At 38.1% G+C, this 115343-nt stretch carries 104 protein-coding genes and 5 pseudogenes (1 of these 109 cut by a window edge); 47 read left to right on the top strand and 62 right to left on the bottom strand.

Going from position 1 to position 115343, the window contains the following annotated elements; all coding sequences use genetic code 11:
* The 13 genes from WG932_RS01355 to WG932_RS01295 form a co-directional block, all read right to left on the bottom strand.
* Positions 1-829, bottom strand: the 5' portion of a protein-coding gene (locus WG932_RS01355) for a TDP-N-acetylfucosamine:lipid II N-acetylfucosaminyltransferase family protein (RefSeq protein WP_483086663.1). Its footprint begins 260 nt before the window's first position; the window shows 829 of its 1089 coding nt (coding positions 1-829); its start codon is at positions 827-829; the stop codon falls past the left edge of the window.
* Between the two features lie 97 nt (positions 830-926).
* Complete coding sequence (locus WG932_RS01350; protein ID WP_483086662.1) at positions 927-1766, bottom strand: glycosyltransferase family 2 protein; 840 nt, start codon at positions 1764-1766, stop codon at positions 927-929.
* The gene (locus tag WG932_RS01345; protein ID WP_014021704.1) at positions 1763-2383 is read right to left on the bottom strand and encodes a PglD-related sugar-binding protein; all 621 of its coding nucleotides are present in this window, start codon (positions 2381-2383) and stop codon (positions 1763-1765) included. The genes WG932_RS01350 and WG932_RS01345 overlap by 4 nt, the downstream gene beginning before the upstream one ends.
* Positions 2384-2390: 7 nt before the next feature.
* Positions 2391-3065, bottom strand: coding sequence for a sulfotransferase (locus WG932_RS01340; RefSeq protein ID WP_339677567.1), 675 nt, complete (start codon positions 3063-3065; stop codon positions 2391-2393).
* Positions 3066-3120: 55 nt separating this feature from the next.
* On the bottom strand, positions 3121-4560 hold the full coding sequence (locus WG932_RS01335) for an ABC transporter ATP-binding protein (RefSeq protein ID WP_483086661.1): 1440 nt from the start codon (positions 4558-4560) through the stop codon (positions 3121-3123).
* 44 nt (positions 4561-4604) lie between these two features.
* Positions 4605-4913 carry a hypothetical protein gene (locus tag WG932_RS01330; RefSeq protein WP_483086660.1) on the bottom strand — a complete coding sequence of 103 codons (309 nt, stop codon included), beginning with the start codon at positions 4911-4913 and terminating at the stop codon, positions 4605-4607.
* Positions 4914-4957: 44 nt separating this feature from the next.
* Complete coding sequence (locus tag WG932_RS01325) at positions 4958-5932, bottom strand: hypothetical protein (protein ID WP_483086659.1); 975 nt, start codon at positions 5930-5932, stop codon at positions 4958-4960.
* Positions 5933-6174: 242 nt separating this feature from the next.
* A complete protein-coding gene (locus tag WG932_RS01320) occupies positions 6175-6942 on the bottom strand; it encodes an O-fucosyltransferase family protein (RefSeq protein ID WP_483086658.1) in 768 nt (255 codons plus the stop codon).
* Between the two features lie 155 nt (positions 6943-7097).
* Positions 7098-7766, bottom strand: coding sequence for a hypothetical protein (locus WG932_RS01315; protein WP_483086657.1), 669 nt, complete (start codon positions 7764-7766; stop codon positions 7098-7100).
* Entirely contained in the window at positions 7757-8083 is a 327-nt protein-coding gene (locus tag WG932_RS01310; protein ID WP_483086656.1) for a hypothetical protein, read from the bottom strand. The genes WG932_RS01315 and WG932_RS01310 overlap by 10 nt, the downstream gene beginning before the upstream one ends.
* A 3-nt stretch (positions 8084-8086) precedes the next feature.
* On the bottom strand, positions 8087-8818 hold the full coding sequence (locus WG932_RS01305; protein ID WP_014021698.1) for a GNAT family N-acetyltransferase: 732 nt from the start codon (positions 8816-8818) through the stop codon (positions 8087-8089).
* A 1-nt stretch (position 8819) separates the two neighbouring features.
* Positions 8820-9752: a glycosyltransferase family 2 protein gene (locus tag WG932_RS01300; protein WP_483086655.1), complete on the bottom strand. Its 933-nt coding sequence runs from the start codon at positions 9750-9752 to the stop codon at positions 8820-8822.
* Entirely contained in the window at positions 9742-10269 is a 528-nt protein-coding gene (locus tag WG932_RS01295; RefSeq protein WP_339677558.1) for an ArsR family transcriptional regulator, read from the bottom strand. Before WG932_RS01295 ends, WG932_RS01300 begins: the two co-directional genes overlap by 11 nt.
* Positions 10270-10611: 342 nt before the next feature.
* Here WG932_RS01295 and WG932_RS01290 point away from each other — a divergent pair, with 342 nt between their 5' ends.
* From WG932_RS01290 to WG932_RS01265, 6 genes and pseudogenes are all read left to right on the top strand, one after another.
* Positions 10612-11757 carry a Gfo/Idh/MocA family protein gene (locus WG932_RS01290; RefSeq protein ID WP_149394632.1) on the top strand — a complete coding sequence of 382 codons (1146 nt, stop codon included), beginning with the start codon at positions 10612-10614 and terminating at the stop codon, positions 11755-11757.
* A gap of 203 nt (positions 11758-11960) precedes the next feature.
* Entirely contained in the window at positions 11961-12470 is a 510-nt protein-coding gene (locus tag WG932_RS01285) for a DUF2911 domain-containing protein (RefSeq protein ID WP_014021694.1), read from the top strand.
* A gap of 154 nt (positions 12471-12624) precedes the next feature.
* Positions 12625-14481, top strand: a complete 1857-nt coding sequence (gene hrpB, locus WG932_RS01280) for an ATP-dependent helicase HrpB (protein WP_483086654.1) — start codon at positions 12625-12627, stop codon at positions 14479-14481.
* Positions 14482-14501: 20 nt separating this feature from the next.
* Positions 14502-15091, top strand: a pseudogene (locus WG932_RS01275) (ATP-dependent helicase C-terminal domain-containing protein).
* A gap of 229 nt (positions 15092-15320) precedes the next feature.
* On the top strand, positions 15321-16397 hold the full coding sequence (locus WG932_RS01270) for an acyltransferase family protein (RefSeq protein WP_339677551.1): 1077 nt from the start codon (positions 15321-15323) through the stop codon (positions 16395-16397).
* A gap of 184 nt (positions 16398-16581) precedes the next feature.
* The gene (locus tag WG932_RS01265; protein ID WP_014021691.1) at positions 16582-18144 is read left to right on the top strand and encodes a purple acid phosphatase family protein; all 1563 of its coding nucleotides are present in this window, start codon (positions 16582-16584) and stop codon (positions 18142-18144) included.
* 80 nt (positions 18145-18224) lie between these two features.
* Here the strand turns inward: WG932_RS01265 and WG932_RS01260 are convergent, their stop codons facing one another.
* The 8 genes and pseudogenes from WG932_RS01260 to WG932_RS01225 all read right to left on the bottom strand — a co-directional run bounded on the left by WG932_RS01260 (position 18225) and on the right by WG932_RS01225 (position 23329).
* Positions 18225-18776 carry a hypothetical protein gene (locus WG932_RS01260; RefSeq protein WP_483088545.1) on the bottom strand — a complete coding sequence of 184 codons (552 nt, stop codon included), beginning with the start codon at positions 18774-18776 and terminating at the stop codon, positions 18225-18227.
* Between the two features lie 3 nt (positions 18777-18779).
* Positions 18780-19821 (bottom strand): annotated as a pseudogene (locus tag WG932_RS01255) (c-type cytochrome); the annotation flags it as partial.
* The gene (locus tag WG932_RS01250; RefSeq protein WP_483086653.1) at positions 19818-19949 is read right to left on the bottom strand and encodes a hypothetical protein; all 132 of its coding nucleotides are present in this window, start codon (positions 19947-19949) and stop codon (positions 19818-19820) included. The gene WG932_RS01250 and the pseudogene WG932_RS01255, both read right to left, overlap by 4 nt.
* Positions 19919-20365, bottom strand: a complete 447-nt coding sequence (locus WG932_RS01245) for a hypothetical protein (RefSeq protein WP_483086652.1) — start codon at positions 20363-20365, stop codon at positions 19919-19921. The genes WG932_RS01250 and WG932_RS01245 overlap by 31 nt, the downstream gene beginning before the upstream one ends.
* Position 20366: 1 nt before the next feature.
* Entirely contained in the window at positions 20367-21095 is a 729-nt protein-coding gene (locus WG932_RS01240) for a sulfatase-like hydrolase/transferase (protein WP_483086651.1), read from the bottom strand.
* The gene (locus WG932_RS01235; RefSeq protein WP_483086650.1) at positions 21035-21865 is read right to left on the bottom strand and encodes a sulfatase-like hydrolase/transferase; all 831 of its coding nucleotides are present in this window, start codon (positions 21863-21865) and stop codon (positions 21035-21037) included. The genes WG932_RS01240 and WG932_RS01235 overlap by 61 nt, the downstream gene beginning before the upstream one ends.
* A 13-nt stretch (positions 21866-21878) precedes the next feature.
* On the bottom strand, positions 21879-22736 hold the full coding sequence (locus tag WG932_RS01230; RefSeq protein ID WP_483086649.1) for a sulfatase-like hydrolase/transferase: 858 nt from the start codon (positions 22734-22736) through the stop codon (positions 21879-21881).
* Between the two features lie 17 nt (positions 22737-22753).
* Positions 22754-23329: a sulfatase-like hydrolase/transferase gene (locus WG932_RS01225; protein ID WP_483086648.1), complete on the bottom strand. Its 576-nt coding sequence runs from the start codon at positions 23327-23329 to the stop codon at positions 22754-22756.
* A 307-nt stretch (positions 23330-23636) separates the two neighbouring features.
* Here WG932_RS01225 and WG932_RS01220 point away from each other — a divergent pair, with 307 nt between their 5' ends.
* From WG932_RS01220 to fdhD, 3 genes are all read left to right on the top strand, one after another.
* On the top strand, positions 23637-25136 hold the full coding sequence (locus WG932_RS01220; protein WP_483086647.1) for an FdhF/YdeP family oxidoreductase: 1500 nt from the start codon (positions 23637-23639) through the stop codon (positions 25134-25136).
* Entirely contained in the window at positions 25133-25825 is a 693-nt protein-coding gene (locus WG932_RS01215) for a molybdopterin dinucleotide binding domain-containing protein (protein ID WP_483086646.1), read from the top strand. The genes WG932_RS01220 and WG932_RS01215 overlap by 4 nt, the downstream gene beginning before the upstream one ends.
* 78 nt (positions 25826-25903) lie before the next feature.
* On the top strand, positions 25904-26773 hold the full coding sequence (gene fdhD / locus WG932_RS01210) for a formate dehydrogenase accessory sulfurtransferase FdhD (RefSeq protein WP_483086645.1): 870 nt from the start codon (positions 25904-25906) through the stop codon (positions 26771-26773).
* Positions 26774-27222: 449 nt separating this feature from the next.
* Here the strand turns inward: fdhD and WG932_RS01205 are convergent, their stop codons facing one another.
* Positions 27223-27408, bottom strand: coding sequence for a hypothetical protein (locus tag WG932_RS01205; protein WP_014021685.1), 186 nt, complete (start codon positions 27406-27408; stop codon positions 27223-27225).
* Positions 27409-27947: 539 nt separating this feature from the next.
* Here WG932_RS01205 and WG932_RS01200 point away from each other — a divergent pair.
* The 3 genes and pseudogenes from WG932_RS01200 to WG932_RS01190 form a co-directional block, all read left to right on the top strand.
* Positions 27948-29168: pseudogene (locus tag WG932_RS01200) on the top strand (sensor histidine kinase); the annotation flags it as partial.
* A gap of 5 nt (positions 29169-29173) precedes the next feature.
* On the top strand, positions 29174-30181 hold the full coding sequence (locus WG932_RS01195) for a response regulator (RefSeq protein ID WP_483088544.1): 1008 nt from the start codon (positions 29174-29176) through the stop codon (positions 30179-30181).
* Positions 30182-30572: 391 nt separating this feature from the next.
* A complete protein-coding gene (locus WG932_RS01190) occupies positions 30573-32972 on the top strand; it encodes a hybrid sensor histidine kinase/response regulator (protein WP_483086644.1) in 2400 nt (799 codons plus the stop codon).
* A 103-nt stretch (positions 32973-33075) separates the two neighbouring features.
* On the opposite strand, the gene WG932_RS01185 is transcribed toward WG932_RS01190, so the two are convergent.
* The 4 genes from WG932_RS01185 to WG932_RS01170 all read right to left on the bottom strand — a co-directional run bounded on the left by WG932_RS01185 (position 33076) and on the right by WG932_RS01170 (position 35996).
* Entirely contained in the window at positions 33076-33285 is a 210-nt protein-coding gene (locus WG932_RS01185; protein ID WP_483086643.1) for a hypothetical protein, read from the bottom strand.
* Complete coding sequence (locus WG932_RS01180; protein WP_483086642.1) at positions 33276-33890, bottom strand: ROK family protein; 615 nt, start codon at positions 33888-33890, stop codon at positions 33276-33278. Before WG932_RS01180 ends, WG932_RS01185 begins: the two co-directional genes overlap by 10 nt.
* 107 nt (positions 33891-33997) lie before the next feature.
* Positions 33998-34840 (bottom strand): NAD(P)/FAD-dependent oxidoreductase, encoded by an 843-nt coding sequence (locus WG932_RS01175; protein ID WP_483086641.1) that lies wholly within the window; start codon positions 34838-34840, stop codon positions 33998-34000.
* Positions 34841-35384: 544 nt separating this feature from the next.
* A complete protein-coding gene (locus tag WG932_RS01170; RefSeq protein WP_483086640.1) occupies positions 35385-35996 on the bottom strand; it encodes an acyltransferase in 612 nt (203 codons plus the stop codon).
* A 770-nt stretch (positions 35997-36766) separates the two neighbouring features.
* Here WG932_RS01170 and WG932_RS01165 point away from each other — a divergent pair.
* From WG932_RS01165 to WG932_RS01125, 9 genes are all read left to right on the top strand, one after another.
* The gene (locus tag WG932_RS01165; RefSeq protein WP_014021678.1) at positions 36767-37303 is read left to right on the top strand and encodes a hypothetical protein; all 537 of its coding nucleotides are present in this window, start codon (positions 36767-36769) and stop codon (positions 37301-37303) included.
* 45 nt (positions 37304-37348) lie between these two features.
* Positions 37349-37786, top strand: a complete 438-nt coding sequence (locus tag WG932_RS01160) for a phosphoribosyltransferase family protein (protein WP_483086639.1) — start codon at positions 37349-37351, stop codon at positions 37784-37786.
* Positions 37776-39623, top strand: a complete 1848-nt coding sequence (locus WG932_RS01155; protein WP_483086638.1) for a TonB-dependent receptor plug domain-containing protein — start codon at positions 37776-37778, stop codon at positions 39621-39623. Before WG932_RS01160 ends, WG932_RS01155 begins: the two co-directional genes overlap by 11 nt.
* 11 nt (positions 39624-39634) lie before the next feature.
* Positions 39635-40657: an aldo/keto reductase gene (locus WG932_RS01150; RefSeq protein WP_149394646.1), complete on the top strand. Its 1023-nt coding sequence runs from the start codon at positions 39635-39637 to the stop codon at positions 40655-40657.
* Positions 40658-41074: 417 nt separating this feature from the next.
* Positions 41075-41737, top strand: coding sequence for a class I SAM-dependent methyltransferase (locus WG932_RS01145; protein ID WP_483086637.1), 663 nt, complete (start codon positions 41075-41077; stop codon positions 41735-41737).
* Between the two features lie 563 nt (positions 41738-42300).
* Positions 42301-42885: a LemA family protein gene (locus WG932_RS01140; protein WP_483086636.1), complete on the top strand. Its 585-nt coding sequence runs from the start codon at positions 42301-42303 to the stop codon at positions 42883-42885.
* Positions 42886-42897: 12 nt separating this feature from the next.
* Complete coding sequence (locus tag WG932_RS01135) at positions 42898-43332, top strand: TPM domain-containing protein (RefSeq protein ID WP_014021670.1); 435 nt, start codon at positions 42898-42900, stop codon at positions 43330-43332.
* 104 nt (positions 43333-43436) lie between these two features.
* Positions 43437-43886, top strand: a complete 450-nt coding sequence (locus tag WG932_RS01130; protein ID WP_483086635.1) for a TPM domain-containing protein — start codon at positions 43437-43439, stop codon at positions 43884-43886.
* A gap of 2 nt (positions 43887-43888) precedes the next feature.
* A complete protein-coding gene (locus tag WG932_RS01125; RefSeq protein WP_483086634.1) occupies positions 43889-44260 on the top strand; it encodes a hypothetical protein in 372 nt (123 codons plus the stop codon).
* Positions 44261-44314: 54 nt separating this feature from the next.
* Here WG932_RS01125 and WG932_RS01120 read toward each other — a convergent pair.
* The 8 genes and pseudogenes from WG932_RS01120 to WG932_RS01085 all read right to left on the bottom strand — a co-directional run bounded on the left by WG932_RS01120 (position 44315) and on the right by WG932_RS01085 (position 53104).
* Positions 44315-45570 (bottom strand): annotated as a pseudogene (locus tag WG932_RS01120) (6-bladed beta-propeller).
* A gap of 346 nt (positions 45571-45916) precedes the next feature.
* Positions 45917-46159: a hypothetical protein gene (locus WG932_RS01115; RefSeq protein ID WP_483086633.1), complete on the bottom strand. Its 243-nt coding sequence runs from the start codon at positions 46157-46159 to the stop codon at positions 45917-45919.
* A 127-nt stretch (positions 46160-46286) separates the two neighbouring features.
* Entirely contained in the window at positions 46287-47159 is an 873-nt protein-coding gene (locus WG932_RS01110; RefSeq protein WP_483086632.1) for a cysteine hydrolase family protein, read from the bottom strand.
* Positions 47160-47433: 274 nt separating this feature from the next.
* A complete protein-coding gene (locus WG932_RS01105; protein WP_483086631.1) occupies positions 47434-47943 on the bottom strand; it encodes a c-type cytochrome in 510 nt (169 codons plus the stop codon).
* Complete coding sequence (locus tag WG932_RS01100; protein WP_483086630.1) at positions 47916-49472, bottom strand: hypothetical protein; 1557 nt, start codon at positions 49470-49472, stop codon at positions 47916-47918. Before WG932_RS01100 ends, WG932_RS01105 begins: the two co-directional genes overlap by 28 nt.
* A gap of 53 nt (positions 49473-49525) precedes the next feature.
* Positions 49526-50230 carry a DUF6797 domain-containing protein gene (locus WG932_RS01095; RefSeq protein WP_483086629.1) on the bottom strand — a complete coding sequence of 235 codons (705 nt, stop codon included), beginning with the start codon at positions 50228-50230 and terminating at the stop codon, positions 49526-49528.
* A 321-nt stretch (positions 50231-50551) separates the two neighbouring features.
* Positions 50552-51361, bottom strand: a complete 810-nt coding sequence (locus tag WG932_RS01090; RefSeq protein ID WP_483086628.1) for a sugar phosphate isomerase/epimerase family protein — start codon at positions 51359-51361, stop codon at positions 50552-50554.
* Between the two features lie 456 nt (positions 51362-51817).
* Entirely contained in the window at positions 51818-53104 is a 1287-nt protein-coding gene (locus WG932_RS01085; RefSeq protein WP_483086627.1) for a PQQ-dependent sugar dehydrogenase, read from the bottom strand.
* A 226-nt stretch (positions 53105-53330) separates the two neighbouring features.
* Here WG932_RS01085 and WG932_RS01080 point away from each other — a divergent pair, with 226 nt between their 5' ends.
* Positions 53331-56351 carry a VCBS repeat-containing protein gene (locus tag WG932_RS01080; protein WP_483086626.1) on the top strand — a complete coding sequence of 1007 codons (3021 nt, stop codon included), beginning with the start codon at positions 53331-53333 and terminating at the stop codon, positions 56349-56351.
* The gene (locus WG932_RS01075; RefSeq protein WP_483086625.1) at positions 56321-56695 is read left to right on the top strand and encodes a hypothetical protein; all 375 of its coding nucleotides are present in this window, start codon (positions 56321-56323) and stop codon (positions 56693-56695) included. The genes WG932_RS01080 and WG932_RS01075 overlap by 31 nt, the downstream gene beginning before the upstream one ends.
* 204 nt (positions 56696-56899) lie before the next feature.
* Here the strand turns inward: WG932_RS01075 and WG932_RS01070 are convergent, their stop codons facing one another.
* The 4 genes from WG932_RS01070 to WG932_RS01055 form a co-directional block, all read right to left on the bottom strand.
* Positions 56900-57295: a hypothetical protein gene (locus tag WG932_RS01070; protein WP_483086624.1), complete on the bottom strand. Its 396-nt coding sequence runs from the start codon at positions 57293-57295 to the stop codon at positions 56900-56902.
* Positions 57295-58728 (bottom strand): RagB/SusD family nutrient uptake outer membrane protein, encoded by a 1434-nt coding sequence (locus tag WG932_RS01065; protein WP_483086623.1) that lies wholly within the window; start codon positions 58726-58728, stop codon positions 57295-57297. Before WG932_RS01065 ends, WG932_RS01070 begins: the two co-directional genes overlap by 1 nt.
* 8 nt (positions 58729-58736) lie before the next feature.
* On the bottom strand, positions 58737-60899 hold the full coding sequence (locus tag WG932_RS01060; protein WP_483086622.1) for a SusC/RagA family TonB-linked outer membrane protein: 2163 nt from the start codon (positions 60897-60899) through the stop codon (positions 58737-58739).
* A gap of 65 nt (positions 60900-60964) precedes the next feature.
* The gene (locus WG932_RS01055; protein WP_483086621.1) at positions 60965-61834 is read right to left on the bottom strand and encodes a TonB-dependent receptor plug domain-containing protein; all 870 of its coding nucleotides are present in this window, start codon (positions 61832-61834) and stop codon (positions 60965-60967) included.
* A 708-nt stretch (positions 61835-62542) separates the two neighbouring features.
* Between WG932_RS01055 and WG932_RS01050 the strand changes: the two genes are divergently transcribed.
* A complete protein-coding gene (locus tag WG932_RS01050) occupies positions 62543-62791 on the top strand; it encodes a hypothetical protein (RefSeq protein WP_014021652.1) in 249 nt (82 codons plus the stop codon).
* A gap of 209 nt (positions 62792-63000) precedes the next feature.
* Here the strand turns inward: WG932_RS01050 and WG932_RS01045 are convergent, their stop codons facing one another.
* The 15 genes and pseudogenes from WG932_RS01045 to WG932_RS00975 form a co-directional block, all read right to left on the bottom strand.
* Complete coding sequence (locus WG932_RS01045) at positions 63001-64773, bottom strand: arylsulfatase (RefSeq protein ID WP_483086620.1); 1773 nt, start codon at positions 64771-64773, stop codon at positions 63001-63003.
* Between the two features lie 28 nt (positions 64774-64801).
* Complete coding sequence (locus WG932_RS01040; protein WP_483086619.1) at positions 64802-65299, bottom strand: hypothetical protein; 498 nt, start codon at positions 65297-65299, stop codon at positions 64802-64804.
* Entirely contained in the window at positions 65296-66246 is a 951-nt protein-coding gene (locus tag WG932_RS01035; protein WP_483086618.1) for a sulfatase-like hydrolase/transferase, read from the bottom strand. The genes WG932_RS01040 and WG932_RS01035 overlap by 4 nt, the downstream gene beginning before the upstream one ends.
* Before the next feature lie 26 nt (positions 66247-66272).
* The gene (locus tag WG932_RS01030; RefSeq protein WP_483086617.1) at positions 66273-66737 is read right to left on the bottom strand and encodes a sulfatase family protein; all 465 of its coding nucleotides are present in this window, start codon (positions 66735-66737) and stop codon (positions 66273-66275) included.
* Positions 66683-67645 (bottom strand): sulfatase family protein, encoded by a 963-nt coding sequence (locus WG932_RS01025; protein ID WP_483086616.1) that lies wholly within the window; start codon positions 67643-67645, stop codon positions 66683-66685. Before WG932_RS01025 ends, WG932_RS01030 begins: the two co-directional genes overlap by 55 nt.
* A 24-nt stretch (positions 67646-67669) precedes the next feature.
* Complete coding sequence (locus WG932_RS01020; protein WP_483086615.1) at positions 67670-69061, bottom strand: sulfatase-like hydrolase/transferase; 1392 nt, start codon at positions 69059-69061, stop codon at positions 67670-67672.
* A gap of 38 nt (positions 69062-69099) precedes the next feature.
* Positions 69100-70356 (bottom strand): sulfatase-like hydrolase/transferase, encoded by a 1257-nt coding sequence (locus tag WG932_RS01015; protein WP_483086614.1) that lies wholly within the window; start codon positions 70354-70356, stop codon positions 69100-69102.
* Positions 70357-70515: 159 nt separating this feature from the next.
* On the bottom strand, positions 70516-70893 hold the full coding sequence (locus WG932_RS01010; RefSeq protein WP_483086613.1) for a RagB/SusD family nutrient uptake outer membrane protein: 378 nt from the start codon (positions 70891-70893) through the stop codon (positions 70516-70518).
* 17 nt (positions 70894-70910) lie between these two features.
* A complete protein-coding gene (locus tag WG932_RS01005; protein WP_483086612.1) occupies positions 70911-72077 on the bottom strand; it encodes a RagB/SusD family nutrient uptake outer membrane protein in 1167 nt (388 codons plus the stop codon).
* Positions 72078-72081: 4 nt separating this feature from the next.
* Positions 72082-74310, bottom strand: a complete 2229-nt coding sequence (locus WG932_RS01000; RefSeq protein WP_483088543.1) for a SusC/RagA family TonB-linked outer membrane protein — start codon at positions 74308-74310, stop codon at positions 72082-72084.
* Complete coding sequence (locus tag WG932_RS00995; RefSeq protein WP_483086611.1) at positions 74310-75257, bottom strand: carboxypeptidase-like regulatory domain-containing protein; 948 nt, start codon at positions 75255-75257, stop codon at positions 74310-74312. The genes WG932_RS01000 and WG932_RS00995 overlap by 1 nt, the downstream gene beginning before the upstream one ends.
* A 780-nt stretch (positions 75258-76037) precedes the next feature.
* A pseudogene (locus WG932_RS00990) lies at positions 76038-78381 on the bottom strand (PSD1 and planctomycete cytochrome C domain-containing protein).
* A 207-nt stretch (positions 78382-78588) separates the two neighbouring features.
* Positions 78589-80124: an arylsulfatase gene (locus tag WG932_RS00985; protein ID WP_149395047.1), complete on the bottom strand. Its 1536-nt coding sequence runs from the start codon at positions 80122-80124 to the stop codon at positions 78589-78591.
* 67 nt (positions 80125-80191) lie between these two features.
* Positions 80192-81232, bottom strand: a complete 1041-nt coding sequence (locus tag WG932_RS00980) for a hypothetical protein (RefSeq protein WP_483086610.1) — start codon at positions 81230-81232, stop codon at positions 80192-80194.
* Positions 81142-82800, bottom strand: a complete 1659-nt coding sequence (locus WG932_RS00975) for a metallophosphoesterase family protein (protein ID WP_483086609.1) — start codon at positions 82798-82800, stop codon at positions 81142-81144. The genes WG932_RS00980 and WG932_RS00975 overlap by 91 nt, the downstream gene beginning before the upstream one ends.
* Before the next feature lie 453 nt (positions 82801-83253).
* Here WG932_RS00975 and WG932_RS00970 point away from each other — a divergent pair, with 453 nt between their 5' ends.
* From WG932_RS00970 to WG932_RS00950, 5 genes are all read left to right on the top strand, one after another.
* The gene (locus WG932_RS00970; RefSeq protein ID WP_483086608.1) at positions 83254-83832 is read left to right on the top strand and encodes a hypothetical protein; all 579 of its coding nucleotides are present in this window, start codon (positions 83254-83256) and stop codon (positions 83830-83832) included.
* 160 nt (positions 83833-83992) lie between these two features.
* Positions 83993-84664: a hypothetical protein gene (locus WG932_RS00965; RefSeq protein WP_339677490.1), complete on the top strand. Its 672-nt coding sequence runs from the start codon at positions 83993-83995 to the stop codon at positions 84662-84664.
* Between the two features lie 2203 nt (positions 84665-86867).
* Complete coding sequence (locus tag WG932_RS00960; protein ID WP_483086607.1) at positions 86868-87677, top strand: ThuA domain-containing protein; 810 nt, start codon at positions 86868-86870, stop codon at positions 87675-87677.
* 21 nt (positions 87678-87698) lie between these two features.
* The gene (locus WG932_RS00955; protein WP_483086606.1) at positions 87699-88205 is read left to right on the top strand and encodes a Kelch repeat-containing protein; all 507 of its coding nucleotides are present in this window, start codon (positions 87699-87701) and stop codon (positions 88203-88205) included.
* Entirely contained in the window at positions 88198-88701 is a 504-nt protein-coding gene (locus tag WG932_RS00950; RefSeq protein WP_483086605.1) for a Kelch repeat-containing protein, read from the top strand. Before WG932_RS00955 ends, WG932_RS00950 begins: the two co-directional genes overlap by 8 nt.
* Before the next feature lie 256 nt (positions 88702-88957).
* Here WG932_RS00950 and WG932_RS00945 read toward each other — a convergent pair whose 3' ends face one another.
* Positions 88958-89170: a hypothetical protein gene (locus WG932_RS00945; protein ID WP_149394788.1), complete on the bottom strand. Its 213-nt coding sequence runs from the start codon at positions 89168-89170 to the stop codon at positions 88958-88960.
* A gap of 445 nt (positions 89171-89615) precedes the next feature.
* Between WG932_RS00945 and WG932_RS00940 the strand changes: the two genes are divergently transcribed.
* The 18 genes from WG932_RS00940 to WG932_RS00855 all read left to right on the top strand — a co-directional run bounded on the left by WG932_RS00940 (position 89616) and on the right by WG932_RS00855 (position 103021).
* Entirely contained in the window at positions 89616-89822 is a 207-nt protein-coding gene (locus tag WG932_RS00940) for a hypothetical protein (RefSeq protein ID WP_483086604.1), read from the top strand.
* Between the two features lie 6 nt (positions 89823-89828).
* Positions 89829-91007, top strand: coding sequence for a 6-bladed beta-propeller (locus tag WG932_RS00935; protein ID WP_483086603.1), 1179 nt, complete (start codon positions 89829-89831; stop codon positions 91005-91007).
* 603 nt (positions 91008-91610) lie between these two features.
* Positions 91611-91856, top strand: coding sequence for a hypothetical protein (locus WG932_RS00930; RefSeq protein WP_483086602.1), 246 nt, complete (start codon positions 91611-91613; stop codon positions 91854-91856).
* Entirely contained in the window at positions 91853-92677 is an 825-nt protein-coding gene (locus WG932_RS00925) for a BF3164 family lipoprotein (RefSeq protein ID WP_483086601.1), read from the top strand. The genes WG932_RS00930 and WG932_RS00925 overlap by 4 nt, the downstream gene beginning before the upstream one ends.
* A gap of 7 nt (positions 92678-92684) precedes the next feature.
* Positions 92685-93482, top strand: a complete 798-nt coding sequence (locus WG932_RS00920; RefSeq protein ID WP_048643104.1) for a DUF3405 domain-containing protein — start codon at positions 92685-92687, stop codon at positions 93480-93482.
* Positions 93475-94356 carry a lanthionine synthetase LanC family protein gene (locus WG932_RS00915; protein ID WP_483086600.1) on the top strand — a complete coding sequence of 294 codons (882 nt, stop codon included), beginning with the start codon at positions 93475-93477 and terminating at the stop codon, positions 94354-94356. Before WG932_RS00920 ends, WG932_RS00915 begins: the two co-directional genes overlap by 8 nt.
* A 174-nt stretch (positions 94357-94530) precedes the next feature.
* Positions 94531-95313 (top strand): glycosyltransferase family protein, encoded by a 783-nt coding sequence (locus WG932_RS00910; protein ID WP_014021630.1) that lies wholly within the window; start codon positions 94531-94533, stop codon positions 95311-95313.
* A 38-nt stretch (positions 95314-95351) separates the two neighbouring features.
* Positions 95352-95747: a hypothetical protein gene (locus tag WG932_RS00905; RefSeq protein ID WP_483086599.1), complete on the top strand. Its 396-nt coding sequence runs from the start codon at positions 95352-95354 to the stop codon at positions 95745-95747.
* A gap of 20 nt (positions 95748-95767) precedes the next feature.
* Complete coding sequence (locus WG932_RS00900; RefSeq protein WP_483086598.1) at positions 95768-96076, top strand: FkbM family methyltransferase; 309 nt, start codon at positions 95768-95770, stop codon at positions 96074-96076.
* Positions 96077-96079: 3 nt separating this feature from the next.
* Entirely contained in the window at positions 96080-96844 is a 765-nt protein-coding gene (locus tag WG932_RS00895) for a glycosyltransferase (RefSeq protein WP_483086597.1), read from the top strand.
* Between the two features lie 43 nt (positions 96845-96887).
* Positions 96888-97319 (top strand): glycosyltransferase, encoded by a 432-nt coding sequence (locus WG932_RS00890; RefSeq protein ID WP_483088542.1) that lies wholly within the window; start codon positions 96888-96890, stop codon positions 97317-97319.
* Positions 97320-97599: 280 nt separating this feature from the next.
* Positions 97600-97785, top strand: a complete 186-nt coding sequence (locus WG932_RS00885) for a LytTR family transcriptional regulator DNA-binding domain-containing protein (protein ID WP_483088541.1) — start codon at positions 97600-97602, stop codon at positions 97783-97785.
* A gap of 87 nt (positions 97786-97872) precedes the next feature.
* Positions 97873-98772 (top strand): sulfotransferase domain-containing protein, encoded by a 900-nt coding sequence (locus WG932_RS00880; RefSeq protein ID WP_048643101.1) that lies wholly within the window; start codon positions 97873-97875, stop codon positions 98770-98772.
* A 199-nt stretch (positions 98773-98971) separates the two neighbouring features.
* Positions 98972-99244, top strand: coding sequence for a hypothetical protein (locus WG932_RS00875; RefSeq protein WP_483086596.1), 273 nt, complete (start codon positions 98972-98974; stop codon positions 99242-99244).
* A complete protein-coding gene (locus WG932_RS00870) occupies positions 99241-100329 on the top strand; it encodes a BF3164 family lipoprotein (RefSeq protein ID WP_048643099.1) in 1089 nt (362 codons plus the stop codon). The genes WG932_RS00875 and WG932_RS00870 overlap by 4 nt, the downstream gene beginning before the upstream one ends.
* Positions 100330-100765: 436 nt before the next feature.
* The gene (locus WG932_RS00865; protein ID WP_483086595.1) at positions 100766-101698 is read left to right on the top strand and encodes a DUF4221 family protein; all 933 of its coding nucleotides are present in this window, start codon (positions 100766-100768) and stop codon (positions 101696-101698) included.
* A 160-nt stretch (positions 101699-101858) separates the two neighbouring features.
* The gene (locus tag WG932_RS00860; RefSeq protein WP_483086594.1) at positions 101859-102383 is read left to right on the top strand and encodes a hypothetical protein; all 525 of its coding nucleotides are present in this window, start codon (positions 101859-101861) and stop codon (positions 102381-102383) included.
* A gap of 65 nt (positions 102384-102448) precedes the next feature.
* Entirely contained in the window at positions 102449-103021 is a 573-nt protein-coding gene (locus WG932_RS00855; RefSeq protein ID WP_483086593.1) for a hypothetical protein, read from the top strand.
* Positions 103022-105375: 2354 nt separating this feature from the next.
* On the opposite strand, the gene WG932_RS00850 is transcribed toward WG932_RS00855, so the two are convergent.
* From WG932_RS00850 to WG932_RS00815, 8 genes are all read right to left on the bottom strand, one after another.
* Positions 105376-107280 carry a DUF8034 domain-containing protein gene (locus tag WG932_RS00850; protein WP_483086592.1) on the bottom strand — a complete coding sequence of 635 codons (1905 nt, stop codon included), beginning with the start codon at positions 107278-107280 and terminating at the stop codon, positions 105376-105378.
* 513 nt (positions 107281-107793) lie between these two features.
* Complete coding sequence (locus WG932_RS00845) at positions 107794-108831, bottom strand: hypothetical protein (protein WP_483086591.1); 1038 nt, start codon at positions 108829-108831, stop codon at positions 107794-107796.
* Entirely contained in the window at positions 108828-109610 is a 783-nt protein-coding gene (locus tag WG932_RS00840) for a hypothetical protein (protein WP_483086590.1), read from the bottom strand. The genes WG932_RS00845 and WG932_RS00840 overlap by 4 nt, the downstream gene beginning before the upstream one ends.
* Positions 109607-111712, bottom strand: coding sequence for a DUF5722 domain-containing protein (locus WG932_RS00835; protein ID WP_483086589.1), 2106 nt, complete (start codon positions 111710-111712; stop codon positions 109607-109609). Before WG932_RS00835 ends, WG932_RS00840 begins: the two co-directional genes overlap by 4 nt.
* Positions 111713-112837 (bottom strand): hypothetical protein, encoded by a 1125-nt coding sequence (locus WG932_RS00830; protein ID WP_483086588.1) that lies wholly within the window; start codon positions 112835-112837, stop codon positions 111713-111715.
* Positions 112834-113454: a hypothetical protein gene (locus WG932_RS00825; protein WP_483086587.1), complete on the bottom strand. Its 621-nt coding sequence runs from the start codon at positions 113452-113454 to the stop codon at positions 112834-112836. The genes WG932_RS00830 and WG932_RS00825 overlap by 4 nt, the downstream gene beginning before the upstream one ends.
* Complete coding sequence (locus tag WG932_RS00820; RefSeq protein ID WP_483086586.1) at positions 113451-114752, bottom strand: RagB/SusD family nutrient uptake outer membrane protein; 1302 nt, start codon at positions 114750-114752, stop codon at positions 113451-113453. The genes WG932_RS00825 and WG932_RS00820 overlap by 4 nt, the downstream gene beginning before the upstream one ends.
* The gene (locus WG932_RS00815; RefSeq protein WP_483086585.1) at positions 114739-115170 is read right to left on the bottom strand and encodes a RagB/SusD family nutrient uptake outer membrane protein; all 432 of its coding nucleotides are present in this window, start codon (positions 115168-115170) and stop codon (positions 114739-114741) included. The genes WG932_RS00820 and WG932_RS00815 overlap by 14 nt, the downstream gene beginning before the upstream one ends.
* Between the last annotated feature and the right edge of the window lie 173 nt (positions 115171-115343).

The raw sequence follows: 115343 nt of genomic DNA, 5'->3' as shown, positions 1-115343 counted from the left end.
AGAAAACATATGGACACGATAGAAGAAGTTTTAGGTAATCATTATACTCCAAAAAACTAGTTAACGGTTGAAATTTACCTTTAAACTCGTTAATAAATCTTTCAATTACCTTTTGCCTATATTCATCAGAGCCAGAATAACTTAAAGGACAAATGATTTCATTAAATTTAAACTTAAAAGATTTTATAATCTCAATTCCATCAATATGATTATTCCATAAAGATGAGTTATTACCAAAAAGGAGGTTTTGTCCAGAGAATGTTAATTGCTTATTTTGAATACCATTTAACACATCATTTTCTAAATCAAAATAACTAAACCAAATGAATTTAAAATTGCCATTGGGAAAATGAGATTCGAGTATTTTCCTTTCTGTCGGAACTACCGTTGAAACAAAATCTATTCTTTTATTAACAAAATCAATAAAAGCATGTTGACCAAACTTTTCTGAGAAAGAATTATTTTTACTTATGATATTTCTTGTCTGTGGCAATAAAAAATTAGTCTTTGATCCATTTAAAGAATATAGATCAAATCCCCAGAAAATACCCAAAATTTTCACTTTTGGATGAACGCAGTTAAATCTTAAATTAAAGAATGAATTACTAAAACCATGAATAACTATTCCTTTAACTACATAATGAATAATAGGTATAAGTATATTGATAGTAAAGGTGGGCAAAGAAATTATAATTGAAGATTCGATTTTACTAAACCTAAACCTACCTATAGAAATAAAAACGTTTAAAATTGAACTATCTACAGAAAATTTGCTAATAGTAGCTTTTAAAAACTTTCTATCTTCAATTAAATGAATGATACATTTCATATAATGACATTAAAGAAAGACTACCACGCTTATTAAAAATACAAAAAAATTAATTATGCTTTTTTCCACCAATAATTAAATCGTTTAATCAATAACCCTATTTTGATTTTTTTCTTACTCTTTTAATAGTATTTATATTTTCATCCTTATTTAATTCCAAAATAACATTTTGAAATTTTTTATCATATTTATATTCATGGAAATTATTCAAATTTTCTAAAATACATTTTTTTAAATCTTTATTCGCCCTATTATATTCCTTAGAGTTGGTAACACCTTGATTATGAACTCGGTAAACACTCATAACTTCATTAATCCTTTTAAAATATCCCTGTTTAGAGAGAATAGAAGTTAAGGCGAAATCGCCACTTAACATTGTAACATACCAACCTGGAAAAACCAAAGCTGATCGCCTAAAAAATAAAGAGGATGTATGAATTAAAGAACTTGATGAAATCAATTCTTCTGTTCCAATTTTTTCCGGCACTTCGTGTCTAAAAATTTTTGTCAAATAAGGCTTTCCTTCATACTCTACTTTAACAAAATGAAAGCTACCTACAAGGGATTGGTCTTTTTCTAAAAGATCAGTCTGTTTTGACAATTTTTTTAAATCTATCCAATAATCATCACCTTCACAAATAGAAATATATTTTCCTGTACATTGTTTTAATGCAAAGACAAAATTTTCAATTATACCTAAATTACTTTCTTGAGGGAAATATTTTACGGTAATATTATTATTTTGGATAATTTTTCTTTGGATAATTTTTTTAGTATCGTCTAAAGAGCAATCATCAGATATAATAACTTCAAGATCAAATGGACCGGTTTGCATAAATATTCCATCCAATGCCTGTTCTATGTAAGCTTCATGATTGTAGGTAATCATGCATACACTAACTAGGGGTAACTTTTTTTCAGTTACTTCAGTTTTCACTTTATTACTGATTTAATTTTAGCTGGCACACCTATACAAGTGGCTTCATCTGGTACATCAACAGTAACTACAGCTCCAGCAGCAACTTTTACATTATTACCGACTTTTACCCCAGGTAATAATATAGCGCCGGCTCCAATAAAACTTAAATCTCCTACACAGGCATTTCCCAAAACCTGAACGCCCGGACTTATGGTAGAAAATCTTCCTACGGTAGCGCCATGATGAATAAAACTTCCTGTATTAATCAGAGTACCTAGGCCTAACTCAACATTTGCCCCAATAAATGAATGATGAAAAACATCAGAGGTATCAGAAGGTGAATAGGTGCTAATTATAGCCGATTCAGTGCGAATACCTACAAGTTCACCCCCTAAAGAAACAAATAACTTATACATAAACTCCCTTACCTCACACTCCCCTACACCAAGCATAAACCTGGGATCCATTTTAAAAGCATCTGTCAATTCATCCTTGGACTTTAAAACTGGATATGAAGATTGAAAAACATTTTCTGATGATACATTGTCAAAAAATTTGACACCTACATTCATCTTTTTGGAAATCAACACATCCAATACTTCCATTGCATGACTACCTGCACCTGCTATTACCATATTATTGCTATTTAGATTTATTTTCCCAAGGAAAACTTTCAATTTTGCGTTCAAACTGAAAAAATTGATTAAAATCACTTACGCCTGTTTCTTTTTGTAAATTGAGAACGAGCAATTTATTTTGCCTGTCTTTAAAATGGTATTTTACTGACGCATTGTGATTTAAATAAAGGTTGATGAGCTTTTCCTTATCATATAATATTCCACCTTCTTCGAAGTCATACACCTTGCATAGAAACTCCCAAATCCATCCATTGTATACATACTTACTTTCTTTTAATGATTTTATGGTAGGGAATTTCCCTTCATTAAATTGCTGAGAGTGAAACCTGAGCAGAGAGTGGTACCATTCTTCAGGGGAATTTCTTTCGGTTAGGATAAATCTTGCGTCAGGATAAAGCTTGTCGAGTACTTTAAATATACCGGGAGCACTAAATGGATAATCTTGAAAAAATTGAGCCGTTTTTATATAGTTTATCAGTCCTCTGTACTCTCCTTTTGGTAATTCATTTATTAATAATTCGCCAATTCTTTGTTCACCTATAATAAAACCCAAGTCTGTAAAAAGTGATTTCAAAGAAGTAGTACCGGTTTTGTTAAAGCCAATACAGAATATTTTTGGTTTGCCATAGACCTTAATTCTGTTGATAGCTGTAGCTATTTTATTTTTATAATTTACCATTCAATTTAAATATCAGGTCCTCCCAGCAAAAATCTTCATAGGTAAAAATCATCATTCAAAACGCCTGTAAACTTATCATTTTACTAAAATCGGTTGATTTTGATTCAAGTTCATTAAACGTACCATATGAAGCAATCTGACCTTGTTTCAAAAGGAAAATCTGGTCCGCATTCTTGATGGTGCTCAACCGGTGGGCTATTATTATTATGGTAACTTTCCCCCTTAACCTTTCAATATTCTCCTGTATGTCCATTTCAGTTCCAGAGTCAAGTGCTGAAGTTGCCTCATCCATTAATAAAAGATTTATTCCTTTATACAACTCTCTGGCGATAGAAATTCTTTGTTTTTGCCCCCCACTTACCATAATGCCATTATTTCCTAGCCTGCTATCTTCACCCTCTTCAAGCCCGTCTACAAAATCAAATATTGCAGCTTTCCTTAAAGCCTCCCTGCACCTTTCCCTATTTGTAGCATTGTCAACATCCCAGAAACTAACATTATTAAAAATACTATCATCAAAAATTACCGGTTCCTGAGTAATGTAACCTATGTGTTTTTGAAAATGATTCCTGTCAATTTCCCTTATTTCTACCCCATCAATAAACAATGACCCTGAATCAGGTAAATACAATCCAGCCAAAATATTCATTAATGTGGATTTTCCTGAACCACTTTCCCCGACTATTGCCAATACCTGATTGCGATTTATGGATAAGGATAATTGATGTAACACTTTATGTGATCCATAACTAAAGTTTAGATTATGCAACTCCATACATTCCTTTAAACCGTCTTTTTTTATTGTTCCTTGTGTATCTTTGCCATTGGCCAGTTCTTCTGTAAAATTTTTTAAATTCACTAGAGATCCATAATTTGCAATCACTGAATTCCAATAAGATTGTAATGCAAGTAGATAGGTTAGAGAACGATAAAAAAACAATAAACTTAATATGATTCCAGCTATACTACCCCCATAAAGGTTGATTTCTACCAAGATTACAGTAACGATAATTAAAATAATAATTGGTTCTCGAATAGCTGTAATTATCGAAGAAAGTAGTCCCAACTTTTTATAGAAAAATTCAACCTTTTCAATTTGCTCCCTTAATTTATTACCATAATTGCTTAACAATCCACTAGATTTAAGGTATTTAAAATAGGTTATCTTTTGTATCAAAAGACTCTGAAAATCTTGATTGTTCTTGGATATATCTACAGAATATTTTTTAGATTTTTTGAAAATGGAAGCATAAAGAAAATTTGATAAAGCACCGCCCGACATAACTAGTAGTGAAAACCTTACATTTACACTAAATGCCATTCCCACATAAATAAAAATCATTGCAAAAGCCTGCAATACATTCATATAACTACTAAAAGCCACTACTATCCTTTCAATTTCACTGGTAGCAGCGTTTTGAATCCTGCCTGAATCCTGCTTTATGAAATTTTTAAAAGCATACCGATCAAACAAATTTACAATGGATAACCTCATTTGTTTAATAAAAAAGCGACGAAGTAATATGCTATAATATTGCTCTACAAATTTAGTACCCCCTTTAGGGAGAAAAACAGAGCCATAAGTAATAGAACCACCGAAATATTCAGTGGAATACCGTAATTTTGCATCAATGTCAGGATTATCCCAAACCTACCCATACTCTTTCCATCCGGGTTACCTCCATCAGCCATTTCCAACAATGGTAAAAACATGGTTAATCCAAGTCCATCCATCAAAGCGACCAACATACTTAAGCCAAATGCGATAAAAAGTCTTCCTTTTACTATCCTATAGAAATAAGAAAAGTAATAAAAATACTTCTTAACAAATGCTTTGAAAATATTCATTAAAAATGGACCAAATGTGGCTTTAAACTAGTTTGGTTTCTAAATTACTTTTGACAAAGTGAAAACACTGAATCATACTGCTTAGATGAAGGGCTACCAATGCCGGACCAGTACTTTCGTCTACTATTCTTCCAAAAAAGGCCCAACCTGCCCGTATGTGTCCGGCAAATATCCTCTGTAAGATGATCCATTTTATGTTTAGGTAAGATCTCTACAAAACCTGCAGCCAATGCGGATGGTACGAGCATATGCGATCCATGCACAGCAACTACCACCTGACTCTTACTAAAAATGGAATTCCATCTTTTTTCTATTTCAAAATTGATTGAAGTCACCCTCTCATCCTTAATTCGATCAAGAAAATCAGTTGATTTTCCCAGCCCTGTTACAACAAAATTTACTTCAAAAAAACTTTTATTGATAATTTTGACCAGCCGGTTGAGAAGTGTCTTTTGTCTCCATAAAAAAATTGGATTAAAAATTTTCTCCAGCTTGAATTTTCTTGAAAACATATATAGCCAATTGAGTTGACGATTGGCCAACCAAAACCTGTCTTCTCTCCAAATAAAGGTAATTTGTGGTACACCTTGATCAAATTGCGCCAAATCAAAAGGTTTTTCTCCCAAGATTCTTTCAAAATCCATCTGTTGATGATCTAAATGGACAAAAACAGGATGAAGCAGTACCATTTTAAACCTATGAAATTGATTTTTCACCCAAGCATCTAAACCAACCACTCCTTCGGATAAACTTTTTAAGGGCACATCTACCGACCAAATCTCCACCTCAATTTTTGACAACAACCACCTGCATTGCTCAGGAATTAATACCGCAATGTTCCGACTTGAAGACCTATCCTTCTCTTTATAAACATTCCAAACTTTGGTGAATACATGTCCAAAACAGCTGTCCAGACAATTAACCAATAGCAGTTCTTCGCCCGAACTTTTGTTAAAAATTTGGAAAGCTCCTTCTGCTCCAAGCTTATCCTTCATGGAATGAATCAATGGATCAGCCAACCATGCGGCTTTTTTTGATCAAATAATTGATATCGACTATCGCTAGAAAATGAAACCGGGAAATGGGCCATATGACCTGAAGGCAATCCTGTAAAGTACTTTAAATTGCAAGCTTGGCAAGTGTATTTCCCTAAAACATGCATTCCCTGAAAATAAAGAGCTGACGTAGATTGATTACTACCCTTGCAACAAGGACATAAGCCATTAGCAATCCCTAGTTTAGGATAAATTTCAATCATCTCCTACCATTTCCTTATTCCTAATTTATCTAAATGATAGCCCATCAAGGTTTTTATTCGGCTTAGTCTGGCCTCTTTACTCTCTACAATTGTGTATTTAACCTCTGGGTTAAATACCAATGCCGCATAAGATAAATTGGATGGTGATAAGATCAGTTCTTTACAATAAGACAGGCTAATACAGTCTAATAAAGCTTCTTTCGCAAGCCTAAGACCATCTTTGTATGCTTCATTGTTATGGATTGGAATTTCACCATGGGACCTGATAAAATCATGAGCAATAATTTTAGGCGAAAATTCATTTTTCAACCTCTCCAAAAGCTGCTGATCGTCTGTTGCAATAAAAATCTTGTCATAGGCTGAAAAATTCTTTTTAATTTTTTGAAAAAAAACAGATTCATCAGCAGGAGCAACTTCCATAAAATGATCGGTCTTGCGAAAATGGACGCCCAAAACTTTTTCATTTGCTATCTCGCACTTGATGTTATCAATCTCTAGCTTTAAAGAGGGTTTGAATTTTAATCCCTCTTTCATTATTTGATGTAAAAATCTATGATGCTTTCTATTCCAAATACGCAATGGATAAACTTCATATTGCTGATTTAATAGTAAGGTATCGGTACTATTAATAGCTATCTGATCAAAGAAATGCTCCCAAAAATTACCTCTTTTCTGATCGTTTTGCTGCCCTGAATAAGCATAGTTAACATTGCTGAAATCGACATAATGCGGTAATCCATACTTTTTAGCAAATGCTATTCCATATATCACTTGTAGAAATAAAGAAAAAAACCTCTGCTACATTTACCTTCTGGATGATGTTCACAAAAAAACTCATTCTGATTACAGGAGATTATGTACCTGGCATTTTTTTGGTCAATTGGATTAACCTTTCTGGTGAAATTGAAGACCTTTTAGGCATCTATCTACACATCTTTGTATACCCTATCCAAATTTCGCCAGCTTTCGACAGGAACCTTATAATGCCTATGAATATAAGGCTTAGCACCAAAATTTTCTTTCCACTTAAAAAGCCCCTTATTGATCATAAGCCCTTGATTTTCGTTGGAATGACCAAAATCTAAAAAAGAGTATTTCCCTGTAAATGTGTTCGCAAGATGATTGACCAAAGCATCTAGAGCATGCAATTCTCTGCCTGTACTATTGCTAGCCAAGTATTGAGTATGGATACAATTTTTGGAAAAATACACCGTGGCACCCGCTACCATTCTCTCATCCTGATAAACATTAAATTGTCTGATTTTATCAGGAAACTTTTCCACCAAAAATGTCATTTCTTCATAACTGTGGGTAGGCCTTGTTTGGTACCTGTTTTGAAGGTTGGGAACAAGTAATGTATCCCAAAAGCTTTTCACCTCATTGGATTCAGTTATTTTTAAATTCTGCCTTCCGGCCTGTTTAATATTGGCTTTTTTGCCTTTATTTTTCACTTCTAAAGGTAGTTCTATGGTCAATGACAATTCCATTTGTGTAGTCTTGGCCTTTGCCAAATGCAGGATATAAGCCATTGCTTCCTCCTGAAGCGAGTTATAGAAGGTCGGAGTTTCTTTAATTTGTAAATGGCTTACCCCCAATACTCAAAATATTGCATCAAGGTCTTGAACTGTTCAAGTTTTTGGTCAAAAGTACCTGGAACATGAATAAACCCCGCGTAACTTAAGCCTTTATGAGAATGGACGAATTCTCCTTCCCTATGGGCCGCAAATACGGCTACCGGCTTGTTTTTATTGTATAGGATTACCGAGCAATCCTGAAATTTACCTGAAGAATGGTAAGCTAAAAAATCTCTCTCATGCATTAATGTGGCGTTCGTAGCCTCTTGAAGTACTCTTCCCCAGTCCTTCTTAAGATCCGGAGAATAATGCATGACCTCATAATTTTTGACAGGCAACAGTTAGTCGATGTTTTCGGGTTTTAATCCCGGACGCCAATGTGCAATCAGGGTTTCTTTAATAGGTTGAAACCCAAATTTTTTATAAAAATCCATGGCTCTTTTATTGGCTTTCTGGGTAGATAATCCAAGTAGCTTAAAACCGGATCCATCAAGCATTACTAGGGTCTCATGCATTAATTTTCTCCCTATTCCACTACCCTGCTCACTTCCCTTGACAGCAAATAACCCAACATGGCCTCTGCCTCTCAGTAATTTAAATGTAATAAAGCCCACTAATTTTCCCGAAATTCGAGCAACGATAACTTTATGTTTCTCCGCTTTGATGGTTTCCCACCAAGTACTGTATAATTTTTCGTATTCTTGATTGGCCAAAAGTAAATCTTGCTTAAATCTAGACCATTGCCCACTTGAAAAAATCAACTCTCTTAAGGCTTTCTGATCTGATTGAGAGAGATTTCCCGACACTATCATTTCTGAAACTTCGACTTTCTGGTCTACTTTCGGGCTTTGGATCAGATCCGTTTTAATAATGTTTTTTACCAGATCTACTCTGGTACTAATGGGAGACCATCCACCCAATTTAACCAAGCCGGGTTTCCCCATAACATAGATTAAATCAAAATTTTTGGCTTGATTGTTTACTTTTTCTAAATCGGGAAGGCATCTCCCTAACTGCAACTGGCCTACCCTGTATCCAAACAAAGAAGTGTCAAAAGGTAAAAACTTTATCATTTTAAGTCTTTTGGTCTACAATATAGCGTGGACGGTTCTTTACCCCTTCAAAAGTTTTCCCAACATATAGCCCCACTATTCCAATGGTTGTTAATAAAAGCCCAAAGAGTATCCAAAGGGAAATGATAATACTTGCATAACCCGGCACTACAATGGTTCCTGAAAAATAACGTATCAAGGTGACCAATGCAAATAAAAATCCGATTAATGCGATAATTAAGCCTAATTTTATTGTCAATCGCAGAGGCTTGTCAGAAAAAGCTAGGAGGGTATTTAATCCCAAATGAAATTTAGATTTGAAAAAATAATTGGAGTGTTGATTGCTTGAAGCCCCATGTTTTACATTCAATGTGCTTTGCTTAAAACCCACCCAATGTACCATCGTGGGGAAATACCAATTGGTCTCCTTCATCTGTAGCACCTCCTGAATGACCTTCTTATTGTAAACCCCAAAATTACCAATACTGGGATCTTGATTAATCCCGGACATAAAATAAAAAAACTTATAATATATTATGGTCAAGACCTTTGAAAACCAAGTAGCCTTTTTATCCATTCTTCTGGCCAATACCGCATCATAGCCAAGTTGAGCTTTGGTCAACATCATGGGTATCTCTTCGGGGAGATCTTGTAAATCCGCATCCATTACCACTATCCACTCCCCTTGAGCCAATTCCAAACCGGCAAAAATAGCTTGATGCTGTCCAAAATTTCTGCTGAATCGCAGACCATTGATAAAATCATCTTTATTTGCGGCCTTACGGATGATGTCCCAACTCCTATCTTTACTTCCGTCATCAACCAATATCAATTCAACCTCTGAACTAATCGCTGATAAAGCTCGCTTTAATCGATCAATCAACTCTTCTAAGCCTGCTTCAGACTGAAAAACGGGAATGACCACAGAAAGAAAAATTGAGGGCTTAGAGGTCATCACTTGATTGTTCATAAACCAGCAAGCCGGGAAGACCTCCTTCAGGTTCGGTTTCCAAAATCTTAACTTTTAACTTCCTATTGATTTTCTCTTCTGTTTTATTTATTAAGAATTTAAGGTAATCCTCATTGATTTTCTCTGCAATAATCGTCAATTCAATGGTTCCGGTGTCTTTTCCTTCCGCATAATCTCCACTTATAATGGCTTTATCCACACTTCCTAAACCCTGTACAACTTGATCGATAAGGGTATCAAAACCTAAATATTTGCGTACAATATTTTTAATATCCATGTACAAGGGATGGTTTTCATTGGCTTGGTAGCTTTTGGTTTTCCCCTCGGTCTTCCAATTAAGTAAACCGGCATTGGAAAGTCTATTCAGTTCTATTCTTACAGAGTTAGTAGATTCTCCAAATTCCTCTGCCAAACCTCTTAAGTAACCTCGGTTTCTAGCATTAGAAAAAAATTTTACAAGTAATTTAATCCGAGTCTTGGATGTAATCAGAGATTCTATCAAGATAAAAATTTAAAGTTGGTGACTACAAAAGGATACCAAATACTAATTACTGGATACAAAAAACATAAAAATCAGCACTTTAATAATGTACCTCCTATGGCTTTCACAGCTTCGCCTCGTAACACACAATGTAGGAGTAACAAAATTACTCGATCATGGCAAAATCGCAAGTTTTAATTTAAATATTATTGGCTAGACTAATACATCAAGCCCAAGCTTAACCCAAAAAGAAAGAGGGTTTAAAAGAGGAAACAATGAAGGGAAAAGTCAGCAAGCATTGAAAAATACAAATGTACCTTCTATCTTTAGGGCTAACCTTTTAAATAAACCGAATATAATTACATGGAAAAAATTAAAGTAGCGGTTGTTGGAACGGGGTTTATTGGCCCTGCCCATATTGAAGCCCTAAGAAGAAACCCAAATATTGAGGTAGCCACACTTTGTGAAGTCAATGAAGAACTCGCCAAAGAAAAAGCTGCTTTACTAGGCATAGAAAAAGCCATGCTTTTCGAAGATATGCTAAAAGACGAAGAGATTAAAGTTGTACATATTTGCACGCCAAACTTCCTTCACTATAGCCAGTCCAAAGCTGTATTGGAAGCGGGAAAACATGTAGTTTGCGAAAAACCATTGGCTACTAAAATTGAAGAGGCTGAAGAGCTAGTAGCCTTGGCAGAAAAAACAGGTTTAGTCAATGCTGTTCATTTTAACCTAAGGTATTATCCGATGGTAAGGCAAATGAAAACCATGAGAGAAAGTGGTGAATTAGGTGATATTTATTCCATCATGGGCTCCTATTTGCAAGATTGGTTGTTTTTGCAAACGGATTACAATTGGAGGCTGGAGCCGGATAAATCAGGAGATTCCAGAGCCATCGCAGACATAGGCTCTCACCTGTTGGATTTAACCGAATATGTAACCGGATTAAAAATCACGGAAGTGATGGCGGATTTTTCTACCGTACACAAAACAAGATTAAAACCACTTAAGGCAATAGAGACCTACAGTGGAAAAAGCCTTGCACCTTCAGACTACGAAGAAGTGCCTATCAATACCGAAGACCATGCCACGGTAATGTTAAGGTTTGACAATGGAAACAAAGGTTCTGTAACAGTTAGCCAGGTGAACGCCGGCAGAAAAAACAGGTTAAACATTGAAATTGCCGGTTCAAAAGCAAATTTTGAATGGTGCAGTGAAAAACCTAATGAAATGTGGATCGGCAAAAGAGAAACGGCCAATCAACAATTAATGAAAGATCCATCTTTATTCAATGCAGAGGCAGGCAAGCTCATTAGCTTTCCAGGTGGCCATAATGAAGGTTTCCCGGATACTTCCAAACAAATGTTTAAGGAAGTATATGCAGCAGTAATTGATGGCAAGCAACCTGAGCAACCAAGTTATCCAACCTTTGCGGACGGACATCGTGAGTTATTAATCTGCGAAAGAATAATTGAAAGTCATAAAAAACAGGCTTGGGTTAAAATTTAAAAATTTTATATCCCTCCCCAATATTCTCTTCCCGGCTTTTCAGGTGAAAGGCCGGGACTCTAAAGCATTACTAAAGACAGACTGACGGGCAATAAGAAAATTAGCTAACTACTAGTATTTTTAGCCATCAAAAGCTTAACAATTTTTAATTTTGTCCGTTTATTATAGTTATTCAAATATTTTAACCTAAATAAAACCAAAACATGAAATCATCAACCTTGAAAATGCTAAGCTTTTCTGCTTTCCTTATGCTTTCAGTAGTATTTATGTCGAATGCCCAGAAAAAAGCCAGCCCTGCTAAAACAGCTACAGGAACTATAAATGGAGCAGAAATCACTGTTAATTACAGTAGCCCATCTGTGAAGGGCAGAACAATTTTTGGAGACCTTGTACCACTGGGGAAAGTTTGGAGAGCCGGTGCCAATGAGGCTACAATTTTTGAGACCAGCAAAGACATTACAGTGGAAGGAGAAAAACTACCTGCCGGAAAATACAGCTTCTTTATTATTCCCGGAGAAAATTCAAGCACCTTTATCTTCAATAAGCAGACAGGCCAATGGGGAACTAAATATGACGAAAGCCAAGATGCTTTAAGGGTTACCGTTAATTCAGGTCAAACCAGCACCCTTACAGAAAGTCTAACTTATACTGTAATGGACGATGGCCTAGAGGTGAAATGGGAATATGGACGTGCCAAGGCATCAATAAAATAATATATAAAAAGGCTGTTTAATTAAATAAACAGCCTTTTTTATTTCTCTAAAACAAATCCCGAAAGCTTTCCTTGCTGCAATTGTCAGTTTTTCCTGTTCAAAATCATAACTGAGTCCATTTTGTTTTTTTACCTTTGTATCAAAACAATCACTTTTGAAGGACTTCCCCAAACTTCCCATTCTAGAGGTAATCCCTCAATTAATAGATCGACTTAGAGCTTCCCCAATTGTATTGCTTCATGCTCCTCCAGGAGCAGGTAAAAGCACACTTGCCCCCTTGACTTTAATGAAGGAAAATTGGCTCAATGGAAAAAAAATAATAATCCTTGAACCCAGAAAGCTTGCAGCCATAAGTATTGCACAAAGAATGGCTCAACTTATTAATGAACCTGTAGGGGAAAGCATCGGTTATCGGGTCAGGTTCAATACCTGTGTGGGCAAAAATACCAGAATAGAAGTGATTACAGAGGGGATTCTGACCAGAATGATGCAGCAAGACAATGGTCTTGAAGAAGTTGGTTTAATTGTTTTCGATGAATTTCATGAACGTAGCATTCATGCAGATTTGGGACTTACCTTTGCGCGGGAAATCCAAGAAGTGCTTAGACCAGACCTAAAACTTTTAATCATGTCTGCTACCCTTGATAGCGATGACTTGTCGCGTAACCTTAAAGCCCCCTTGGTAGAAAGTTCAGGCCGATCCTTTCCGGTAAACATTCAATATAGGGGCGGTTCTGACTTGTTCAATTTACCTAAAAACACGAGTCTTATCATTAAAGAAGCCTTGGATAATCATGAGGGAGATATATTGGTGTTTTTACCTGGGCAGGGAGAAATCAATAAAACAGCCAGCCTAATGGAAAATTGGCCTGATGACCTTGCCATTTATAAATTATATGGGCAAATGGCCTACAACCAGCAAAGAGCTGCACTTTTACCTCACCCTCAAGGAAAAAGAAAAGTGGTATTGGCTACAGCCATCGCCGAGACCAGTCTAACCATAGAAGGGATTAAAATCATAATTGATGGAGGGTATATGAGAAGTGGAAAATTTAACCCCAACACAGGATTAAATAAGTTGGTAACGATCCCTGTGACCGCCGACACTGCGAATCAAAGAGCTGGAAGAGCAGGCAGGCTAGGTCCCGGAATATGTTTTAGGTTATGGTCTAAAGGTAGCCAAGCAAACCTGATTCCCTTTAGACAACCGGAAATAATGGAAGCAGACCTGAGTCCATTGGCCTTGGAACTTTATCAATGGGGAACACATGATCCTTCTCGATTGAATTGGGTCAATCCTCCACCCTCGGGTAATTGGGCTCAGGCAGTGGAAACATTAAAAAACTTAGGGGCTATTACTAATAAAAATATCACCCCACACGGTGAATCCTTACATGATTTTCCATGTCATCCAAGAATTGCACATTTACTTGTTTACAGCCAATTATTAGGTTTGGAAGCCTTGGGCACAGACCTGGCTGCTATTCTGGAGGAAAAAGACCCACTAGGGCCCGGAAGAGGCATAGATATCAACTTGAGAATTGAAGAACTACGCCGGTATAGAAGCGGAACCTCCACCTATTTCAACTTTAAGAAAATTGAACAAGTTGCCAAAGCCTACAGACAAATACTTAGTATAAAAGCAGAAAATTCAGCCATCGATCCTTATGCCACAGGATTATTAATTGGGCAGGCCTTTCCTGAAAGAATCGCCAAGGCAGGTGATCAAGCCCAATTTAAATTGTCTAATGGTAAACTTGCGCGAATGGATAAAAATGACAACATGGCTTCAGAAGATTGGATTGCAATAGCCCACATGGATGAAAGAGATGGTGTCGGCAAAATATTCTTGGGAGCCCCATTAGACCCGAAAGCAATACAGTCCATGGTAAAATCTGAGGAAAGGATCTATTGGGAAGAGGCCTCAGCCTCCATTCAAGCAGTTGAGGAACGCAGAATAGGGCTAATTGTATTGGAAAAAATTCCATTAAAAAACCTGACCCTCTGTTGATACAAGAATGCTTGGTAAAAATGCTTGCCAAGTCGGGTGAAAAGTGGCTTAATTGGGACGATAGGACAAGACAACTTCAATGTAGAGTCATGAGTCTAAGCATTTGGAACGAAACCGGATCATTGCCGAATTTCAGCACAGATCAGTTATTAAAAACTGCGCATGATTGGCTCTCTCCTTATTTAGGAAATATACATTCAGGCTCAGAATTAAAAAAATTACCGCTTTGCAATATATTAAAGGACAGTTTGACATTTGATCAACAAATGGAACTCAATCGCTTGGCTCCGGAAAAATCAAACTCCCCAGTGGTTCAACCCTACCCATTGCGTACAATTTTGATGGAAATCCCCCGATTTTAGCCGCACGCCTTCAGGAGCTTTTTGGATGGAGTCAAACCCCTGCAGTCAATGAAGGTAAAAATCCTTTATTGATCCATTTGTTATCTCCCGGTTTTAAACCTGTTCAGGTAACCCAAGATTTAAAAAGTTTTTGGGACAATACCTACCATGAGGTAAAGAAGGAGTTGAAACGAAGGTATCCCAAACATCATTGGCCGGAAAACCCCTGGGAGGCCCAAGCAACAAGAGGTGTAAAACGAAAAAAATAAGATTTGTGAGGATTTTTTTTATACTTAAAAAACACTCTAAATAGCTAAGATATAAAAATTTCAATCATAGAAAAGTGGATGAATATTTGTTAAAAACATATCCCGTATCTCGATAAATGATTAATCAAATCTCTTATTTTTCATACATTCAAATATTTTAAAGTATGCAATACTAAATTAATATAATAATTATTGTAGCTTTAAAATTTTAAAAGGAGATAAATTTGACATGTCTTTAACAAAGCAAAAGAAAGGCAATTTTTTCAATTCATTGCAGGTTTTTAGAGGATTGGCAGCGCTGATGGTAGTATATCATCACCAGTGGATATCCTTCTCTTATTTTTTTGATGTTCAAGATACTATACTTTTATTCATTGCCACATTGGGCAAGCATGGGGTGGATTTTTTCTTTGTATTATCAGGGTTTATTATTACTTACTCTTGTTACAATAAAAAAGCCGGTAAACTTACCATCAAATCGTACCTTATAAACCGTGTTTTTAGAATTTATATTCCTTACTTACCCATTTCGATATGCATGCTTTTGCTTTACCATTTATTTCCTAACATCTCTGGAAGCAGTCGTTCCATAAGTTTGATAACTTCATTAACACTATTTCCTGATGGACTTCCGGCACTTTCTGTGGCATGGACACTTATCCATGAGATGATGTTTTATTTATTATTTATTATTTGGTTTTTTTCTAGAAAAGGTTGGTTCATTTTCACATTAGTCTGGACAATGGTGATCGTTTACCTAAATTGGATAAATCCTTTGTCATTCTTGAACAGCATTCCAATTCTAAAATATCTGATCTCATCCTATAATTTGGAATTCATAATAGGCTTTTATTCAGCCGTTTTTATTAAAAAACACGCTATTTTAGCAAACAAAAACATTTTTCTTCTTATCTCTTTCATACTATTCGGAATTGGTCTTGTACTGAAATGGTACGGTTGGAATTTTACCTTTTTGATTTTTGCTTTTGGATTTGCCTTACTTATTCTCGGCAGCCTTGGGTCGAGATTAGACAAGGTAAATGCTTCAAGCCTATTAATGTTAATAGGAAATGCCTCCTACTCTATTTATTTGATACACAATCCAGAAATTAGCATCTTGATTCGGTTATTTACTAGCTATTTAACTTTTATGTCGGAGGGGATGATATTTATCGCAATATTCATTAGCTGCTGTGTCACTGGTATCTTATACAGTAAAGTTTTTGAAGTGTTTTTATTGGGCAAAGCAAAATCCAAATTCTTACCTATTCCACCTATGAAGCACAGCTTCACCATAGCCAAATAACAAAAATTACTCTCTGTTTGAACCAATGGAAATAAATCGAATTCACTTTTATATAAGAATAAAAAATTCGATAAAAAAACTGTTAATTTTCAGTCTTTGATGGTAATGATATAATAATTTCTACGCTTGAATCTTTCTATAGTTTTAGCTATTTTTACGAAGATATACTGAAAAACCATCCTAAATGAAACATTTATTTTTCTCTTTCTGCTTATTATTAGTAATTAATTTCGCGATTGCGCAAGAGTATAGAGTTTACAAAGCCCCAACTTTTAGAGAAGAATGGAGCAAGCCTAGTTATTACCCCGATAGGGTGGTATTGAATTTTGGGGCAGATCCGGCCACCGAAGCCAATGTAACATGGAGAACCGACACTTCTATTCCTACAGGCTATGCTGAAATTGCGATAGCAGACGGCGCCCCAAAATTTTGGAGAAATGCCGAAACCTATGAAGCAAAAACAGAAGTATTAGATGGATTGAAAATTGAAGATGTAAAAGTCGAAGCAAACTACCATTCCGTAAAATTTAAAAACCTCAAACCTGGCACCATGTATGGATACCGGGTAGGAGATGGTGAATCATGGACTGAATGGACACAGTTTACAACCGCATCCAAAGACAATAATAAACCTTTTTCTTTCCTGTATGTGGGAGACGCGCAGAATTATGTGCTTGAGCTTTGGGCTAGGTTAATCCGAGAAGGTTACCGCAAAGCTCCGGATGCCAAATTCATTATCCATGCCGGTGACCTGATCAACAGGGCTCATAGAGACCAAGAATGGCACGAGTGGTTTACAGCCGGAGGCTTTATCCATAGCATGGTCCCATCAATGGTTACACCTGGAAATCATGAATATAGAAACATTCCGGAACTAGATGGAGAAGATGGGGAGAGAAGACTATCTATACAATGGCGCCCTCAATTTACACTTCCTGAAAATGGCCCTAAAGGACTGGGACTAGAGGAAACTGTATACTATATGGACTACCAAGATGCTCGTATCATCTCCTTAAATAGCAATGTTGCTCAAAAGGAACAGATCCCTTGGCTCGAAAAGGTTCTCTCAGAAAACACAAAAAAATGGACCATTGTGACCTATCATCATCCTCTGTTTTCTGCTTCAGCAGGCAGAGACAATGATGAATTAAGAAAAGCATGGAAACCTATATTCGACAAATATAAAGTTGACTTGGCATTGCAAGGTCATGATCATAGTTATGCTAGGGGCCGTGTATCTCCGGAAGACAATGTCATGGATGGATTGAATGCAAGGGATAAAACAGGAACTGTTTATGTAGTATCTGTTAGTGGTGGAAAAATGTATAGTGTAAGTGAAGAAGGGTGGAAAGGAAAAGGTGCAGAAAGGGATCGTAAAGCTGAAAACACCCAATTGTTTCAGGTGATTAATATAGATGGGGATAAACTAAGTTTTGAATCCTATACTGCTGTAGGTGAATTATATGATGCTTTCGATTTGGTAAAACAAGAAAATGGCATCAATGAATTTATCGAAAGAAAAGCTGAAGCAGGAGATGAGAGAAGGTTCTCAAACACCATCCCTTATGAAGACCCCTTACCGGAAAATCTTCAGACCATATTGCTTTCTAAATATCCGGGCAATGAAATCACAAGAGTAAGTGCTTCTAAAAATGAAAAAGGAGTTTTGGTTTTTAATGTTAGGCTAGAAAAAGATGGGGAAAGGACTAACGTATCCATTGATGCCAAAGGAAATATTTTAGATTAACTCATTGAGGGTTGATTGACATAACACTCCCAAAAAAGGGCCAATCCTGCTTAGGATTGGCCCTTTTTTATTGGATTAATTTACATTTCCGGTAAAGCAAAAGCTACATAGGCATCACCCGCCGGGGTTCCTAACCTGTTTGCCCCTCCGGCAGCAATCACCACATACTGCTTTCCGCTTACTTCATAGACAGCAGGCACAGCATACCCCCCAAAAGGGAGCTTGTATTCCCATAAAATTTCTCCTGTCGCCACATCAAAAGCCCTAAACATTTCATCGGGAGTTCCTCCCATAAACACCAAACCTCCGGCAGTGGCAACACAGCCACCAAAGTTCTGTGTACCCGTGGCAGGCACTCCTCTTTCTTTCAATTTCGGATATTCACCTAAGGGAACTTTCCATTTTATGGTTTTCGTTTTGAGATCAATTGCATTCAATGTCCCCCAAGGAGGCTTACTCCCGGGAAAACCTTCCTCATCGGTAAAAATCCTAAATCCCTGCAAAACATAGCGTTCACTGGGGCCCTTCTCTTCTTTGATCTCATGAATGGGATCTGAAGTAGGCTTTTCCTCAAGCAGAAAGTCTATCAAGGCTTTTAATTTATTTTCTTCAAATCCTTGAAAAGCGGGCATCAATCCATTTCCATGGGTAATAATTTTAGTTAATGTTTCTCTTGTGTGTCTGTCCTTTAATCCCCTCAATGAGGGAAATGCATCATCTAAACCTTGAAGTTCTGCTCCATGACAATTGGAACAGTTGGATAAATAGGTACTCCTACCAGGATGCTTGGAAGGTTCTCCCTCTTGACCTACCTTTTCTGCAATGTTCCGAACTTGCAGGATCATAGGGATTTCATTGGCGTTTACATAAAGCATATGGTTGTCCGGATCATAGGAAGCTCCTCCCCAAATCATCCCTCCTCTCGTAGCCGGGAAGGTGAGTGTCCCTTCTAAACTTGGCGGAGTATACAACCTTATTTCTGTATTTTTTAAATTCCTCCTTGACATAGATATTGGCTTCTTTGGAAATATCGGTGAGCATGGTACTGTCCAAGCCTTGCCGAGTTACAGTAATTCCCTGATCAAATTTCTGAGTGGGGTGAGCTACTTCTCCGGGAACATACGAAGGAGGAACATTTCTTTCTTCCATAGCCATCAATGGCTCTCCAGTTAACCTATTAAGAACAATTAATTCTCCCATTTTAGTAGGTTGTACCAGTGCTTTCACCATTCCATTTCCAGAAGGTATATTGACTAATGTAGCGGCACAGGCCAGATCATAATCCCAAATATCATGGGTAACCGCCTGGTAATGCCACTTTCTTTCGCCTGTTTTTGCATTCAGGGCAAGAATCGAATTTCCAAAAAGATTTTCTCCTAACCTATTCCCCCCATAAAAATCATATGCCGGAGAACCAGTAGATACATAAACCCATCCCAATTCTTCGTCCAAGCTCATACCTCCCCAATTATTGGCCCCACCATAATTTTCTCCATCCTGCCATTTCCATGTGTCATGCCCCAACTCACCTTCTTTAGGTATGGTATAAAATACCCATTCAAATGCACCTGTTTTAGCATTATAAGCCCTAATATGCCCGGGTGATGCATCATAACCTTCTCCCGTGGCCGAACCAAGAATAATCAGGTCTTCAAATACAATTCCCGGTGTGCTCATGGAAATTGATAAAGTTTCGGGATCGACTCTAAATTCTTACGCAAATCAAGTTTCCCTTGCTCTGCAAAATCCGGTACCAATTCACCCGTTTGGGCATCTACAGCAAATAGATAATAACCAACAGCCATAAAAATCCGAACATGATCGCCTGCTCTGTAATGAAAAAACCTCTGTTAACTCCTCCCGATTGACCATATTCTTCCGGGTCAAAGCGCCAAAGTTCTGTTCCTTTCTCGGCATCCAATGCAATCAGGTCAAGCTGAGGAGAACTAACATACATCACCTTTCCAATAATCATTGGATTGCACTCCATGGGAGTTCTTTCTTTTGCATCACCTGTATGGTAGGTCCAAGCCGGCTCAAGCAAATGAACATTTTCCTTGTTTATTTGCTCCAATCCGGAAAACTGAGCAGCTGTTTTGGTTGCACGGTAATGTTCCCAGCTTTGGTAATTTTTAGATTCCGATTGGTCTGGTTTTTCTGAACATGACATTAACCCAAAAAGACCAATTAAAATAAACCCACTACTGATTGTCCTTAACATCTTATTTTATTTTTGCGTCAAATGGCCATTCCGGATCCTCAACTCTGCTTTTTTCCATTAAAAGCTTAATTTCTTTGACCACATCAGGATGGTCTTGAGCCAGGTCTGTGGTTTCACCGGGATCCTCCTCTAGGTTATACAAGAGAATGGTTTCATTGCCCTTGAACACATCCCTTTTGATGCCTTTCCATTTACCTTTACGTACAGCTTGTTTACCACCTTTTTCATGAAACTCCCAATATAGGTGAGAATGTGTCGGCTGTCCACCTTCACCCAAAAGGGTAGGTAAAAAGGAAATACCATCAATAGGCTCTTCCAATTCCTCATCTACCAAAGCAGAAAAAGTGGGTAAAATATCCCAAAATGCACTAATATGGTCTGTCTGACTTCCTTTTTTAACTTTGGCCGGCCAGCTCAATATCATCGGAACATGAATCCCTCCTTCCAATAAGTCTCGCTTATACCCTTGAAAAGGTCCGTTACTATTGAAAAAATCAGGGTCTGCTCCTCCTTCAAGATGTGGGCCATTGTCGGAAGTAAATACAATCACCGTATTTTCTAAAATATTCAACTCATCCAATTTAGCAACAATTTCTCCAACATGATCATCAAGAAGAGTTACCATTGCTGCAAAGGCGGCATGTGGGTAGGCTTGTGAACCGTATCCACCTACCTTATATCGGGGGTGTTCAGGATCATCGACACCCTTATAAAAAGTCTCAGGACCCAATTTACTTTCATACTGGTAGGGTGGTTCAGGATTGGTTTGGTTAGAAATTTTTCCATATACTCTTCCGGAGCAAAAAGTTCTGCATGAGGAATAATCGTGGGAACAAACATAAAAAAACTCGTATCCTTATTAGCTTCTATAAATTCCAACCGCTTTTCCTGAATAAGATTAGGCGCATATTGTCCCTGCTCTGTGCCTTGATTTCCTTCCAAGCTTATAATTTTATCATTGTCCCATAACTCTCTAGGATAATAATTATGAGCGATGGTCTGGCTATTGAACCCAAAGAAAACATCAAATCCCTGATTTAGCGGAGCGCCTGAAGATCCCGGATATCCTAATCCCCATTTACCAAATGCCCCGGTAGTATACCCGGCTTTAAAATTCAAAACTCCTGCCAAGGTTTGTGAGCCTGCTGCTAAGGGAAATTGCCCATCATTCAAGCCTCTATTTCCTCTTACTTGCGTATGCCCGGTATGCATCCCAGTCATCAAAGCCGATCTGGATGGTGCACAAACTGTCGCTCCTGAATAATGCTGTGTAAATACCATCCCATTCGCAGCCAACTTGTCAATATTTGGGGTGCTGAACTTTGTCTGCCCAAGAAAACTCAAATCACCATACCCAAGATCATCTGCCAGAATATAAATGATGTTAGGCCTTTGAGTGGGAGCGTTATTGCTTGAACCATTGCTACAGGAAGAAATCCCCAACAAAAGCACTGCTGAAATGGCAGCCATTAGTGGAAGCTTATATGTTTTAATCTTCATTTCGAGTGTTAAATTAATTGTTGTTTTTATTATACAGTCCTGTGTCACCTTTTTCCAATTGTACAAGCAATTGCTCCACTATTTCGGGTTGCTCATTGGCTATGTTTTTGGTTTCCATAGGGTCATTTATATGGTCATACAATTCGATTGTAGGTTTTTCCTCTCTAAAATATTTCATTATGCGGTACTTTTCTGTTCGCATCGAAATTCCATTTCTGAAATAACTGAAAGCCAATGCTTCTCTATTTTGATCACTACCATTTTGTAACAGAGGAACTAAGCTTTGTCCATCCAAAGAAAAATTGGTCGGGATATTGGTAAGCTCCATTAGTGTTGGATACAAATCAATACTACTTACCGGCATTTCAGAAGAGATTCTTTGAGGCTTGTATCCCGGAACTTTAATTATCAATGGACTTCTTACGGCTGTTTCAAAAATGGTATGCTTTCCCCAAACCCGATGGTCACCTAAATGCCATCCATGATCTCCCCACACCACCACAATGGTATTGTCTGCTAAGCCCAAAGCTTCCAGCTCATCCATAACTTTCCCTACCAACGCATCGCTGTAACTCACTGCTGCATAATAAGCATGTTTGAGCTTTTGAGCATATTCATCCGACAACTGGTGATCCAATCCGGCTTTTTCCTCTCCCAAAGCGTATTGATTGAATTCTCCACTAGCCTGTAAACTACTCATTGAAACATTTTCAGGTAAATTGGGGGCAGTGGACAAAGGTATGTCTTCCCTCTTATATAAATCCCAATATTTCTTTGGGGAGGTAAAGGGCAAATGGGGTTTAAATAAACCTAAGCCCATAAAGAAAGGCTCTTCTTTACCTGCCAATTCTTTTAATTTCTCTATCGCCAATTGTGTGGAAAGCCCATCTACCCCTCATCCGTAACATCGGCTGCTTCGTAGGGTTTCACTTGTTTCTTTTTCCCTTGCCTATTTGATCCATCCGCATATCCAAAAAAAGCATTCCAGCCGGTACCCCATTTACCGGGATTGAATAGCATTTCATCCCAGCTATAGGGCATTTCAGATTTTGCCCCTTCAGGACTCGCTTCATACCCATAAACAAGACCATCTACTGAATGGCTAATTTTTCCTATCCCCACAGTATAGTACCCGTTTCTTTTCAAATGATGAACAAAGCTCTCCGGTTTTTCTCCCTCGGGAGCGTCTGCCATCATATTTGCAATAGCAGAGTTGCTCAAGTGCGCACGGGTACTGGGTAGCATTCCTGTCAATATACTGCTACGAGAGGCTCCGCATGTCGGTACTTGGACATAGTGATTTTCAAAGACAGTTCCGTTCTTACCTATGGCATCTAAATTGGGCGTATGGATAATGTTGTTACCATATACTCCCAGTTCAGGTCGGAGATCATCAATGGCAAAAAATAAAATATTATAAGGTTTTTTTCTTGGGCTTCTAGCCCATAAGACTGAAGAAAACAAATTATAGCACAGCAGATTGCCGGAAACAGTTTTGGTGTCATTGGGTATATTTAAATTATAATTTTATGAAATAAAGCAATTTAAATATAAAGGTTAATCATGTAAATAAAAACAGGCTTTTATTAAGCGGTAAATGCCTGAGATAATCCATGCTATAAGCATTTAATTAATAGGAATGATCGCAAATGTTTTTTTAAAAGAGAAAAATTTAACAGCGAAGAGACCAGCCTTCTTCATTTTAGCTTAGAATTATAATTCTTTTTACCTTGTAATCGCATCAAACCAGTGAAAAACATCCGTACCATACATGCAGCCTAAAAGAAAAGTGAAAATCAGTACACCTGCAAAGACAGCTGCAGGTTTAAAATCCATTCAGACCGTTGCCTATAGGATTTGGGAAGAAACCCATATTGGCAAGGGGGTGAAAACCTTATTTAAATTAAATCAACCCGAAGGCTTGGACTGTCCCAGCTGTGCGTGGCCCGACCCTGATGCCAAAGACGTATCAAAAATTGCTGAATATTGTGAAAATGGAGCCAAAGCGATCGCTTGGGAAAGCAGTGTTAATAAAATTGAAGCTTCCTTTTTTCAACAACATAGCATCAATGATTTATTAGAAAAATCAGATCACTGGCTGGAAAAGCAAGGCAGATTAACACAACCTATGGTCATCAGAGAAGACCAAGATCACTATTCTCCCATTTCTTGGAAAGATGCTTTCAATTTATTGGCAGAAAAACTTCAAGCACTTGATCATCCTGATCAAGCCATATTCTACACTTCCGGTCGCACCAGCAATGAAGCGGCATTTTTGTACCAGTGTTTTGTCCGACAATTTGGCACCAATAACCTTCCTGATTGTTCAAATATGTGTCATGAAGCATCCGGAAAGGCATTGACTGAAACCGTTGGCATAGGTAAAGCCTCTGTGATTTTAAATGATATCCCCAAAGCAGAATTATTGATAGTTATGGGGCAAAACCCTGGAACCAATGCGCCTAGAATGCTTACTGCGATGGAGAAGCTAAAGCAAAATGGAGGCAAGATTGTTTCAGTGAACCCACTTCCCGAAACAGGTTTACTCCAATTCCGTCACCCACAAAAACCTTGGGAATGGGTCGGGAAACCAACAGCTATCCATGACTTACACCTTCAAGTAAAGGTAAATGGTGATCTGCCATTATTAAAGGCTTTGTTAAAATTGCTGCTGGAGGCAGAAAAACTTCAACCGGGAAAGGTTTTTGACCAAGCCTTTATTCTAGAAAAAACCAGTGGTTACCAAGCACTTATATCACACCTTGAACAATTAAATCTAAAGGAATTGATTCAAGAGACCGGCGTTCTGGAATCACAGGTCAGAGAATTGGCCGAAATGCTTATAGCGAAAAAACGCATTATTATCGCTTGGGCAATGGGCATTACTCAACATCGGAATGCTGAAAATACTATAAGGGAAATTGTCAATATTTTATTGGTCAAAGGTTCTATAGGTAAAGCCGGGGCAGGCACTTTACCGGTAAGAGGACACAGCAACGTACAAGGAGACCGAACAATGGGGATCTGGGAAAAAATGCCTAAAAGTTTTATGCAGCGATTGGGAAAAGTATTTGATTTTCAGCCACCTGAAAAAGAAGGAGTTCATGCTGTCGGGGCCATTCATGCCATGGCTGAAGGTAAAGCCAAAATCTTTATGGGAATGGGTGGAAATTTCGCTTTGGCTGCCCCTGATACAGCTAAGGTTTTTGATGGCCTAAAGCAATGTACACTTACCCTACATGTCTCCACCAAACTTAATAGAGTCACTTGATTCATGGCAAAACAGCCTTGATCTTACCCTGTCTTGGGAGAACAGAAAGTGACATCAGTAGCCTTGGTCCTCAGTTTGTAACTACAGAAGATACTGCAGGAAGAGTTAGAATGTCACATGGTGACCTTGAACCCGTTTCTCCCACGTTAAAAAGTGAAGTCGGTATTATTTGCGACATGGCCAGAGCAGTATTGGGCAAGTCTAATACCACAGATTGGGAAGGGATGAAAGAAAATTACGACTTAATTAGAGAAAAAATAGAAGCTGTTATTCCCGGCTTTGAAAGGTATAACGAAAATGTGAGGAAAATAGGAGGCTTTTATTTACCCAACGGAGCAAGGGAAATGAAATTTAATACGCCGGATAGAAAGGCTCAATTAACTATTAATCCGCTTAATCCAACCAGGCAACCGGAAACACCTTTTATTCTTATGACAGTTCGAAGTCATGACCAATTCAATACTTCAATTTACGGTTATGATGACCGATATAGGGGGATTAGCAATAGCCGTGAAGTGGTCATGATGAATACGGACGACATGAAAAATTATAATTGTACAGCCGGAGACCTAGTGAAACTTACCAGTATTTTTGCAGGTAAAAAACGTGTACTTGAAGGTTTTCAAGTAGTTCCTTATAATATTCCCCGGGTTGTCTTTCTGTTTATTTCCCCGAGGGGAATGTGTTAGTGGCTTTGGATAACAATTCAGTGGAAAGTCACTGCCCTGCATCAAAATATATAGAAGTATTTTTAGAAAAATTGAGTGATGGAAGGGACAGATAGTCTGGTTAGTCTTAGAAAAATTTATAAATACAGTAAAGCTGAAGCAGGTCATTTGAAGGACCTCCTTGCAGTGGAATCTCCATTGCAAATCCGTTTAGAATTTGAAAAAAATCACGAATGGCATAAAAAAGATTTACTGGTAACCATGAGAAGTCCTGGAAATGATTTTGATTTGGCGCTGGGTTTTTTGTTTGCTGAAGGAATAGTAGAAAGCAACCGAGACATCCTACTGATGCGGTATTGCCAGCGGGTAAAACCGGAAGAAAAAGGCAATGTTTTAATTGTAAAATTTGTGGAAGGATTCAAGGTTGATTTAAAAAAGCTTGAGCGAAATTTTTATACCAATTCAAGTTGTGGAGTTTGTGGCAAAACTGCTATTGACGCGGTAAAATGTGGCAATGATGTTTTGCCCATTAACCATCAATGGCAAATAAATCCGGAAACCATATTAAGTATCCCTAAGAACCTGCTCACCTCCCAAACTGCTTTCAAATACACCGGAGGTTTACATGCAGCAGCCTTATATGATCAAAATGGAAATCTATTATTGCTTAGAGAAGATATTGGCAGACACAATGCATTGGATAAACTAATTGGGGCATGCTTAAAAGAAAATATTGATTTAAGCAAGGAGAAAATTGTTTTGCTAAGTGGCCGGGTAAGCTATGAAATGGCACAAAAGGCCATCAATGCAGGCATTCCTGTAGTATTGGCCTTTGGCCCACCAACTCAATTGGCAGTTGATCTTGCTCAAGAAAAAAAGATGACCCTTATTGGATTTTTAAAAGAAGAAAGTTTTAATATTTATAGCGGAGAAGAAAGAATTAAAATAGTGGGTAAAAAAATATTTTAACAGTTACCCACTATTTGCAATGGAAAGATTCCATTTTGAAAAGTTTATTTATCACCTGATTCAAAGGTACGAAGGCTTCACAGTTTTAAAAATACCGTGATCAGGGTATTTTTTCTGCATTTAAGCTTTTATTAAAACATATCCCACCCTAATTTTATCAGGATAAAATTAACATAATTTCCTTATTTTAAATGATTTATAATAAAATACAGGCAGTATGAACTGGAAATTGACTTGGATTTCGTGCAAGGGTATTTCTATTCGGTTGGCAGAATAAAAATAATGATAATCGAATTTATGGTAAAATTTTGTCCCAAAAAAATTCCACCAAAAGAATGAGCAAAATTTGAAAATACCCATATATGCGCACAAAAAAATCAACATATCTAACATTAAGTCTGTCTTGCACCTAGAGTAGTATTATAGTTTAAAAAGTAAAAACAAATGCCCTAGAAAGCATTCCCTCTAAGTTTTTCTGAATAAAGGCCATTTCGAAGCATCCACTTTTTCAAACGTGCCCTCTCTTCTACTGTAAGGATTTGGTTTGCTTTATTTAACTCATTCTTCAACTTGCCTAAATCAAAGCTAACGCTTTTTAATATCCTCTTGTAGTAATCTAAATAAGAAGTTTCCATAACCATTTAATTTAAAACCCTACTGATCAATTTCTTGGTAGCTACCAAGTATTATTATTTAATGAATTACCTTACGGAAGCTATTCGAAAATGTTAGCTTTTCGAAACTTATTATTTTTAGCTTATACATTCTTATACGTCCACACCAAACCTTATGCCAAAAGTTGATAGTTATTTTTAATTCAAATTCCGCCATTTTATCCATGACATTCTGTCTGTTTGCCATATAATTTTTGCTTATAATTTGATTTTTAGTCATCAATTTAAAATTCGATGACCATACCGAATTATTTCTTTATTCATGAGCTATTGATTAAATTTTAACTTAGTTTTACATTTCATTTATTTCGCTTGCCTATGATTAAGGTCATAAAAGTCGGTTTTTTAATATTAATTTCATTTTTTATTCTGATAATGCATTTTCTTATGAGTTAAAACCATTTGAAGCCCAGAAGGAAGAGAACACTTATCCCATATCTCTTTATAGTTATGCAGAGCTCTCAGACCTTGGTGAAAGCAACCTTTCCTTTCAGGAATTTTTGACTAGGGAAAATAAGCTAAATTTTAAACCTCTGATTGGGCCTTCCACTAATTTAGGCTTTACAAAAAACAATTATTGGTTAAGGTTTCGAATTCATAATGTAACAATGGTTTCCTTACAATATTATCTTGAAACTGCTAGACCGGTAACAGATTTAGTCACATTATATTTATTGACAGAAGGAGAACCTGTAAAAGAAATTGAAAACGGAGACCTTTTACCATTTTCAGCGAAAAGTGTAGCCCATAGAAAAATCATTTTTCCATTGCATTTGGAGCCTGGAAAAACCTATAATCTATATCTTCACTACGTAAGTGATGGAGAGGTGATCAATCTTCCATTGGATTTACACAGTCCCACAAGCATGATATTGAGTACTTATCAAAATCAATTGCTGAATGGGGTATTTTATGGCATTTTACTTTTAGCTGCTTCCGTCTACCTGCTTTTCTTTTTTGGAATGGGGAATAACAGTTTTCTCCTTTATAGCCTCTATGTATTATCTGTCGGGTTGCTTCATATGTCCCTAGATGGCTATTTTCACCAATATATTGATCCTGAATCCGGATGGTTTAATCAAAATGCAATATTGATCACAGCTTCTCTTTCAGCCATGGCCTTTGGCAGGTATGCACAGATCTATACCAATCTGAAGAAATTGAGCGAAATTTTGAATACCGGACTTAATATAATGTTAAGTTCCTTGGTTATTTTACTTTTCTTCATTGTATTTTATCAGGGAGGAAAACTGTATTATTATCCCGTCGTCAACTTACTTAGCTTTATTGGCCTTTTGATTTTAATCACCGCTGTTATCCTAAGCTATATCAAAGGCAAAAAGCTCGATGTCTTTTTTCCTTGGCTATTTTCAGTTTCACGGTAGGTATATTTATTTTAATCTTTAATGACTTTGGCTTAATTCCTAATTCTTTTATCACAAAAAATGGCTCAAAAATAGGCACAGGCTTTGAAATTATTTTTCTTGCCTTGGCGATGTCTAATCGAATTAAACTTTTAAAAACAGAAAAGGAAAAACACCAAGAGATCGCCTTGCAAAAATCTGATGAATCCAATGAAATTAAATCCTATTTTCTCTCCAATATTAGTCATGAACTTAGGACCCCTTTAAATGCAATTATAGGTTTGACCCAATCCATTAAGGAAATAAATAAAGACAAAACTATTAATACGGATCTTGTTGTAATTCAATATTCTTCTCTAGGCTTGCTTGGAGCAATTAATGATGTTCTGGATTATTCTAAAATAGAAAAAGGCCAATTAAAACTGCATAAAGAACCTTTTGACTTGGAAAAAACGATAAATGAAATCGCCTATTCTTTTGGACTTCAAGCAGAGGATAAAGGGCTCGATTTCTGTTTTAATAATAAAAACTTAATATCACAGCATATTATAGGAGACAAAAATAGAACTGTACAGCTACTGGGAAACCTATTAAAAAATGCAATTAAATTCACTCCCCATGGTAAAATCTCCTTTGAGGTGGAAACAATAAAACTAGATCAATTAAATATTTTATTGAAAGTAAAAATTAAAGATACCGGAGTGGGAATCGAAAAGAAAAAATTGGATAGTATTTTTTCCTCTTTTATTCAAGGGCAAAGCAATGACAAGAGAAGATTTGGAGGGTTGGGGCTAGGCTTATGGATTGTCAATGCACTGGTTAAATTGCATCGCGGCAAAATTAATATTCAAAGTGAACAGGGAGAAGGTACTTCAATTGCACTTGAATTATACTACAATTTTCCTGAACCAAATAAACAAAATCTCCCCTACGACTTTTCTCAAGCTGGCGAATTTGATTTGGAAAACAAAAAACTCCTGATCATAGAGGACAATGTACTTAATCAACTGGTATTAAAAGCAATATTAAAAAAATGGCATAATACTCATTTTGAATTTGCCAATAATGGTCTAGAGGGTATCGAATTGCTTAATGAAAATGATTTTGATTTGATTTTAATGGATTTACAGATGCCTGTGATGGATGGCTATGAAGCCACACAGGCCATTAGAGCTGGAGTATGCGGAGTTCAAAAAAGCAATATACCAATTATAGCGGTAACAGCAGATGTGACCCAAAAAGCTAGAAGGAAAGTATTTGAAATAGGGATGGACGATTACATGACCAAGCCCGTGGAAAAGGAGGAACTATACAATAAAATAAAAAACGCCTTTTTAAACTTGAATGAAAATTCGCATTTTCATTGGTAGTAAATTCTCCTTTCTAATATACCTTCTCCAAGATGTCAAACCTTCATTCATTTTGATTTAAAATAAGCCATTAAATAAATGGTGAAATTTTGCCTTGCTTCCATAAGTAAAGTCTCCTACCCACTTAAAAACCGATTTCAATATTAACCTCAAATCAGAATTGAAGATAAATTCTCCATTAAAAGGCTAATGCTAATTACATGTTAATATAAAATTAATTCTGATAGGTTACCCAAGCAGAAAAAAGAATTCGGCAAAAAAGAATGCATATTTGTAGAATCGATTAACGAAAAATAAAAATTACAGAAACATATTTATAGGTTTTTAGTTGTATTTTAACTTAATTTACACTTCATTTATTTTGTTATAATATGACTTACCTTATTAAAACTTGTTTTTTAATACTAATTACATTTTTTATTCTGTTACAGCATTTTCTTATGGATTAAACCCATTTGAAGCAAAAGGCCAAGACAATCAACAATCCATATCTCTATATAAATATGCCGAAATTGCCAATGTTGGAAACAGTAGCTTTACATTTGACGAATTTTTAGCTAAAGAAAATACACTAAAGTTTGAACCAATAAATGGCCCCTCTACTAATCTGGGTTTTACTGAAAACAAATATTGGTTAAGGTTTAGGATTCAAAATCTTACAGAATTTCCTTTACAATATTATTTGGAAACAGGAAGGCCGGTAACAGACCTGGTAGATTTATACCTGATAACGGATGGAGAAGCAGTAAAAAAATTTAAAAACGGTGACCTCATTCCATTTTCAGAGAAAAGTTTTGCCCATAGAAAGGTTATTTTTCCGTTACAATTAAATCCTGGAAAAACTTATCGTGTATACATCCATTATATAAGTGATGGGGAAGTAATCAACCTTCCCTTAGAACTTCATAGCCCAACGAGTATGATTTTGAGCGCCTATCAAAATCAGTTGTTTCATGGTGTATTTTACGGCATTTTATTACTGGCAGGTGCGGTTTATTTACTTTTCTATTTCGGAATCGGTGAGAAAAGTTTTCTATTGTACAGCGTGTATGTATTATCGGTTGGACTTCTTCACATGTCTTTGGACGGCTATTTTTTCCAATACATTGATCCAGCCTCCGGATGGCTCAATAAAAATGCAATATTGATCACAGCCACACTTTCTGCCATGGCGTTTGGTAGGTATGCTCAGATTTATACCAATGTAAAACAATGGAGCAAGGGATTAAACAACAGCCTGAATATTCTGCTTATTGCTTTGCTAGTACTCATTACATTTGTTCTGCTTTACCCCGGAGGAAAGGCTTACTATTACCCTGCAGTAAACCTAATTAGCTTTTTATTGTTAATGATATTGATTTGTACAGTTCTCTTTGGTTATATTAAAGGTAGAGAAATCGATGTCTTTTTTTCTGTAGCTATATTTAGTTTTACGGTTGGTTTTTTTATCCTGATCTTTAACAATTTTAGTTTGATCCCCAATTCTTTTTTTACTGAAAATGGTTCAAAAATAGGTACAGGATTTGAAATTATATTTCTCTCATTGGCTATGTCTAATCGAATCAAGCTTTTGAAATCAGAAAAGGAAAAACACCAAGAGATCGCCTTGCAGAAATCAGAAGAATCCAATGAGATAAAATCTTATTTTCTTTCCAATATCAGTCATGAACTAAGGACCCCATTAAATGCCATCATAGGATTGACGCAGTCTATAAAAGAAACAAATAAGATAGACACCATAAACACAGACCTTGATGTTATTCATTATTCTTCCTTAGGTTTGCTTGGGGCCATTGATGATGTACTCGACTACTCCAAAATTGAAAAAGGGCAATTAAAATTGCAGGAAACAGCCTTTGACTTGAGAAAAATGATCAGTCAAATCGCACATTCTTACACCACCCAAGCCAAAGACAAGGGACTAAAATTTGACTATCAAGAAATTGGAATAATTCCGCAACTTATCATAGGAGACAAAAGGCGAACCGAACAGCTGATTGGTAACCTTTTAAAAAACGCTATCAAGTTTACACAACAAGGTGGCATACAACTAAAGGTGGAAGCCCTAGCCCAAAAGGAAAATCAATGCTTACTGAAAATTCAAGTGAAGGACAGTGGAGTGGGGATCAAAAAGCAAAAGTTAGAAAGTATTTTCGCTTCATTTACCCAAGGTCAGAACAATGACAAGCGAAAATTTGGTGGATTAGGACTAGGCCTTTGCATTGTCAAAGCACTTGTGAATTTACATCAGGGCAAAATAAACATCCAAAGTGAAGAAGGAATAGGTACCCTAGTGACATTAGAATTAACCTATGCACTTCCTGAAACTGGTGAACAAACTGATCCTTATGATTTTGCAAAAGAAGGGGTATTTGACTTGGAAAATAAACATATCCTTATCGTTGAAGACAATGCACTTAACCAAATGGTATTGAAGGTGATTTTAGGAAAATGGTCCAACACTAGTTTTAAAATTGCAAACAATGGACTTGAAGCTGTAGAAATGCTTAAAACCCAAACTTTTGATGTGGTTTTGATGGATTTACAAATGCCTGTAATGGATGGGTATGAAGCCACTCAGGCCATTCGTTCCGGAGCAAGCGGAACCAATAATAGCAATATACCAATCATTGCAGTAACGGCAGATGTGACCCAAAAAGCCAGAAATAAAGTATTTGAAATTGGAATGGACGACTATATGACAAAGCCGGTTAAAAAGGAGGAAATTTATAATAAGATCAAAAAAGTGCTCTTTTTAAAAGAAATTCAAATTCATGAGAAAACTGTTTGATCTGAATTATAAAGTAAAATTTCTAAGTAGGGTGGTAAGCCTAAGAATAATCAGCCAGTTTGGAGTTTTACCCGGATAATAAAGGATCTTTACCTATTACTGCCTATAACAAAGTAATAGCCCCCATTGCTGCCACTTTGGATCCATCCTTTACTTTGCATAATAAATCTTCATTCCATAACTCAGGAATAATATTATCACTTGCCCCTTTAATTATTCCTTCCCAATATCCAGGCAGACTGGCGGTCCCTCCTCCTATCGCTAACCTTCTAGGGTTAAAAAGATTGACAAGTCCAGCAATACCTACCCCCAAAAATACCCGGCTTTTGCTATGGTTTTCAAGACAAGTTCATCACCTTCAACCGCTAAATCAGCCATTTCTTTGGGTGTCAAGCCCAGTTGTTTTGCCAAATAATCTCCACCACATAACGTATCAATTCGCTTCGTTTCACCATTGACTACTAAGGGAAAATAACCAAACTCTCCAGCCCAGCCAGAATCACCGTTGAGGATTTTTCCATTGACTATAAAAGCGGCACCCACTGCAGTTCCTACCATTACTATTCCGCAAGTCAGGCTGTCATCAACATCACTAAATTCCTGAATAAGCGCAGCCCTAATATCATTTATTACCCTTATTTTTGGACTAATATCTGCAAAAGCATTGTTTGCATTCCAGCCATTAAAGCGAGGTAACACATCACAAAGCAGTACATCCCCGCCTGTATTTAACAATCCGGGAATAGCTATCGCAATACCTACCGGGTCCAAGTTATGTTTCTCAATAAAATTACTTATTATTTCTTCCAATTGGAATGGAGTAAAATCAAGTCCTGTAGGGTGTTTTTCCTCATTGGACCCCGCAATAATTAATACCTTGGTTCCTCCTAAATCTATTCCGATTTTCACAGCATTCATTATTATCTTAGTTTACGCATAGTCATGCAAGCCAACTTTAACGATATTGTCAGGTTTTCTAAGATAGAAACTACACTCCTATTTTACCAATTATTACTTCAATCCTACTAGAAACTTTCTTGGGTTAACTCATGGTTGATAAAAACACCAGCAATATTTCCCTTGTACACTGCAGTGGCCAACGAGCGCATCATGGTACTGCAATCTCCACAAGCAAAAACTCCATCCACTGTAGTTTTACCCATTTCATCAACCTCAATATATCCCTGTTCAGTAAATTGGCACCCCAATTCATTGGGGATTATGGTATTTGATTCGAATGGAATAGAAGCATAAGCAGCATCAAATGCTTCCACAGCACCGTCCTTAAAGCGGATATTTTTTAGCTTTCCTGCTTCATGTTCAATGGCTGAAATTTCTTTTTCAATGATTTTAATTTCATGATTAATTAACTTTTGTAGTTGTTGACCATCAAGTGAAGATTTACCTTCAGTGAGAATTGTTATGTCTTTAGTCAAATTTTTAACCAAAGAGGCAAGATGGATTGCAGTGTCCCCATTGGCCATAATTGCCGTTTTTTGATTCCTTATTTCATAGCCATGACAATAAGGGCAATGCACTACGGTTATTCCCCAGCATTCTGAAAATCCATCTGTCTTAGGCATTAAATCCTTTATACCTGTTGCAAGTATTAGTTTATTTGTGTGGAAAGTATCTCCTCGGCTTGTGGTAATGTCAAAGCCATTGTCAACTTTCTTACTTCCGATTGCCAATCCTTCGTAAAATCTCACGGTATCATATTTGGCCACCTGATCCTTGGCAATTTCCGTGATTTCCTTAGGTGTACTACCGTCCTGAGTTAAAAAATTATGAGAATGTGGTGTTTGCCAATTACAAGGTTTGCCACCATCTATTATTAAAACCTTTCTTAACGAACGTCCCAAGGCCATTCCTGCCGAAAGCCCTGCATAACTCCCCCAATGATTATTACTTCAAAATGTTCAATCTGTGTCATAAGCCAATAATTTTCAAATGCCTGCCGGGAAGTAATAGAAGACTGAAAGCTACCCAACTAAGCGCTGGCTTTCAGATTTTCTCCTGCCCTATTTTCTAAATGCTTTAGGCAAAGGTAGTCAAAACAAAATTTAATGCAACATAGTTGCATTAAATTTTGTTTTGACTACCAATCAATTAAAGCAAAGAAGAAAGCAATCCTAAGAAATGACATAAAAAACGTATCTGATAAACAATACTTTTGAAAATGAGTAAGGTTCATTTGCCATCGTTTTAGGGGCAAAATATTAATACATTGGAACAAAAAATAACTATTAAACTTGGAAACAAAGCAACTTAAAATCTATCAATATAATAACTAAAACTGAACCAAAAGGGGAGAAAGATGGTATTACAAATGCCTTGATAGAACAATTCTTAAAAAAACCAATACTCCTCCTTCATTCAATTTATTAACAACAACTTTCTCAACCCAAAATTTTATTTCCAGGCCACGTTTTGCTTAAGAATTTTGGCTGGAACCCCACCCACCAAGCATTTTTCAGGTACATCCCTATTTACTACAGCTCCTGCTGCAACAATAGCTCCATCTCCGATTGTAACTCCTTTTAATATCGTAACATTCATCCCAATCCAAACTCGGTTACCAATTTTTATTGGTTGGGTGTCTTTTTGATCAGAAGTTGAAATAGTATGGTTATCGGAATCCCTAATACATACATTTTCCGAAATTGCCACATCATTCCCAATTTCAATTCTTTCAAAACAGGACAAATTGAAGTTATTGTTAATATACCCACTCCCTAATATTAAACTTGCTCCATTGTTAATATATATTCTGCTTCCTGAGTAAATAGAAAAATTACCCTGAACCGTCAAGTTTGAATTGTCTAGCATGGCCAACAAGGAAGGAAATGGATCATTTTTAGTCCATTTAGCGTTGAAATAAAAGGTTTTACGGATTGTTATTTTTGAGGTCTTAGCCAGGCTAATTTCTGATTTTTTATAAACAATAAATTTTCTATTAATCCTCAAAAGCGGTAATAAATAAACATTTTTTAATTTTAAAAAGTACATCAATTTACCTATCATTATAATTTATTATTTATTGTGTATTTCTTTTATGCTTTATTATGGTTTGAATAATATACTCTAAAGCTTGTTCCTGTCGAAGGATTTATTCTTAATTAAATGCATAATAAATTTGTTGGTTTTTTAACATCAGAAATTAAATATTTGGCACTACCATAACGAGTTAAGGTAACTTTCCTGACATTAATTTAATACAATTATCATTGTAAACGGTATCCAATTTCAAACTAAAAAACAAAACAACCTTTACAATACATTTTATCGAATTTAAAATTTAAAAACACCATAAAATGGTAACGCCTTTACAATCTTTTGGCTTCTAAGTTCGGTCACCTTTTTGATCCATTAATTTAATATGAAAAACCATATTTATTCTGTTTTTTATTGAGGAATCAGAAAGCGAAAAATAAGTTTCAAGAAACACTTTAAAGGCATTACTAAAACGGTAAAAATAATATCATTTTTAGAATATTTTTATTCAGATTACCTAGAGCAGAACTTTTAACGGGTGCAAGCACCGCTTATCTTTAAGTGAGCGAATTAGCCATTTAACCCACCTACCATTCAAACAAGGTTTAGAAACATTTATCAAACCATTATTTTTACATGTATTAACGGCATAATACAGTAAAAAATTCTTACAAATTGTAGAATTAAAAATAATTCATTAAATTAAAACAAATAAATCAAGTGCTTATAAACGCTTTTATTTGATTGCTTAAATTTCCACCATTGCTAAATAATCCCCTGTTATTAAACCTTGATGAATCATGCAACTATCCCTTAACTCAAACTTCAGCTCTACTTTAAAAACAACAGCATGGGCGTTGCCTGTAGCCATTGCTCTACCAATACTGGTTCACCTTGCTCCTCCCTACAATGGATTTCCCATGGGTGCTTATTTATTGCCTATGTTCTATATGCCCATTGTCGCCCTAATCGCCTATCGATTACCTGTTGCCTTACTCCTTGCTATTTTGGCTCCGCCATTAAACTTTCTAATTTCCGGTAACCCACATTGGGGCTTGATGGCTATGCTTACGCTTGAACTTGTAATATTCACTTTATTGGCCTATGTATTCTTACTTCAAAGAATTATTAAATGGATCGCAGCTCCTTTGGCCTTTTTGGGAGCCAAAACCATCTCATCTGCATTATTGATATTTATTCCACTGATTGAAGCTAATCCGGTGCAATTTTTTAGCACTTCATTAAACAATGCAACCATTGGAATTTTAATTTTATTAGCTATCAATATCGTTTGCCTAAAGTATCTTCCCAATCAAGAAATAAGGGATAAGGTATAAATCCAAAAAGGCTTTTAAATATCCTCTCGTCTTAAAAATAAATTCATGGATTCAAAAGTCTTCTTACCTTTTGACAAAATTAGTAAAGCCCTGAACGGCTTTGCCTTTCCTCCCACTGACATTATTGTAGGCATTGGCAGAGGTGGGATTGTTCCTGCCAGCCTAGTGGCACATCAACTTGAACTACCTCTTTTTATAGCCTCAGTAAACTACAGGAATGACATTAATGAGCCTATTCGGAAATCTCCGGAATTTCTAGACCTCTTCGAAACTTCTTTTCCACATCGTTGCCGCATCCTTCTGATAGATGACGTAGCCGTTTCAGGAAAGACTTTGGATTTAGTAAAAGCTTCATTAAAGGATTATTCGGTAAAAACATTTGTCCTAAAAGGTAAGGCAGATTTTGTGCTTTTCCCCAATATTAAAACTTGTGTAAAGTGGCCATGGAATCCTTCCCCAAAATCCTATATTTATGAAAGTTAGTGTCACCCTATGCTTTTTCTTTGCTTTTTACGCCAATCCACTATTGGCTCAAGAAAAGGACAGCCTAACAATTGCCTTAGATGAAGCTGTGGTCACGGGAACGAGGATAGAACGGCAGAAAAACAAAATAGCTGCTTCCATTTCCACCATATCACGGGAAACCATTGATCGCTCTGGAGAGATAAATGTTTTACCACTGCTTACTTATCAAGTACCGGGCTTTTTACTTAATGATCGCAGTATAACAGGTTTTGGAATAGGCCCGGGGTCAGGAGGAAATATTAGCATTCGGGGGATTAGTGGTACACCCAATAACAGGGTTTTGGTATTGATAGATGGGCAGCCCCAATTTATGGGCATATTTGCTCATCCCATTGCGGATGCTTACAGCGCCTCTGATATAGAGCGAGTAGAAGTGCAAAGAGGAGCCGCATCTGTTTTATATGGCTCCAACGCCATGGGCGGTGCCATTAATCTGATCACCCGAAAAGGGACAGATGAGGGCTGGAACGGGTCTGTTAATGTAGGCTATGGTTCCTTCAGGACATTTATGGGAAATGTTCACGTTTCTTTTAATCAGGGAAAATTCCATTCCATGGTAGCCATAAATAGAAACAGTACTACGGGTTTTCGAAACGATGCGGAAGACAGCTTTGAAAACACGACCGGCTACCTCAAAATGGGTTATGCCATCTCTCCGGGACTTTCACTTTCAGGAGACATGCAATTGGCTGATGCAACTTACTTTCAGCCGGGTCCTACTGTTGCCCCATCGGAAACAGATAAACGCGAATACTTAAGGGGAAGAGCTGCACTTTCCCTTCGCAACGACTGGGAAAATATTAGTGGGGCTTTATTGTACTTCCATAACTTTGGCGAACATACATTTCAAACCGGATTTTCATCCAAAGACCAAAATCAAGGCATCACCTTTTACCAAAACTTGAGTGTACTTCCGAACCAAATTCTCACAATTGGTATTGATTACAAACGCTATGGTGGAAAGGCATTCAATGAAACCCTACCTCCCCCTGCGCGAGTAGGCTTGGGAACGCAATTTACGATTCATGAAACTGATCTTTATTTGCAGGCCCAGCAAGAATTGGGAGAAAAAATAAGTTTTAATGCAGGACTTCGCCGGGTTAGCAATTCCCAGTATGGTCAGAAACTCCTTCCCGGCTTTGGTTTTGCTTATAGGATAAAGCAAAATTTTACGCTAAAAGCCTCCTCCTCCAAGGCCTTCAGAAGTCCCTCCATAGTAGACCTTTTTCTCTTCCCCACCTCTAATGAATCTTTAAGACCTGAAGAACTGTGGAGTCACGAGGCAGGTTTTCAAACCCTTATCCTAGATAACAAACTAAGCCTTGAAATGATGGCCTTTATGGCCAAAGGAAGTAATTTAATTCAAATCAACCCCATGATCACGCCTTCCATTGGCAGCAATTCAGGGAGTTTCCTTAACAAAGGACTAGAAAGTCAATTTCGTTTTAAAACTGCTGAATCCTTGCAAGTCATATTCAATTACGCTTATGTGGATGTAGACGAAAACATTTTATTTGCACCCAAACATAACCTAAGTCTTCAGACTGATCTACAATTAAGTAAATTTTCAATTGTTCCATCAATTCAGCACATAAGCGGACTCCGAAATAGCCTTACAGAAACAGATAAAAATGAAAACTACACCCTAATAAATTTGAAAAGCATGTATTCCATAAGTCATAAAATCAACATCTATATCACCGGGAAAAACCTGCTAAACACCTCATATCAGCTGGAAAAAGGTTTTCCAATGCCGGGAATAAATGTAATGACTGGCATCCATCTTAAATTTTAACCCAAACGATCATGGAAAAGAACAAGCAAAATAACCAAAGAAGGGCATTCTTAAAATCCTTGGCCGGATTGACTGCCGGAATGATGCTGCCCCTTACCAGTATCAATGCAGAAGGAAAAGCAGTGCCCACTCCCTATATGCGAGACAGACTAGGCGACTTACTACCCAAGCGGAAATTTGGCAAATCAGGTTTGTCTGTCACCATGCTTGGACTGGGAGGTGCCCATATTGCTCGAATGAAGGAAAGTGAAGCCGAAAGAACAATTGAACGCGCTCTTGAAGGTGGTATCCGGTTCTTTGACAATGCCGAGTCTTATGGTTCAGGTACCGGAGAAAGAAGGTATGGGCAATTCCTAACACCCAAATATAGAGACATTGCTTTTATTCAAAGTAAGTCAACCGCCAGAGATGGCAAAACCGCCCAAGAACATTTGGAAGGCACCCTTAGCCGAATGAAAACGGATTATATAGACCTTTGGCTGATTCATGCAGTAACAAGTCCGTCAGATGTGGACAGCAGGTTAAAAAATGGGGTCTTAGACTATGTTTTGAAGGCAAAAGAAAGTGGAAAAGTAAAGCATATAGGATTCTCAGGACATTCGGATTACAATGCTCATTTGAGAATGTTGGAAAGTACGGATGAACTGGAAGCCTGCCAAATGCCCATCAATGCCTTTGATCCAAATTACAAAAGCTTTATCACCAATGTGATGCCAAGACTAATAGAAAAAGGAATGGCTCCTTGTGCAATGAAAACCCTGGCCAATGGTGGCTTTTTTGGGGGTACCACCCATTTCAATAGTGGAGACAAGCCACGCATCGTGCCGAATGTTTTGACCGTAGAAGAAGCCATTTATTTCTCCTGGTCCCTACCAATTAGTGTTTTGGTAACCGGTGCAGACCATGCTGACATGTTAAGTGAAAAGATAGATTTTGCCAAAAGGTTCAAAGCCTTTGACGAGAAAAAACGCCAGGAACTGATAAGCCGCGTTTCCGGATTTGATGGGAAATTGGTGGAGTATTATAAAGTTTAGGGGAAAGATTGTGAAAAGCAGGTGAAAATATTCAAATAACTCCTATACCGATTTATATCTGAGCACGTGGTAGTTTCGGTTTAAAAGTAAAATAAGTGATTTTAGTAATGATACTCAAATTACGCTCATCTATCAGAAACCGTTGAGTTTTGACTCAAATCAGCAAGCCTGTACTTTTCTATTTAGGAATTGAAAGGGGATTAAGAAAGAAAAAACACTTTTTTACCTCAGGAATAATTTGGTACTTTCGATACCGATTGTTTGCGCGACCAAAAACCAATGGGCTATTATTGTTAAAATTTAAAAATTTCGGTTTTCAAGCTACTATATTTAAGACCCTAATAAGCATATTTTACAATCAAATGGAGCCAAAAACAAATCGTTAGTCAGAATTACAAGTAACTCATGATTAAAATTTTGAATTTATTTAGGCCAAATAGTATTAAAAAAAGGATAATTACTGCCATAAAAACAAGGAAAGAAAAAAACAGACTTGAATCAAGCTTTATCCCCAAATTTCCTATTCAGCCTCAGACCATTGCAAACACAAAATTACTTCTCAACAGGGAAGAATTGTTAAAAACCTTTCCTAAAAATGGGGTAGTTGCAGAATTAGGAGTAGATGAAGGAGATTTTTCTAAGCTAATATTAACCACCTGCAAACCTGAAAAATTGCATTTAGTGGATTTTTGGGGAAGTGAAAGGTACAACCAAAACAAAAGAAAGAAAGTCGAGGAACTTTTTAAGTCACAGATTAAATCAGGTACCGTACAGATTGACCTTGGCTATTCTACAGAAGTTGGTAAAAATTTCCCAAAGGACTATTTTGACTGGATATATATTGATACAGATCATTCGTATCAAACTACGATAAGTGAACTCAACATATGGGAATCCAAAGTAAAAGAAGATGGGATAATTGCCGGACATGATTATATCTTAGGAAACTGGGATGGTATGGTCAGGTATGGGGTAATTGAAGCTGTTTATGAATTTTGCTCCAAACGTAATTGGGAAATAATTCACCTCACCATGGAACATGATAACAGCCCAAGCTTTGCGATTAGAAGAATAAAATAGGTAATACAGATTTGTTTTAGGGAAAATTTTTATTTGTTTTAGTAAATTTTCACTAAATATTTACATAAAATAAATTTAGAAAGCATTTTATTTCATCTCTAAAGGTAGTTATCGGGTTAGCATGCTTTAGCCCCGTATAGCAACATATGATGTGATAATTATGTGTTTTGGGACTGATGCCCTAAGCTCAGGCAACATATACTAAGCACCCTATCCTCTCAAGAAATAGCCTTATTCTATAATTTGCTCCAACTTAAAAAACTGCTTATTTTAGCTTAGGCTGTATTCTCATTTTAATGTGGTAACTTTGAAATCCAATCCATGAATAAAAAGAGAGAATCCCATCACAGCTTCTTTATATAAGATACATTGATGGACAGGAAATGTCTCAGTGGATTGGGTAAAGTGCCTTGAGACTGCTCTTACTTTCTCGATGCAAAAGTTTGTCATAAATAACGAAATCTGCTTCTTTTGTAGCAGTTTCTATTAAAAACAATTATTTCGGAAACTCTCAAACCAAATTTTACGTCATATAGCTTCATTGATTTAAAAATATTCTTACCATGAAAAAAATTCCTATTATTATCATCGCCGTGATCGGTTTTATTGCTTATAACAAAGCTGTAGGTGTTTACAATACCTTCGTGCAAACTGAAGAAACCATCAACGGTCAGTGGGCGGAAGTGGAGACCCAATACCAAAGAAGAGCTGACTTGATTCCTAACTTGGTAAATACAGTAAAAGGATATGCTGACTTTGAACAAGAAACCTTAACGAATGTAATCGAAGCACGCTCAAAAGCTACTTCCATCAACTTGCAGGCCGATGACCTGAGCCCTGAAAACATTGCTAAATTTCAAGATGCTCAAGACCAATTGAGTGGATCTCTGAGCAGGTTATTGGTGGCTGTGGAAAGATATCCTGACTTGAAAGCCAACCAAAACTTTCTTGAGCTGCAGGCTCAATTGGAAGGCACTGAGAATAGAATTGCGGTAGCAAGAAGGAATTTCAACCAATCTGTGCAGAGCTACAATTCCAATCTGAGAACTTTCCCGAACAATATTTTTGCAGGTTGGTATGGCTTTGAGCGCAAGGGCTATTTTGAAGCTAGCGCAGGTGCTGAAAATGCCCCAACGGTAGAATTTTAAAAATCGCTTATTATGGCAGAAAAATTATTTAGTAAAGCAGACCGAGACATCATTATAGGAGCAATTCGGAATGCGGAAAAGAAAACTTCAGGTGAGATTCAAGTCCATATTGAAAATCACTGCAAAGGAGATGTACTTGACCGAGCTGCTGAAGTCTTTGAAAAACTCAAGATGCATAAGACAGCCCAACGCAATGCAGTGTTGTTTTACCTTGCAGTGCTTGACCATAAGTTTGCAATTCTCGGCGATGCAGGAATTAACCAAGTAGTTCCCAAAGACTTTTGGGAAAATATCAAGGAAGAAATGCTTGTTCATTTTAAGACAAAAGCCTATACTGAAGGGCTTAGAATAGGCATAGAAATGTCAGGTAAGCAACTGCAGCAGCATTTCCCCTATGACCATGAAGGAGACATCAATGAACTCCCTGACGAAATATCCTTTGAATAAGACATCATGATTAAAAAACAGCTTTTCCTTTCCTTGTTATTATTGGTACTTTCATTGGCCAGCTGGGCTCAGGGGATTTTCCTGAAAAGCCTAACCCTCCTCGCTTGGTTAATGATTTTTCAAAGACACTATCAGCCAATGAAGTCCGACAGCTGGAGACCAAGCTAGTGGCTTATAATAACAGTACCTCTTCGGAGGTAAGTATCGTTTTAATCAATTCTGTCGGGCCTTATGACATCAGTGATTATGCTTTTCAGTTGGGGGATCAATGGGGAATCGGTAGAGCAGACAAAGACAATGGTGTACTTATTCTGGCCGCAATGAAAGATAGAAAGGTATTTATAGCCACAGGATATGGGATGGAGGGCGCAATTCCGGATGCTTTGGCAAAAAGAATTGTAGATCAAATGATTATCCCCAACTTCCGAACAGAAAACTATTTTACCGGTTTGGATCAGGCGACTGACATGATCTTTAAACTTGCATCCGGGGAATATAAGGCAGAGGACCTTGGCTCCTCAGAAAAACCAGGAGGAGGACTCCCCTCTTTTTAATATTGATCGTAGGCTTTGTAATCCTTACCCTGATCAGAAACCGAAATGACAACAACAACCATATGGGAGGAAAACGAGGCGGAGTGGATTTCTTCACCACCTTATTGCTAGCCAATATGCTTGGAGGAGTCGAGGTAAATTTGGGGATTTTTCTTCCGGAGGAGGCAGCTTTGGTGGCGGAGGCGGTGGCTTCGGCGGTTTTGGTGGTGGTAGTTTCGGTGGTGGCGGCGCCGGTGGGAGCTGGTAAAGATTTTGGCGGTATTGCTGCAATTAATGCATCAATACCTCCAAGGTCGTTTGATTATCAATTCATTACTTCACAGTCTGATACCTGTTACTTCAATAGTTTAACCCATTCAGGTTTCCTATTTTGATCCCACTTACCGACTTACTTTATCAATAGTGGTACTTCTCCAGAGGAAAAAAGGTCACTTTAGCGTATAAACAATAAGCACCGGGTTTTCTGAGTCTTTTGCCGCCAAGGCTGTTTTTGCCAAGTCTCTTCCCTTACCTTTAGCCCAATTCTCAAATTCTTCCTTCCCCAACTGCTTTTTCTTTTCCACCAATGCCTGATAAAGGTCTTTACCAGTAATTCTTGTCCCCACTTTCCCCGGTTCAAAACCATAGCTTATTAACTTTGGATCATGCCCTTCATCGATATCGTTGATTAGATTGCCTTCAATCACATGGGATTGTGATTTCTCCCTGTCATAAAATAAATTGTAAACCTTCTTTTCAAAACTAAGGATGGTGTAAAGCTGTTTTTCGGAAACATGGTATCGACCTAGGAAATAAAGTTTAGCTTGGCTAGACATAAATTTTGATCTGTCCATTATTCCCAAGCCTTTTAATTCTTCCAAGTCTTGGCCATACTTCCCAAAATCGAATACAAATTTGGGGACCAATTGTTGATTTTGGAATTGATAAATGGTATCGAGAAAGGTCATCCCAAAATAAAGATATTGTTTACTTTTTTAAAATAATTCCTACCGGACATCATACTTTCAAGCCTTTCGGAATAGAATGGCAAGAAATTAATAGTATCCTGCAAATTTTCATTCAAGGTTTGGATAAAAAATTCTCCTGTATTTCTAGCCGAGCTGTATAAATAATAGCGGTTGTCGAATTCAGAAAACACACCGGGGCCGAAGTGATCTCTCAAGATCGTTTCACGTAGAAACTCACCTTCCAGGCTAAACCACATGATTTTTCTGGGATAAACTCCTAATAAGACCAGTTCCTCATTTACAACTGCCAAAGCATCAAATTCTAGAAATTCACCGGGGCCTTCACCATAAGCAGCAATCTTTCCCAAGTACTCCCCTTCCATATTGAAAATTGAAATGCACTTACACCCGTAAATATCAAGGGTATAAATTTTATCTCCATAAAAGAGAATTTGATGTAAGCCGGCATTAAGTTGTGCCTCATCCAATTTATCTTTCAGCCAAATATAGTCGATTTTAGGTGCGAAAAATTCAGATAATTTCCCGATTCGGGATTGAGAAAGATCTACTGAAACAATTTTCAAGTCGCTCTCTTTCTTTTCAATATTCGGTTTTTGTTGACAACTGCTAGCCAATAGCAATAGCAAGCTACCTGATAGCCAGAACCAGTATTTGATATCTTTCAAATATGCTATTTGAGAAAATTTTATTGAAAAAGCACTTTCTTTATAGATCATTTGATCCTATTATATCCTAACAATTTAAAAATATTTTTTTAAATTGCCTAAATATTTAGGACATTTTAATCTTTCATATAAAACGCAATTTGCATATCAATCAAAAATTATTTCTTTTCTCTATAAGCAAAACATATGAACTCCTTTTCATTTTGTTGATCATGTCGGGTCATATTACATAGTATTTCTTCATGAGGGTTATCGTTATTGATACAAGTAATACATAAAGATGGTTTTTGAATTAAATCCATCTATATTTCATACCCATCATTATCAAAGAAGCCCGCTATTTGAGCTGGCCGGATTTCGTCTATATGCCTTCGACCAGCGCTTTTATTCTTTTTTATTAAGGATTCAATTTCATAATCATTGTTTGGATCGCTTTCCCCGTAATACAGGTAAAGCAACTATTTCCGACAGTGGCAGCACCTATAACCCAAATGTCATTTCCACAGGAGCACTTCACGCCTCTTTTGTAATCTGCTAATGCAGTCTGAAGACGTTTATTCAAATCTCTTTCATTTTCACTTGGGTTGTTCTTCAAGTGCTTTTTGACATATTCTTTAAATGAAATTGGAATAAATTGCATATTCAACTTCATTTAATGTGATGTCATCTGAAAATTGCTTCCCAGATTTTTAGATAACAAAAAAATCTTTTATAATTATTTATTCTCACTCAAGTAAAACCAAGTAACAGCCCCCTGCTATGCCCTATTACTCTTCATTAAAAGCAAAGGCTGGCGAACTCGTAAAGTCCGAACTCACCATAGTAGGGGCCCAGTATTTTTCTACATGGTCTATTACCAAACGAGTTCCCTCAAAATGGTCTACATAAGGTGCCATTTCCGGGTTGTACATGGTATCTGTCATGTCCCGCATCAATACCACATTTTTATTAAGGTTCGCCATCTGACGTATGGCAAAAGGCCTGCCTAATACACACATGTTTAAATGGACCCCCATTACCACTATATGGTCTATATTATTTTCAACCATAATATTAAATACTTCCTGCCCCTGATCTGTGATAAAATCATTGTCCTCAATACTGATGGAAGCAATCTGTCTTGACCAAGCTGTCATTTCTTCACATGGATCACCATCAGCACAGGGCTTATCGCAACCACCATCACTGTCATCTATGGGTAAAGCAGCTTCTTTATTTTTGTCAAGGTAACACCAATCATTTATTGGAAAACCCTCAGGAGCCTTATGATTAGGCGTTTCAATCGCAGCATTTCTTTGAGGGGTATCTTTATAGAAATCCATGGTTCCGCTTGGTGCATGAATAATGGTTACGCAAAACTCCCTTGCCTTTATTAAAGTTTTATTCATGACCGGAGCCAATTCAGCCACTCTTTGGGAAGCACTTTCACACCAATGCCTATCCCACATATCGGTTACAATGATTGCCGTCCTATTAGGGTCCCAGGATTCAGTATATTCAACCGTTTCCCAGCTATTAGCTTCGCTCTCTGACTTTACTTTTTTTCTTAGGTTAATTGATACCGTTTTAACCTCACTTACAGCATTGGATTTTTGCTCCTCTTTCTGAGCAGATTGGCAACTTAAAATTAAAGTTGGCAAACAAAGGAATATTAAGTAGAACAATGGCCTCATACCAATTTTTACTTCCAATTTACGTTATTACTTTAACCTTTTAAAATAAAATGCTATGGAATTTAGGTCTTTTTATTCTTAAGAACCTATTGATAATCAACAAACTACTAAAAGTAACTGAGCTACTAAATTTATCATAAAAAAAAACGCACATAGTAAATTATGTGCGTTTTTTCCAATTAGATAATTTCTAAAAACTAGACTTGCTTTTCGCAATTTGTTTCGGCTAACCTAAAACTTTTTATTTTAAGGTTTTGAAATACAAGATAACAGATTCGATGTCCTGATCGGAAAGTAATCCCAGAAAGGAAGGCATCTCCCCTTCTCTGCCTTTTACAATCTTGGCACCCGGATCAACGATCGACTCTTTGATATAGGCATCGTCTGCGGTTGCAGTAGTACCATCTTTAAACTCCCTTTTGGCTCCATAAAGTCCTTTGACACTAGGACCAATTTTCCCGGCCACATTATCGTCAATTGCATGGCAGGCAATACATCCGTATTTCAAGAATATTTCTTTGCCTTTAATGGCATCTGCTGTTCCTTCTTCCTTGGTTGCCAATAAGGCCGGATCAAAGTTCTCTATCAAATCTGATGGGTTAAAGTCCCCAAATCCTTCTGCTTTTAACATGGGTTGGTTTACCTCATTTACTGTCATCCAAACCTTGTCTGACCATGAGGCACCTTTAGCAGTTTGTAAATCAAAGGCTACTTCCATTTGCATCACCACAGCAATATTTGGAACAACCAAAAAACTGCCTTTTTATCCTCCGACAACTGAGCCGCCAAAACAGGAAGATGTTCCTCCCCAACTGACCCATCCAATTGGTAATGTCCGGAACCGTATTTTTCCGTTCGCATATAATTCCATCTTTTGACTTGATAATTGGCCAAGTCTGTTGCGGTTTCTTCATCTAATTCTTGGCCAAACCTCAATAGGATTCCACCGTCTCTCACCTTGTAATCTTCAGGCAGCAAACTTTCTTTCCCGGTATACCTTAGCCTAAGTAAGGCACTTAACTCTTCTGAATTATGTCCCCATAAAGAGAAGCCGGCAAAATAAACCATCCCATCACCGGGGTTTACATCTCCCTTCATAGAAGGGGCAGGATAATTACCGGGAATAACAGAAGCACCCCCTTGTACAATATTGGACCCACTGTCTACTTTCACCACAAATAATCCTGGTCGGCCGTAAGACAGGTGAATCATTTGGTTATTTAATGGACCCATTTTGTCAGAAGTTACCCAAATTTGCCCTACTCCTGACCGATCTTCACTGTGGGGAATCCAAGTAATTGGAGGGGTGGTTTCAGGAATAGGCTCCCTGTGTGCAGTAGCAGGAACTCCAAAATAATCATCTTTTCTTATCAGCATTACCGGGGTAGATGGCATATAATGACCTTGCTGATCAGAACCTGTCAACCATCCTTTTTCAGGGTGTATTCCTAAATAAGGCCCCCTAAATCCTGTTGCAAACTGCTCTTTGCTCTTACCATCTGCGGAAATTTTATGTATGGAACCATCATCATTTGATGCTGACCTAAATCCCATTAGGGCTTTGGGTGAGGAAGCCTCAGGCCCCATATCTAAAGCTCCAAACTTGGCCACATAAAACCCTCCTTTTGGATCGGCCACCATGTCACTTGCCCATTCACGGGTTTCAATAGACTGCGCCATCACATTGGAAAAATTTTCGTAATAATCTGCTACGCCATCTTCATTTAAATCGTGAAGTTTGGTGATTCCATCTTTCCCATAAACATAAATCTCACCATTGACTACTTCAATACTTTGCGGTTCATACAGACCTGATGCCACCCTTGTCCATACAAGACGATCCAGTAACTCATTGATCCCTGCCACCTTCCAAACATCACCTTCAAATGTTACCATAGCGGCCTCGGAATCACTAAGAAAACTAATGTCAACCATTCTCACATTACGGTTCCAAGGATTAGGCACAGGTAAAGTCAATCGATCTGTAACAAAGGCTGCTGTATCAGGAGATATTTGGCCCTGAGTCAACACTTCTTCCTTCCAGTATGGATTGTTACCATTTTCAAAATCAGGAATTACTGTCAGTTCTTGGTTCAAAGCCCCGGCAAATTTATCCTTTTCAGTTTCCTCACCATTCCATAGTATCAATTCAAAATCTACAGTAGAAGTATGTGCAGCAACTTCAGCTATCAGATACCTGTTATCTTTAACAGAAAGGTTTACCTTTTCACTACCTTTAGCAAGGCCCATGGCTGTCACCTTGTCCCCATGGTAAACCATTACTTGGTCTCCTTCTTGTTCTACTTTACTAATATTAGTAATTTCAGCCGCTATTAAAAAGTTTTCTCTTCTGCTGGAGCCATGGCAAATCTCCTGCTGAATACAGACAACCCTTCATGGAGCCTACTACCCGGTAATTCATAAACAAGTGTTTCACCCACAGTATAGGAAAGAACAACCTTGTCATCTACTGGGTAAACACCTTCATACCTGCCAATTTCTGCAGGTATGGCACCCCATTTGGGACTATCTGGATGAGGAGATGGGTTTCGGGGATCCTTGACAGCTGCTTGCCCTATGGCCCAACCTGGATAAGTGCCTGTAGCCAATTTGGGATCACCTCCTATAGTAGGTATTTGGTTGCCTTTGTTATGAAACTCTGCATACGATACCTGTGCCATGGTTACCATTGGCATAAATTCACCTGTCCAAGCCACAGACCAACGCAACATATCTGTATCAAAACAAGCATACGAATCGTTCCCCAATTTTATAGCCAATACTCTACCAGAAATATTGTTTTCTGGGAACTCCTCTCCCAAACTCCTACCATCAAAAGAAGTAGTAATATAGGGAAAAGCAGGCTCTACAAATGGAGCAAAGCTCTGCTCTTCAAAGTTCACTGATGTTATCAAGTCCTCTTTCTCTGCTTCCCCACAGGCCGAAATCAATAATAATAATAAGGAAAGTGTACCGAAAATACCTTTAATTTTCGGCCGTTGAAAAAAATACGCAGCAACAGTCTCAGTATGTTTCATTTCTATAGTAAGCAATTTAGCTAATGGATTATAAAATTTAAGATTTAATAGGACCTGGCTTTTAATAAGGTCAATATCATTCAAAATGCTTTTCAATTATTCTTTCATTCCTGTGTTATGCATCGAATATCCCTTTGTGATAAGGTTATTTTACCGAATCTTATTTCACCAAGAATTAACCAGCGTTGAAATTACACTCAAAACTGCGAATAACAAAAAAATAGGTGTCAGCCTTGGTATTATATGGGTAATAAGCTCTAGCCTATTTAAGGGTAAACAGAATATAGAAAGTTCATTTTTTTAACCCGCTTCAGAGCAACATTAAATATGAAACCTGTTCTTTAACAAATTCATCATATAAACATTGATTTCCCATTGATTTGCCAGAGGTTTTTCCGAATAAGGGAATGTGGGCATATAAGGGTAAGGACCAAATTCAGTACAGATGGTTAAATCCCTATCACTATTCCTGTGCAGTTCAATTACTTTTCCCCACCAATTCAAATGAGCATCTAGTGCTGTTTCCCATTCCGGAGCTCTAGGATCATTTACCTGAGGCCCTTCTGCATGTCCTACTCTGCTGTGAATATGATCTGTTCTAGATATGGCTAGATCAACAATTTCTTTCTGGTCTTCTAGTAATGATTCATGGACATTGCACCAATTGGAGATGTCCAAGCAAATGCGTAGATTCGGAAGGCTTTCAAAATACTGTTTGGCGACAGGGGCTGCATACAAACACTTCCCTCGGTGGGTTTCATGGGTAATGGGAATCCCTGAATCTTTAGAAAGTCTTTCCGCCACTTGAAAGAGAGGTAAATTTTCCTCCAAGGCGAAATAATCTTTACCCGTTTGACAATTGATCAATACCGGGTTAGCAGCAATCAAATGTCTTAAATATTTTTCATACGAATTCAAATTTGCTTTTGGGTCTGTTTCAAAGGATTGATAATATTGTCCTACCAATTCTAAATCATGGTCCTTAAGTATTGCCAGCAAAAGATCCTTCTGTTTTGTCTCCTGCGGAAGGTCCATTTCTACCCCCTGGTATCCTGCTTCTTTCACTTGCTTACAGAAGCTTTCAAAAGCCAAGTTATTCCCCCATAATGGGGCATAAAATTTAATTGTCATCGTGTCTCTATGCTGATAATAAGTGTAGTGCAATTTATGATTTAATACAAAGCTTTAAAAAGGATAACTAATGAAAACCTAGCTTTCATTAAAAACAGTTATTAAGGATTTTTCGAATCCGCCCTTATTCAGGCTGAAAGGTGGCACGCCTTCGACTCGGATTCTGTAATAGGATTTCTCAGCCCTGACAATGGTCAGGAGTGAAGTCTGTCCTTTGTTTACTGGAAGCGTTGCAATGCAAGAAAATCAGACCAATCGGAGCTTTTAGTATACCACTGCTATGGTGAAATTAAAAGCAGCAACGACGTGGCTGATTTTGAAGCGATTTCAGCACATAATAGATTGGCTATTGCATATATCAAGTTCAATAGCAGGCCAATTCAAAAAAAGTAAAGGGAAATGTTAGTAAACATTTCCCTTTACTTTTTTAAAATAAAGCTATAAATTGGGCTAAATTTATTTTAGCGCCAAGGTATTGTCTTCTTTATAAAAAACACGCCAGATTTTTCCGGTAACAGAGTCAGAAATTATTACTGTACCATCAGGAGCCATTGCTAAACCTGTGGGTCTGTGTTTTGCGTCACTAGGTGCCTCTATTTCTTCCACACCTGCAAAGCCATCAGCAAAATCCTGTTCTTCTCCACTTGGTGAACCATTCTGGAAAGGTACCATGCTTACCTTATACCCTTTTTGTCCCAAAGGTGCTCTATTCCAAGAGCCATGGAAAGCAATAAGAGCAGCTCCTTTATACCGCTCAGGGAATTGATCTCCGGTATAAAACAATAAGTCATTGGGAGCCATATGCGCAGCAAATGTTGCAACAGGGGCCACTGTTCCTTCACACCTATCTGAACTTTGTTTGTCTCCTCCATATTCAGGAGCAGTCAACCTGATATTTTGTTTGCCGTCGTAATAACAATATGGCCATCCAAAATTTGCACCGTCACTCAATCTAAACATCTCTTCTGCAGGCTGTTCCACACTTTCTTCTGTTGTGTACATGTCAGGAAACAATCCGTTCAACATATCTCTCCCATGTTGTACAGCATACACATGTCCATCAAAAGGATTGAATTCAAGGGCTACAGCATTTCTAATTCCGGTAGAATACCTATAGCCATCCTCCAATTGAGTTTGACCTGTTTTTTCTGCATCAAAGCGCCACACGCCTGCATGTCTTTCCAATAGAGGGCATGGATCCATGGCAGGTGACCCCTTAGACCTGTCTTGTTCTTGACAAGCATTAGACGGAGCACCTATATTAACATACAAAAACCCTTCGTCATCAAAAGTAAAGGATTTGGCAGCATGTGAAGTTTGCACCGGAAGTCCGGAGACGATGGTGTCAGGAGACGCGGCATTGTCAGGAATTAAGGAGTCCCCGGTAAAGGAAAATCGAAAAACAGTACTGTCATTAGAAGCATAAAGGTTTCCATTGTAAAAAGCCATACCTGTACCTCCAAAATCACCAAAATACTTTATTTCATCTGCTCTTCCATCTCCATCAGTATCTCTAAGCGCTGCAATTCCTCCTTGCTCATTGGCTTCTCTGAGGTTAACATAAATGTCACCGTTTTCCCTTACAGCCAAATGCCTTGCCCTACCTAGGTCTTCAGCAATAACATAGGATTGAAAACCTGAAGGAAGATCCAAGCCTCCCTGGTCTTCATCTGCTGTGAGGTGGGGTATCTGTTTCAGTTTCCGACTCCGACGAACTTCCACAACCGTAAAGCAAGCCTCCACAAACTAAGGCTACTGATAGGAATTTTAACTTTGAATAATTCATGTTTAATTATGGTTTTTAGTAGGTTGAAGTATAAATATACCCCAATACATCAGTAGCTCCAAATCTTGCACCTATTAATTCAGCTATTTACCCCCCAAATAAAAAGCCAATGTTAATGATTTAGGCCAAGCAAAAACCCTATATTGCCAGTCATAAAGTTGCCGTAAGCAAATATTAGTTTGAATGAAAAATCCTTCATTTTTATCGACACCCTATTCTTTGTTTTTATTTCTTATGCTCTGTCTTGCTTGTCAGGAAAACAAAAGGTTTACTAAATTAAGTCCTGATGAAACGGGAGTGGATTTTGAAAATGGTCTTATTGAGGACGAATTTTTTAATATTCTTACCTATGAATATTTTTACAATGGTGCCGGTGTAGCTGTGGCAGACTTCAACAACGATGGCCTAGATGACTTGGTCTTTACTTCCAATATGGGTAATTGTGAGATTTTTTCCAATGAGGGTGATTTTTCTTTTGTCAATCGAACAGAATCTTCCGGTATTTCCACCAAGGGAAAATGGGCTACAGGAGTATCAATAGTGGATATTAACCAAGATGGATTGAGAGACATCTACCTCTGTTTTTCCGGACCCTATGGCGCAATCCAAAGAAAAAATGAGTTGTACATCAATTTGGGAGATTTTAAATTTTTAGAAAAAGCTGCTGATTATGGACTGGATGACTCAGGATTTAGTACCCAAGCAGCCTTTTTTGATTTTGACAGGGATGGTGATCTGGACATGTACTTAATGAATAATATGACAGACGAGACCGGCCCCAACATCATTCGGCCTAAAAGAGTCAATGGAGAAATGTTAAATACCGATAAATTATATCAAAACAACGGTAATCTAACTTTTTCCGATGTGTCAAAAGAAAGTGGAATCACCATTGAAGGATATGGTCTGGGATTGGCAATTGCCGACATAAATGGAGATTTATGGCCGGACATATTTATAAGTAATGATTACTTGTCGAATGATATTTTATACCTGAACCAGAAAGATGGAACTTTCAAAAATATTGCGGAAAAGGTATTCCCACACACCAGTTATTCCGCCATGGGAAACGATATTTCCGATATAAACAATGACGGCATGCCGGATTTTATAGAAGTAGACATGTTGCCAAATAAAAACTATCGACAAAAACTTATGTTTGGGAAGACAGGCCATGACAGATTTACCTCTGAAATAAAGACCGGGTATGAACCTCAGTTTATGCGGAACACTCTTCAGCTTAATCGGGGCTATTCTAAGGACTCCTTACCTAGGTTTTCAGACATTAGCTTTATGGCAGGTGTAGCAGCCACCGATTGGAGCTGGGCTCCTTTATGGGCGGATTGGAACAATGATGGTTGGAAAGATTTGTTCATTACAAATGGTTATCCGCGTGACATCACCAATCGGGATTTTGTAGACTACAGGTCCAATTTTGCTACGTTAAATAGCCTTGAAATATTTGAAAAATTAAAACCTCTCAAAGGCGCTCACCTTGGCAATTTTATGTTTCAAAACAACCAAGACCTCACCTTTAATGATGTATCAGAAACCTGGGGTTTTGAAATGCCGAGTTATTCCAGCGGTTTGACGTTTTCAGACCTGAATAACGACGGTCAACTAGATCTTGTAATTAATAATACCTACAGTAAAGCTTCTATTTATAAGAATAACGGCCAGAAAGATGAAAATAACCATTTCCTGCAAATTAAACTTACCGGAAAAAAGGGAAATTTTCAGGCCTTAGGTACCAAAGTCAATCTTTACAGTAATGGACAATCTCAATACTATGAACATTTCCTTACCAGAGGCTACCAATCTTCCGTTAGTGAAACCATTCATTTTGGATTGGGTCAAAAGCATACTGTTGACTCCCTTTTGATCCAATGGCCGGATGGCAACCAACAAAAATTATTCACCATCTCGGCCAATCAAGTCCTCAATATTAATTATAATCCTGAGCCAAGTAATGCAAGGCAAAAAAAGGCAAACAACCTCCACGTCAAAATAGGACAAGGACCTACCAAACCTCTTCCGGTATTCGAGCATCGAGAGTTGTATTACGCAGATTTCAACCTTCAACCATTATTGCCCCACAAGCATTCACAGTTGGGGCCGGGAATAGCTGTTGGAGATATCAATGGAGATAAGAAGGAAGATTTGTACATTGGTGGTGCCTATGGCCAATCGGGAAAGTTATTTTTTAATAATGGAACCGAAGGATTTGACACCCTTACTTTTTCAAGAGACAATTCTCAATATGAAGACATGGGTGCCCTGTTTTTTGATGCTGATTCGGATGGAGATCAGGACCTATACATTGCATCAGGAGGAAACGAATTTGAAGTAGGCTCCAAGTATTATAAGGATCGTTTATACATCAATGATGGTAAGGGGAATTTCGCCCTAGACTCCCTAGCACTGCCTGAAATTTTCGCTAGTAGTTCAACAGTGGTCGGAGCAGATTTTGATAAAGATGGGGATTTAGATCTTTTTATTGGTGGAAGATTGACTCCCAATTTCTATCCTAAAGCGGGAAGATCTCAGTTGCTTCAAAATAATAAGGGACATTTCACTGAAAAAACTGATGAGATTGCGCTGGGGTTAAAAAATATAGGCATGGTCACTTCGGCCTTATGGACAGATTATAATCAAGACAATTGGCTTGATTTGATTGTTGTTGGTGAGTGGATGGAAATTAAAATATTTGAGAATCAAAAAGGCCGGTTGGTTTTAAGGGAAAACATTCCCGGTTTGGAAGAAAGTTCAGGCTGGTGGAATAGTATAGCCGGAGCTGACATCAACCAAGATGGTCGAACCGATTATATTATTGGAAACCTAGGTTTAAATAGCAGGTACAAAAGTAGTGTAGCCAATCCACTTCGGATTCATTGGGCCGATTTCGATAAGAATGGAAAAAGTGAGTCCATAATTTCCTTTGTTGAAGAGGGAAAAAGGTATCCGATGCACCCTAGGGATGACATTTTCCAACAAATCCCTTCCTTAAAGAAAAAATTCAATGATTACCATAGCTATGCACAAGCTACATTGACTACATTATTGGGACAAGCATACCTTGATAGTACTGCGAATAAGCTTGAGGCTATGACTTTTTCTTCTGTCCTTTTATTAAACAAAGGAGAGGAAGGATTTGACAAAATACCCTCCCCCAATTGGCACAAGTCTCGCCAGTATTTGGTATAGACGTAGGGGATTTTGATGGAAATGGTCGGATGGAAATTTTACTGGCCGGCAATTTTCACCAAGCAGAGGTAATAACAGGTGAATATGATGCCGGCTATGGATTACAGCTGGAATATACTGAAAATGGAACTTTCCAAATAAAAAATCAAACGCTTCATTTGAGTGGGGATGTGAGAAGTTTAGCTCCGGTTTTTATAGGAGAAGAAAAAGGATTATTCCATTTAGCAGCTAAAAACGACCAACCTTCGCAATGGCTAAGCTTACCCGGCAAATCAAACCGAGCCCCTTACCAGAAGTCGATGACTCAAAAAAAGCAATCTTATTTTTTAAAAATGGAAAAATAAGATTAGTAGAATTTTACCATGGCTCAGGCTACTTGAGCCAAGGAGCCAACCATATTTTTGCTGAGCAAGGTCTTGAAAAAGTTATGTATTTTGATGCCCATGGTAAAGCCATAAAAACAATACAATTCTAGTCATTGGCCTAAAAAAAGTACCTCCATTGTAATGAAGGTACTTTAAAGGTTATCATTTTATCTTTCAATCAGTTTACCTTGGAAAAATAACGGACTTCGAATCTATTCTGATTTTCACCTTTAAATAAAGGCTTTTTTCCGCTCTTAATACCATGTTTTCATCATTAATGGAGAGGATTTCATAAATACTGACAAGGTTACCCTTTTCATCATAGTAATTAAGATGCTTTTCATCAATGGTATATTTGTTTCGAATAGAGGAATTTACTGCACTGGTGATGGCTTCACCAGTGGGTAAATAAGTATATCGCTCATCTTGATGCCAACCATCACTGGAAAAATTGAATTGATTATAATGATAATAAGCTGAATCCAATTTCCATTCCCCAATGATTTTCTGTTTCGTATTGGAACTACAAGACATTAGCAAAGCCAAAACAAATACAAATAACACTCTCCAAATAGCCATTAATATTCGGGATTTTGTGTCAACACTCCATTACTCAAATCAATTTCTCTTTGAGGAATTGCAAAAAGGTAATGTTTAGGTCTTTCAAAATTTCTTGGTGGTTTCAAAGGGCCCAAATCTTTTTTATAAATAGCTACTATATCTACAATATTGGCCTTGTCCCAACGGATAAGATCTTGATGCCTTTGATTTTCCCCCGCCAACTCTACTCTTCGCTCATGTATTAAATCTTCCATCGTTGCATTGGAAAGAAGCTCTCTACCGGCTCGCTGTCTTACTTCATTGATTTCAGCATCGCCATTTTGGCCGGACCTAATTTTGGCTTCAGCTACCAAAAGCAATACATCTGCTGTCCTAAGTATAGGGTTATTATGGCTCATATTTAACCCTCCTTGAGGATTCCATGAGGAATATTTTCTGAAATGATAGCCAGTGGAAGAAAGATCTGCTGTATACTCCGTTAAGCCATTGTCACCTCCCAGGTCCACCATATCCCCGGGTTTGTAAACGGTATAGTCTAGCCTTGGATCACCCTCTTCAAACTCCTCTATAAGGTCTTGTACAGGTTCATGAAAGTCCCAACCTCCCCAAGGCCTGGGAGTAGTATAGATGATATGTGTGTTGTCTTGCCATCCTTGAAGACTTTGTATAGAAAATAATACTTCAGGATTATTTTGCGTTTCAACCCGGAAATTGTCTTGAAAATCATCTGCAAGAGGATATGGGCCGTCCAATACCATTTGCCCGTAGGTAATGGTTTTATCAAACTCTTCTTTGTATAGGTACATTTTAGCCAATAATCCATTGGCCGCACCTTGATTAGGTCTACCCAAATCATCTGAACCATGAGTGGAAGGTAAAAGATCTGCCGCCTTCATCAGGTCTGATTCAATCTGGGCAAAGGTTTCTTCCAAGCTTGCCCTCGGTTTATTGTAATTGTTAGTTAGAACGTCCTCCTCTAAAATTAAAGGTATACCTCCATAAATTACGACAAATCTCCAGTACATAAAACCTCTAAGAAAATAGGCTTCACCTAAGGTTCTATCCTTAAGGGTTTGATCCATCGTAATCTCAGGAACATTTATTAAAACTGCATTTGCCCTTGAAATAACTTCATATTTATGCCTCCAGCTGTAATACAATTGCGGATTGCCGGCATCAAAGGTGAAGGATTCGATGGCTTGATCTTCCCCATGATCCCCTGCCCTGAATTGATCATCAGAAGGAATATCAAAAGTATGCTCTGCATGCCCGTAAAAGTCCTCCACTGTAAGTGGCTCATACATGGCATTGGCAGCTGCTACAGCATCCTCTCCATTTCTCCAAAACTGTGAGGAAGTAGATTGGCCATAAGGTGTCGTCTCTAGTATATTGTCATCACATGCTGTAGTAATAAATACCAGCAACAAAAGAAGTTGAATTATATTTTTCATAAGCTTTATTAGAAAGTTATTGTTGTACCGATGGTCCAGCTTCTGGATTGTGGATATTGCGCATAATCTACATTCAACTGTAAATTTCCATCCGTATAACCCAATTCCGGGTCCATGCCGGAGTAGCCCGTCAAGACAAATACATTTTGTCCGGTCACATAAAATCTTGCTTTGGAAATCCCCAACCTGCTTGTTAATGGATCAGGTAAAGTATACCCCAATACAACATTCTTTAACCTTAAGAAATCTCCTTTTTCCAAAAACAGGTCGGAAGTTCTATGGTTAAGGTTATCCCTTTTGGTAGTCATTCTTGGGATTTCATTGCTGGTTCCCTCACCATTCCATCGGTTGATTGTCTCAGCATACATATTAAAAGGATAAGTTGGATCTATCCCCTGCATCCTGTCAGCATTGTAAATATCAAAGCCAGCATTACCAAGAAAGAATAAACTAAAATCAAAATTCCCATATCCCAATTGAGCATTCAAACCATAAACAACTTTTGGGTGAGGGTTACCAATGATTTCTCTATCTTCTTCATCAATCAAACCATCTTCATTAAGGTCCAAAAACTTAACATCTCCCGGCTGAATCAATCCGGCATCTTTTCTTGGATCATTGGCAATATTGGAATCATTCTGGATTTCTTCTGCAGTTTGGTACAGACCATCAGCCCTCCACCCATAAAAACTGGCAATTGGAGACCCCTCATAGGTTCTGGACAACTCTTGGCTTGACCTACCATATAATCTCGATCCGATGAAATTCCCATCTACCAATTGGGTAACTTCATTCTGGATAAATGAAGCATTACCGCTAATACTATAGGTTAATTTTCCTTGTGTCTCTCTGAACAATACTTCCATTTCTAACCCCTTATTTCTAAGTTCTCCCAAGTTTTGATTTGGGATTTGAGCAGTGCCAATTGAACCAATGGTTGGTGGAGCAATGAGCATGTCTTTGGTATCTTTGATAAAGTAATTAAAGTTTGCCAATAGACGATTGTCCAAAAACCCTAAATCCAATCCAATATTCGTCATTTGAGCTGTCTCCCAAGTAATTCCGAGATTTGGAATCCTTGTTTGTGCAGCCCCCACTGTTTGGTTGCCACCAAACGAATACCTTCTACCCGAGCTGATTAATGCCAAGTACTGTAAACCTGGAACATTTTGATTTCCTAGACTTCCCCAACCTCCTGTTAGCTTCATATTGGAAATAAAACCTACATTTTTAAAGAATTCTTCCTCAGAGATTCTCCAACCTAAGGAAAATGCCGGAAAGTAACCCCAACGGTTACCCGAAGCAAATTTAGATGAGCCATCACTTCTGAAAGTTGCTGTTAGCAAATAACGTTCATCATAATTGTAAGTAGCCCTACCAAAGTATGAGGCCAATGCATCGTATGATTTTCCACCATCAATGCCGTACAAAGTCTGCCCCACGCTCAGGAATCTTTGGTCATAAGACTCATCCAGAAAATCTCTTTTACTGGCACTAAAGCCATCAGAATTGAAGGTTTGGGTGGTGTATCCTCCAACAAAATTGACTTTATGAAGCTCATTGAATGTCTTATCGTAAGACACAAAGTATTCTGCCAAAACAGAATAGTATTCATTGTAGCTCCTGGAAAGTGAATTCTGTGAGGTAGTTCTTATTTGGTCATTTACAATGATATTAAAATTATACCCATCATTAATGAAGCCATCAAGACCAAAATTTACACGAAATTTCAACCCTTCCATTAGCTCATATTCCGCATTTATATTTCCCAAAATTTTATGCGTTGTGCTATTATTGTCTTGGGTATCCTGAGTGAATATCGGGTTATTGATATCACCAAATTCCCCCGATATTTGAGAGGAGCTATAAGAACCATCAGGATACATGACAGGTAAGCCGGGATGGAAACGTATAGCGCTCCACAACACCCCAGTTTGCGCAGACAAGGTATTAGGACTTCTTTGGTTGATTGATACAAGTTGAAGGTTTTGACCAATTTTAAATTTCTCACTAAGCTTGTGATCAGAATTAAGTCTGAAACTCAAACGTCTGAAATCAGAATTGGTAATCATTCCTTCCTCTTTAAAGTATCCTCCGGCCATCATAAATGAAGAGTTATTGTTTCCTCCTCTGATAGTAAGGTCAACATTCTGTGTGGAACCTTGTCCCAAGAGTTCTTTCTGCCAGTCGGTCAGTTGAGTCTGATAGGCCGGATCTTCCCAGATGGGATTAATAGCTAAGCCATCATTGGTATACCTTTCTCTTTTAAAGTGGCTAAGGTCGGAGCGTCCAATACATCTATGGTTTTAATGGCATTTGAAACGCCCAAATATCCATTTACTTCAACTTTTAAGGGTTGATTAAAATCACCACGTTTTGTAGTCACAATCACCACCCCATTGGCCGCTCGTGTACCGTAAATCGCAGAAGCTGATGCATCCTTTAAAATCTCAATGGACTCAATATTATTTGGATTTACATCATTTAAACTGCCTCCGGGTACTCCATCTATAATGATTAATGGATCAGCATTATTAAGGGTACCTGTTCCTCTAATTCTAATGGAACCTTGGTCACCAGGTGCCCCGCCATTTCTCACTACATTTACACCTGCAGCCCTACCTTGAAGCGCTTGTGCTGCACCTGAAACAGGTAAATTCTCTAGATTATCCCCTTTAATGGAAGAAACTGCACCGGTTACATCGCGTTTTTCTTGCGTACCATATCCCACAACTAGGACTTCATTCAAAGAAGATTCTTCTTGAACCATTTGAATATTAAGAAAACTTTCATTTCCAATAGTTAGGGTTTGAGTTTCGTACCCGATAAATGAAATGATTAAAGTACCATTTTCAGGAACCTCTAAGTTGAAGTTACCATCGATATCAGAAACCGTACCTTGAGTGGTTCCTTCAATGGTGATCGTCGCACCGGGCAAAGGTTCTCCGGTTTCATCAACAATCTTACCTTTAATATCGGCTACCCAAAAACTATCAGGAGAGGCGGCATTCACCATTATTGGCTGAATTAAAAGCAAAAGTGTAAAGAGCTGAAAAACCAACATGATTCTTCGGTGGTTTTTCTTTTTTAGAATAGTTTTTCTCATAGGGTACGGATTAAGTGTTATATTGAAATATTGATTTATTAAAATTTACTATTTTATTATAATATAAATACGTAAAAACACTAATTAAAAACTATACTATTCTACTATTAACCAAATTTATTTTTTGTTCGATTTATTTTAAAAACACTATTCACCCTTTTAAACCAAACGGTATTTGCTCACTTAGTATGGGAGACCCCTAAACCCCTTAGTTCAAATCTGCTTTAAAACTAAGTATTCTTTTTAAAAACAAAATTGATTTATTTTTTAATCTGAAAACAGAAAACTAAATTTTTATAAATTTACAATTATCTCTATTTTATTTGTTAAAATAATATTAATAAAACATTATTTAAAAATCATTTAATCCCTTTAGTTTTTTTCAAAACCTATAAAAAATCAAATGAAATCTTGTTTACTTTAAATAAAACTCAACTAAAACCTTTCGATTCTCAAAATTTAGAATAATCTTCTAATGAAAGTCCTTGAGTAATCTTCAGTCCCATATCCCTGAACCATATTATTAGAAATTTGCATGAACGTTTTCAAAATTATTTTTCTATTGTCCGAAATTGAATGAACTAACTTTCAACTATATAGCAGGCTATTTTTAACCGATCTAAATACAAATAGCTGATTATCAGCTATTTAAATTCATTCTAATCGAATGGTATCGTAGTTTTGTTTCATAACTAAAACCAAAACATTATGTCTATTAGATTAGCGAGTAACTGCAATAATTGTGAGAATTTGAGTTCAAATGGCGTATGTAAAGTTCATGGTGTAAAAGTCAACGATAGCTATACATGTGACACCTTCGAAATGAAGGCGGCATTAAAGGATAACAGAAACTGTGACTCATGCCTAAGGTATGAAACAACAGATTGTGCCAACCCACAAAAAGCGGCTCCTGGAATGCTTTGTTCTCATTGGGCCCCGCAAAGTGCGAATGCATAAGATTATAAAAATTGTAAATCAAAAAGGGTCAGCAAGTAATTGCTGACCCTTTTTGATTTATTAAACTTAAGCAGCCTAAAAGCCCAAAGGAATTGAATCCGTAATATGCTGTAGACAAACTATTACTGCTGAAACCTTTCAAATGCAACCCTTATGAGGAATCCTATTTAATAATCGGATTAGAAAAACTACATCTTCACACCTTTAGTTTAATCTATCCGCTCAAATTCCACCCATAAAGGGAAAATACTTTTTCCTCCACTCATAAAATGAGGCGTGACACTTCCTATATATGCCTTTAAGGAAACATTTTTAAGTTCAATTGTATCAGTAGGCATATCGCTAATATGGGATTGAATAATTTGCGTATTGGTTTCCAGCATTACCTTTCCTTCCTTCTCTAAAGGTTCTATAAATTTGTACCTGATATTGTAATTTCCTTCAACAATTTGAACGTTCCAATAACCATAGACTTCCTGTTGAGTCCATATGCCTCTTTGTCCGGAAGCATCATTTCGGTTTAAAACAAGTGGGTTTTCATGGGATGTACCAATGATAGGCCGCTGTTCTTCTTTAAGATTTGGGGAGGTTGTTAATTCATTAACCAATAGATCCATGCTCTCTTTTAATTCTTTGGCCTTTTCAGGCTGTTGCTCAACCAAATTTTCGAGCTCATATGGGTCTTTTTCCAGATGAAACAATTCAAAATCTTTAGGACTAGCATTAAAGCTTGTATTTCCCACCAATTTATAAGGACCTTGCTGAATGGCTACATTGTCGTATAATTCCGGTAATTTTCGTGTCCAATAGAAAAATAGAGGTCGTTCTTCAAAAACTGTTTCAGATTTAACCTCCCCTTTTAATATCCTTGCGAAACTTTTTCCATCAATCTCCCTATTTTCCGGCAATTTCACTTGGCAAAGCTCAGCCAAAGTTGGCATTACGTCGATGTGTGCCAGGGTAGTATTCACTGCTTTATTAGTTGCTAGACCTTTAGGGTATTTGATTAGAAAGGGCACCTTTACCCCTCCACGGTAAACACTCCCTTTCTTACCTCTTAGGCCTGCCACATACCTGGACTGTTGCGGGCCGTTGTCTGTCATAAAGACAAAAATAGTATTATCAGCAATACCCAACTCATCCAACTTATTTATTAATTTCCCGATATTGTCATCAATATTGGAAACCATGGCGTATACTTTTCTTGCATCTTCTTTGTCCTTTTCACTCATCTTTGGAAAAGGCATCCCTTGACTTTCAAAACCTAAAGATGGATCAATGTCCTTGTATTTTTCATAATATTTATCCGGCACCTGCAAAGGGGTATGTGGGGCATTAAATGACAAGTACAGAAAAAACGGTTGATCTTTACTTTGCTTTTCTACAAAGTGGATGGCCTCATCGGTAAATATATCCGAACAATAGCCAAGAAAAGATTTCTGTTTACCGTTGTACCAAAGCGTAGGGTCAAAATAACTTCGGTCCATTTTAAAATAGGTTGTAAAATCACCCGGCTGACCCATTCCTCCTGACAAATGAATTAAAGATTCATCAAACCCCTGATCTCCCGGTCGAAAAGGATAATTGTCTCCTAAATGCCATTTTCCGAAAATACCCGTTGCATAGCCCGCATCTTTAAGCATTTCTGCCAAAGTAATTTCTTCCGTAGCCATGGTGGCTCCACCGTTATAGGTATCTCTCACTCCCGTTCTAAGAGAATACCGTCCGGTCATCAAACTAGACCTGGTAGGAGCACATACCGGAGAAACATAAAAATTATTCAACCGAATGCTTTCTTCTGCTAATTGGTCTAATTGTGGGGTTTGAACATGAGGGTTACCCGTAAACCCAAAGTCTCCATAACCCTGATCATCTGTAATAATTAGGATAACATTGGGTGGCTGTTCTTTAGCTTGATATGCATCCACCTCTATGGATTGAAAACATAAAATAAAGGTGAAAATAAAAAAGAAAGCTTTCATGTTAGGTCTATCTTGGGTGATTGATACGTTATTTTGGATATTTTTCAAGTTGATTTTCCACCGGAACAATGCTCGCTTGGTGTGCTGCCAACACCTCTCTGATCTCAGCAATAATCTCCGGATGGTCTTCTGCAATATTAAATCGTTCCCCAGGATCAACATTTACATTATATAATAAAGGCGTTTCTAAAACAGTCGCTTTATTCTCAACAACCACTTCAGGCCGAGTTACCGGATGTGCAGTAGGGTTACCATATTCTAGCTGTGTAATAAAGTGAGCTTTGTAATCTCCTTTTCTGATAGCATATACTCTTTGACCCCGATAATAAAACACCGTTTCTCTTTCACTTTTACCTGTTCCCTTCAGTAATCCCGAAATGTCATAACCGTCATAAATCCTGTCATCCGGCAATTCAGTTCCTGATATGGCACAAAATGTTGGTAACAAGTCCATTGTAGTTCCCATATCCATCACCACCCCCGGTTTGATTTGAGCAGGCCACCAAAAGACAGTAGGCTCTCTCATCCCCCTTCGAAGGTCCCTCCTTTGGCTCCTCTTAGTAAGCCGGCTGTTCCACCATGTGTTTTAAACACATGCCAAGGTCCATTGTCAGAGGTGAAGACCACCAAGGTATTCTCTGCAATTCCTTCCTCTTTCAAGGTGGAAAGAATTTGACCGACAGACCAATCAATTTCTTCAATCACATCTCCATATATTCCCCCAAGAGACTGATCTTTAAATGCTGCAGACCTGAACAAAGGTATGTGAGGCAGGTTGTGGGCCAAATAGATAAAGAATGGTTCGTCTTTGAAAGCTTGGATTTTAGATACGGCTTCTTCTGTATATCTTTTTGTAAGGGTTCGTTGGTCTGTTGGCCTTTCAGCAATTTCCGCGTCCTTCATCAAAGGAACATTATAGGCATCAAACTTTTCATTATCGGTCAAGGTAAAATGATCCGTTTTGTCGATCTTATCCATATCATTGGAGTAAGGTATACCAAAATAACTATCAAAACCATGATCTGTAGGTAGGTAAGGTGACTTATGCCCCAAGTGCCATTTTCCAATTGCCGCAGTTTGGTAGCCATTTCCCTTTAGAGCTTTAGCAATTGTAATTTCTGATTGAGGCAGTCCACCATCTGAATCCGGAAAAAGCACCCTTCTATCATCACTACTCATCCCTGATCGGATTGGCAACCTTCCGGTAAGTAGACCTGCCCTACTAGGTGTACAAACTGGGGCAGCAACATAAAAATTGGTCCACTTCTGCCCCTCAAAGGCCATTTTATCCAAATTGGGAGTCTTTATGGATGGATGACCAAATACACCTAGGTCTCCATATCCCAAATCATCTGCAAAAATCACAATTATATTGGGTTTTTCTCCACCCTGTCTTGCCTCCGCTGTTGTAACAAAAAAACCTATACAACTGATAAACAAGCCTAAGGCTATTCCGGGGTTAATTAATTTCATTTTTTTGAACTTATATTTAATAAAAACTATAATATGCTATTCAGGTTTTTGCCAAGGAACTTTGCCCCTTCCTGAATATAAGACATTAAATAAGCATTTAATTTTTGAAAAACCTCCTTATTTTCCAATATAATATTATTCTTCTCGTAGGGGTCTTCTTTAAGATTATATAGCTCCATAGGTTGGAAAGGGCTGTTTTGCAGTAATTTCCAATCACCTAAACGTAAGGCATGATACGCTTTTCCTCCATACCTTGTTCCTCCCTCCCTTCTTACAAAATACAAAGGTCTTGCTTCTTCCTTCATGGTTTGCCCCAATAGTGTAGGAAGAAAACTTCTTCCATTGATAGCATGATCCAAATCAACCCCTGCAATTTCAGTAAGGGTAGGGAAAATATCCATGGATAAGTTCACCTGATCTGAAGTACTCCCTGCCTTTATTTTCGCGGGCCAAGAGATGGCTGTAGGCACACGTAAGCCTCCTTCGTACATGCTTTGCTTTCCGTCACGTAATAAACCGTTATTTGCCAAATCAGGAAGGGCCCCCCATTATCGCTAGTAAAAATAATCAGGGTGTTCTCATATTGACCGGTTTCTTTAAGCGCATTGATTACCTGTCCAATCCCATCATCCAAATGTTCAATAAACGCAATCAAATTGGCTCGTTTTTCAGGCAATCCCGGCTCCCTTTTATTCACTTTTTCAACCCATGATTTTGGAGGCTGAACAGGGAAATGCGGCGCATTGTATGCCAGATAAAGAAAAAATGGACGCTCTTCCTTTTCTCTTTCTTTAATATAATTTACCGACCATTGGGTAAATAAATCGGTGGCATGCCCCTTAGGGTCGATTATTTCTTCATTTAATCGCATGTAATTTTTCCCATGCCTTCTATGAGTCAAATAATCATCCATCATGTCTTCCAGCCAACCATGAAAATAGTCAAATCCATGGTCGTTGGGAAGATTAGGATGCATTAAACCAAGGTTCCATTTACCAATGTGTGCGGTATGATAGCCCCCTTTTTTAAGCATTGCCGGAAGCAATATTGTTTCCGGATTTAAATACCCCCAATTGTTGGCAGGATTTGACCTCACCAATCCGGGTACACCTACATGATCAGGGTATCGACCCGACATCAAGGAAGCCCTTGTTGGCGCACAAACCGGCGAATTGGTATAGAAATAATCAAATTGCATCCCATCATTTCTAATGGCATCAATATGGGGAGTTTGAATATCTTCTGTACCATAATAGGAGACGTCATGATACCCCTGATCATCAGTGAAAATAATTAAAATATTTGGCTTCTCGTTGTTCTTTATGGTTTGAGCATGCACAATTCCTAAACCTAACATCATACAAGTAAGGCCTAAGTTCTTCCATCCGGTAAACTTCATTATTTATATTTTAATTTTTAGTATTTAATTATTGTCCCATGAAAAACTTCTCCAGTCCAGCGCTTCTTCTACGATTTCTTCATGCAATTGAATCATTTCATTTTTCAAACTTTCAAATATTTCAGGATTCTCTGAGGATACATCCTTATTTTGCTTGGGATCATTTCTAAGGTTGTATAACCTAAAATTAATTAACTTAGTCTCTTTGATCATCCCAATATACGCTTCTTGAAACATATTTCCTCTGGGAATGTCTATTTCAGGATCGGCTATCAGATTCCAAGGCCCTTGCCTGATTACGGCAACAGGTCTGGAAGGAGGATAAAACCAGTATAAAGGCTTTTTACGCTCAAACTTGCCTGTCTTAAATAGGGAAAGTAAGCTAGTGCCGTCAATTACAATTTCAGGGTCAATTTTTACACTGACAATTTCCCTAATTGTCGGAAAAACATCTACCACCCCCGCAGGCCTGTTCTCTATGGATCCTTTTGCAATTACTCCCGCCCAACTAAAGATGCCCGGCACCCGTATGCCCCCTTCCCACAAAGTGGTTTTTCCTTTGGTCAATTCACCATTGCTGCCATGGGCTCCTCGGTAACTTCCATTATCCGACATAAATACAATTAAAGTTTCTTCTGTTAGCCCTTGAATTTCCAGTTCCTCTAAAATTCTACCAATGGCCTCATCCATATTTTCTATACTTCCATAGTAAGCAGGAAGGTTTGTATCCTTGTGTTCGGATAAAAATTTCTCGGGTGCAGCCACTTTTTGATGTGGTTCATGAAACCATAGGTTTATAAAAAATGGTTGGTTTTTTGGCCGCTTTTTAAGCCAACCTATGGCTTCATCTGCAAGGATATGAGAAGAAAAGCCTTCAAGCTCACCCAGGGCTTGGCCGTTGCGTACAAAATTAACCGGATTTTCATGGGAAGGAATGGCATTATTGCCGGTTGCAATCCAGTGATCAAATCCCTGATCTCCGGGATTTGGACCTGGGCCCGATGCTGCTTCCAGGTCATAACCTAGGTGCCATTTTCCTATATGGGCAGTAGCATATCCGGCCTTTTTTAATACTTCAGCTGTGGTAACTTCAGATTCAGCCAAATGCATTTTATGAGAAGTGTGAATCCAGCTATAGATTCCTGCCCTAACGGATGAACGCCCGGTCATTAATGCCGCCCTGGAGGGGGAACAAACTGCAGACCCTGCATAGAAATCAGTGAACCTTACTCCCCTTGCTGCAAGTTTGTCTAAATTGGGCGTATTTACCTGTGTGCTACCATAGCAACTTAAATCCCTATATCCCAAGTCATCTGCCAATAGCAATACAATATTGGGTAAATTTTTACTTTGAGCCAAGACCTCTTGATAAGAAGTAAATGCCATTACAAGTAAGATTATCAAATTACGTATCATTGAAAACATTTTTCGATTTGAACAATTGAAATACTATATTATATGGTCTTCATCTTTTCTACGGTTCCCATTTCTTTTTCCCATTCCCCCAGCTTTTCCAAAAGCTCCTTTAAAATGTCTGGGCTTTCCTTAGCAAGATTGCGTTTTTCCAATAAATCTTGGTCCAAATTCACTAATAGGGTATCTTGATCAGAAATAAGAAGTTTCCATTCTTGATTTCTGGCAACTAATTGGTTTCGGTATCTCCAAAATAGTAACCTTTCTTGAAGGGCTTGTCCCCTAAAAAGGTGGTCCGACAGGTCCACCCCATCAAACTTGAGCTCTTCCTGGAAATCTGCCCCGCTAATCTTAAGTAAAGTGGGCAAAATATCCATACTTAAAATTGTTTCGGCCGATTCTCCAGGTTTAATCTTCCCCTTCCAATAGGCAATTCCAGGCACCCTGTGACCTCCTTCCAAAAGGTTACCTTTACTTCCGCTTAGCTCTCCATTGTTTCCAAATACTTCCGCTCCATTGTCTGAAATAAACAAAACAAGGGTATTTTCTTCTATCCCTGATTCCCTCAAGGCATCCATGATATCTCCCACTCCTTCGTCCATAACTTCCACCATTTCATTGTATACTTCCAAGGTATCTTTTACCGGCCCATGATAGCTAAACTCCTTACCGGGAAACCTGTATCCCGGATCATTTCTCCCCTGAAATGGAACATGTGGGGCTTCCTGAGATACATACAGAAAGAATGGCTCTTTTTTATTTTGTTTTATAAAGTCCACTGCATGCTTGCTGATTAAATCAGTCACATATCCCTCCTCATAAATGCTATCCAAATTATGCCACCAATCATAGATTCCGGCATTGTCATAATGGGTATGGTAGTCAATGTTTCCACTTAAATATCCATAAAAGGTATCAAAACCATGGTGCACAGGGTTGTATTGCTTTTCATATCCCAAATGCCACTTTCCCATTATTCCAGTTTGATAACCAACCGATTGTAGCAACTTGGCAACAGTCAACTGACCAGTATCGAGGCCCACCTTTCTGGTTTCTCCTCTTACATATATTACACCCTCCATTCCTGCACGCTGCTGGTAATTACCGGTCATAAGTGCAGCCCGTGTGGGTGAACAAACGGGGGCATTGGAGTGGAAATCGGTAAAACGAATCCCATTTTCAGACAAATAATCAATATTAGGTGTTTTAAGTGTACTATCCCCATAAGCTCCTAGTCCTCCATAGCCTAAATCATCAGCTAAAATGACAATAAAATTCGGAGGAATATCCTGCTTCATCTCCAGCTTATTGCACGCCCCTAGGTATAGAGTCAAAATAAGGAGCGGGTAAAGTATTCTTGACACATTCATTTTTTCCTCTATTTTCAGTTTTTAAAGAAAAGGTTTAACCGGTCTCTGCCATCGCATAATTTCAGAGACCGGATAAGTTAATCCTTTTTACCAACCGGGGTTTTGGGTCAAATTTTCATTCAGTGATATCTCACTATCGGGGATTGGAAGTAACTGATAAAAATCGAGGTATCCATTCGGGAATTTTGTCTCAATTACATCGCCATTATGATCTTTTACTTCTACAGGATAAATTTCAGGCCCAATTCCCCATCTTTTAATGTCTGCCCAATACAATCCCTCTAAGGCAAACTCTATCCTTCTTTCATGCCTTAGTTTTTCTCGTGCTACTTCTTGAGAAAGCCCAGTGGGCAAAGGAGTAATCTTCACATCATCCCTTTCTGTTCGAATTCTATTAATTAAACTGATGGCTTCATCAATGTCGCCATTGGTTTCAATAATGGCTTCTGCCTTAGATAAAATCACATCCGCATACCTTAATACTATATTATTAAGGCCTGATTGGCCGGAAGGGGCAAATCTGATTCAGGTTCAATTCGATATTTCCTTGCACTAAGATGTTTTAATCGGTTTCCCGGATGGTTGAAAGCGCCTCCCGGATATTCATAATTTGGAAACCTATATCCCAAAATATAGGCACCGGGCACCACTACGGTAAACTCGAGTCTGGGATCTCTCCCTTCAAATGGATTATTGGGATCAACTTCCGAACCATCAATCATCTCATAAGCATTGACCAAATCATCAGTAGGTACATAGCGGCTTCCCCGGGTCCAGCTTCCGGTACCTGTACCACAATACTGATCATGCAAAGATCCTTGAGAATTTTCTCCGGAGATGTATTGAATATCAAAGATCACTTCCAAATTATTTTCATTTTCTAACCTAAACAATCCTTCATAGCTATGGAAAAGCCCATATTTATTCAAAGCATCAATTTCATTGATGACTTGCAATACCTCTTCATATTTACCTTGGTAAAGTAAAGCCCTCATTTTCATACCCAAAGCCGCCCCTTTCGTTGCCCGGCCTAGCTCAGGAGCTTCTGCATTAAGATTATCTATGGCCATATTAAAATCAGCCAAAACCTGCTCCCAAGTTTCCTCCCTACTTGCTCTGGTTATAGACCTTGCTTCTTCTGTGGAAATGGCTGTTAAAATAATCGGAACACCACCAAAGCCTTCAGCAAGTATAGAATAAGCCAATCCGCGTAGAAATCTAGCTTCTGCTCTGTAGATTGTTTTATCGGCTTCGGGGATATCTACCTGATCCAATGCTTGTAAAAGATAATTTGCTCTAAAGATTATTGCATAGGACCTCGTCCACCTAAAACTTACAATACTGCCATCACTAGAATTCAATTGCCCCGTTCCAGCCCTTGCAATTGGTGTATTCCCCCAATTGAACGCATTCGGTGTCGCTCCATCCAGCACACCGAAACCAAAAAGCCCTTCATTATAAATTGAGTTTTCGCGTAAGAGCGCATAAACCCCATTGAGTAGTAGTTTTATGTCCTCTTCATTTTGGGGGAAATTGGCTGAAGTAATTTTGTCTTCCGGATAAAATTCAAGAAAGTCATCTTCACAGCTTGAAAGTGGTAAAAGCAAAACTATTGATAATAGGTATAGTATATATTTATTGGTCTTCATGTTTTTAGAAATTTAAATTGATACCAGCTGAAAAAATTCGAGGGGTCGGATACACCTGATATCCCGCATCAAAAGTATTTCTTTCGGGATCATACCCTTCATACCCATCGCTGGCGATAGAAAAAACATTTTGTCCATTTACATAGAGGTAAATTTTTTGTACCCCCAATTTTTCAGCCATAGTGGTTGGAAATGAATAGCCTAATTGAACATTTTTCAATTTGATAAAATTAACCTCATTCACCCAATAAGATGATTGGTTGCTATCCCAAGGATTATTAAATTTTAAACTTGGATTTTCAGCATCCGGATTGTCAGGAGACCAAGCATCTCTCCAACGAGTAGAAATCATTCTGTTTTCCCAATCTAGGTCGGTGAAATTATTTTGGGTGTACATGTTAACTCCTAAAATCCCTTGAAACAATAAGTTCAAATCAAATCCTTTGTATTTAAAGCTTGGAGAGATGCCGAAAGTATACTTAGGTAAAGTATTTCCCAGCGCCATCTTATCTTCATAATTCAATCTCCCATCGTTGTTTAGGTCCTCATATTTTAAATTCCCGGCTTTGGGGGTAAATGGATTGGCATGCATATGTTCCAAAGCTTCATCATCTGACTGATAAATACCAATAGCATTGTATCCATATAGGGTTCTAAAAGAATAGCCTTCTCTAAGTAGGTACAATTGATCAGGTGAGTCTCCTCCCCTGAATTTGGTCACTTCATTTTGGATATAAGTCAAGTTAAGCCCCATATTGAATCCCAATTGGTCCCTATCAAATTTTAAGTTATTGTAATTGAGGATAAACTCAATGCCATTGTTTTCCATTTGACCTACATTCTCAAAAGGTGAAGAAATCCCTCCCATCACCGACGGGATAGGAAGCTGCACTAGAATGTCTTTGGTCGTTTTCCTAAAGTAATCCGCTTCCAAAGTAATCCTATCATCCAGAACACCTACTTCTAATCCAATATCTAAAGAAGAAGAGGTTTCCCAAGTTATGTTCTCATCTACTAATGCCGTTACAGCAGCCCCCGGAGAAAAACTCCCATTGTAACTATAACTTAGATTGTTATTTTGGCCAATTACTGTCAGGTAAGGCCAATATCCTGAAATATTCTGATTTCCTAATTGCCCCCATGAAGCCCTCAATTTAAGGTTAGATATTGCAGAAACATCTTTAATGAAATTTTCCTCAGACAATCTCCAGCCTGCAGAAAAGCCGGGAAAAACTCCCCATCGGTTGGCTTTACTAAATCTGGAGGATGCATCCGCCCTCACGTTCGCTTCAAATAAATACTTGCTCATCAGGGTATAATTCGCCCTTCCGAAATACGAGAAAATACGGAAGCCATTCATATTCCCTTCCCCTTGAATCCCGGAAGTACCTGCATCCACTTGGGTTAATCCTTCTTTTGGCGGTTCTGAACGCCTAGAAAACATATTCTTTACCTTGAAAGTCTCCACTTGTATGCCCCCTATCGCCGAGACACTATGGATTTCATTGTAATCTTTTTTGAAGTTAAAGGTGGAGAATAAATTATTTTGAAGACTTGAAACTTGTGATCGATTGATTTCTAAACCTTCGCGGTTATAGTTCCTCGTGGTTGTTTCAATTCCTGTATCCGTATAACCAAAAACGCTGGTATTGTATCGATCAACCAAATTCCAGTTACCATTGGAAGAAACTGTGGTTTTAAAAGAAAGATAATCGGTTAATTTGACATCTGCACTTAGGTTTAGCGTCAAAATGTTCTGCTCTGTATTGGTTAAACCATTGGCAGCATCAATCAAAGCATTTCTATTGTCAAAAAGCAAATTACCATCTTCACTAATGGCCTGAACGGAGCCAAATCTTCCATCTCGGGTATAGGGAGCAATATAGGGAGCAGAACCACCAAGCATTTCGAATACCCTTCCTAGGGAACCATAGGTAACGTCAGCATAGGGTTCATTGGAATCTTTGTGAATATAATTGAAGCGACCACTTACAGTCAACCAATCTTTAACATTGGAAGTAATATTGGCCCTCAGCCCATAGCGCTCAGAATTTGTATTGGGCACCATCCCATCCTGATTGAGGTAATTGAAAGAAAGGAAGGAGGAAGATTGCTCTGAACCTCCACGGATCGAAACATTGTGCTCCTGGATACTGGCTGAATTAAATATCTCCTTAAACCAATCTGTATTGGGATATTTGTAAGGGTCGGTTCCATTTCTAAATGCAGCTATCAGTTCATCTGAAAAAGTGGAGTCGATCCCTCATTCATTAAAGCTGTATTGGTTAATTCCATGTGTTCTGCACTGTTATTGATCACATCATACCTTCTACCTAAGGATTGTACACCAAAATAAGAGTTGATATTAATCTGCATGGCCTCATTCTTTTTACCCATTCGGGTGGTAACCAAAACTACTCCATTGGCAGCTTTTGAACCATAAATGGCAGCACTTGCAGCATCTTTTAACACAGAAATATTTTCAATATCATTGGGATTCAGTTGATTGAAAGAACCTTCAACACCATCAATTATTATCAGAGGGTTGGAATTATTGAGTGTCCCCCATCCTCTGACCCTAATTTGGGCCCCATCGCTTCCGGGTTTACCTGAGTTTTGGCTTACCCAGACACCTGATGCAGTTCCTCCTAAGGCTTGGGAGGCATTGGTCAATGGGCGATTGGTTAATTCATCGTCAAAATCAACGGTGGAAATGGCTCCTGTAAGATTTACTTTCTCTTGAACCCCATATCCCACCACAACCACTTCATCCAAGGAAGTTGCATCTTCTACCAAAGTAATACTAAGGTTGGTTTGATTGCCGGGATTGATTCTTTGTGTTTCGTATCCAATAAAAGAAATTAATAGGACTGCACCTTCAGGTACATCCAGGCTAAACTTCCCATCAATATCAGTAACAGTACCGGTAGTGGACCCTTCAATAACCACCGTTGCTCCGGGAACAGGTTCACCTTCATTGTCAGTAACTGTTCCTGAAACATTTTTAAAATCTTCTATTGCTGGGTTCAGGTAGGATAAGGAGGCTTTGTATGGGCTTGTTTCTGCAATGCTTTTTCCTTCTTTAGCATGAAGGGTTGGTAATAATAAACATTGCAATAAACTTCCAAAACACAAGGTTTTAGACACCTTACCACAAAGGTAGCGTATAGGTTTATTCATAATTATTTGGGTTTATTAAGTAATTGATTTTGGTAAATTTCGATTATTAAGGTACTATCTCAGTCAAATTTCCCAGAGGTAGGGCCTTAATAATTCTATCGGGCAATTTTTATAAGATTATGATTGTCACAGAATTATTTATTAAAATATTAATTTGAAAATTTTGTACAACATAAAAATTAATTTGTTGTAATAAAAGATTTTTATGTATCTAAACCATATTTTATTAGATATGTGGTATTATTATCCAATAAATGTAAATTTTGTAATTCTATTGCAGTTGAATTTACTGGGAAATATTACACTCAAATCTCAATTTTATAAAGCAGGAAAACTCGGCATCAATATCTAGATCTAGTGACCATTGTTGATTTCAAATCAAATTCAACCCGGATTATGAAATAGGATTTCTCCGCCCTGACTGTCAGGGGTGAAGCCTGTCCCGTGTTTACAGGAAGTGTTGCAATCGAAGGAAAATCAGGCTGTTTGGAGATTTTAGCATAGCTCCGCTATGGTGAAATTGAAAACAGTAAAGAAGAGGCTGATTTTGAGGCGATTTCAGCACGTAATAGATTATCTATTGCATATTTCGGGTTCAAGCTATTGGAAGGTTAATATCTAGGGCTGCCATGATTACATCTATCTCCTCTTAGAAAAGGCTAAAAATAAGGATCCCAAAGTGACTATTGGAGTACTTTATGGAGTAATAAAAGCTCTATGATAGGATTGAAAGAATGCTTTAAGCAATGTGTTAGGAGATAAAAAGCAATAAAATTATGATTAGGTTTTGGTGATGGCTTCTTCCAAATTATAAAGGGCTACGATGACTTGCATCAGCGCAGCAGTCCTCACCGCTTCTTTTTTGAAGCCGGCGATTCGCCTATATCCAAAGAACCGGAGGCAATTTCAGGACTATTCTCAAAGCGTAACACCTCCTCTGCATAAAAACCCAAAAGCAATTGATTTTCCTCGTTTTTAGGCAAGCGACCCAGGATTCTTACAAATGCCTCTGCAATTGCCGCCTCTTCATCTTTTAATTCATGGACTAATTTTTCTGCCAGAACCCTTGAGGCTTCCAAAACCAAAGGATCATTGAGGAGGGCTAAAGCCTGCAAAGGGGTATTCGTACGGTTTCTATTGACTTGGCAAATGTCACGATTGCTGCCATCAAAAATAAGTAGTGAAGGAGGAGGCAAAGTGAGTTTAATAAAGGTATATATTCCTCTTCTATACAATTTGTCCCCCTTGTCTTGCCGATAAATATTCAACTCTCCTCTTCCGGAACTGGAGGCCTCCCAAAGCCCTTCCGGTTGATAAGGTTTAACACTAGGCCCACCCAACTCGTCTACCAACAAGCCACTGCTTGCCAAAACCATGTCTCGGATTAATTCCGCGTGCAAGCGCAAGCGTGGGAAACGCGACAAGTAGGTATTATCCGGATCAATGGCTAAGGTTTCCTTGCTTATGGCAGAAGATTGTTGATAGGTGGTGGAGCTAACAATAAGTTTAATAAGCTGTTTGATGTCCCAACCACTTTCACGAAATTCCACTGCCAGCCAATCCAATAATTCTGGATGGGTCGGGAGTTTGCCCTGCATGCCAAAGTCTCCGGAAGAGGGCACGAGCCCCACACCCAAAATTTCCTGCCAAATAAGGTTGACAAAGACCCTTGATGTCAAAGGATGATCCTCGGCAAAAGCCCATTCTACCAAGCCTAGCCTATTTTTGGGCAAATCTTTTGAAAATGGCTTGATGATATCCGGTGTTTTAGGGTTGAGGGGTTCGCCTGTTGGCGCATCATATATGCCCCTGTCCAGAATAAAAGTGGGTCGAATAGAATCCTTTAAGTCCTGCATAATGGAAACAGCTATCTTATTGGAATCCGGATGATTGATAAAATTCAGGATACCTTCCGTATCCTCAGTATCCACCCACATCAGTGGTGATTTGGCACGTACCGGAGAACCTGCCCCTCCTTCAAAACCCTTTTCGGGTGTATTGTTAAAAAAAGCATAAAGATTATAGTAATCCTTCTGAGAAATTGGATCATACTTGTGGTCATGACATTGGGCACATTCCATGGTCATGCCCAAAATCACCTTGCTAAAGGTATTGGTTTTGTCCAAAACATATTCCACCCTGTACTCTTCATGAATTACTCCTTCCTCTTCAGTGATTTTATGGTTCCTATTAAAGGCCGTAGCTAAAAGTTGTTCCCTGTTGGGCTCGGGAAATAGGTCTCCTGCCAATTGCCATTTTAAAAACTTATCGTAGGGGAAATTTTTATTAAAAGCATGAATAACCCAATCCCTGTACGGCCATTGGGTCCTGATATTGTCATTCTGGTAACCAAATGAATCTGCATATCTGGATATATCTAACCACAACAAAGCCAATTTTTCTCCATAAGCAGGTTTGCTAAGGTACAGGTCAATCATTTGCTCCCAGGATTTTTCGCCTGAATTGAAGCTCCGCACTTCTTCAGAAGTGGGTGGCAATCCGGTAAGGTCCAGACTTAACCTTTTTAACAAGAAATTCTTTTTTGCTTTTGGATTGGGTGTAAGCCCATTTTCTTTCATTTTCGCCAATACAAAACCATCAATTGGATTTTGATTCCAGTCCGATAGAGATGATAGGGGGATGTCTTTCTTTACAGGTGGCTCAAAAGCCCAATGTTTTTCATAAATTGCACCTTGATCAATCCACTTCTTAATCAATTGTTTTTCTTGATCGGAAAGGCTTAAATTGGATTCAAGGGGAGGCATTGTTTCAGTAACATCCTCAGAAAAATTCTTGCAATCACTTCAGATTGATTGGATTTACCGGGGACAATGGCATGTCCATTAGGGTTATCATTGAGAGCTGCGTAAGCCCCTACCTCTGTATCCAACCTTAAACCCGCTTCTCTTTTGTTGGCATCAGGCCCATGGCAGGCAAAGCAATTGTCAGATAATATTGGTCTAATATGGAAATTATAACTGACCTGATCAGGAATTGAAGCTTGCTTATAGTTATTCTCGTTTGAACAGCTGTTTAAAGCCACTGCGGCAATAAATAGCATCGTTAATATTGACGTAAAAACTGCTTTATTCTTCAATCCTACCGGGTTTACTTTAATTACCATTCTAATTTAATGGATATCAAGCAGATTGCCAACATTTCTTCCGTAGTTGTATTTTAAAACTATTCTATTTATGAGGATTTTTATTTAGTATAACCATTGCCTACCCACTAAAAAACATTATCCGCCCTAATTAACTTTGTTGGCATAAGGCGGATAATGACTTTATCTTGTGATCAACTCAAAAGAGCATTAGAAGATTAATGGCGGTTAAACTCCATCCAATTCCTCAAATCTCCAACGCTCATTAGGAGATGTTGTGTGTTCTCTGGCTACAATTTCCTCAACTTTGTTTACTATATCCGGATTTTCTTTAGCTACATCATGCATTTCCAAAGGATCACTTTTTAAATCAAACAATAACCAAGAAGAACCTCCTTTTTGAACATCCAATTTTAAGGCTTTCCAGTCTCCCATTCTGACGGCTATCTGGCCGCCATAGGAAGGAAATTCCCAATAAAGGAATTCAGGTTGAGACTGTTCGTGCCCCAGTAATGTTGGGAAAAAACTGGTTCCATCAGTGGCTATTTCTAAAGGTTTCCCTGCTACTTCGGCCAAGGTGGGCATGACATCATAAAAAACTGATGCATGGTCACTAACCGATCCTTCTTTGATTTTCCCTGGCCATGAGGCGATCATCGGTACCCGAATACCACCTTCATAAAGAAAGCCTTTGCCAAAACCTTTTTCTTCTCGAAACGCTCCCCCACTATTAAACCATGGAGAATCTGTTCCCCCATTGAAGGTAGGACCATTGTCAGAAGTGAAAATAATCAATGTATTTTCATATAGTCCCTTACTTTTTAATTGTTCAACAAGTTCCCCTACTTGCTCATCCATATAACTAACCATGGCTGCATAAGTGGCCCTTGGGTAGCGCGATGGATAATAAGAATTTTCTCCCAAATAAGGTTCTTCTTCACCAAACTTTTCCACATAATGGTCTATCCATTTTGTAGGGGCTTGAAGAGGTACATGAGGTATTGGGGTTGCCCAATATAAAAAGAAAGGTTCTTCGCTACTCTGTTCGTCCACAAAGTTGGTAATCTTATCAAACATCAGCTCAGGAGCATAGTCAGTAAGAAAATAATCTCCATAATTTTCCAAATTATAGGGATCAGCACCTTCCGCCAATTTTTTATTTGGAGCGATTGTATCGTTGTTCAAATATACCCGGTGTTCATTTTCGTAAAGATGGACCGGATAAAGGGTATGGGCCTGCCTTTGACAGTTGTAGCCAAAGAAATAATCAAAACCTTGATTGGTGGGAATTCCTTCTGTATGTGGAGCCCCTAAACCCCATTTTCCAACGACAGCCGTGGTATAACCGGCTTCTTGAAGCATACGCCCAAGGGTATAAGTACCTGTGGCTATTGGTCTCTGGCCTTCGAGGGTCGAGTCTGCCAACATGGCATGGTAATTCCAAACATCACCTCTACTACCCCACTCATCATTTCCCCTTACCTGAGAATGACCGGAATGTTGCCCGGTGAGCAATACTGCACGGGCGGGTGCACAAACAGGTGCCCCTGAATAATGTTGGGTAAACATCATTCCTGAGGCTGCCAAAGCATCAATATTGGGCGTTTCAATTTTTTCTTGTCCATAACACCCCAAATCTCCATATCCCAAATCATCTGCCAGGATGTATATAATATTGGGAGGAACAGTTTCCTCTTCCTGACTTTGGCAAGCTGGCAATAGGGAAACAATAAAAGGTAGTAATAATAGTAATCTGTTTTTCATTCTTAATTTATGTGATTAAGCAAATTTTAATTATACTTTCAAAAATGGCCATATTTTTTGGGATGTATTATACCATATCGGCATCAAAATCAACTTTAAGGGTTGGCAATTGATCAGAAAAGGTATTCAACGCATTAAACACCATGCTTTTTCCTAACTTATCGTCTGTAACTTTCACGAAGTAATTTCCCTCCCTGAAAACTTTCGGCCGGAAAACCTTATCATTGACCCTAAGTGAATAAACCAATTCCCCTGATTGTGCTTCAAATACTTCTACAATCGGTTTGTTACAATTGCTTAAATCCAAAGGAGGAAGCGTTCCTTTGGCATTTCTTGCATAATTTTCCTTTTGAGAAACCGTTATCGGCCAACCTTCATATTGTCCGTTTGGGTTGGATTTTGGATCTACGTATCTAGGCCAACATTCCATGGTCATTTGCTTACCTTTCTTATCAAAAGTGACAATTCCATAGCCGGTAGAACGGTCATGAATTAATGCAGGTTCAACGCCTGTTTTTCGTGGATTTGCCACCGCATGCACGGTCATTTTATTTCCAAATCCATCATTAAAATTCCCAGTATACTTTGGCTTTCCTGGTAAAGGTTCATGACTTTCAGGTACCGGTGGCCACCAGCGCCTAGGAAATAAATTATTCAATGCAGGCCCGGCAAAAGCATAGCCGGAATCTTTGAATTCATCTACCCCATATTGCACAACCGAGGCCAAATGTTGGTCTCCGGCAATATGCAAGGCAAAAGCCTTTCTAATAATTTTTATGGCTTCATCTCTCCCTTTCTGTGGCCAACCGTTGGAATCCATGTCAGAAGTAGGCGCATCTCCAGGCACATATTCTCCCAATTCAGGAATGGGTAATTTTGGCACAATACTGTCGATTATACTACCCTCCGGGAGGGTCGCTACGGTACAAAAGTTGGTTTGCGATAAAACCGCCTTCATTTCTGCACCTTTGCTCCAATCTGTAGACCAATGCTTTAAAAATTTTAACTGGCGTTCGCCTAATAAGTCTGCTTCAATATCATAGTATTCTTTGATGTCAAATTCCCTGTTTTGGATAAAACCATTGGTAACCTTAGCCTCCTCAGGCAATACATTTTTGGTGCAGATTTGAACTTTCTGTCTTCAAGAATAGCAAAGCTAATTCCCCCATAAACCCAATCGGTATAGTATGTGCCTATACCTTGTTTTACAGGTGTTGGATCAAATGCATCCGGAAGGTGGCCTGTTTGGGTCAATTGCACCATATTTACCCACTCTGCCGGCATTTTATAACCTCCCTGATCTTGGGCTACATAGGTCCATCCTTCATCGGTTGGAGCCACCTTTCCTGCTTCTCCCCAAACATTGCCATGGTAAACATCATGGTCATCCGGAATAAAAGCCGAAGGTATATGTCTAAAAATTTCCCTGTAGGACCAACCAAACATGTACCATTTTCGAAGATAATCCAGGCTTGATTTTTCCAATGGTGAAGTTTGAATACCAAATCCACCGGTACTTTCATAAAATTGATCCCCTAAAAACACCGCCATATCCGGGGTATGTTTAAGAGAATGTAGGCTAACTTCATTGTCCGGGAATCCATAATCTGCATTGCAACTAAAGACCGCTAGTTTTACCTGATCCTGATTGACCGGCTCTTCAGCGATAGTCCCTGAATAAAAATGGCTTTCTACCCCACTTTTTAAGGGTAAGTCTACTTTCACTCGGTAAGGAACTGCACGTTCCTCTGCCCAGTCTTCTAGTCGGAAGTGGACAACTCTTCCCAATTTATCAATAGCTGCTTCTTGCACAGTGTTCCAAGCCGCACCCTTTTTTAGTTGCAGGCTGATTTTATTGCCCGTTATTTTTTCAATAGGCGCCAGTTGCGCAGCTAATTTTAATACTCCATCGTGCAAGGTATAATGGGCAAAACACACTGGTCCAAAAGTTTGATTTTCTGCAGCCAATACCTTCTCGCCAGTAACAACCCAATCTGAAAAAGCCACTGAGTCTTGGAAAAGTGCTTCTTCCGGAAAGTGAGATACCAGCGCAATATTTCCTCCTAGGTCACCCTTATAATTTTCAATTTTCAATACCCCCAGGAGTTGCTTGCTTTCAGAAGCAAAAGCTTCTAAAAGCAAATCCCCGCGCTCTCCTTTCACCACCAAGATAATTTCTTTATCCAAAGGCAATTTCTCAGAACCCATTTGGTTACCAATAAATAAATTACCTCCACCATTGATGCCAGCATCAAGGCCTTTGCCGAAGACTGCAGCAGACCGATAATCCTCAAATTTTCCTTTGGCACCAATTCGCATGCCTACATAGGAGGCTGGGTTCCCAATATTATCTTCATTGAGCCAGTTTACCTTTACTTCAGCCTTGAATGAGTCGTTTTTAGGGCTTAACTGATGGGTGAGGCTATGGAGTGTACGGTTCTTGGCGCTGAGGTTGCAAACCGCTTTTCCATCTCTCAACTCCCAATCTTGCAGGCGATTTCCCCAGTATTCAGGACCTACCCAAGCCATGTCCGGCCAATTTTGCCAATTGCTTTTAAACGGACTCCCTTTTTTAAAGGGTTGTAGGGGCCTTGTTGCGGCCCAATTTTCAGTAAGGACCAATGATGAACCTACTGTTCCTAAGGCGATTGATTTGATGGCTTTTCTTCTTTTCATAATTGTATTAAAGCTAATTTGGGGTCAATTATTTATTTTTGTAGGCTGTTGCTATTTCCTGTGGTCTATAAAAATTTGTTAAATAAGTTTCAATATAATCCAACACAAACCAAAGTCATAGGATTTTTGACAATTTTGAAAAATTAGCATCTATTTTTAGTCAATTCCTTTTCATTTTGTCTAAAGTTATTCAACTGCCCCAGTTGTAAGTTTATCCTTCGGGAAAATAAGTTGCTTTATCGCTCTAAATCCCTTAAAAAGTTTAAATAATAAATTATAAAAAGGTGCATTTAAACTTAACCTATACCCTTATTAATTGATCATATTAATGTAAAAGTATTCAACATTTTGTTACGAAAAGCAAAAAAACAATCACTATAACTTATTATTAGTAATAAATATTCAATTTAATTTTGATTGATCGTAAATTAAAGCAATAAAACCCTCTACCACATGAAAAACAATTTACTGATTCAACTCAGCTATTGTATTGGCCTTTGCCTTTTGATTAGCTGCAGTACCAACTTAATGGTCTTGGAAGACATGTTGCCAAGAGCCAAACAAAAATCCTTTGAAGTGAAATTTAGTCAAGCCACACTAACTGATTTTTCGGTAAACTTTGATCTGGTCTATGAAATCAGCAATCCCTATCAAAAAGACCTTCCTATACCAGATCATGTCATGGGGATATTTGTAGATGGCAAAGATATAGGTTTGGCCCAAAGCCATGCAGAAGTGCTTATACCTGCAAAATCCAACTCCTTGCTCAGGTACACTTTTTCACTAAACTCAAACCAACTAAAGCAATTGATAGGGAAAAACAACAACCTCGCATTTAAAACTGCCATTTCTCTTGACCTCACAGATTATAGCAGTTTGCTCCCTGATTTTCAGCTTGCCCTTAGTGACGATTTTGATTTGGAGTCTTCGGAACTAAAGCCATATGTGGGTAAAATGCTTCAAAAAAAAATTGGAAAGTTTGACTTTTCCTATGAGCACAGCACACAGGTAAAAATCCCTGCTCCCCCCTGATCAGCAAGTCAAACCAACCCATTGAGATCCGACTTCTAGGTGAAGGAAGCAACCTGATCAATCCCAATGCCATCAAAACAGCCCTGATACCATTTGGCGATTTATTAATTAATGGAGAACTGAATGGGCTAAAAACCCATTTATTGATGCCGTCACTAGTTTGACCATCCCTGTTCCTGCTCCTACTATTACTCAGTGGGACAGAACCGTTAATGTGAAAATTGAAGACCATGTATTGAATTTACTCAGTCCCTTTGACCCCAATATCAACAATAAATGGGCAGAGATAAAAAATATAATGTACAGGACCAACAGCTTTAAAGCAACGGATTACTTTGTAGACAATTTCTTGGATCCTGCAGGTTTCCCTGATGCTTCAGAAAAATGGGACAGTTTTCAAGCTTCCTATAATCAGCTAAAGTATACCGTATTTCCTGATCAGCTACCCGGACCACAGACCAGAGGCTTTGAAATCCTTGTTCCTTTTATTTTTAAAAATCAAAATGCCTTTCCTGTAAGCATACCTATTTTCCGTTCCAGCGTAATAATGCCAGGAGGACATCCCTTTACCATGTATGTAAAGCCAAAAGACATGGGAGAAATAAAGTTGGGAGAAGTACCCTCCCAGCAAACTCAAATTGAAGCCAATACCGAACAAACATTGTATGTGGTGTTTACTTTTGACATGAAGGCGTTTAATCAAGGCATTTACAGTCTGTTTATGAAAAATCAATTTGAGCCCAACCTTGGTGGTATCATGTCTTATGATTTTGGCTATGGCCCTCTTTATATTGGGTATGATCTGAAGAACATGAGTTTAGATTATAAATAGGAATTGGGGCTTCGTAGGTTAGTACGTTATACCCGAACGGATCAAAATCCCCTTTCAAAAAGGGGGCAAAGAGCTTGTCCCGGCCTAAGTCGGGAGGGATTTCTTCAACGAATTGTTAATTAATCGAAAAAATAAATGAAGGAAATTCCCCCTTCCCCGGTGGCTGAGCGGAGCCGAAGCCTCAGGGTGGTGTGAACTACACCTTAATTTGAACGTTATAAATCAATAGGTGCCGCTCCTCTGGAGCTAATAATCGAAACTGACTTCATATACTACAAAAATATTGCTCCTCTGGAGCACCTAAATTCTCGAGTAAATTATAAGATGGAATAATAAAGGAAATCACCCCTTCCCCGGTGGATGAGCGAAGCTGAAGCCTTAGGGTGATTTGATGATACAGTATTAGGCCTAGCCCATTAGAGAGGTTAAAATTTTAATTTTCCTCACCAAAGAATCTTTTGACCTCTTCATTTCTTTTCTCCTGACCGCTGCGCATCAGGACAGGCCCTGACTTGCCTCGCATCAGGGCAGGCTTATATGAAAAGAAACGAAGCAAAGAAAAATCAAGCCATAAGAAAACTCCTCCCCGCATGGCCCAACGCTGCCTCGTTCTCTGGCATGCCCCCGCGCTTCTTGCGATAGCATAGTGTAAAAGTTACCATAATTGGAAAAAACATGCTAGGGTATTATTGGCATTTTCTCCTGACTTGTAGGTTGTGCTTGAAAGAAATAGAGGCAATCCCATTGCAAGGAAGTAGGTGTGTTAGACGCATTAAAGTAAATAGCCACAATTCAAACTGGTGGCTGAGCGAAGCTGAAGCCTTAGGATGATTTGATGATACAGTATTAGGCCTAGCCCATTAGAGAGGTTAAAATTTTAATTTTCCTCAGCAAAGAATCTTTTGACCTCTTCATTTCTTTTCTCCTGACCGCTGCGCATCAGGACAGGCCCTGACTTGCCTCGCATCAGGGCAGGCTTATATGAAAAGAAACGAAGCAAAGAAAAATCAAGCCAGCAGAAAACTCCTCCCTGCATGGCCCAACGCTGCCTCGTTCTCTGGCATGCCCTCGCGCTTCTTGCGACAGCATAGTGTAAAAGTTACCATAATTGGAAAAAACATGGTATGCCATTATTGGCATTTTCTCCTGTCCAGTAGGCTTCGTTTGAAATTTAGAAGAAATACAGGCAGTCCCATTGTAAGAAAGAAGGTATGTTAGACGCATTAAAGTAAATAGCCACAATTCAAACTGGAGGCTGAGCGAAGCTGAAGCCTTAGGGTGATTTGATGATACAGTATTAGGCCTAGCCCATTAGAGAGGTTAAAATTTTAATTTTCCTCACCAAAGAATCTTTTGACCTCTTCATTTCTTTTCTCCTGACCGCTGCGCATCAGGACAGGCCCTGACTTGCCTCGCATCAGGGCAGGCTTATATGAAAAGAAACGAAGCAAAGAAAAATCAAGCCAGCAGAAAACTCCTCCCCACATGGCCCGACACCGCCTCGTTCTCTGGCATGCCCACGCGCTTCTTGCGATAGCATAGTGTAAAAGTTACCATAATTGGAAAAAACATGGTATGCCATTATTGGCATTTTCTCCTGTCCAGTAGGCTTCGTTTGAAATTTGGAAGAAATACAGGCAGTCCCATTGTAAGAAAGAAGGTATGTTAGACGTATCAAAGTAAATAACCACAATTTAACCCGGTGGATGAGCGAAGCTGAAGCCTTAGGGTGGGAGTGACGTGATGATCTGGTATTTGGCTTAGCATAATTGAGAGGTTAAAATTTTAATTTTCCTCAGCAAAGAATCTTTTGACCTCTTCATTTCTTTTCCTTAGATGAAAAGAAACGAAGCAAAGAAAAATCAAGCCTGCAGAAAACTACTCCCCACATGGCCCGACGCCGCCTCGTTCTCTGGCATGCCCCCGCGCTTCTTGCGATAGTATAGTGTAAAAGTTACCATAATTGGAAAAAATATGCTACGGCATTATTCGTATTTTTTCTACCTTGAAGGGTTAACTCTTACCCCTTCAACTCCCTTAGGCTCCGTTTAAATCCATTACTTACTCCATATTTTATAAGATAATATTTCATTACTTAAAAAATTTAAACCATATTTAGGTAACGTAACCGTGCAAAATTTAAATTTGTCTATTTCACTATTTTAAATTCAAACACGCTTTCTCTTACCTATATACCCAACTAATGAAAAATCACAAATACCTTTTGGTCGCGCTTTTAATTTGTTGTGCTCTAGGCTTACCTAAAGTAATATTTGCAACAACCTTAGGCCCCGATGAACCTAAGGAACCAAAGCATGTGGTGTTTCTAATCAGTGAGGATCCCTTGAACTATGAGGCCCACCTTACGGTTCCTCCTTTTGCGGAGATGCTTGATGAAAAATATGAAGACTTAAAAATTACAGTGCTCAAAGGTGAGGGTACACACGGTGCCTACCGCTTTCCTAATTTTGAGATACTTAAAGAAGCGGACCTATTGGTTGTCTTTTGCAGAAGACTGGCCCTGCCTTTTGACCAAATGACAAGCATCAAAAATTACCTCAGGTCAGGTAAACCATTGGTAGGTTTGCGAACAGCCAATCATGGGTTTTCAGTTAGAGATGAAGTGGAACCCGGATTTGAGGGCTGGTGGGGTTTTGTACCGGACATATTGGGTTGTGAAAACAATGGTTATTTCCCTGAGAAATTAGGGACAATTGTAAGCGTTTACCCTGGGGCTGAAAATCATTCTATTCTAAATGGTCTTGACTTAAAAAACTGGAAGAGCAAGGGTCAGGTGTATAAAGTTAAGCCAATTATAGATCCAAATGCGGTGGTTTTACTCAATGGCAAACCAAGAGGAAAATCTGACATCGAACCTATAGCATGGACAAGAAATACAGCTTATGGTGGAAAAGTTTTTTACACCTCATTGGGCTATCCTACGGATTTCAAACAAGCACCCTTTATTCAATTGCTGATCAATAGTATTCATTGGGCTTTGGTAAAAGAGTAAATGAGTAATATGCTTCCTAAAATGAACAAGAGAAATTACCTCTTCACTTTACTTTTTTTTAGTCTTTTGGTAAATGGCCTAAAAGCCCAAAACCCTTTGCCCAATTGGGAAAAGGTGAGCGAAAAGGCGGACTGGCAAGCCAGGGATTCACAAGGAGAAATGGTTTATAACGACAAACTCTGGATTTTAGGTGGCTGGTTTGACTCCCATCATGCGCCACCAAGAGATGTGTGGTCATCCTCCAATGGAAAGGACTGGGACAAAGTAGCATCAAATGCGCCATGGATCCACAGTGACCTGCCCATGACCTTTGTTTTTAAGGACAAAATGTGGATTACAGGTGGTTGGTACAATGGTCGGCTGGAAGGACATTCTGCCAGCAACAGTGTCTGGTCCTCCACAAATGGAGCAGACTGGAAATTGGAAAAGAAGGCAGCTTCCTGGACAGCTAGAATTGCATCAACCATAGTGGAATTCAAAGGCAAGCTCTGGTTAATGGGTGGTATAGAGAATTACTATTTTGGGTGAAAAAAGCCTTAAAAACGATGTTTGGGTTTCCGAAAATGGTAAGGATTGGGAATTGGCCACTGCCGATGCTGGCTGGTCTCCAAGAGCTTACCATCAGTCCGCTGTGCTCAATGGCAAGATGTATGTTTTCGGCGGAGGCAATTACACCCCTGAATACCATGCAAATAACGATGTTTGGGTCACAGAAGACGGTATCAATTGGGAACAGGTAACCGAAGCTGCCCCATGGCATAAGCGGATATGGTTTTCATCTGTCGTGTACAGGGACTGTATCTGGGTAATGGGAGGATGGTCCAACAACCCTTACAAAAACTGGGGAGATGTCTGGTACAGCAGGGATGGCATAAACTGGACTGAATACAAACCGGAAATTAGCTGGCCCGGCCGACACGAACATTCGGCATTTGTATTTCAGGATAAAATATTTGTTGCCGGAGGCATGCTCCCTCCCCTAGTCAATGACGTTTGGTCACTAAACTTGCCTGAGGACTGGTAAAGCTCAATTTACTTTTGTTAGATAAATCCTAGTTAAGCATAAACCCAAATATTAAAGTCTCCTAAACCTAATCCCACATCACCCCATCGCAGATCACAAGATCACTACATTCCCAGATCAATTTATCATCAATAAATTGATACCTGTTAACAAATAGAGGGTATAAAAGATTAGAATTCTTAATCATTCTCATTTAATATCAATATTGCTAAACCTCCATAATTAAAACCCAAGTTAAAAAAGAACAAACAATTATTTAAATACCCATGTGCTTCTCAATCCGGATGAGACGCTGTTCATGATCTGAAACGTGATTCCCGACAAAATGCATAAACTCATCCATCTCTTCCTGGAATTCTCCAAAGGAGTTTTTGAGTTGACCTGTTGAATCATGTAAATAGGAAATTTTGGCATCCATGTTGTTCAAAGCCCGCTTAATACGATGTTCAAATTCTTCAAATTTTTCCATGCTGTTTGGTAGAATTAGCTCCTTTAAATATAGTGATTTTTTTTATAATGGTTTTAGTAAGTGTTTTTAACGTATATTTCATTCTAGTAGAGAGCTAACAAGGCCATTTTTTTTATGCCCTGATTGCCAAAAAGAAAATTTAACCACTATACAAGAGATGTCAAATCTTCATTCCTGACGGGTGATAAAAAAGATAATGGCAAAAGAATGGTACACCTCATCACTACATCACCCCATCACTCAATCTCTATATCACAAATTCCTGATTTTCTTCTCATTACAGTCTTCACACATGCTATTCACAAGATAAAAATGCCCATTCACGGGAAAAAGCAGCCAGTTCACAATAAATATAATTATCTCTTTATGAAAAATAAATTTAATTGGTTTAATTAAAACATCTTTTAACCATAAACCAAAAAATAGAATGAAAAAGTAAATAACTTTGCAGAAAGCTACTGTTGCCATGGGAGTAGTGGCCATGAGTGTGGGATTATTTAATTCCTTTAATGTGGAGGCAGATGGAGGTTGTGGCTATTATAAAGAAAACGACTACTGCCAAAATTATTATCCCAATTTGTACCTTTGTAGTAAAAAAATGCCGGGAAGAAGGAATTTTTACCTGCGAAGTTTGGATGCAAAACCCATGTAGTCTCGCATGTGGAGGCTTTTAAGAAAAACAATGAATTCTTTCTCTCAAACATTACCCGGAATTATCTTTAGTTTTTTATTTCTCTGCTCCTGCTCAAATACATCCAATAACAATAATTTGGGTTCCCAAAATATGGCAATTCCCATACCTGAAGAAAATATCGAAAGATTTTCAGAAGTTTTTAATAAAGTAAATTATATAACTGTCCAATTACCACTTGAATCATCCATTGGCCAGGCCGATAAAGTAATTATAACTGAAGATAATATATTCATTGGAGACTTTTACCAAAATCCCAAAGTAATTATCCTTGACAAGGAGGGTAATTTCCTAAGCAGTATCAACGCATTTGGGGAAGGACCGGGGGAGTACACTCAAATTAACGACTTTGTCATACATCATGAAGACCCGAAAGTACTTATTTTATCTACCAAAAAAATATTGGCATTCGATTTCAATGGAAATTTCGTTGAAGATTTAGACAGACCAATAAGTGGTGGATATAAATTCTTAGCTACCAAAAAGGACGAGTTGATATTTTACGTTCCTCCAAACATTTCGTCGGCTGACCCTAAGCATGGCGATAATATATTATTTTCATATGAAAACCAGAAAGTCCATCCTTTTTTTACCTCTAAATTTATGGAAGAAAAAATTCCGTTTTTTGCCGACAGGAATATCTTGGTCTACTTAGACAACAAAACTTTCTTTACAAAGCATTTTTCCGATACAATCTACGTATTTGAAGGTAAGGAATTGAAAGAAAAGATGTATTTGGATTTTGAGAATTCTAGAAAGTTAAAGTTAAATATATTTCAGGAACATGACTCAAATATTCTAAATAACTTGGAGTACATGCAAGACTATGTATACCACATGCCCAATTTACCCCTATCCGGAAAATATTTGGTCACTTGTTTTAGGGAGAAAAATTACAGAAGTACGCTACTCTATAATAGAACAAAAAAAACATCTAAATCCATCTCCAATGCTACCAATGATTTAGATGGGTTATTACCTTATTTAAATGTTAAATATTTATCCAATAATACACTCATTAGCGTCCATTATCCCGATGAATTTATTACAATTGAACAGATGGAAAATTCAGACCATCCCCTGCTTGAGTCACTACAACAAGAAACAGTTTCTTTTGTTTTTGCCATATATCAAATAAAGGATTAACCAATTCCTTAAGAACTCCTCTTCAATAGATCACAAGGTCACTCTATCACCCAATCACTACATCACAAGATCACTACATCACCATATCCAATAAATATGCCCATTCACGGGAAAAAGCAACCAGTTCACGATAAATATAATTAATCGTTTATGAAAAATAATTTTAATTGGTTTAATTATACCTTATTTTAACCATAAATCAAAAAATAGCATGAAAAAGAAAATAACTTTACAAAAAGCTACGGTGGCCGCTGGGGTTGTGGCCATGAGTGTTGGATTATTTATTCTTTTAATGTAGAAGCAGATGGAGGTTGTGGCTATATGTGTTGCCCAGGCACCTCATACTGTACTGATGAATCTGGAATAGTATGGTCAGAGGACAGACCGGTTGATAGAGATTTTCCAGGTGATACCTGTACGAATCATCAATAATCTATGGTAAATAGTAAATAAAAGGCTTCACGATAAGAGTTATTTTATATCTAGATTTATTTAGGTTAGTTAGAATCTTTCGGTTTATCGTGAAGCTTTTTAGCAAATTGTAAATTTAATACTGTTGTGAAATTAACTAAAAAATCAAATAAGGTTTTATTAAATGCGGCAATGTTAATCATTATACTATTGTCTTTATCGAATTGTTCAGAAGACAAATTGAAATCTGATAACGTAAAAAGCTTTACTGAAAAAACGATACCTAGAACAGTAAACCTGGCTGGCAAAAAATACTTTTTTGAGGAAATAAAAGTGCCGCTTAAAATTTTCATTAAAAACAATAAGTTGATCATTGGCGAAAGCAGAAGGGTACCTGAAGATTTTCCTCCAATTCATGTCCTCGATGCAAAAAAATGAAATATTTGCGGCCATTCGGTAAAATAGGGTTTGGACCCGGTGAAGTTTCTGACGTCTCAGGAATTGATTTAGGTGCCAATGATAATACTTTCTGGGTTTATAGCGCAATGTCAAAGCATTTTTCAGAATTCGACCTTGATGATACCACATCATTGTCAAAAAATCAAATCAAACAAGAAGGAGACTTCTATATGGCCATGGCCATGGCTTGGTCCTCCGATAGTACAGTTATGTGCCGCATGGTAAATGATCCCCATCAATTTGTAGAATTTTCGATTGATGGAAGGCGCTTAGCGAATTATGGGAAATGGGAAGATCATTTAGTCAGAGAAGACCTAACCAATTATATGATGTCGGATTTACATATGGGATGGTTTAAAGGAAACCAGATAAATAATGTTTATGCATCTGCTGGTGTTTATAGAGATAGAATTGAAATTTTAAACAAAGAGAAAGGAAAAATTTTCATTACAGATGGCCCCTTCAATTACATTCCCAAATTTACAATTGCTAATTCCAGTGGCTCATCTAATAAATTAATCGTGGGTATAGCCGAACCCTTGGCCTATTTGGACATTGCTATATCCAAAAACTATATTTTTGGTTTATATTCTGATAAAACCGAAAAACAATTGAGGGAAAGTAATGAAATCGCCAATGATATCTATGCATTTGACCTGGAAGGTAAAATTAAATGTAATTTTATATTGGATATTTCTATCAGAGGATTGGCGGTAGACGAGGAATCCCAAAAATTATATGGCATCACCACAGATGAAGATCCAGGAATTGCTGTTTTTGACTTACCTGACCTAAAATAATACCTCAATGGGCAAAAATACTTCGCTAAAACAATCTTTTTTAATCCTCACCAATAAAACCTCACTCCCTTTAATTCAAAAATACCATAAGCTGTTTACAGCTACCCAAAATATGGGAGATACAGTGGTGTTGTACCATTTGCTAGGGGATAATTCTAATCCAAACTTAGAAGACGTGAATACGCACATCTTTGACGATGAAGTCTTAAGCTCCTTGAATTATTTCCCACTTGGCTTTACCCTGGTACCGGGTAGCAATCATTTCCCCTTGCTAAAATTCTACCTTTCTCATCCACATTACGATTACTATTGGTGCATTGAAGACGACGTGGAATTCTCGGGGGATTGGAAATCCTTTTTTGAAGATTTTTCCTCTATTGACACTGATTTTATCAGTAGTCATATCCGCCGCTATAAAGAAGAACCGGAATGGCCTTGGTGGCCTACCCTGGCCCATCCCTACACCGTTATCCCACAAGAGCAACGGATCCGGTCCTTTAACCCCATCTACCGAATTTCACGTCAAGCTTTAGAATTACTTCACAAAGCACTCTTAAGCAAGTGGTGTGGGCATCATGAAGTACTCATTCCTACCCTGCTTTATGAAAGTGGATTTTCCATCCAAGACTTTGGTGGGAAAGGGGAATTTGTACCCGAAGGCCTTGAAAACAAATTTTATTCGGAAAATACACCTAACAAAAGAGGTATACTTTCCGACGGCACCATGCGATGGAGACCCGTTTTCGAAAAAACAGGGAATTTGAAAAATAAACTTTACCACCCTGTAAAAATAACAGATGAATAAGGTTACACAACTTTTCCATACACGAGATGAGCTATTGTTGGGACATTACACCAGCCTCGAAAATCCTGGACTCTTTAAAGGCAAGTTTGGCCTTTGCCTTTACTTCTTCGAAGCCTTTCAACAGTGCGAAGAACTAAAATACCAGCATGCAGCGGAACATTTACTACAAGAGGGGTACAATTTTATTCACCAAAACCCGATGCCGACCTCATTTGACAATGGACTGGCCGGAATTGCCTGGGGAATTAACCAATTAATCAAAAGAGGTTATTTGGAGGGTAATGCCGATGAATTGCTAATGGAAATAGACACAATCCTTTTCAAGGTTATTTCTGAAAAAACGAACGAGCTTGAATTTGGCTTAAAGCGTGGAATATTAGGCTACCTGATCTATATCCTCGACCGTGTTTCAGTCCAGCCTAAAAATGCGCCAGAGAAGGTAAACAGTGAAATATTCACTTCTCTTGCAGTTTTACTGATCAACCGCATCCACCTAATGGCCGAAGAAAACAGGGGCAATTTTACTGAGCCAAAAGAATTTAACCTATTCTGGGACCTACCCAATTACCTGTATGTGTTGGGTGAAATCAACCGCCTGAACATAATGCCCAACAAAACCCGACAAATGATTCGAAACATTTCTCCTCTGCTGCTTTCCTTGATTCCCCAAAATTTAGGAAACTGTCTCAGTTTGCTTTACGGAATGAGCAAGGTGGCACATGAGGATTGGTCAGCACACACCCGACTTCTGCAAGAAAAATTAAATAGTGCTTCAATCACTTCTTTTAGGCTTGCAAATAAAAGCCTGTATGTAGAAAACGGTCTTTCCGGTTTGATTTATATTAGACAAGCAAGTAGGGTTGGAAATAGATGATTGGAAGGGCTTGTTTAATGATGAAAAAAACGTACAACTAGTGATGCAACATCTGGAGAAATCCGAGTATTGGAGAGCCACCGAAAAAATCCAGAAAACGAAATGGGGTTTATTTACGGAATTACAGGAATTCATTACGCTCTCCTTTTTTGAAACAAATTAAAGATCCTCAACATGAATAAAGCGTCTCTGCAAGATATCAGCTTTCTTATTCCTGTCCGGTTGGATTCAGTCATTCGGTTGGAAAACCTAATGGTGGTGATAGACTTTCTACACCATCACTTACGCTCTCCTATTTTAGTCCTTGAAGCTTCCGCTTATAAAACCGGGATTATTTCTGCTTTAGCAGGGAATAAAATAAATTATTGGTTTGAAGAAGATAGGGACGATATCTTCCACCGGACAAAATACATCAATACATTGGTAGGGTTTTCTAAGACACCATTTGTAGCAATTTGGGACTGTGATGTTATCATTCCACCAAAACAAATCATAGCAGCCCTAAAATGCATGAAAGATGGCGAATCAAGTTTCGTTTTTCCCTATGCCAAAGAATTTTTAGATACGGGTATGATCCTTAGGGAAATTTTTATAAAAAATCGGGATCTTACAGTATTTACTTCACACAAAGCTAAAATGATGTCAATGTATGGACCTGACCCCATAGGTGGTGCTTTTCTTGCAAACCTTCAGGATTACAAGGCAACGGGGATTGAAAACCCGAACTTTTACGGGTGGGGAAGGGAAGATGGAGAGCGAATACACCGATGGAAAGGGCTAGGTTACAATCATAACCGCATAGACGGACCCTTGTTCCATCTTTCTCATCCTCGTGGAATCAATAGTAGTTTCCATAGTAATCGTGAAGACCAGGGAAAATGGAACGACATTCTTTATATTAAATCACTGGGGAAAAAGGAGTTAAACAACAAAATCCAAGAATGGTCTCAATCTTAAATTATTTTACAAATTTAACTAAAAAATTGAATCCTAAATTGAAGATTAAATCCCAGGTTGAGTACTGGATTCATATTACTGGGAATAAGAAAAACTGGACGGTAGTACAAATTGGAGCCAATGACGGCAAAACCAAAGACCCACTTCATAAGTCTATTTTAAAAAATAAAAAATGGAAAATGCTTTTCGTAGAGCCCGTTCCCTACCTATTTGAAAAACTAAAGACCCATTACCCCGATTCAACTAGGTTTTTATTCGAAAACACCGCCATCAATAATGGCACAAGGCAGGAATTTTATTGGGTAGACCAAAAGGCCAAATACATCCTAGGCAATCTTCCGGACTGGTATGACCAATTGGGCTCCTTTGACAAAAACCATATCAGTAAACATCTGAACGGTATTTTAACCCCTTTATTGTTTCCACAAGCATAAAGGGAATTATCCTGAAAACTTTGCTTCAAAAGCATGGAATTCAACAAATCGATCTATTGCGGATAGATTGTGAAGGCCACGACTGGAAAATACTTAGACAATTGGATTTGACCAGATTTAAACCCTCTCTTATATTATTTGAAATGAAACACTTGAACCGGGAAGAATTAAAAGCAGCACTTTTATTACTTTACAATGACTATCAGGTTTATCAGTTTGAGGGGGACTTTTTGTGCTTTTCAAAAGTCGGATATAACGAATTATCTAAAAAAGACATAAAATACCTTCTTGACTTTCATTCCATCGAGTCACTTAAAAACAAGCTTTAGAAAATGAATGAAACTTCAAAAAAATTAAAAATTGCGTTCTTAGTTGAGCGTTTCCCCAAATTATCCGAAACATTTATACTCAACCAAATTAGTTATTTGATTGAGGCAGGCCATAAGGTGGATATTTTTCCGGCAGGCAAGTCTGAAGAAACTAAAGTACATGATGAGATTCACCGATTAGGATTACTCCAGCATACTTTTTATCCACCTAAAGTACCCCAAAACAAAATATGGGCTTGGCTAAAATTCTTTGTGTTGGTAAATATTAAGCAGGCTGTTCGAAAATTGGTTAAGTTACTTGATTCTCAGGATTTTTACCGCAATCAGGATATGATACGTCGGTTATATTTGATTTCTCTCTTCTATCCATTTATATCAAAAAATAAATATGATATTATTCATTGTCATTTTGGCCCTACCGGCTTGAGAGCAGTTTTTGTGAGATCACTAGGACTTTTAGATGGTAAAATGCTCACCACCTTTTATGGCTATGATATCACTCATCGGGCAATGGGTGAAAATTATTATCAAAACCTGTTTTCCAATAGCGATATATTTATTGTCATTTCTAATTTTATCAGGGAAAATGCAATTTCAGCTGGATTTGACAAGAATAAAATTGTGGTTTTGCCCATTGGTGTGAATCCTAGAGAATTTATACCTCATAAGCAGAAAACGGACAAAAATTGCATTCGACTGTTAAGCGTTGCGCGATTAGTAGAGAAAAAGGATTGTACTACTCCATCTCAGCTTTTCACCAGCTTGTAGAACTTCACCCAAATACCTTTTATGACATCGTGGGCGATGGTGAATTGATGAAACCTTTAATGGAACTGGTAACCTTTCTTGGATTGGAGGAAAAGGTTTTCTTTCATGGAGAGAAAAAAAGGCTGACATTATCAATTTTTACAGAATTTCCGACATTTTTGTACTTCCTAGCATTACGGCGAGTGATGGCAATTCTGAAGGACAGGGTCTGGTACTTCAGGAAGCCCAAGCCATGCAATTACCGGTAATTGCTACCTTACACAATGGGATACCTGAAGGAGTAATGGATGGCATCACTGGATACCTAGTTCCCGAAAAAGATATCAATGCCCTTCAAATAAAAATGAAATACCTTATTGAACATCCAAGGGTTAGAAAGGATATGGGAAATAGTGGTAGAAAATTTATAGAACACAAGTTTGACAACTTCCATTTAGGTAAAAAACTGGAAAAAATATATACTGATCTGCTATAAGTCATTTAGGACTCAAATATTTTTGTTTAAAAGCACTGATTAAACAAAAAATATATACAAATAAATTTTAATCGGTAATAGAAAATAGATCGTCTATTACATAATTCTGAGATTAAAAATGTAATTCCAATACAAATGTCAAATTAACACCTATTATTTTGTTAAATTCTATTTTTTTTTACTTTAACAATATAGTTATACTACTAAATATTTTTTATGGAAACCTCCTATTTAATTCTCAAATGCAGCCAAACCATACTAAAACTAGAGTTGAAAAAAAATAACGCATTTTTTAGTAAATGATTACCTGCTCACGGTCTTTTGTTTGAATAAAAACAGCCATTCTTTCTATTCTTCTTTTAAAAGTATGGAAGATAAGTTGCCGGAAAACTTTTTCAAAATAAACCGAAACTGCATAGTAAATGTAAATTTAATCTATTCTCTTCAAGTAAAAAAAGGGAAATAATTATGCAAAACGATTTTCGCCTTAAGGTGGCCAAATCAAAATGGACTGAAATAAAAAAGAAAATGATTCTACTAAACCAACTAAATAATGGCTTGGAAAATACAAATTAATCCTATCTCTTGTTTATTTAAAGATAAAACTGGAAATAATAGCAGGAAGTCAAAACCCAAAGAAAGCATTGAGGTAGAAACAATTTTTATCCTCAGTGCAGGTAGAACAGGCACCCGTTTTTTCCAGGATTTTTTTAATACCTGTTTCAGTCAGGTATATGCAGTTCATGAGCCCCAACCTGATTTTTTTGACATGGGTATGCAAAAAATTAGGACAGATTTGATTTTTGACGTCAGCTGCCAAAATATATGTGAATTCAGAAAACCATTACTAAAGCAAGTGCTTTCCACTCCAGAGACCACCTATATAGAATCAAATCCGCACGCTGCATACCTTATTCCGGAACTAATGGCTACATTTTCATCTATCAAGTTTTTGTATGTAGTCAGAAATCCAATAGACTCCGTCAGGTCATTTTATGCTAAATCTCCAAAAGATAGTGGTGGGGAAATGTTGTTTTATGGGGAAAACGATCACAGGAAAAGGATCTGCCCCAAGGACTTTCCAGGCGATGGATGGGAAAAAGAATGGCCCGATTTCAACCGGGTTCACAAAATAGCCTGGTACTGGAATAAAGTCAATAGCATTATTCAGGAATCCTTGCAAAACAGTGAAAATTCCCTACAAATTAAGTACGAAGATTTCTTTTCAAAAAACCAGTCTATCAGGGAAAAAACAATTTTACAAGTTATAGAATTTTTGAAATTAACCGAAAAAAGGGATGCAGATTGGAACAAAATAAACCATATCATGAATCAAAAGTCGAATGCAACCAAGGTAGAGTACCTCCCACCCTTTGAACAGTGGCCCATAAGGGAAAAAGAAATGTTTAAGGCGTTAACAAAGGAAATGAGGATCAAGCTAAATTACAAATAATACCTAAAACCCAGTTTCTTTCACTAATCTTCAATTACCACATCACTACATAAAACCTTCTCCAACTCACCACGTCCGATAAAACCGCTAGTTCACGGGAAAAAGCAGCCAGTTCACAATAAATATAATTATCTCTTTATGAAAAATAAATTTAATTGGTTTAATTAAAACATCTTTTAACCATAAACCAAAAAATAGAATGAAAAAGAAAATAACTTTGCAGAAAGCTACTGTGGCCATGAGTGTGGGATTATTTAATTCCTTTAATGTGGAGGCCGAAGGGGGTTGTTGTACAAGTTGGGTGTGTTGTCAAGCTGGTTTACCTAATACCATATGTTACGATGAAGAGGGAAGACCCTGGATAGGTGATGAAAAAAATGTAATACAGATTCATGCACAGTTTAAAATAAAAAGCTCTGAAGCCTTAATCAAATGGCTTCAGAGCTTAAATCGCAGACTAATTGATATATGAAAATACTATTATTATTAAATAAAAATAATTTATTGATCTTAATTTCAGGTCTATTACTTTGTGCCTGCAAGAAGTCAGATCCTTCTAACAAGGTATTCACAAAAGAGACCATACCAAAAAGCATTGAGTTAGTTAGCCAAAAATATTATTATCCTGAATTATTAAAACCAAATAATCTTCTAGTTAAAAATGATTTTATTGTAATACAGGAGTTGACCAATCAACCCCCCATGCACATACTGGATAAAAAAACACTTCAATACTTAAATTCGAAAGGTGAATCTGGTTTCGGCCCCGGAGAAATTACGGATTCTTTTATGTTTGATTTTGGCAATGATGAGGGTACTTTTTGGGTTTACAGCTTAGGTGGAAAGACTTATTCTGAATTTGAACTAAGAGATGATTCGCATCAACCAACTCAACAAATAAAACAAAAAGAAAATTTTATTACGGCTATTAATTTAGTTTGGGCTACTGATTCCAGTGTGATGACCAGGATGGCAAACGATCCTGCCCGATACATTGAATTTAAATTGGAGGGAGATAGAATAAATGAATTTGGCACGTGGAAGGAGATAGAGCCCAAAAAGGAATTCAAGGGAATTTCCAATTTTAATCTTGGGGATTTACACCAAGGAAAACTGTTGAGGAAACCCAATAGTGATATATTTGTTCATGTGGGGATAAGAAGAGACAGGATCGAGATTTTAAACAGAAAAACAGGAGAAATTTTAGCGATAAATGGACCATTAAACCATGTCCCGGGATTTTCTATTGTTGGAAAAGGGAGCGGTGCTGGATTGGTAATAAATGAGGGAGAACCCTATGCCTATTCAAGCGCTTGTTTGGGAAATAAATACATTTATGGGCTTTTCTGCGGAAGGAATAGGGAAGAATTACTAAATAGTGAAATCAACTCAACAACAGTTTATGTATTTGATTATGAAGGAAATTCGAAATTTGAGTTGATATTAGACAGGTCTTTACAATCCATTGCTGTAGATGAAAAGTCCGGTAAGCTTTATGGTATTACCACAGATCGGGATCCTGGACTGGCTGTGTTTAGCCTACCTGATAATTTTTGATTTTATAGATTTGTGGTAAAATCTAGGTTTATGGCCTAGGAAATTGCAATTACTTAAGTTTGCCATATGACCTGATTTTGAATGAAGGCAATTATTAATATACCTCCCAGAATTAAGCTTACCCCTTCAGAAACCGGATTGAAAAATTAATTACAAAAACTATGGGTTTTAATCTTAAGCTCCCTGAATTATTTCCCTCTTGGCTATACCCTTGTGCCTGGAAGTGATCACCTGGAAGTAATCATTTACACAATTACCAGATCACCACATCACCAACTCACTAGATCACCACATCACTTAGCAAAAAATTTCCATGCACGAAAAATGACACCCATGTACTCGGAGAAATTGAGCGTCAACAGTTTATCAATTCTATAAGTTGTTAAAAAACTAAATATTTTGGTTAAAATCAACATTTGTTTTTAGTTTAGTTAATATGAATAACTTTATGCTATTTGTTTTAATTTCTCTGGTTTTTTCTTGTTCTTCCACAACGAATGATGGAAATCTATCAATCATTGTAGAAAAAATTCAAATCCCAATTGATGAAAAATTCTTAAATACTTATCAAATCTGGGATTCCTATTATGAAAATGAGGAATCCAAACTCCTTGCCTATAACGCAACAAGGCATTCATTTGATTTGTTTAGCTTAGATAAACAATCTACTTTAAGCCAAATACCACTTGAACGTGAAGGGCCTGATGGTATAGATAAAGTTGATGGGCTAGATTACTATAATGAAGATTCAATTTTTTTGTACTCGAGAGGTAAACTATATATTTCTACGATAGAGGGGAAAATTAGTAAAGTTCATTCACTTTATGAGTTGTTTAATTTTGATGGTGGAGGAGAACCATCTATAAATTTCTATTTTAAGCTTCGGTATAACCCTGTGTCAAAAAGTGTAGCTTTCTTTATAGTCTACCACAATACAGATCCAAAATCAAAAGCAATTCTTCCTCTTATAGGCTTACTTAATCTTGAAACATTAGAAACTAACTATTTACCAATTTATCATACCGATTTTTTTAAGGAAAATTATGGAAATGTTGGTTTTGTTACCTATTTAGGATTCAATAATTTTTTCGAGGGAAATATGATTTTTAATTATCAGTACCAATCCAATATTTATAGTTTAAATACCAAAGGAAAATTGAAGGAAGGAAAAGAGGTTAAGCATATATTGCCTTTAATCAACTTAGATAATATTGATTCGCATGCCATAAACAATACGCATTATCTTTCCCCAATACCTGACCCTTGGCGGAAACTTATTTATAGATTCAATTGGGAAGCGCCAATTAAAGGGAAAGAAATTTCATTTCTAAAAAGAAAACCTCACTTACCGTTTTTGATTCCAAATTGAAAAAACTTCAGCACTATTCATTACCTGATTATACTTACCAGATCAATAATTGGTTTGCAACTAAAAAGGGTTTATTTTTAAACCTAGCACATCCTGCAAATCCTGCATTGAAGGAAAATACCCTAGAGTTCCATGTTGTAAAATTAAGGAATGACAAATTTTGATAGCTTTTCTACTGTTTCTAAGTGCAATCACAGGTTTTCACTTTCCTCCCTCTGATACAACTCATTTTTTACTGGTACCGCTGGATCATCATATAAAGAATGCTAGGAAAATAGAAATTAGCTATACCCTAATGCATCCCTACGATAAGCAAAAGGAAACCATTCTGCTAATTGAGGATCCTTTGGACAAGTATTTTCAGGAAAGCATAGACATGCAGCCGCTGTTGGATGAATTTAATATCGTTCATATCAAAGGTCGGAATGAGGCTGATGCCATTTTGCAAATTATCAATTCTTCAGGGGAAATTGATTGGGCAAAAGCTTATCAATTGCTAAATATGGACCAACAAGCAAGGGACATAGAGTTGATCCGTAATGCCTTGACCGGAAACCACAGGGTACATTTACTGGGCTTTTCAGGTGCCGCTGCCTACCTGCATTATTACCTTGGCCTTTTCCCTGAAAACGTCAAGTCTTTGATTTCCTTCAACCCCTACTCTTTGACCTTCAAAAAAACCTGAATCTTATCAACCCCTCACAGTGCCTGGAATCTATACCACTTGAAAATGCTTCCTACCTTGGTTTTTTGTGGTACAACAATTCCGAGAACCTTTGTAAGGAACAAACGGGGACTGAAGACATTGACCTGGCCTTTTATACTTATTTAAAATGGGGGTTTCAGTTACCGTCTTTAGTAGAAGCAGATAAAGCCGATATCGTTCAGAAAATTAGGCTTTTTGAGCACAGTTATGGATTGACCTATAATGCAGCTTCCAATTTACTAGAATCTAAAATAGCGAAGTGGATGATGCTAGAAAGTCATGAAATATGGAAGCAGTTTGAACGCATACCTTTCTCTGTATATGGGGTAAATTATGACCGGGGATTAGATTTTAGTGGTAAGGTATTGATTGTAGGTGCAGTACATGACAAATTGCTTTCCAGATTTTGTTATGATGTGTTGGCAGAGTTTTATTTAAATTCCACCTTATTGCTTATTCGGGATGGGCATTCCTTTGGGAAATTAGGAGCTACTATGTTGCACAGTAAATTGATAAGCTCCTTTATCAATAATGATATTCAGGAAAAAATCACTGTTTATCAATTGCTACAGGATGAAGGTTTACTTTTTAACAAAAAGGATCGGGTAAGGTATTGAGTAGGTTAAGGTTAGTTCTGTAGATTAGTGTTGGCTAGATTTTTCTTTGGTTCGTTTTTTTATCATGTTAACACTGCCTTATTCAGGGCTTGTCCTGATGCGTAGCAAGTCAGGACAAGCCCTGAAACGAAGTAACTCAGGAGAAAAGAAATGAACGGGTAAATTTTTATTTAGGCCTTTACCTTTATCAAAAACTTTAATAGGTCCATGATGCGTTTTACATTAATATTCCTTATATATATTTACCATGTTATTTATCATGACCATTTTTTACTTTTTTGCTACAGGTCAAAAAAGTAAAAAAAAACCCCGCCGCTGAGTATCTTTTCAGCTAAAATTTAAGGCTTCCCGCGCACAGGCAAACTCCTTAGTTTTTGGTTTTCACATATTTCGTTATTTATTGGGTATTCCCCTAACCAAAAACTTCGTCAAACAGTGCCTGTGCCTTTGCCATCCCCGCTTAAATTTCTTAACGCCGAAAATCTACAAGGCGGAAATTAATTTATCATTTGATTAATAATGGGCGATTTTTAACGCATTCGCCAAACTCAGGGCGGGGTGGCCGGGCCAAAACTACGAGGCGGGGTTGGGCCTGGCGGGGGGAAGTTTAGTTTTGGCTAGATTTTTCTTTGGTTCGTTTCTTTTCATCAATGGAAAAGAAATGAACGGAAAACCTCTGATTTCAGGGATGAAATTACTAAGAAAGCCAAACTTATCATGTAGCGTTTAACCAGAAACGGTTCTATTAATTCTTTTACTTTCCTATTAGTAAAAATTTGAAATTTGCCAGTGATTATTTTTAAATTACAAACCAGTTTTTTACTAAACCAAGTTATATAAAATAACCATTGTCACTTTTTTGCTGCAGGCCCAAAAAGTAACCAAAAAAGCCCGCCGCTGTGTATCTTTTCGGCTAAAATTTAAGGCCTCGCCCACACAGGCAAACTCCGGTATTTATGGTTTCGCTTTTAACAATTGCTATTTCTAGAGGCTCATCCTCTAAATCCTATTCCAACCATGCCTGTGCCCTTGCCAATCCCTTCTTAAATTTCTTAACGTCGAAAATCTACAAGGCGGAAATTAATTTACCATTTGATTAATAATGGGCGATTTTTAACGCAATCACTGTATTAAGGGCGGGGTGGCCGGGCCAAAACTACGAGGGGGCGAGGGCCTTGCGGGGGAAGTTTAGTTTTGGCTAGATTTTTCTTTGGTTCGTTTCTTTTCATCAATGGAAAAGAAATGAACGGAAAACCTCTGCTTTCAGGGATGAAATCACTTTAGTAAGCCAAACTCACCAGACAACGTTGAACCAGTAACAGTTCTATTAATTCTTATACTTTCCTATTAGTAAAGATTTGAAATTTGCCAGGGATTAATTTTTATATTGCAAACCAGTTTTTTACTAGACCATGTCATATAAAATAACCATTGTCACTTTTTTGCTGCAGGCCCAAAAAGTAACCAAAAAAGCCCGCCGCTGTGTATCTTTTCGGCTAAAATTTAAGGCCTTCCGCACACAGGCAAACTCCGGTATTTATGGTTTATTTATTTCCATTGGCTTCCGGGTATTCAATCCCAAAATAATAGGCTAACCATGCCTGTGTCCTTTCCATCGCTTCTTAAATTTCTTAACGTCGAAAATCTACAAGGCGGAAATTAATTTATCGTATGAACTGAACCCTAATCAGGTTTATTTAAAATGCGTCATTCAGAGACTTTGAGTAGTGGAAGTCGAAGAAATCCCCAGCGTAATGAGGTTGCCACACCCTTTCCTTCACTTCACCTCCCCAAAAAAGGGTTCGCAATGACGAAATGGTATAGGGCTAATTCGGTACACTTCGACAAGCTCAGTGACCGAAAAAACATCATTCCCTGACTTTGCAGGGGCTTTGCATAGTGGAAGTCGAAGGAATCTCCAACGTAATGAGATTGCCACACCCTTTTTCTTCACTTCTCCTCCCCAAAAAAGGGTTCGCAATGACGAAATGGTATATGGCTAATTCGGTACACTTCGACAGGCTCAGTGACCGAAAAACGTCATTCCGAGACTTTACATTTTAAAAGCTCAGAGTTAAGATGACTATAAACAATAAATCACTCCAGCAGAGTTCAACCTTTGTAGTGCCCCGTCCTGATGCGCAGCAAGTCAGGAACTCCAATCAGCTGTAATAGAAATGGCCCAAAACCCCATTGGGGGTGCCATTTTTGTAGCCAAGGCTGTTAAGCCTTGGTTAAGGCAAGAAGTACAAACTGATTTTGGCGGTATTGTTGCTTTTTTTCTGCAACAATGCTGACAAAATCTCTCACGCAAGCGTCATTCCCTTACATTTTTTTCAATATCCAAATCCCAACTAATAATTAATCTCTCTTTCCGGTATGTTATCTCCATGCCATGGGAAGGCATATGTCGGAGGATTTTGAAACCGGGTCATTTCAATTTCCAGTTTCACAACCGATCCCGGTGCTATCTCAGCTTGAAAAAATTTGTGATCGATTGTATCAAATTGATAAGGGTATTTGTCAATCATATTTACCCGCTTGATATGGTGTTCTCCAAACATCCCGCCTTGAATGATAACTTTTTTTGTTTCAGTTGGATGAAGATTAACCAATGTAAGGGAAATACCGGCATCTGTGATTTGTTCAACCAATGCTGCCATATCCGGAGGAATTCCGGTTCTCCTATTCTCAGGATCAAAATAACGAACTGAAGTATGCAATAGTCCTCCATGGTAGATATGGTTGGGAGCACCAAGCATGGTTTGAACGATTCCTTCTAACACAACCGGATTTAGGTTCAGCCAATGATGGACATCCTGGAAATCAGGTGTGGTAGTGTCTTTTCTAATACGGTCCAGTCTGGAAAGCATTTCATTGTACGTGGCCTTTAAAATATCTACCGGATAGGTGGGAACCTTCCCTTCTAAATACCCAAACCATGTTGCCGTATTGATTTCATCTCCTTTGCCCTTTCTATAAGTCAATTTTTCCATTTCCTCAGGATCCAACAAGTCTTTTACCCTTTCCCAATCCTTATTTTCCCGGGACATGTACCATAAATGCGTAGGATACATGGGCTGCATCGGCCGGTAGTCGTACCAGCCTCTTTGATCATAACGGTGGGGAACCAATTTTTTACCATTTTCTTCCTTTGCCTCATTTGAAACGGATGCGATTACGGCATTGGGTAAATCCAGGTATTTATCATCTCCAGAAATCAAATAGGCATTTGAAGCGCCAATTGTGGTGGCTTCCAACTTATTTTTGACACCATGGGGCCATTTCCACCCATAATATCCTCCCCACCAATTCCCATCCATATGTTCTCCAATCTCCCCCGAAAGGCCCACATTATCCGGGATTATCCCATTGTTTTTTTCTGTCCTTTCCATCCAGGCATTGACATAGGAGGTTACCCATACTTTGTATTCCTCCTCCCCAGAGTACATATAGGCATTCAGCATCATGCTTGTTGAAGCCAAATTTAAGGGCACATCTCCTTTCATCATCCGGTTATTTAAAGCCTCCAAAATAAATTGGAATTTGTTGTCGTTGTTCCAATCTTTTCCGGATGCAACATTAGGTATGTCGTCATAAGGAAGGGGATAATTACTTAAAATGGGTCTATGGGTAACCCAGTCTTCAGCAGTATTCACAAACCTGGGACCAAGGCTACCTGTAAGTGGTGAACGAATAAGTTTCAGTTTACTGTCAAAATTGGAGTTTTCGGTACCATCATCAAAATACAATTTTGCAAATTTCATGGCCCTATCCCGCATCTTTTTATCTGTAGGATCTGCCAGGCCGAAAAAGTAAAAATAGGTATAGGATTCCCCATGATGCATCCAATCATAGCCTGCATCAAATTCATCCACTATCTGACCATAGCCGGTAAACTGTCTGGTAACTCCTTCCCATAATTTTCTGGAAAGCAGATCAATTTCTTTTGGTCCGCCTAGCGCATAATACAGTGGGAAATTATAAAAGCTCTCATATCCGTCATCAGAACCATCCATCCCAGGCCATTCATCTCTCCAAATTAAAGTACCATCAGGATTGGTATATTTTTCAACAAATTCCATGGCGGCAGGATAGAGTGCTTCCATCATTTGCCTTTGTAGCAAAGCCCATTCCGGAGGTGGAGAAGGAGAGTGATAGGGTACGGATTTGAGGTTGGGGATTGAATCTAATTCCTGGCTTTCAGCAGGCTGAAGATGTATTATAATAAAAAATATTACTACTATAATATATTTCATAATTCTCTAATTTCAGAATTTAATTTTAATCTATTCCTAATATCAGTTTATTTTAAATAGTTTTTAAAGTTATAAAAATAAGCCATAATTTTATGGAATTTTGTATGATTTTACTATGAAATAAAAGGATAAGGGATTGAATAGGAGGTTTATAATTATTCTAGAAATATTTATACATTATTGTCACTTTTTTCCGCAGGCCTGCCTGACCCTATTCAGAGGTCAAAAAAGTAAGCAACTTGCCCTGAAGCGAAGCAACTCAGGCCTGTCCTGAAGCTGAACTAGTCAGGAGAAAACCCCACCGCTGAATATCTTTTTCACCTCCACCTATCAGTCAAAATATGCCGGATTTGGGGTTATTTATTTCCATTGCTGTTCAGCTATTCTTTCCTTTCATTGAAAGGTTACCCATTCCTACGCATCATTGCCTAATATAAAACAACCAAAGATCTCTGCATCACGCTATCACAAGTTCACATCATCTCTAAATCATTAAATCTCCCCATTACCAGCTCAAGGCGCATAATAATAATTAAACCGCCCAAGTGGTGCCACATCCCCGTGTAAAAGAAAGTCCATTATTCCTCCATTTTCCTGCATATTATCTGACCATTTGAACTCAATATTCACAGCCTCATTTAATTTTAATACTGCTTTGGGAACGGCTATTTCCATTTTATTGGCAGACATTTTCCAATCCAATTCAGCAACTTTGGTCCAATCCCAGCCTCCGGTATTTTTCTCTATGTTGGCTTTCTCACCGGGGCTTGACCGGTTAATTACATAATCATACCCTTCCCAACCAGTATCCCGATTTCGATCAGTGTCGATGAATAACCTCATCCAGGCAGGACCATCAGATGGGCTTAGTGGATTTGCGGTTTCCACATAAAAATAGAGATTGTCATTGTCACTGCTAACCTTGCTAGCCACTATATCATTTCTACCTGTTGTATTTTTATATACCAAATCTCCCCAACCTGCACTATTCCTTTCAAGGGTATTCCCCTTATGTGACTTGAATTCCGGAGACACCGTTTCCCAGTCCACAAATTTACCATCGATGCTGATGTTTTTGTTTTGGGTGAATATAGGAGGCTTGGCTACTCCTTTAAATTTCCGAATATTGGCTACCATCTGGTAGTAATAATTGTCCCCATGTCCGTCCTTCATGGGCTCTATGTCTCGACTATGCTCCTGATTGTATTGGTCTGGGAAGGCATTGTGCTGTTGCTGCCACTCTTCATACCTTCCGGCAATCCACTCATTCCAACCCGTGATGAATACAAATTCCGGATCGAGCTCAAAGGCCCTTTCCCATTGCTCCTGAAAATTCAAACCATAATTGACAGCATCTGGATCCTCCATATGACCATTTGCATCCGTATAACTCCTGCCAAAAGATCCTGGGGCATTCATTGCTGTAAGCCCCCTATCTTTTGACCAATTCTGGGATACACCTACAGTCACTTGCTCAAACCCACCATTCTGATCACTAACAAAACCGTGTTGAGGAGTTATTTCTAACCAACCCCAGTGATCTTCTCTCATCGGGCCCTTATTGTAAACAGGTTGGCCAGGTCTAAAAGTAAAAACTCCCTAATTTCCTGATGCAATTTACTGGTTTCAGGATCTCCTTCAACAGCTGTAAAACGGTCAGGATAACCCATAATTAGTGGTTTTCCTTTCCAATAAAACCAAAGGTCCTGATACAATCCCGGTGCGTAAAGCTCTTCGTACAATTCCTTGATCGCCTGGTAGCTGCCATCTGTGGGCCAAAAAGCCATCATAAAAGCAATCTGAGGAGTTTTTATTCCGTTTTTCCGTGCCTCTGTGAAAACTTCAGCAAGGGCTATATAGGATTCCTTCCAGGTAAAGGAGCCATTGGTACAATCAAACATTACCATGTCCACACCCGCATCGGCCAACATCTCGGCATGCTTGTACAATACCCAACGATCTGTATCCAAATAATATCCATAAAGCGGTTCTGACCAAAAGAATGCTCCTGCTTCTTTTCGAGTAGGCCAAATAGGATCATAGTAATCGTTAATCGCTTCAGGCTTTTTTGCCAGAATCTCACTGGCATTAAATGCTTTAACACTGTTATTTGATTGCTGCGTATGCCAAGTCCAGTAAAAAATACCTACAAATTTATCCTCTTTGAGCTCTCCCACCTCTTCAAATCCGGGAAGTGAGCGCCCCAAAGCATCCGTTGCAGGGAGATTAGAGCTATAATTGATTAATTCGTTTTGTGCTTCCACCTTTGTGTGAACTACCAAAATGAATATAAGCGCAATGACATAGTTATTGATTTCACAAAGTTTCATTTTATTTCTTTTGTGTGTCTTACCTCATCCCAGGATGAAATACCAATTATTTTTTTAGCAAAATCTATCGCGTTCAACTCTTGCTCAGTACCAAGGGCTTTGTATACATACCAAACTGGTTTTTTACCCGCCGGGTCCCCGTCATCGTCAGGAAAACGTCTAAGGCCAATTCTCAAACCACCCTCACCTCTGTTGTCCAACCAATTGTGAAATTGGAAGGCATCAATTCCATCCAAAACCTCCATTTTTTTCCAAACGTAAGCAATGCTAGCTGCCTGTTCATTCAAATGTTGAGGAGTATAATCTCTGGAATTTGGACCTTGCTCTGAAAGGAAAACAGTTCGCTTGGTTTTGTTTTTAAATTTGACATAGGGTTGTTTGACCCAAGCGTCCAAGACTTCAATATTTTTGAAGGTAATCAAAGGAGTGTCAAAATTAAAAACAGCCTTTTCATCCAACCAGCTTTTGGGCTCAAAAAGAGATTCTGGATAAGGGTGATGGGCAATTCCCCAATCAAAATCACCTTCGAGATCACTATATTTGATCAAAATTTCTAGTAAATCTCTGGACAAGAAAAAATGCCTGTCCACCGTCCAGTTCCAATAATGGGTAAGGGTGATAAAAGCCTTGGAGTGAGCAACGTATTGCTTCGAAATATTATTGATTAAGCGGAGGGATTTGTGATAGGTGTCCATAAAAGTCAAGCTATCTGTCTCTCCCATATTTGTCCAGACCCAACCTGCATCCACCTCATTATGAACAATCCAGTGATGAACTCTCCCATAAGTTCCATTTGGATCAGTATACCTTTTGGTCAGAAAGTCCATGGTTGCAGCATACATGTGAGTGGCCTCAAGGTTGGTGAGGTTTGCCATACTATAAATCCCTGATGGATCACAATCCGGATGTTCCATAATCGCTCCTATCTCCTTATCAGGTGTGTTGACTTCCTTGTCAATTAAAATTATAGCGGAAGTAATTACACCTCTTTTCTTGGCTTCTATTAAAGCTTTATCATGCTTAGCTACCCATTGTTTATCAGCAAAATAATCCTTTCCACCGTAGTGAAAAGTGATGGTTTCCTCAGAAGGAACTGAACGTAACATTTTAGAAATCCACATATTGGTGGTGATGCTTCCTATTCCTAATGAATCCAAGTCGGTCACAAAAGAATTGCTATGAAAATTACCCAGCCCCTTTTTATTGCTTAAAACAGGCTTTTTGGTAGGGTAAGCAGGTTCAATTTTATCCATATAGCGAATATGGGATTGAAGTTTATGTGATTCTCCATCCTTAACTAAAATAACCCAGCCCGATAACAAACCGTCCCAAATCTTATTATCACGATTATTATATCTTGGTACTTCCATTTCAAACTCATTCTCAGAAATTGTAATTGGGAATAATTGAGGAAATGAAGCTTTTTCAGTAACCTGAAGGTATATGGGTACTTCCGCAATGAAAAATTCTTTTTCCGAATCAAAGGGGATTTCTCCTTTGATAACAATGGTAGAATCATTTACTGAGACCTCTTCTAGTTTACCGAGAAAATCAGTATTTAAGTATTGAATTAATCTGGATTTATGGGACGTCTTTTTCCTCTTTAGTGCTTCTCTGTCCTTAGCCTTCTGAATTTCATCTTGATTGGGTGCTCTAAACCTAAAATTCCTAAATTGCCCACTATAGCCTGCTCCACCACCAAAATCAAGTCGCATAATATCACCGGGCTTACCCCAACCAATGGGCAAAGCCTCTTCTACAGGTATGGAGTGAACACTCCAACCTTCACGCACGCCTAAAGAAGAGTGCAGGCTAAAGTTTTCACTAACAGGAGGTCCAAAAAACACCTGAAAATTGTCTAGGTATTCAGTAGAAAAATACTCAAAAGTGAAAATGGTCTCCTCATCGGCAATTTCAAAATCCATTGGTTCTGTGAACAAATAAGGATCTGGCCCAACAGCAGAAATTATAATATTTCCATTTTCTTCTTTTTGTATTTCAATATTATGGGTATTCTCTTCCGAAACCTGAACGGTTCCTTGCTGCCCATAGGTGAATGAGTTGATTAAAAGGAGAAAATAAAGAGGTAGAATGTACTTCATCTATTCTTTTATTATAAAGTTTAGCCTTCCTCCTGGTGCAACATCTCCATTGACATACCAATCTAAAGGGTCATCGTCATCCTGCATATTGTCTGACCACTTAAATTCCAGATCCAAGACATTCAGTAAATTATTATCAAGAGACCTAGGCATTGCTATCATCATCTCATTGCCGGACACCTCATAATCCACTTGATCCACGGTTTCCCAGGTTTCATCCACGTACCGCTGAAGCTGATTCCCTCTGATCACCCTAAAATCATACCCCTTCCAACCGGATGAATAATCCCTGTCTACATTCAGGTAAAGACGCATCCAGTTGTCGCTATTATTCTCTGTTATTGGTTTAGTGGTTTGGGCATAAAAATAGATGGTTTCATTATCTCTGGCCACTTTTAAAGTTTGAAAGTCATTCCTCCCTGTAAAGTTGGTATAAGTAACTTTAGGTTCTGACTGTGCCCCCACATGATTTCTTGGGTCTGTGTCGCCGATATAATCTGTAAATTCCACATTGACTTTGGTCCAATCTTCTAATCCCTTGATGGTCACTTCATCCCCAAAGGTGATTGGGGCTTCTCCGCCTTTGTACTTACGAACGTTTCCTACAAGTTGCATGTAGTAATGATCTTTCAAGCCACCAGTTCTTGTCGGCTCAATGTCCCTGCTGTATTCAGGGCTCGCCTGGTCACAAAACCAAGAATGCTCAGGGTTATCATCATGGCTTTCAAATTTAGTAGCAATCCATTCATTCCATCCCGTCACAAAAACAATAGGTGGGTCCTTTTTAAAAACATTATCCCACTGCTCTTGAAAATTGTAGCCCCAAATTATATCCTCCATGGGATTTCCTTTTTTCCCATTCCGAAAGCTTCTACCCCAATTATCCTGATTGCCATAGAAAGCCGAACCTCCCATACCTGCTGTGGGATTTGGATGCTGGGCCACCGAAACGTTCATTATTTCTACTTCCCCTTTATGGTTTTTATGAACCCTTTGCTCCCTCTGAAACTCAATCCATGGCCAGCTATTTTCCTTATAAGGTTCATTTGGCCACTGTGATTCCCTAACAGTAAAGAATTCTCCGGCTTCCTTTCCTTGTAATTCTTTGGAATGACCGAGGATCATCGGTTTCCCTCCAAGTAAAACCAAGATTCGGGATGGTAATATTTCGCACCTTTCTTGTAAAAGGTCTCATAAACCTTCTCCATGGTTTCACCTGAGAACGTATTGGTGTAGAATACAATTTTAGGAGGGGTTTTTCCTTGTTTTCTAATCGCTTCCATGGCATTCATCAATACATTTGCCCTTTCGGCATAAATCAAACGATTGGTAGCATCAATCACCAATAAATCTACTCCCGCATCAGTGAGTAGTTGCAGGCTTCTTAAATGCACCCAATAGTCATCTGCCCTGTAATACCCATAGATAGGCTCTCCCCAATAGTACATTCCACCACCACCCCAATGGGGGTTATTGAAGTCATTTAAGACCTCAGGGTGCTGTGGAATTATCTTACTTAAATCATAGTGCCAGGCAGAAGTATTGTCGCCGTGCCATAAAAAATAAAACATGGCAACTGTTCTCTCTTTTGCCTCTCCTATTTCTAAATAAGTAGGCAAAGTCCTTCCCAAATCATCCGTACCTCCTGTACTTTGGGCATGAACAAGGGTAACAAAACCCAAGGCAAAAACAATACAGACTAAACGCTGTATAGGGCCTTTTAAAATTATCGAAACTTTCATAAATCTAGCCATCCTGGATTTTGCCAATTTTCTCCTGTTAGTCCAACCACTTTATTTACTTCAGATTGATCGATAGGATACCTCAAATACTTATCAGCCGCTGAACCTCTATCATCGAAGCGAAACCTTTGAAATTCAGGAGACTCGCCATCCATTGTTATGCGCATTCCGGTTACAAATTGGTCTGTTTCATTTAGAATGTTCCACCTTCTAACATCGAAAAATCTATGCTCCTCGAAAGCCAATTCAATTCTTCTTTCATTCCTGTACTTTTCTTCAAAGTCCTCTACACTCAATCCAGACGGAAATTCAGGCATTCCTGCTCTAGCTCTTACAGCGTTGACAGCATCCCTAGCACTTATCGAAAGGCCATTCGCTGAAATGGCTGCATCCGGCCCATTGGATTGATAGGCAGATTCCGCAAAATTAAGGTACAACTCTGCCAACCTAAACAGACGAATTCCGCCATCAGCATTATTATTTAAGCCGGATTGATAATTATTAAATTTTCTTAGATAATAGCCTGTTCTGGTATTCCTTCTGTTTGTGCGCGAAATTTCTTCTGCTCCACCTACAAAGGTTTCCACCTTTTTCCCTTCAGGTTGATTCAGGTACCGTAATGCTCCATTATAATAAATAGATGCATAAAACCTCGGGTCTCTGTTGGCATAAGGATTTTCAGGATCATAGCCTGAATTTGGATTGATAATAGGTTGCAGCTGGTCTGCATCTGAATAGCCCAGAACCGGAGCTAATCCGTTACTCATTTCATAGCTATCTATCAAACCTTGAGTAGGGCAAGGCCCCGTTCTTTCCATGCCGTCGTTTGTAGGAAGACCAGCAAATTTCCAAACCTGCATTTGATCCCCCCAATGGTAAATGGTTTCTTTATCTACAGCTCTTTGGTCGTTGGAACTTGTAAAAAAGTATAGGGCATAAGCGTTCTGAGCAATATCAGCGGATGGTTCTACATTGAATAGCTCGTAACCATTGTTTAGGCATTGAGATAGGGCTTCAGCATTGATTGCTGTAGCATCTTCCCAAGTATAAGATCCATCTGACCATAAATCACTGGCCGCATAAGTGACCGCTTGAGACTTTATGGCGTAGGCCACTGCTCTGGTCATTACTCCATATTGATTGTCATAAATATCCCATGAAAAACCATCCCTTCCTTCTGGAAAGGCCAAGGCAACATCACAATCTTGTAGGATAAAGGAGACTACTTCTCCGAATGATGCCTTACGATCGGAAGAAAAATCATATCCAATCTCCAAAGGCTTATCAAAAATCGGCACCCCCATATCTTTTGATCAATTGAAGGTAGTAAAGTGCTCTCAATGTATGGGCTTGAGCTTTCCATGATGCTTTTTCATTTTCTGAGGCATAAACTGTAGCAGTTTCAATGTTTTCCAAAAAAACATTGCACTTCCTAATGCCTTCGTATAAACTATTCCAAGGACTTCCATCAGCGGAATAATTGGGATAGGAAGTTGCAGTAACATTCCCTCCATACCACACCACATAATTTGAGCCTGGGGTGATATCATCCGCATCCTGAGCTTCGTCAGTGTAGGAAGACCTGTCCATATAGGGTTTTGGTGAATACCCATAACAAGAATTTAGGTATCCCCGGGTTCTGTTATAATCACTGAACACTTCATCCATAGTAATCCTACCGTCGCTAGGCAGGTCCAATTGTTCATTACAGGCCATAATTGACACCAAAATGAGGATAATAAATAGATTTTTTATAAGATTCATAGCGCTAAATATCAAAATGTTACACTTAAGCCCAGGTTATAAACTCTATAGACAGGAAAGCCAGAATAACCTCCCCCTTCAGGACCAAAATCAGAAGTTTTTATCTTATCCCAGGTTAACAAATT

The organism is Cyclobacterium sp. SOCE241, from assembly GCF_056867545.1.
Note: the sequence above shows the minus strand (reverse complement) of the source record. Positions and strands in the feature narration are given on the sequence as shown.

What these genes read in the sequence shown, in the direction of transcription:
- WG932_RS01345 (WP_014021704.1), bottom strand. Translation starts at nt 2,383, where the DNA reads ATGGTAATAGCAGGTGCAGGTAGTCATGCAATGGAAGTATTGGATGTG.
- WG932_RS01340 (WP_339677567.1), bottom strand. Translation starts at nt 3,065, where the DNA reads ATGGTAAATTATAAAAATAAAATAGCTACAGCTATCAACAGAATTAAG.
- WG932_RS01335 (WP_483086661.1), bottom strand. Translation starts at nt 4,560, where the DNA reads ATGAGGTTATCCATTGTAAATTTGTTTGATCGGTATGCTTTTAAAAAT.
- WG932_RS01330 (WP_483086660.1), bottom strand. Translation starts at nt 4,913, where the DNA reads ATGAATATTTTCAAAGCATTTGTTAAGAAGTATTTTTATTACTTTTCT.
- WG932_RS01305 (WP_014021698.1), bottom strand. Translation starts at nt 8,818, where the DNA reads ATGATAAAGTTTTTACCTTTTGACACTTCTTTGTTTGGATACAGGGTA.
- WG932_RS01300 (WP_483086655.1), bottom strand. Translation starts at nt 9,752, where the DNA reads ATGACCTCTAAGCCCTCAATTTTTCTTTCTGTGGTCATTCCCGTTTTT.
- WG932_RS01290 (WP_149394632.1), top strand. Translation starts at nt 10,612, where the DNA reads ATGGAAAAAATTAAAGTAGCGGTTGTTGGAACGGGGTTTATTGGCCCT.
- WG932_RS01285 (WP_014021694.1), top strand. Translation starts at nt 11,961, where the DNA reads ATGAAATCATCAACCTTGAAAATGCTAAGCTTTTCTGCTTTCCTTATG.
- WG932_RS01270 (WP_339677551.1), top strand. Translation starts at nt 15,321, where the DNA reads ATGTCTTTAACAAAGCAAAAGAAAGGCAATTTTTTCAATTCATTGCAG.
- WG932_RS01265 (WP_014021691.1), top strand. Translation starts at nt 16,582, where the DNA reads ATGAAACATTTATTTTTCTCTTTCTGCTTATTATTAGTAATTAATTTC.
- WG932_RS01260 (WP_483088545.1), bottom strand. Translation starts at nt 18,776, where the DNA reads ATGCCCGCTTTTCAAGGATTTGAAGAAAATAAATTAAAAGCCTTGATA.
- WG932_RS01250 (WP_483086653.1), bottom strand. Translation starts at nt 19,949, where the DNA reads ATGGCTGTTGGTTATTATCTATTTGCTGTAGATGCCCAAACGGGTGAA.
- WG932_RS01245 (WP_483086652.1), bottom strand. Translation starts at nt 20,365, where the DNA reads ATGTTAAGGACAATCAGTAGTGGGTTTATTTTAATTGGTCTTTTTGGG.
- WG932_RS01235 (WP_483086650.1), bottom strand. Translation starts at nt 21,865, where the DNA reads ATGAAGATTAAAACATATAAGCTTCCACTAATGGCTGCCATTTCAGCA.
- WG932_RS01220 (WP_483086647.1), top strand. Translation starts at nt 23,637, where the DNA reads ATGCAGCCTAAAAGAAAAGTGAAAATCAGTACACCTGCAAAGACAGCT.
- fdhD (WP_483086645.1), top strand. Translation starts at nt 25,904, where the DNA reads ATGGAAGGGACAGATAGTCTGGTTAGTCTTAGAAAAATTTATAAATAC.
- WG932_RS01205 (WP_014021685.1), bottom strand. Translation starts at nt 27,408, where the DNA reads ATGGAAACTTCTTATTTAGATTACTACAAGAGGATATTAAAAAGCGTT.
- WG932_RS01180 (WP_483086642.1), bottom strand. Translation starts at nt 33,890, where the DNA reads ATGAATGCTGTGAAAATCGGAATAGATTTAGGAGGAACCAAGGTATTA.
- WG932_RS01175 (WP_483086641.1), bottom strand. Translation starts at nt 34,840, where the DNA reads ATGGCCTTGGGACGTTCGTTAAGAAAGGTTTTAATAATAGATGGTGGC.
- WG932_RS01170 (WP_483086640.1), bottom strand. Translation starts at nt 35,996, where the DNA reads ATGATAGGTAAATTGATGTACTTTTTAAAATTAAAAAATGTTTATTTA.
- WG932_RS01165 (WP_014021678.1), top strand. Translation starts at nt 36,767, where the DNA reads ATGCAACTATCCCTTAACTCAAACTTCAGCTCTACTTTAAAAACAACA.
- WG932_RS01160 (WP_483086639.1), top strand. Translation starts at nt 37,349, where the DNA reads ATGGATTCAAAAGTCTTCTTACCTTTTGACAAAATTAGTAAAGCCCTG.
- WG932_RS01155 (WP_483086638.1), top strand. Translation starts at nt 37,776, where the DNA reads ATGAAAGTTAGTGTCACCCTATGCTTTTTCTTTGCTTTTTACGCCAAT.
- WG932_RS01150 (WP_149394646.1), top strand. Translation starts at nt 39,635, where the DNA reads ATGGAAAAGAACAAGCAAAATAACCAAAGAAGGGCATTCTTAAAATCC.
- WG932_RS01140 (WP_483086636.1), top strand. Translation starts at nt 42,301, where the DNA reads ATGAAAAAAATTCCTATTATTATCATCGCCGTGATCGGTTTTATTGCT.
- WG932_RS01135 (WP_014021670.1), top strand. Translation starts at nt 42,898, where the DNA reads ATGGCAGAAAAATTATTTAGTAAAGCAGACCGAGACATCATTATAGGA.
- WG932_RS01115 (WP_483086633.1), bottom strand. Translation starts at nt 46,159, where the DNA reads ATGCAATTTATTCCAATTTCATTTAAAGAATATGTCAAAAAGCACTTG.
- WG932_RS01100 (WP_483086630.1), bottom strand. Translation starts at nt 49,472, where the DNA reads ATGGTTTACCATGGGGACAAGGTGACAGCCATGGGCCTTGCTAAAGGT.
- WG932_RS01095 (WP_483086629.1), bottom strand. Translation starts at nt 50,230, where the DNA reads ATGAAACATACTGAGACTGTTGCTGCGTATTTTTTTCAACGGCCGAAA.
- WG932_RS01090 (WP_483086628.1), bottom strand. Translation starts at nt 51,361, where the DNA reads ATGACAATTAAATTTTATGCCCCATTATGGGGGAATAACTTGGCTTTT.
- WG932_RS01080 (WP_483086626.1), top strand. Translation starts at nt 53,331, where the DNA reads ATGAAAAATCCTTCATTTTTATCGACACCCTATTCTTTGTTTTTATTT.
- WG932_RS01070 (WP_483086624.1), bottom strand. Translation starts at nt 57,295, where the DNA reads ATGGCTATTTGGAGAGTGTTATTTGTATTTGTTTTGGCTTTGCTAATG.
- WG932_RS01065 (WP_483086623.1), bottom strand. Translation starts at nt 58,728, where the DNA reads ATGAAAAATATAATTCAACTTCTTTTGTTGCTGGTATTTATTACTACA.
- WG932_RS01055 (WP_483086621.1), bottom strand. Translation starts at nt 61,834, where the DNA reads ATGAGAAAAACTATTCTAAAAAAGAAAAACCACCGAAGAATCATGTTG.
- WG932_RS01050 (WP_014021652.1), top strand. Translation starts at nt 62,543, where the DNA reads ATGTCTATTAGATTAGCGAGTAACTGCAATAATTGTGAGAATTTGAGT.
- WG932_RS01045 (WP_483086620.1), bottom strand. Translation starts at nt 64,773, where the DNA reads ATGAAAGCTTTCTTTTTTATTTTCACCTTTATTTTATGTTTTCAATCC.
- WG932_RS01040 (WP_483086619.1), bottom strand. Translation starts at nt 65,299, where the DNA reads ATGAGAGAGCCTACTGTCTTTTGGTGGCCTGCTCAAATCAAACCGGGG.
- WG932_RS01035 (WP_483086618.1), bottom strand. Translation starts at nt 66,246, where the DNA reads ATGAAATTAATTAACCCCGGAATAGCCTTAGGCTTGTTTATCAGTTGT.
- WG932_RS01030 (WP_483086617.1), bottom strand. Translation starts at nt 66,737, where the DNA reads ATGTACGAAGGAGGCTTACGTGTGCCTACAGCCATCTCTTGGCCCGCG.
- WG932_RS01025 (WP_483086616.1), bottom strand. Translation starts at nt 67,645, where the DNA reads ATGAAGTTTACCGGATGGAAGAACTTAGGCCTTACTTGTATGATGTTA.
- WG932_RS01020 (WP_483086615.1), bottom strand. Translation starts at nt 69,061, where the DNA reads ATGATACGTAATTTGATAATCTTACTTGTAATGGCATTTACTTCTTAT.
- WG932_RS01015 (WP_483086614.1), bottom strand. Translation starts at nt 70,356, where the DNA reads ATGAAGCAGGATATTCCTCCGAATTTTATTGTCATTTTAGCTGATGAT.
- WG932_RS01005 (WP_483086612.1), bottom strand. Translation starts at nt 72,077, where the DNA reads ATGAAGACCAATAAATATATACTATACCTATTATCAATAGTTTTGCTT.
- WG932_RS00995 (WP_483086611.1), bottom strand. Translation starts at nt 75,257, where the DNA reads ATGAATAAACCTATACGCTACCTTTGTGGTAAGGTGTCTAAAACCTTG.
- WG932_RS00985 (WP_149395047.1), bottom strand. Translation starts at nt 80,124, where the DNA reads ATGAAAAACAGATTACTATTATTACTACCTTTTATTGTTTCCCTATTG.
- WG932_RS00975 (WP_483086609.1), bottom strand. Translation starts at nt 82,800, where the DNA reads ATGAAAAGAAGAAAAGCCATCAAATCAATCGCCTTAGGAACAGTAGGT.
- WG932_RS00970 (WP_483086608.1), top strand. Translation starts at nt 83,254, where the DNA reads ATGAAAAACAATTTACTGATTCAACTCAGCTATTGTATTGGCCTTTGC.
- WG932_RS00960 (WP_483086607.1), top strand. Translation starts at nt 86,868, where the DNA reads ATGAAAAATCACAAATACCTTTTGGTCGCGCTTTTAATTTGTTGTGCT.
- WG932_RS00955 (WP_483086606.1), top strand. Translation starts at nt 87,699, where the DNA reads ATGAACAAGAGAAATTACCTCTTCACTTTACTTTTTTTTAGTCTTTTG.
- WG932_RS00945 (WP_149394788.1), bottom strand. Translation starts at nt 89,170, where the DNA reads ATGGAAAAATTTGAAGAATTTGAACATCGTATTAAGCGGGCTTTGAAC.
- WG932_RS00935 (WP_483086603.1), top strand. Translation starts at nt 89,829, where the DNA reads ATGTGGAGGCTTTTAAGAAAAACAATGAATTCTTTCTCTCAAACATTA.
- WG932_RS00930 (WP_483086602.1), top strand. Translation starts at nt 91,611, where the DNA reads ATGTTAATCATTATACTATTGTCTTTATCGAATTGTTCAGAAGACAAA.
- WG932_RS00925 (WP_483086601.1), top strand. Translation starts at nt 91,853, where the DNA reads ATGAAATATTTGCGGCCATTCGGTAAAATAGGGTTTGGACCCGGTGAA.
- WG932_RS00920 (WP_048643104.1), top strand. Translation starts at nt 92,685, where the DNA reads ATGGGCAAAAATACTTCGCTAAAACAATCTTTTTTAATCCTCACCAAT.
- WG932_RS00915 (WP_483086600.1), top strand. Translation starts at nt 93,475, where the DNA reads ATGAATAAGGTTACACAACTTTTCCATACACGAGATGAGCTATTGTTG.
- WG932_RS00910 (WP_014021630.1), top strand. Translation starts at nt 94,531, where the DNA reads ATGAATAAAGCGTCTCTGCAAGATATCAGCTTTCTTATTCCTGTCCGG.
- WG932_RS00895 (WP_483086597.1), top strand. Translation starts at nt 96,080, where the DNA reads ATGAATGAAACTTCAAAAAAATTAAAAATTGCGTTCTTAGTTGAGCGT.
- WG932_RS00880 (WP_048643101.1), top strand. Translation starts at nt 97,873, where the DNA reads ATGGCTTGGAAAATACAAATTAATCCTATCTCTTGTTTATTTAAAGAT.
- WG932_RS00875 (WP_483086596.1), top strand. Translation starts at nt 98,972, where the DNA reads ATGAAAAAGAAAATAACTTTGCAGAAAGCTACTGTGGCCATGAGTGTG.
- WG932_RS00870 (WP_048643099.1), top strand. Translation starts at nt 99,241, where the DNA reads ATGAAAATACTATTATTATTAAATAAAAATAATTTATTGATCTTAATT.
- WG932_RS00865 (WP_483086595.1), top strand. Translation starts at nt 100,766, where the DNA reads ATGAATAACTTTATGCTATTTGTTTTAATTTCTCTGGTTTTTTCTTGT.
- WG932_RS00850 (WP_483086592.1), bottom strand. Translation starts at nt 107,280, where the DNA reads ATGAAATATATTATAGTAGTAATATTTTTTATTATAATACATCTTCAG.
- WG932_RS00845 (WP_483086591.1), bottom strand. Translation starts at nt 108,831, where the DNA reads ATGAGAGAAGATCACTGGGGTTGGTTAGAAATAACTCCTCAACACGGT.
- WG932_RS00840 (WP_483086590.1), bottom strand. Translation starts at nt 109,610, where the DNA reads ATGAAACTTTGTGAAATCAATAACTATGTCATTGCGCTTATATTCATT.
- WG932_RS00835 (WP_483086589.1), bottom strand. Translation starts at nt 111,712, where the DNA reads ATGAAGTACATTCTACCTCTTTATTTTCTCCTTTTAATCAACTCATTC.
- WG932_RS00830 (WP_483086588.1), bottom strand. Translation starts at nt 112,837, where the DNA reads ATGATCCTCGGTCATTCCAAAGAATTACAAGGAAAGGAAGCCGGAGAA.
- WG932_RS00825 (WP_483086587.1), bottom strand. Translation starts at nt 113,454, where the DNA reads ATGAAAGTTTCGATAATTTTAAAAGGCCCTATACAGCGTTTAGTCTGT.
- WG932_RS00815 (WP_483086585.1), bottom strand. Translation starts at nt 115,170, where the DNA reads ATGGCCTGTAATGAACAATTGGACCTGCCTAGCGACGGTAGGATTACT.